This window comes from Pseudomonas sp. MS01C9 (assembly GCF_058202755.1).
Genome location: NZ_CM177073.1, coordinates 2,705,343 through 2,819,768, shown reverse-complemented (window position 1 = coordinate 2,819,768; position 114,426 = coordinate 2,705,343). Strand labels below are relative to the sequence as shown.

Genomic DNA, 114,426 nt, shown 5'->3' with positions numbered 1-114,426 from the left:
CTGCAACACTCGCTGGAACTGGGCAGGCAACAGGAAATGCCCGGCCTGGTGCACACCTTCAGCCATTTCCAGTTGGCAATCGAACCCTGGCTGGTCCGGGTCCAGGAAACCGGCCATCACGTGGCCGAGGCCGACTGGCTCTGGTATAACCTCGCCACCCCGCCGCGCCTGGGCCTTGCCGCCCCGGTCAAAACCTTGCTCGAACGCGCGGCCGTCGTCTTGAATGCAGGAGAGTCGTCATGACCCGCACCATCATGTGCCGCAAATACAAAGAAGAGCTGCCCGCCCTGGAGCGCGCTCCGTTCCCTGGCGCCAAGGGCCAGGACATCTACGACAACGTCTCGGCCAAGGCCTGGGCAGACTGGCAGAAACACCAGACCCTGCTGATCAACGAAAAACGCCTGAACATGATGAACGCCGAGGATCGCAAATATATCCAGGGCGAAATGGACAAGTTCTTTTCCGGCGAAGAATACGCCAAGGCCGAGGGCTACGTACCGCCTTCCGAATAAGCTGCTTACCCCGGGGGCGAATCGTAAGCGACGGTAATAATTAAATATTTTTTGATAACGTGCTTGACGCCCTCCTGAAAAACCCGTTTAATGCGCCCCGTTGCCCAGATAGCTCAGTCGGTAGAGCAGGGGATTGAAAATCCCCGTGTCGGCGGTTCGATTCCGTCTCTGGGCACCAAATACCAAAACCCCGATCAAGAAATTGATCGGGGTTTAATGAGATGGTCAGCCTGACCGAGAAGCCCTGCAGGTTTACGCTTGCAGGGCTTTTCTCGTTTTCGGCGGAGGATCTCTCATGAACACGATGACGCTTCTCGGCATCGACATTGGTAAACACAGTTTCCATCTGCACGGCCAGGACGCCAAAGGTCATCAGGTTTTGCGCAAGAAAACCAGCCGCAGCCAATTGCTCGGCACATTGGCCCAACTGCCGGCCTGCACGGTGGTGATGGAGTCGTGTGGCGGTGCCCACTGGCTGGCTCGACAGGTTGAGGCATTGGGCCACGAGGTAAAACTGATTGCCCCGCAATACGTTAAGCCGTTCGTCAAAGGCAACAAAAACGACTTCATTGATGCCGAAGCGATTTGCGAGGCGGCGAGCCGCCCCGCGATGCGCTTCTGCTCGATTAAAACCGCAGAGCAACAAACGCTTTCAGCTTTGCATCGTGTCCGAGATTCCTTGATTGGCCATCGCACCGTCGCGACCAATCAGATTCATGGTTTTTTGCTGGAATTCGGGATCAGCCTGCCCATTGGCGCAACGGCGTTGAACCGCGTGCCAGCGCTGCTGGACGATCCACAACATCCGGTTCCATTGCGCCTAAAGAGCGTGGTGATGCGTCTTCATCGTCAAATCCAACAGCTGAATGATGAAATCAAGGACATCGAGTCCGACCTGAAACAGCAGTTGAAAGAAGACGATGCCGGAAATCGTTTGCAGAGTATTCCTGGCATCGGCCCAATCACCGCCAGTGCGGTATTGGCGGATGTGGGCGATGCGTCGAACTATCGAAGTGGACGCGATTTTGCCGCTTCGCTGGGGCTGGTGCCGAGGCAGTATTCGACGGGTGGGAAGACGGTGCTTCTGGGGATCAGCAAGCGTGGCGACAAGCACATCCGCCAATTGCTGGTACAGGGCGCGCGATCCGTTATTCAGCATATCGATAAGCGAGAGGACGCCTTGGGGCCTTGGGTTCGAGAGCTACTGACGCGTCGCCACTCCAATGTCGTCGCGTGTGCGCTAGCAAACAAACTGGCGCGAATCGTGTGGGCGGTACTGGCCAAAGGCGGCCAGTACGACCCACATCCGAACGCTTGAATGCACAGCGTTACCACCGGCTTTTGCGACGTCACTGACTGATGACAGTAAACGGCAAACGGCCCGACTGAGAACCTGGCAATAAAATCAGCTTTAGAAGCTGAGGGTTTTTTCAGGACAGTCGGGAGCGGCTACTCATCGAGGGCCGAGCGTTGTTGCAGCAACGCTCACAACGAGCCCGGATACATTAGCGCAAGCCAGCTTTACCGAAAACAGCCCATGAGGTTGCAGGAGAAGGGCTGACCATACATTTTATTGCCCGCTGATTTCATTGACGTGTTCCGCTCCCCCAGGGACTCAGCTACATTCGACCCTCGCCGCCCTCCCGCAGAGAACCTTATGGACATCACTGGCATCCCCTTCGGCACCACCGACTGGTCGACAATCGAACCCAGCGAACACAAAGGCGTCACCGGAACCGCCTACTGGCGAACCCGGCAGTTCGGGAATATCCGCGTCCGGATGGTCGAGTACACGGCGGGTTACCTGGCCGATCACTGGTGCACCAAGGGGCACATCCTGTTTTGCCTGAAGGGCGAGCTGCATACGGAGCTGGAAGATGGGCGACAGTTCGTGCTCAAGCCGGGCATGAGCTACCAGGTAGCGGACCAGGCCGAGCCCCATCGCTCTTCAACCTCGGTGGGCGCCACCTTGTTCGTGGTGGATTGAGTTTCGAAGCACTCGTCCTGGAGCTGTAGAATCAGCCGCCTCATTTTTCATATCAGGAGCCTTGGCCATGCCGTCGGCAAACAAACAGCAGAAGCGAAACCAGCGCGCCAAGGCGAAAGCCAAGAAGAACCGGGTACAGCGTGCCGCTGCGCCGAACGACTTCCTGGACCCGAACGATGAGCGCATCGACCTGGAGACCGTGGACCTGTCCGAGCTGTTCCAGCTCATGCGCGACGCTGAAAAGATCAGCCAGCAAGCCATGTGCATCGCCTTCCTGGGGCACCCACTGCTGGCGCTTGTGCTGGAACAGGAAGGCGAAGAAGAAGCCATGGATTTCATTATCACCGCCCTGATCGAATACCGTCGCGCCACCACCGGCGTCGATGAACAGACTGCGCTTGACTGGGTCGAGAGCGAGCAATTCCAGGCTGATTATCTCGCGGCCTCCAGGGAACTGGTGCAACCCCAGGCCTGAGCCTCGCCCGCCCGGCGCTCTTGCGATGAGGGCGCTTGCTGGGTGGATGACATCCTTCAGCGACAGTTCCTACAAGCCAAGCTCCATCAATATGAGCCGGCGTCAAAACCGTCTTGCATGAAGCGGTTGTTTTTCCTCCACGGCAATCAGCTCCGTCCGGCATCATCAATATGAAGCCTGACGCATCATTCAGTCCGTCCCACTCCACGGCTGAACATCTTGATGACTTCGATCTCCCCACAAGACGATCCGCAATTGGCACCACTGATCGGCGAACTCGCCGAATTGATCCGCCAGGCACGCCAGAAGGTCATGCGCGCCGTTGACACCCTGCAGGTACAGACCTGCTGGCAGATCGGCCGGCATATCATCGAATTCGAACAGGAGGGCGCCGAGCGGGCGACTTACGGGGCGCGACTGTTGCCGACACTGGCGAAGGCGCTGACGGTGAAGTTTGGGAAAGGATTTGATGCATCGAACCTTCGTTACATGCGCCTCTTCTACCAGGCGTTTCCAATATGTGACGCACTGCGTCACGAATTGAGCTGGACTCATTACCGCTTGTTGCTTCGTATAGAAGATGATCATGCGCGCCACTGGTACATGAACGAAGCCGCAGTGCAGAACTGGTCAACGCGCGTCCTGGAACGCCAGATCGGCACCTTCTATTACGAACGCCTGCTGGCAAGTCGGGACAGGCCGGCGGTAGAGCAGGAGGCCAGCGCCCATATCGAGTCACTGGACCCTGGGCCCAGGGATATCGTCAGGGACCCGGTGGTGCTGGAATTTCTCGGGTTGCCCAACGCGGGCACCTTGCTGGAGACCGATCTGGAGCAGGCCTTGATCGACCAGCTACAGGATTTTCTTCTCGAACTGGGCAAGGGCTTCGCCTTCATCGCCCGCCAGCAGCGCATCAGTACCGAGAGCAAGGACTTCTACCTCGACCTGGTGTTCTACAACTACCTGCTTAAATGCTTCGTGATCGTCGACATCAAGCGTGGCGAACTGAGCCACCAGGACATCGGGCAGATGGATATGTACGTGCGTATCTACGACGATCTGAAACGCGGCCCCGACGACAAGCCCACCGTCGGCATCATTCTCTGTGCCCGGAAGGACGAGTCGGTGGTGCGTTATTCCGTGCTGCAGGGCAACGAACAGCTGTTCGCCAGCCAGTACAAACTGCTCCTGCCCACCGAAGAAGAACTGCGCAATGAGCTGGATCGCGAACGGAGGCGGCTCGAAGAACAGCGACGACATACGATCACTTGAAGCCACGAAAGCCGGCATTGCGTGACCGTTTATTGTAAAAACCGATGTAAGCTTGATGCGCTTCGGAAATACCTACATCTTCAAGAGCTCTATCCTGCATGTCACCGGCCGCACCCTACCCCACTCTGATCCAGGCGTTGCGGACCGAAACCGCTGAACTGCACGTCGCCCTGGAAAAACGCCTGCCGTTTTTCTCCCAACAGCTGGATCTCGATCTGTATCGGCGCCTGATGGTGGCCTACTACGGCTTTTATCAGCCATTGGAACAACGACTCCATGCCCTGGCGCTGGCCGGGCTGGACCAGCCCCTGCGAGTCAAGCTCCCAGTGCTGAGGGCGGATCTCACGGCACTGGGCCTGGACGAAGCGGCTATCGAGGCGCTGCCCCTTTGCAGCGAGTTGCCCGCTATCGACTCTCGTGCCGCCGCGCTTGGGGTTTCCTATGTCCTGGAAGGCGCAACCCTGGGCGGCCAGATCCTGCGACGCAGGGTGGCCGAGCAGCTTGGCCTCGACGCCAGCAGCGGGGCAGCATTTCTCAACGTATACGGCGAGCTGACGGGGCGGCGCTGGAAGGACTTCCTGGAGTACCTGGGCGACAGGAACCTTGGCGATGGCCAAACGCTCGAAGTCACACATGCTGCCAAAACGACATTTATCTGCTTTGAACGCTGGCTGGACAGCCAGGAGGTCCTGTTATGAACCCTGAAAACCAAGAGGCCTTCGAAGAGCTGCTGGCCAACTGCGCAGACGAACCGATTCGGTTCCCCGGCGCCATCCAGCCTCACGGCGTGCTGGTGATGCTGTCCGAACCCGACTTCGTGATCCGCCAGGTCAGTGCCAACGTATCGCAGCTGATGGGACATGATCCCCAGGCGCTGTTGGGGCAGACGCTGGACGTGCTGCTGGGGCCGGAGCAGGCAGCAGCCATCCTTGACGCCCGGCGCATCGAAGCAGGCCACGACAACGCACCGCTGGATATTCTCGTGAACCGGCACCGCTTCGACGCGCTGGTCCATCGTCACCAGGGCGTACTGATCGTCGAACTCGAGCAGCACCTGAGCGACTATCGTCCGGAAGGCGTCAGCGGCGAAGCCGATATGGGGCGTATGCTCCAGCGTCTGCACAGCGCGAAAAGCCTTCAGGCCCTCTACGAAATCAGCGTTCGGGAAATCCAGGCCATGACCGGCTATGACCGCGTGCTGATCTATCGTTTCGAGGAAGAGGGCCACGGCCAGGTGATCGCCGAGGCCAGCGCGCCATCGATGGAGCTTTACAAGGGCCTGTTCTTCCCGGCCTCGGATATCCCCGAACAGGCCCGGGAGCTGTATCGCACCAACTGGTTGCGGATCATCCCCAACGCCGATTACACGCCGGTACCGCTGGTTCCGAATCTGCGCCCCGATACCCGGGCGCCCCTGGACCTGAGCTTCGCGACCCTGCGCAGTGTCTCGCCGATCCACCGGCAATACATGAAGAACATGGGGGTGCTGTCGTCCATGAGCATCTCGCTGATGGACGGCGAACGCCTGTGGGGCCTGATCAGTTGCGGCAACCGTAAGCCCTTGCTCGTCCCCCATGAGATGCGCAAGGCCTGCCAGACCATCGGTCAGGTCCTGTCACTGCAGATCAGCGCCATGGAAGCACTGGAGCTGAGCAGTCAACGAGACGCCAAGCTCGAGGACCTCGGCATACTTGCCAAGGCCATGGCCGAGTCCAGCGATAACGTCTTCGACGGCTTGTCCCATGAGCCACAACGCTTGATGGACCTGACCGGTGCCAGCGGCGTCGCGATTATCGAGGACAACAAGCTGCATCGCCACGGCCAGTGCCCTGAACCGGAGCAGATCCGGGCGCTGCACCAGTGGATCCTCGAAAGCGGGCAACCGGTGTTTTCGCACCATCAACTGGGCAGCGTCTACGCCCCGGCCCGCGGTTACCAGGACGTGGCGAGCGGCGTGCTGGCGATTCACCTGCCCAAGCCTGTGGAAAACGGCGTGCTGTGGTTCCGGCCCGAAGTGAAGGAAACCATCCATTGGAGCGGTGACCCACAGAAACCCCTGGACCTGGAAAACAGCGAGAACGGCCTGCGCCTGCGCCCCCGGACATCCTTCGAGATCTGGAAAGTCGAAATGGCCGGCATCAGCAACAGATGGAGCCATGGCGAACTGTTCGCCGCCAACGACCTGCGGCGCTCGGCCCTGGAAAACGACCTGGCCCGGCAAGTGCTCAAGGAGCGCCAGGCCGTGCACGCTCGCGACGAGCTGGTGGCAGTGGTTTCCCACGACCTGCGCAGCCCGATGACGGTCATTTCCATGCTCTGCGGCATGATGCAGAAGTCCTTCAGTTCCGACGGTTCCCACAGTTCGAAGCGAATCGCCTCGGCCATCGACACCATGCAACAGGCCACCAGCCGCATGAACACGCTGCTGGAAGACTTGCTCGACACCTCGCGAATCGACGCCGGACGCTACACCATCAATCCCAAGCCAATGGAAGTCAGCCAGATATTCGACGACGCCTGTTCGCTGTTGACGCCGCTGGCCAGCGCGAAGGCCATCAATATCTCGTTCCATGCCGAACCCGACCTGAAGATCAAGGCCGACCCCGAACGGTTGTTCCAGGTGCTGTCCAACCTGATTGGAAACGCCATCAAGTTCACGCCGCACGAAGGCGTCATTGGCATCAGCGCGATGTCGGTGGGCAACGAGATCGTGTTCAGCGTTCGCGATTCCGGCCAAGGCATCGCGCCGGAGCAGTTACCCCACATCTTTGATCGCTATTGGACAATCAAGGAAGGCAACCCCAGCGGCACCGGTCTTGGATTGTATATTTCCAAGGGGATTGTCCAGGCCCATGGCGGTAAACTGCACGCCGAAAGCCAGCCCGGCCAAGGCAGTGAGTTCCGCTTCACTGTCCCGAAAATCGACTGAACCGGGCAACGCCCCTCCTGACAAACTGGAACCCGAAGCCCAATGGCCTCATTGAACAAGCAGCAGAAACGCGCCAAACGCGCAAAGGAAAAAGCCAAGCAGATTCGCATGAGCGGCCGCAAGGCCTCGCCCATGTACGGCGATCCTGCCTACGCCACCGCCCAGCCACCGGTTTATGTACTGGAACTGTTCGCCAAGCTGCGCGAAGCCGAGGCCATCGGTCGCGGCGAACTGCTCGACACGCTGCTGTCCTCCCTGAGTGTGATGATCGCTGAGCGACCAGGCCTGCTGGACCTGAAGAACGCCGAGAACGAAAGCATGGCGGCCACCAACCTGGCTGCCGACATGCTGGTGGACTACCGCATGTGGGCCGATGACATGGACCGCGAAACGGCCCAGCGCTGGCTCAGCACGCCGGAGTTCATCAAGGATTTCAGCGAAGCGCTGGACCGCTATCGCCAGTCCATGGAAGAACCGGCCGGCGAATAAACCTGTCGTCGGCTATTCGTCACTGTTCCAATGGAACACCAGCTTGCGTGGAGCGCCACTGCCGATGTTGGCGGTGGCGCGCCGCTCCTCATCGTTACGTGTCGCCACCACCGTGTATTTGCCCGGTGGCAGTTGCACGAAAACCAGAGGTCCGGCCTGATCCAGCGCCAGCAGCGTTTGCCCGGACGCATTGCCAATAGCGATGTCCACATCCGCGACATACCTGTTTTCCGGCCCGATCGCGAAGGTCACGTGCAGGTTATACCCCTGGGCCTGGCTGATGGCGCGGGCTTCATCCTCACCGATCCCACCGGACAGATATGTGATGCCGTTCTGCTGCAACGGCTGGACCTGCACACCGGAGCTGTCGATGGGGGCGAGGTTGGTGGCGTTGAGCGCCAGGATAGGAAACAGCAGCGCCACAGCCGCAAGGGAAGACAACAGAACGCACCGGGTCAGTTTCATGGCGAAGACTCCAGGATCTGGAAAACAACTTCACACGAACACACCTTTGATCCGTAACGCCCGTCGTGGTTTAGACCGATTGGAAGTAGGCCGTAGAACGTACCGCTCTCGTGGACCGTTCTTGGTACTCGACACAGCAATGAGATTCAGCGCTGCAGAACAAAAGCGCACGCCAGAAATTCCTCGCTCCTGCCCGGCCGTTCTGCCCTGATGCGGCCGGTATCCAAGCGCAACGGCAACGCTTATCCGTTAACCCTTCCAACCCCCGCCCAAAGCTGGCACCATCGCGCCTTTTTTTACGCAACTCCCCGGGCTCTTCATCGGTAAACAGGGTTCAAACGGCCGTTCGGTTGTTGATGGCGCGACAGTCTGCTGTGCCTATGCGACAACCTGCCACACATCACCGGTTTACCACCCGCAGCGCTGTTGGCTGTCATTCGGACGCATGCTAGCTTGGCCGCCTCGCCAGGAAGGCCACCAACAGCAAGGGAGCACATACCATGAGGACCGCACATGGCCCAGGCCACGCCCGCGCTTGAAATCCGCAACCTGCACAAACGCTACGGACAGCTGGAGGTGCTCAAGGGCGTCTCGCTGACCGCCCGCGACGGCGACGTGATCTCGATCCTGGGTTCGTCCGGGTCCGGCAAGTCCACGTTCCTGCGCTGCATCAACCTGCTGGAAAACCCCAACCAGGGCCAGATCCTGGTGGCCGGCGAAGAGCTCAAGCTCAAGGCCGCGAAAAACGGTGAGCTGGTGGCCGCCGACGGCAGGCAGATCAATCGCATGCGCAGCGAGATCGGTTTTGTATTTCAAAACTTTAACCTCTGGCCGCACATGAGCGTGCTCGACAACATCATCGAAGCCCCGCGCCGCGTCCTTGGCCAGAGCAAGGCCGAAGCCATCGAAGTGGCCGAGGCCCTGCTGGCCAAGGTCGGCATCGCCGACAAGCGTCACGCCTACCCCGCCGAGCTGTCCGGCGGCCAGCAGCAGCGCGCGGCCATCGCACGTACCCTGGCCATGCAGCCCAAGGTGATTCTGTTCGACGAGCCCACCTCCGCCCTTGACCCGGAAATGGTCCAGGAAGTACTTAGTGTGATCCGCGCCCTGGCCGAAGAAGGTCGCACCATGCTGCTGGTGACCCACGAAATGGGCTTCGCCCGTCAGGTTTCCAGCGAAGTGGTGTTCCTTCATCAGGGCCTGGTCGAGGAGCAAGGATCGCCACAGCAGGTCTTCGAAAACCCGCTTTCGGCGCGCTGCAAACAATTCATGTCCAGCAACCGCTAACGGAGCAGTACATATGCAGATCTACAAGAAGTTTTTCCTGGCCGCTGCCGCCGGCCTGGTGTTCTCTGCCAACGCCATGGCGGCTGAAAAGCTGCAGATGGGCATCGAAGCAGCCTACCCCCCCTTCAACAACAAGGACGCCAGCGGTCAGGTCGTAGGCTTCGACAAAGACATCGGCGATGCCCTGTGCGCCAAGATGAAAGTCGAGTGCGGCGTGGTCACCTCCGACTGGGACGGCATCATCCCGGCCCTGAACGCCAAGAAATTCGACTTCCTGATCTCTTCCCTGTCGATCACCGAAGAACGCAAGCAAGCGGTGGATTTCACCGACCCGTACTACTCCAACAAACTGCAATTCATTGCGCCCAAGAACGTTGACTTCAAGACCGACCCTGCCACTCTCAAAGGCAAGATCATCGGCGCTCAACGCGCCACCCTGGCCGGTACCTGGCTCGAAGACCTGGGCGACGACGACATCACCATCAAACTCTACGACACCCAGGAAAACGCCTATCTGGACCTGACTTCCGGTCGTGTCGACGCGATCCTGGCGGACAAGTACGTCAACTACGACTGGCTGAAGACCGATGCCGGCCGCGCCTACGAATTCAAGGGCGATCCGGTGGTGGAAAGCGACAAGATCGGCATTGCCGTGCGCAAGGGTGACAATGACCTGCGCAACCGGCTCAACGCCGCCCTGAAGGAAATCGTTGCCGACGGCACCTACAAGAAAATCAACGACAAGTACTTCCCGTTCAGCATCTATTGATCCTGACGTGCCTGGCCGGTGCCGCTCCCCGCGGCCCCGGCCCTTAGCAAAGCCTGCCGATATGAACACGTACCCATGATCATCGACCTCTACGGATTCGGCCCGGCGCTCGCCGCCGGCGCGCTGATGACCGTCAAGCTGGCGCTCTCGGCCCTGTGCCTGGGGCTGGTGCTCGGCCTGCTCGGCGCCTTGGCCAAGACTTCACCGTACAAGCCCCTGCAATGGCTTGGCGGCACCTATTCGACACTGGTCCGCGGCGTCCCGGAATTGCTCTGGGTGCTGCTGATCTACTTTGGCACCGTCAACCTGATGCGTGCCATGGGCGAGTATTTCGGCCTCCCCGATCTTGCCCTCGATGCCTTCACCGCCGGCGTCATCGCCCTTGGGCTGTGCTTCGGCGCCTATGCCACGGAAGTCTTTCGCGGCGCGATCCTGGCGATCCCCAAGGGCCACCGTGAGGCCGGCGTGGCCCTGGGCCTGTCGAAATGGCGGATTTTCACCCGGTTGATCATGCCGCAGATGTGGCGCATCGCCCTGCCCGGCCTGGGCAACCTGTTCATGATCCTGATGAAAGACACCGCCCTGGTCTCGGTGATCGGCCTGGAAGAAATCATGCGCCACACGCAAATAGGCGTGACCGTGTCCAAGCAACCGTTCACTTTCTACATGGTGGCGGCGTTCATGTACCTGGGCCTGACGATCCTCGCCATGGCCGGCATGCATGTGCTGGAACGAAGAGCGGCCCGCGGCTTTGCCAGGAGTACCCAATGAACTGGGAAGTCATCATCAAGTGGCTGCCGAAACTGGCCCAGGGCGCGACCCTGACCCTGGAGCTGGTCGCCATCGCCGTGCTCGCCGGCCTGCTGCTGGCGATTCCGCTGGGCATCGCCCGCTCTTCTCGCCTGTGGTACGTACGGGCGCTGCCCTACGCCTATATCTTCTTTTTCCGTGGCACGCCGCTGCTGGTCCAACTGTTCCTGGTCTATTACGGCCTGGCGCAATTCGATGCCGTGCGCAGCAGCGCCCTGTGGCCGTACCTGCGGGATCCGTTCTGGTGCGCCACGGCCACCATGACCCTGCACACCGCCGCTTACATCGCCGAGATCCTGCGCGGCGCGATCCAGGCCATTCCCCGTGGCGAGATCGAGGCGGCACGCGCCCTGGGCATGTCGCGGCCCAAGGCGCTGTTCTACATCATCCTGCCCCGCGCCGCGCGAATCGGCCTGCCGGCCTACAGTAACGAAGTGATCCTGATGCTCAAGGCCAGCGCCCTGGCCAGTACCGTGACCCTGCTGGAGCTCACCGGCATGGCCCGCACCATCATTGCCCGTACCTACCTGCCGGTTGAGATCTTCTTCGCGGCCGGTATGTTCTATCTGTTGATGGCGTTTGTGCTGGTGCAAGGCTTCAAGCAGCTGGAGCGCTGGTTGCGCGTCGATGCCTGCCAGGGACGCTGAAACGGTCGTCTTGACGGGCGAGGCATTACTCGCCCGCTTCAGGGCGCTGGACGCTTTTCTCACTGCGCACCAAGGGTTGTGGAAACCCCGGCCGTTCACCCATCTGCAACTACCCTGGGAAACGTCCTACCCGGAGTTAGCCCAATGGCTACGCCGACGTTCGCTGGAAGAGGCGGAAAATGACCATCACCAGCCTTGGCTGCTTGAAAACGCCCCCGCACCGTTTCCCGAATGGGCGGCTGTCGCCCATGGGTTGAGCACGATCGGCCCACTGCCTGGCATGGCGCTCGAAGCGCCTGCCCATCGCCTCGACGTCGAGGTGCCCGGCCGCAAGTGGCAGCAGATCGAGGCCTTCGCCAGTCGCCTGGACTTTTCCAGCGAACCGAGCCATTGGCTCGACTGGTGCGCCGGTAAAGGCCATCTCGGCCGGCGCCTGCTGCGCGGCACACAGCGCCTGACCTGCCTGGAATATGATCCGGCCCTGGTCGCCAACGGCCAGCAACTGAGCCAGCGCCACCACCTGAGCGCCACCCATGTGCGACAAGACGTGCTGGCGCAGGACGCAGCCCAAGCGATCCACTCCGAACACACGCCTGTCGCCCTGCATGCCTGCGGCGACCTCCATGTACGGCTCATGCAACTGGCCAGCGCCGCCCATTGCAAGCAGATGGCCATCGCACCGTGCTGCTACAACCGCATCGGCGCCGAACACTACCAACCCCTGTCCGACGCAGCCAAAGGTTCTGCCTTGCAACTGTCGCTGGAAGACCTCGGCCTGCCACTGAGCGAAACCGTTACCGCCGGCGCACGGGTGCGAAGGCAACGAGACCACTCCATGGCCTGGCGCCTGGGTTTCGATCTGCTGCAACGGCAAATCCGGGGTAGCGACAGCTATCTGCCGACGCCCTCGCTTCCCACGTCCTGGCTGGAGAAAACCTTCGCCCAATACTGCACCGATCTGGCGGCCCTGAAAGACTTATCCACAATCGGCTCGCCTGACTGGGCAGCCTTGGAAGCAGCGGGCCATCAACGCCTGGCCCAGGTACGCAACCTGGAGTTGCTACGAAGCCTGTTCCGCCGTCCCCTGGAGCTGTGGCTGGTTGTGGACAGGGCTCTTTTTCTGATTCAAGAAGGCTATGAGGTTCGCCTTGGGACCTTCTGCGAAGCGACCCTGACACCTCGAAACCTGATGCTGTTGGCTGAGCGTTGCGCAGAAGCAACACCCTGTGGATAACTCTGTTGATGAAATACACCTGGATCCAATAAATTCGCCATTTCCTGACCGATTCAAGGCTGGTCATTTTTTATTCATATGAATAAAAAACCATGAAAACAGGCATTTGCACGCAAACGCGAAAGCTGTCACAGAATTACAATATTCCTTGCGCCTGACCCTGCCCGTTGTGCATAAGCGCCCAATCAAAACGACATAACCGCCGAATCTTAGGGTGCTCTGCGCCGACAATTGCACCCACCGTGCCCGTGCAGTACAACAGTTCCATTTATCGTGACAGACACCCTGCCGACGCACTCAAGGACTGACCGTGACGTTCATCTCCTACGCACAGAACTTCGAAGACATACGCCTGTGGCGCGCCCTCCAGTCGGTGGAAAACGGCTTTTATCTCGACGTCGGCGCAAACCATCCGACAGACGACTCCGTGACCCGGGCCTTTTATGACCACGGCTGGCGCGGAATCAACATCGAACCGGTGTCGACCTATTACGAAGCGCTCTGCCAACAGCGCCCCAATGACATCAACCTGCAATGCGTGGCGGGCGAAAACGCCGAAAGCCTGACCTTCTACACCATCGCCGACACCGGCCTGTCCACCGTCGAGGCCAGCGTCGCCCGGCAGCACCGAGAATCCGGCATGGATGTGCGCGAACAGACCGTCCAGTCCCGCACCCTGGCCTCGATCTGCGAGCAATACGCCCAGGACCGCCCCATCCATTTCCTGAAGATCGACGTCGAAGGCCATGAAGAAACCGTGCTGCGAGGCATGGACTTCGGCCGCTGGCGGCCGTGGATCATCCTCATCGAAACCCCATGGGCCCGCGACCAGGCCTGGGAAAGCCTGGTCACCAACGCCGGCTACCAATCCATCCTCTTCGACGGAATCAACACCTATTACCTCGCCGAAGAGCACCTGGCCCTCAAACCCGCCTTCGACATCCCCCCGTGCAACCTCGACGGTTTCCAGTTCTGCAAAGGCCACAAATTCAGCCACCCCACCGGCGACACCGAACACCAACTCGCCCTCGCCCTGCAACGCGCCGAACGGGCCGAAGCCCAACTCAGAGCCATCCAGGACAGCCGCACCTGGCGAGTCCTGCACAAATTACGCAACCTCCTGCCCCGCCCATCGCCACGCCCCGCGCAAAAATAGTCAGAATTCAGGGGTTTACAGAAATCCCCCAATGGCTATAATCGTCGCCCACACGCCGGTATAGCTCAGTTGGTAGAGCAACTGACTTGTAATCAGTAGGTCCCGGGTTCGACTCCTGGTGCCGGCACCATACAAAACAAAGCCCTCGCAGAAATGCGAGGGCTTTGTTGTTTCCGGGTTTTGGTAATTCCCTAAAGCCGACTTGCCGCGATCAGACCCAAAAGGCCTTACCTCCATCGACAGCCAAACGTTATCCGCATGCCTGCCCGTTACAATTCAATATCAGCGCAACGTTGACGGACTCTCACTCCTACCCGTAATGCCCCCCAACACACCCGCCAGGCCTAGGTTGAGCCTGTCAGCAAGCTCGAATCGTGCTGTTTTTCTGGCCTGGAGAAAACTACATGAGGCCCTTCGACAAGCCGGCCCTCAGCGTAGAATCCGCCAAGACCCGCGCCTTCATTGATTCGTTGATGGGTCATGCCCGTGAACAGCAGTGGGCGAGACGTTTTGATGCGAGGACGTGAATTCAAGGACGGCGACACCGTTTGCACCGTCGGCTTGCGAGGCTCTCCGTGATCAGTTGCGCAGAAAATCCAGGATAGCCTGGCTGGTGAACTGCATTTTCTCTTCAAGGACCCAATGCCCGGTGTTTTCCAGGATCAAGGATTGCGGCTGCGAGGTAATGTGCTGCACCTGCGTGAATAACGTCTTGCCTCTGGAATGATCCCCACCGATGGTAAGCACCGGTATGTTCAGCTTGTGCTCGGCAAACGCCTGATTGTCATTGGCGTCATGCTCTACCCAGGCAGAATAAAGCTTGAATGCCGCCTCCATGCGTCCGGGTCGGGAATAATCCTTTACCAAGGCGTCCCGCACCTCGTCGGGCACCCGGGGATTGTCGTTGTATACGAACTCATCGAAGAACATGTCCAGGTAATTTCTTTCCTTACCTTCGATCATCTTTATGGCTGTGGCGCCAAAGAAGCGGAAGTGCCACTTGCTCGTAGTGCCTGTGGCAGGGTTACCGTTATAGGGAATCTCCCATCCGGGAATGCCGGGTATGAACCCGTCCATCAGCACGATATGCGTGGTTTCCTCGGGATAAAGAGCGCCATAGGCATAGGCGATAATCAACCCCATGTCATGACCGACGATATCCACCTGCTTGATACCCAGCGTCTTGATCAGCTCATGAAGATCCAGGGCCATGTTCTTTTTGTCATAGCCGCTTGCTGAGATCTCCGTTTCTCCGGCACCCCGATAATCCGGAACGATCGGGGTGTAGCCGGCGCGTAGCAGTCTCCCCATCAATGCTTCCCAATTACGCCAGCTTCCCGGAAAACCGTGGACCAGCAAGACCGGCTTCTCGCCGTTTCCGCTTACCAGATAGTGCATGCGGATGCCGTTCACGTTCGCGTATTCGCTTCTGAATTTATCGCCATTCACGACAACGCCGCGCTTTGCCAAGGCAGCGCTCGCCTGGTTGGAAGCCATCGAATCGAACAAGCAAAGCACTGACGAAATCAGCTTCTTCATACACAGACCACCTTGATAAGCCAGAGCCATACGCAATGACTCGCCGTATTCAGAAGCTCTCTTCGGCGACCAGTTTCAATTCAACTCAACCAGCAGACTACTGTCAGGAATGACAGTGCCGACCAACGGCGAACCCGATCTGCCCCGCCATTACCGCGCCACGCTCCGATTCAGGTGCAAGCCCTTTTTCAGCCAGAAGTGTCATGCAGTCTTCAGCCAATCGTTATTGCCGCCGATACCCCGAATAAGAGCATCACTTTCCCAAGGCTCCGCCGACGCTCAACTACACTTGCCCAAAATCCTCGCCTCAGGAGCAGTCGGCGATGAAAATCCGCACCAAGATCATCGGCTCGGGGTTGGTCAGTCTGATTTTTGCACTGCTGCTCGGTGGCATCGGGTTGTGGGGATATCACTCCATGACCGAAGCCCTGGTGCAGAACGAGACCAGTATCTCGGCCATGCGCAAGCACATGGAGGCGGACATGATGCACGACGCCATTCGTGCCGATGTGCTGGCTGCGTTGCTGGCGGCGCCGGGCGATGCCGGGGCGGCCAAGGAAGTCACCGAGGCGTTCGATGAGCACACGGCGCGGATGCGCAAGGTCATTGCCGAGAACGCCGAAGCGCAGCTGCCAGAGGATGTGGCGCAAGCGATCGTCGAGCTGAAACCCCAGGTGGAAACCTATATCGACAAGGCCAGGCAGGTCATCGGCAAAGCCTTGAGTGGCGCCCAGGATGGTCGTGCGTTACGGGCGGAGTTCGATCAAGCGTTTTCGGCGCTCGAAGAGCGCAACGAGGTCGTGAGTGAGCTGATCGAAAACCAGGCCCACTCGTCCCGCCAGCATCAGGATCGAAGCATCCATGCCTCGGAACGCTGGTTGATCGTGACGCTGCTGGCTACCTGCGTGGCGCTGGCACTGCTGTCCTGGAGCCTGCTCAAGGCGGTGCTCACGCCGTTGAACAAGATCATCCTCAACACCCAGGCGATTTCCCAAGGGGATCTGCAGCGGTCGATGGGCGCGCATGGCAAGGACGAGCTGGGCCAATTGCAAAGTGTGATCGAACAGATGCAGGCCAACCTGCGCCAGATGATCGCCACGATCCGCAACCAGAGCGATGAACTGCACGGTACCTCCCGGACCCTGGGCGATACCGCACGACAAATTGTTTCCAGCGCCGACCACCAGGCCCAGAGTGCCACCAGCATGGCGGCGAGCATGGAGCAGATGATGGCGAATATCAGCCAGATCCATGAACATGCCGACAATGCCCGGACAATTTCGGCACAGTCCGAACAACTGGCAAGCAGCGGCGGACAAGTGATTCTCGGGGTGGTGGAAGGCATGAGCCGCATCGCCGAGGTGGTGAACCAGTCCTCCGTCAAGATCACGGCCCTGGACGCTTCGTCCGAAGACATTCATTCCATCATCCAGGTGATCAAGGGCATCGCCGAGCAAACCAACCTGCTGGCCTTGAATGCCGCCATCGAGGCCGCTCGCGCGGGTGAGGCAGGCCGCGGCTTCGCGGTAGTGGCCGATGAAGTGCGTAACCTGGCGGCTCGTACAACCCAATCCACCCAGGAAATCACCGCGATGATCGAACGCATCCAGGCCAACGCCCGGGATGCGGTCGCGAACATGCAGGCTTGCGTCAGCAGTGTCGATGAAGGCGTGAACCTGGCCCAACAGGCCGGGGTCTCTATCAGCGAAATCCGCTCGGGTGCCCGGCATGCCGCCGAAGTGGTGGAGGAGATATCCCTGACCATCGCCGAGCAATCGAAGGCCAGCGATGAGATGGCCCAGCGGGTAGAGTCGATTGCCGAGCAGTCACGGGAAAATACGCGGTCGATTCACAACCTGACGCAAACGGCGGATCAGCTCAACGATGCGGCCGGCTCGATGCAGGCATCGGTGCAGCAGTTCAAGATCTGAAGGCTGGCCCGGCCTCGCCTTGGCCCAGGATGCCCTGGGCCAAAAACCGCTCACACCTGGCTCACCTCGAACACGAACGAAATCTCGCGCTTCTGGGCACTCCAGACGTACCGGATGTGTTTACCCTGCACTGGAATGGAAACCGCAGGCGGTCGAAACGCGGCGACACATTCGTGGCCGGCCAGACGAACGCTGTTGTAGAGCAGGCCCCAGGACAGGCTCTCGCGCAGTTGCCGGGCGAATACCTGGGACGGGCCGTAGGCGTCGGGGTCCGGGTTGTGCAGGTGCGGGTAATCGTGGCGGATGTCGTGCAGCGGCTTCACCACCTGGTTGACGTAGGTCCGCATGGTCAATTCCAGGTCCGGTTCGTTGGTCGCCCCCAGGAATCGCGCCTGGTGATAACAGGTCTCGGCGATGGCGGCCTCCTGGCTGCTGGCGGCGTAGTAGACGCCGAAGGTGCCGTCGCTGAAGCGGCTGCTCTTGCCGATATGGGTAAACGCCGCCATCACCGGCGAGGAACCCGGCCCCGACACACGGTCTTCGGGACGCACGCGTGACAATACCCCCGCCTCCTCCATCAACCGGTCATTGGTCAACGCCTCCAGGGCATAGGCGGTTGGCAGGTCCTCCGGATCGAGCACATCTTCGAACAGCGTGATGGGTGGGAAGCAGCTGTTGACGATCCGGTAGGCGCGCGTCCATTGCGGGTCCGCCAGTGGGGGTGTCATCAGCCGCGCACTCCATCCAGGTATCGCCGCACGTCGGCAATGTCCACCACCCGTCCGGCCAGCATATAGGACAGCGCCGATTGACCATTGAATGGCGCCGCGGTGTTGGGCGTGCTGACCCATTGATAGGCACGGTCCCGGCTGTTGCTGAAGATGATGCTCAATGCCTTGTGAATGCCCATGAGATAGGAGATGCGCTCCAGAGTGTCACGCGGCAAGCGTATGTTGGCCGGCAGTTGCTTGTATTTATAGAAGGTGGTGTTTCCTACCTTGCCCAGCAACGTCCGCTGTTGCTCGACGCTACAGCCCCACAGCTCCATGAGGTTGAAGAAGAACTTCAACGCGACTCGACCCGCATCCGGGGAATCCAGCTGTTGTTGTGCGTTGAGGGTGATGGAAGACGTGGCCATGGAATCAGGACTCCGTTGTTACCGGTAATGCCCAGAGAATAGTACACATACGGATATAAATTAAGTTTTAATTCGCAAACGAATAAACACGACCGAGCGTGATTGTTTCTCAAGGCAACTTGGTGAGCATCAATTTCATCCATTACACCGGCGTTCGGATATCAGCCACGGCTTTTTCTTTCCTGGGAAATTTCTGCCGGGGCCGCAGGCAAAGCCCTCACGAGGCGAACTGAATCATTCAATAAACGCCAAACCGGCAAAAAAATCGAAATCCGCATAAGCTCCAACCATCGCCTGCCGAGCTTTTCGCGACAAAATCGCGACAACCACGGCAAGGTGCATGATGATAGCCGCATGTACTGCCTGACCCGGGCCAGGTACACAACAATAGCGAGCCCACTTAAGCAGAGGGCATTACCTCATGGATAGCAGAACCTTACGCAACCTCATGCGCATCGTGCAGACCGGCTCCCTGTCGGCGGCAGCGGAGCATTCGTGCCTCACGGTGCAGGCATTGGCGGCGCAACTGAACAAGGTAGAGGAGCAATTCGGTTTCCGATTGTTCCGGCGTTCGAACAAGGGGCTGACGTTGACGAGCCAAGGCTCGGAACTGACCCCCTTCATGGATCAGGTACTGGTGGCTACGCGACAGTTGGAAGAAAAGGTCGCGGCTCTCAAGAAGCCTCGACAACGCACACTGAAAGTGGCGCTCAACACCACCCTTCCGGCGGAATTCAACCGACGATTGATCGATAGGCTGATCGCCGTCTTTCCTCAATATCAACTGGAGTTCAGCTACGCCGAATCCATGGAGAACCTGAGCAAGCTCAAGAACGAGGAGTTTGACCTGGCGATCCTGATCGGGCCGCAGCAGAGCGGCTTTTCCAGTATCGCGATGCCGGATGTGCAGGTCCGGGTGGTGGGCGCTCATTGCGGTGACGAGGACGATCCGCTGGGGTTGCTGGGCGACAGGTTCCAGGTGCGTCCGGCACAGGAGTGCCCGTACTCCCACAGCTTCCTTCGTTTCCTCGATGCCGGCCTGGGCGAATACGGTTCGAGCCAGCGCATGGTGTATTCCTGCAGTGAAACGCTGACCTTGTCGTTGATCACACAGCTCGATGGGCTGGGACTGGTCTCCAGGGAAGCGGCGCTGCACAACGGCCTGGCGATCTTTCCGGATTTCGAAGACTTTCTCGAAGTCCGCCTGGCGGTGAACAACCCGGAGCTGTCCGACCAGGCGCTGCACGACGTGGTGGACCTGAAGCTACAGGAACGAGCCGAGCGCGATATACGCCGCCGTGCCCACCGCCACACTGAGAAACAGGTTACGGCTGAAATACGCACATAGCAGCGTCGGAATCGCGGCATAGAACTCCGGGCGATCCAGTTGTATCTGCTGATCCTTGATCAACAGCGGGGTGAGGCTGATGGCAGCGACGATCGCCACCGGCAGGTATTCGAGGGCACGGGCGACGAAGGGCGGCCAGTGCTCCGTATTGACCTGCAACGGCAAGGCGCGGGGCAGGAAGGTCACGGCCATCATCAGGACCACCACCAGGATCAGGAACGTTTGGTCAGGCATACGCCTACCCCGCAGCCAACGAACGTGGCGATGAAGACGTTGAACGGCGAACTGCCCAGCAGGCTCAGCACGCCCATGCAGACAACGGCCGCCAGGGCCGCGATCAGTTTGTTGCGGGTGTCGCACAACGAAACCAGCACGTAGAGCATCATCGCCGTCAGTGCGTAATCGAGCTGGTACTTGATCAGGTGGGCGGCGTATTGCGCGCAAACGGCGCCCAACAAGCCACCAAGCACCCATGAGGTATGGCAGAACAGGTTGAAACCGATGAGGTAGCGCACGCTGACCGGCGCCCCGCTGCCGAGCTTGACGCTGTGAAAGGCAAACGATTCGTCCGTGAGCCCGGCGGCGTAGCACCAGCGTTCGAAACGACTGAGCCCCAGCGCGCGCAGGGCCTTGGCCATGTAGACCGACATCAGCATGTGTCGCGCATTGATCAGGAACGTGGTGAGCACGATGGTGGTCAGCGACGCCCCGCTGGAAATCAACGCCAGCGCGGCGAACTGTGAGGCGCCTGCATAGACGAACAGGCACATCGCGACCGGCAGCCACAAAGGCAACCCGGCGTTGACCGCCATCAGACCGAACACAAACGAAACCGTAAAATAACCCGCCACCACCGGACTGGCTTCAGCGAAGGTGCGCGAGGCTTGTGGTTCGACCGCCAGCGGCTGGCTGGAAGTCTTGCTCATAAATCCCTCTCGAAAGTGATTTCACCCCGGGGTTCGTAGAACCCCTGGGCCGCCCAGAAACGCTTGCCGGCCAGGTTAGCATCGTCGACGAACAGGAACATGCGCAACACGCCCACCCGTTTCATGTCGGCCGATGCCGCTTCCACCAGGCGCTGGCCCAGGCCCCGGGTACGATAGCCCGGGCTGACCGCCAGGTGATTGATGGTGCCACGGGTACCGAGCCTGCCGCCAATCACCGCGCCGACCACTTCACCGCTGGCATCGATGGCCAGGTAGGCCGTGGTGGTCTCCTGGAGAATGACCCCACGCAGGAATCGAGCATCCTGCCATTCGCAGAACGATACTTCGTCGAAGCCGCGAAAGAACTGCTCCATTCTTTCCGCATCCCTGACCATGGCCCGGCGCAACATGACCTGTTGCACCGGATCTTCCATGGGTTCGAGCTGTTCAGCGAACAATGTCAAAAGCGGTCCCGGGCCGCGAGAAGGAAATCGCCAGGATCTGCCTGAACGCCATTTCATGGCTATGGACGTTTCGGGCCGGGGTCACGTAGTGACGCATGTCGCGGTCGAGGAAGAAGGTAGTGTCGAGGATGTCCTCGTAGGTGGTCGCCGCCAGTTGCTCTTCCTGGGGGCTGTACAGCCGGCTTTCCGCGCCTGCCACGTTATGGCGGCCCCAGAAGTGCACGCCGCTGAACGGGTAGCCGTCGCAGTGAATCCCTTCGGGAGTGATTTCCAGCTGCTTGCCAGGCTTGATCTCGATGCGGATCTGATGGATCTGGCACTGCCAGATTTCATCATGCAGCTCTTGTGGAAGGACGTTTTTATAAACTTCGAAGTCCGTATCGATCAGGCTGCGCATCACGGGCGAGTTGATCACTTCGTTGGAAAAATCCTGAAAGTGCCGCTCCAGTCCTCCGACATAGCTGTTGTTGGCCTTGGACTGGATGTAGGCCCGGTGTTCGAGCTGCTTGAGCTCACGGGTCTTCGGGTTGTATTCGAAGTCGCTGTAACGACGAAAACGCATGCCTGACTCGGCCTGGCCGTAATAACTGTCGGGCTCCATGTTTTCCCAGCTTTTGGTCAGCCGGACAAAGTCGCCGAAATGACCGTAGAGATTGAAGTCTCCACCGCGGACGTTAACGTATTTGTCACGTCGAAGCGCTTCGCCCACTTCCCTGTTCAGAACGATCATTTTTATCAGGTCTCCACTGCATTGAGCGGCCTAATCTAGTAGGTGCAGGATTTACGTCCATGAGAAAGAATTTGAGGCATTTCAAGCCTTGCTTGAAACGATGGGGGAAGGTCCGTCGGCACGACTTTTTATCGGGAAAAAGGTCGTTTTCAGTGGTATTTCTGGCGCCAAAAGATAAAAAACCCCCGAATTGGATTCGGGGGTCTGTTCAACCTGACTGACGCGATCTGCTATCAGAAGACGTTGATCGGGTAATCCACGAAGACCCGCAGCTCGTTACCGCTGACGTTGTATTCGCTGGACTTCTGCGAGACACGCAGCACCGAGCTGCGCAATCTTACGCTCAGGTCCTTGGCCGCACCGCTCTGGACCACGTACTTGAACTGGTTGAAGATTTCCCGCTCGGTCCCGCCTTCGCTGGTGGACGTGGTGATGTTGTCGCCGCGCACATACGCCACGTTGTAGGTCAGCCCGGGGATGCCGAAGGTGGTGAAATCCAGGCCGTAGCCCAACTGCCAGCTGCGCTCGTCCTCGGCGTTGAAGTCCGACCAGTAGGAGTTGGCCAGGTAGATCGTGTTACCGCCATCGCCCACCCGATTCTGTCCCCGCTGGTATCCGCCATAGGCATAGCCCAGGTTGCTGTCGCCGGTGCTGCGCTGATGGGCGAGGGTGAAGCTGTGCGGTCCGGTGGCGAACGTCGCGGCCAGGCTCCAGATCTTGTTGTCGTCGCCGGTGACGTTGTTCTCGCGAACGTAACTGTTATCCAGCTTGGTGCGATAGCCGTTGAAATCCAGGGTCAGGGATTGATCCTTGGCCAGCGGGAACACGTAGTTGGCATTGACGTATTGTTTCTTCAGCACGTCCTCGACATCCGAGGCATACAGGGACGCCTTGAACTGCTCGGTGAACTGATAGCTGCCGCCCAATACGTTGATCGACTTCAGGCCACCGCTGTCACGGCCTTCGGCGCTCTTGCGCGACTCGGCGGTGAAGCGCCCCGCATTCAGCTCCAGGCCCTTGATCTCCTTGGAGGTGATCAGGGTGCCGGTGTAGCTTTCCGGCAGCAGGCGCGAATTGTCGTAGCTGAGCACCGGCAGAGCCGGCATCTGGTCACCGTAGGCCAGCACCGTGTTGGAAACGCGGAATTTGACTGCCGCACCGAACTTGGACAGGTCATCCGCGGCGTTGCCACTGTCGCCCTGCTTGAAGAAGTCGATGCCTTGCGCGCCGCTACGGCCCTTGCCACCGTCCAGACGCAGCGCGTACAGGCCAAAGGCATCCACTCCCACACCGATGGTGCCCTGGGTGAAACCGGACGAGAACGTACCGATAGCGGCCTGGCCCCACTCGGCCTTGTCCTCGTTGCCGTCCTTGTAGTCGCGGTTCATGTAGGCATTGCGCAACAGCACCTTCAGGCTGCTGTCCTCAACGAACCCCTTCGATTGTGCCTGGTCGTTGGCCATGGCGTGTGTCGTGCTCAAAATCCCCAGTGCGATCAGACTGATGCGCTTGTTCAACATGATTATTTTCCTTATACGGGTTGATACGCACTGCGACCGGCAACCGAAACGGCGCTTTTTGCGCTCTTTTCTCGGACTCTTGCTCCTGGAAATAATGAAAAGGCCCGCCCACGAGCGATCGTGTCGGGCCTTTTTATTATTTAAGAGTCATGGCTGTTGGCCACAGGCGTAGGCGAATCCTATTCGCGCCGCTAACAATGTGTCAATTTCGTGAATCGTCTGTAATCAGGCGAAAAACGACTAATAACTTTCAAAAACGGAATATGCCCCAAGGGCCGCAAGAATGTTTGCGCCCAGCGGGCGTATATACAGCCCATAAAAAAAGCGCTGCCATGCCGGCCAGCGCTTTTTATTCAATCCGTCGAATTTCTATCCTTGCATCACGTCCCACAACGCCTCCAGCTCCGCCTCGCTGAACAGTCCAGCGGGGTAGCGCTCCGTGATCATCCGACGCGGATCAGGCTCTCTGATCTGACGCGTTCCATTGGACTTCAACCACTGCGCCAAGGCTTGAAGCGACTCACCATTAACGGCCAAGGGATGGCATGCGCGCTCGCTTATCATATTCATTCCAGCGCCCTCTCCTGGTTGATGAGCGGCTAATTTATCCAAGGTTTATGACAAAACAACTCAGTTCCGCTCCCCAGAACTGCCGATATGCAGATACAAGAGCTATGCCAATGTATCGATGCCGCTGGCACGAAGGGCATAAAAAAGCCCGCGCCCCAATCAGGGCGCGGGCTTGCTGAAAATGGATCCAAAAACCCCGGCGCAGAGCCGTGGGATAACTATCACCAAGCTGTTACATCGCCACTCATTTTGTGCGCGGAGCGGGCTGCTGCTGGGTAAGGCAATGGATATTCCCACCCCCCAGTAACAATTCACGCCCAGGTACCATGACCACTTCGTGCTGCGCAAACAGGTTTTGCAGGATGTCCTTCGCCGTGGCATCCAGCGGGTCGTCGAAGCTCGGGACGATAATGCCGCCGTTGACGATCAGGAAGTTCACGTAGGAACCGGCCAGCCGCACGGTCGGATTGCGCTCCTGGGAGCCTTCCACCGCATCCACGCCGGCGCATTCCTCTTCGGTGGCATAGAGAGGTCCCGGAATCGGCATCTTGTGCACTATGAACGGGCGCCCCTTGGCGTCGGTGCTGTTTTGCAGGACGTTCATCGCGGCATGGCAACGGCTGTAGTTGGGATCCTGCTCGTCGTCGGTCCAGGCGAGCAAGACTTCTCCCGGGCGCACGTAGCAGCAGAAGTTATCCACATGGCCGTCGGTCTCGTCATTGAACAGGCCGTCCGGCAGCCAGATGATCTTGTCCACCGCCAGTTGCTCCCTGAGCACCGCCTCGATTTCCTCGCGGCCCAGGTGCGGGTTGCGATTGCGGTTGAGCAGGCATTCCTCGGTGGTGATCAGGGTGCCTTCGCCATCTACGTGGATCGAGCCGCCCTCCAGCACGAACCCTTCGGTGCGGTAACGCGGACTGCGCTCGATCTCCAGGATCTTGCTGGCGACCTGCGAGTCACGGTTCCACGGTGAATACAGCCCACCGTCGAAACCGCCCCAGGCGTTGAAATCCCAATCGACGCCGCGCACTTCGCCACTGTCATTGATGACGAACGTCGGGCCGGTATCCCGGACCCAGGCGTCGTCGCTGGACATTTCCACCACACGGATATTCGGTACATCGAGGCGCGCCCGGGCGTTTTCGTACTGGGCCGCGGAGACCGCCACGGTCACTGGCTCGAAACGGGCGATGGCCTTGGCCACGGCGACATGAGCCGCCTGCGCGGGTTTGCCACCCAGGCGCCAGTTGTCTGGACGCTCGGGCCAGATCATCCAGACCTGGGTCTGGGTTGCCCACTCGGCAGGCATATGGAAACCATCCGCGCGAGGCGTGCTGTGCAAGGTTGTCATGAATCAGGACTCCAGTGAGCCGTCGAGGGTTTTGATCGCGCCGTACAGGTTCGGGCGCCGATCCCGGAATGTGCCCCAGGCACTGCGTATATGTTCCAGTTCGTCGAGGTCGAAGCTGTGCACCAGCACGCCCTCTTCGGTTTCGTTCAGTTCCTGGACCTTTTCGCCGAACGGGTTGGCGATGAAAGACGAACCATAGAACGTGATGTCGTAGCCGTCCTGTTCTTCATTGCCTATCCGGTTGCTGGCCACCAGCGGCATCACGTTTGCGCCGGCATGGCCTTGTTGCACACGCTGCCAGTGATCGCGGGACGAAATGGTCTTGTCGTGGGGCTCGCTACCGATGGCGGTAGGGTAGAACAGTATCTGCGCGCCTTGCAGCGCCATGCTGCGGGCGCATTCCGGGAACCATTGATCCCAGCAGATCCCCACGCCGATTCTGGCGTAGCGGGTATTCCACACCTTGAAGCCGGTATCGCCCGGGTTGAAATAATATTTCTCATGGTAGCCGGGGCCGTCTGGAATGTGGCTCTTGCGGTACACCCCCAGGTTCCGGCCGTCGGCATCGATGATCGCGATGCTGTTGAAGCGTGCGCGCCCGGCCCGCTCGAAGAAGCTGATGGGCAATACCACCTGCAGCTCCTTCGCCACCTTCTGGAAATGCCGGATGGCGACGTTCTCTTCTACCGTAGTCGCCAGTTGCAGGTAGTCCGGGTTCGGCTTCTGGCAGAAGTACGGCGTCTCGAACAACTCCTGGATCAGGATGATCTGCGCACCTTTGGCCGCAGCTTCGCGAACCAACCTCTCGGCGGTCTCGATATTGGCTTCGAGGTCCCAGGAACAGGCCATCTGAGTGGCGGCAACGGTAACGATACGACTCATGAATCATCTCCTGGATGATGGGCAAGGCCGGGGCTGGCTTCGATCGATGACGGAAAGTGAACCCCAGGTGCGAACAGAGGCACCGCGTCACCGGGAGACGTTATAGCCGATAAAAATCGGCTTTAGAAGCAAATTTTTTTAACAAGAACCTCAAACCGCTTATTTAAGCCGACAAATATCGATATAAAAGTTTTAGTGTTGGGTGGAGCGGGCTTGCCCGCGCAGGCAATGGACCGTCGACCCTGAAGATCGATCGGTCCGCAGCCGTCACGGGCAAGCCCTGGTGCGGGCGTCAGCCCTGTGGAATGGTCATAGATCTTCGTCCAACACTTTCGACAGCATATCGACGAAGAAATCCACGCTCTGGCGCGTGGTAACCATCGGAGGCTTGATCTTGAGGATGTTCAGGTAATCACCGGTTGGTTGCATGAAGATACCCAGCTCCCGCAGGCGATCGCACAATGCCGCGGTTTCTTCGGTGGCCGGCTCCAGGGTGTCGCGATTGCGGATCAGCTCCAGTCCCAGGTAAAACCCCGAGCCATGGACTGCGCCCACCAAGGGATGGCGCTCGATCAAGGCTTGCAGCCGCGCCTTGAAATACCGCCCCACTTCCCGGGCGTTTTCCCAGAGCCTTTCTTCCTGCATGACATCCAGCACGGCGATACCAATCTGGCAACTCACCGGGCTGCCACCGGCCGACGAGAAGAAATAGCCTTCCGCCTCCAGCGCCTCGGCGATTTCCCGCCGGGTGATCACCGCACCCAAGGGCTGGCCGTTGCCCATGCCCTTGGCCATGGTGATGATGTCCGGCACCACTCCCTGCTCTTCGAAGCCCCAGAAAAACTCGCCCATACGCCCGTAGCCGACCTGTACCTCATCGGCGATACACACACCACCCCGCTCGCGCACCAGCCCATAGACCTGCTTGAGGTAACCGGGCGGCAGGGCGATCCCTCCGGCATTTCCATACACAGGCTCACAGATAAAGCCCGCCAGTTGACGCTTGCGCTCGGCGATTTTCGCCAGGCTGTGTTCGACGCTGCGCAGGTAGTCCGGCGTGCTGTCCGGACCGCGGAATTCCCCGCGATAGGTGTTGGGCGCGGTCACCGGATGCACCCAGTCCGGGCGACTGCTCAGCGCCTGGGGGTTGTCGGCGATGGAGGTCGACACCGCATCGGCTGCCACCGACCAGCCGTGGTAGGCCTCCAATACGCTGAGCATGTCCCGGCCACCGCTATAGGCCCAGGCCAGGCGGATCGCCAGGTCATTGGCCTCCGTGCCGCTGTTGACCAGGAAAACCCGGTCCATGCCCGGCGGCGCCAGCGCCAGCAAGCGTTCGGAGAACTCGGTGACCGATGCATAGTGAAAACGCGAGTTGGTATTGAGCAGCGACCATTGCCGGGCGGCCACTGCCGCCATGCGCGGGTGGCCGTGTCCCAGTACCGCGACGTTGTTGAGCATGTCGAGATAGGAGCGCCCCTGCATGTCGATCAGATGGTTGCGCCAGCCACGCTCGATGCGCGGTGGATCGACGTAGTAGTGCTTCTGCGTCCGGGCAAAGCTCGCGTCGCGACGGGCCAGCAGCGTCTTGGCGTCCACTTCTGCCTCGGCATCGCACGCCAGCCCCAGCAACACCGACGGCGACGGGCACAGCGCCTGCCAGGCCGCGGCTCGGGACGGCGTGCAAAACAGCGGTGGATCCAACTGCGCGCCCCGGCATAGTTGAACCAGCAAGGGCTCGCTCACCTCCCCCAATACCTGTCCCTTGACCAGCGCGGCTCCGGAGTGCAAAGGCGAAGTAACGCCCCAGAGCCGCACGCTCAACTGCGTACCGTCCAGCTGCAGCATGCCGTCGGCGCGCTTGTGCACCACACCGGCGAACGGCGACTCCAATGGCGTGCCCCTGGGTACGTGCAATTCCACATGCAGCGGGAAAGTATCGGGTTCCTCGGCACTGTCCGGCCGGGTTCGAGACAATCGGTACTGCCCGTAGCGGCTGGCGGCCAGCCCGTGAACGGCCGCGGCCTCACCCAGCAGACGCCGGTCGATACCCGGTGCCTCCCAGTTCCCGGCCTCGAAATGCGGGCTCAGCACACCCAGGTCGATCAGGGCGAACTCACGCCCCACCAGGGTGGGCAGTAACGGCGCGAAGCCTTCACTGGCCACAGGTGGCAAAGACTGGTCGACGGCAGCCAGGATCGCTGCTTCCATCAGTTCGAACGGCACCGAGTGGGCGACCCGGAAGATCTCCCATTCATGCTCCAGGTTATCGCGACTGTAGGCATTATCCGGATCGATGCTGGCCTGTTGCTCGCCACTGAGCACCAGTATGGCGGCACGCGTCACGATCAACGGCCAAAGCGCCAACAGTTCCTCGCGCTGCAAGGGGTTGGCCGAGTGATAGGCCTGGACCGCCGGCAGGATGAAGAGCGGATCGCCGTCGGCATGATGCAACAACGCCGCGCAGGTCACCGATAACTCGGTGATGCGCCAGGTACGGATCAGATCACCGAAATCGATGACCCCCTTCACCTGCCACTGACGCAGGGCATCACGCTGCCAGACCACATTGTCATCGGTGAGGTCCATGTGGATCGCCTGTACCGGCAGGCTGGCCTTGAGCGGATGCAGGCGCCGCTCGGCCTGTTGCGCGGCTTCAGCGACGAGGCTGCGCCGCGGGTCATCCTGGACGACGGGCAGCAGGTGGTCGATCAGGGCACTGGCATGGCGAGGATCCCATTGCAGGGTGCGCTCCAGGCCCGGGTGGTCAAACGACGCCAGGGCCAGGTCGACTTGCGCGCACAGGCGCCCCAGGCCGCTCACCAGCTCGGGTCCCATGTGCTTGAGCCGGGTCAGGGGCTGGCCGTCTATATATTCCAGCAAGCGGACGTGTACCGCCTGGCCGTCCACATCGAGTGTCAGCAAGTCCTGGCCGTTATTGGCGGCGATGACCTGCGGCACTTTCACGGCGCCGTTCCCGGCCAGTTGCTTGAGAGCGGCATGCTGGGCCTGGAGCTCCTGGACGGCATAGTCGCCATGACAGATCTTCAACACGAATCGTCCGCGCTCGCTGTCGACGCGCAAGTTGAGGTCCTGCTGGCTGCCAAGGGGTCGCAGGTCACCGCTGAGTCCGTAATTCGAGCGCAGCAGTACCACCGCCTGGGCGGCGCTGAGCTGTGGGCTTGGCAAACTGGCACGGTGAACCAACGTGGCGAGTGGCATGTAACGACCCCTAGGGTGGTTTGTTGAGTGCCTATCTCGCCACTGAGTCAAGGGATAAGCAACCCCTCCCTGTGGAAACCATGGCGCCGGGACGGGTCGGCGATCCCCCCTAGACGGGTTGTCCGGTAAGAAAAGCGCCTGTGCCATCCCTTTCGCGCCCTCTGGCCCCGAGATCCCGCTTGCATCCCCCTCCTCCTGCCGACAAGCTATGCTCCATGCTTTGTCGTCTCATGGAAAAAGGCTTAACCGGATGCGCATTCTCATCACTGGCGGTGCCGGCTTCATCGGCTCGGCTCTCATACGGCATTTGATCCACGATACGGGACATCAGGTCCTGAACTTCGACAAGCTGACCTACGCAGGCAATCTTGAATCCCTGAGTAGCATCGATCATGACAGTCGTTATGAATTCGTACAGGCCGATATCGTCGACCAACCGACTGTCAGCGCGGTGCTGGAGCGGTTCAAGCCCGACGCGATCATGCACCTGGCGGCCGAGTCCCACGTGGATCGCTCCATCGATGGCCCGGCGGACTTCATCCAGACCAATATCGTAGGCACCTACAGCCTGCTGGAAGCGACCCGCGCCTACTGGCAGGCCCTGCCCGAACCCCAGAAGGGCGCGTTTCGTTTCCACCACATTTCCACCGACGAGGTCTACGGGGACCTGCATGGCGTGGACGACCTGTTCACCGAAACCACCGCCTACGCCCCCAGTTCCCCCTATTCGGCCAGCAAAGCGGCGTCCGACCACCTGGTCCGTGCCTGGCAGCGTACCTACGGGCTGCCTGTGCTGCTGACCAATTGCTCGAACAACTACGGGCCGTTCCACTTCCCCGAGAAGCTGATTCCGCTGGTGATCCTCAACGCGCTGGCAGGCAAGCAGCTGCCGGTATACGGCGACGGTCAACAAGTACGGGACTGGCTGTACGTTGAAGACCACGCCAGGGCGCTGCTGAAGGTCGTCACCGAAGGTACCGTCGGCGAGACCTACAATATCGGCGGCCACAATGAGCAGAAGAACATCGATGTGGTACGCAACATCTGCGCGCTGCTGGAAGAGCTCGCGCCACATAAACCCGAAGGGGTGGAGCACTACGCCGACCTGATTACCTTCGTCAAGGATCGTCCCGGTCACGACCTGCGCTACGCCATCGATGCCGGCAAGATCGAACGGGAGCTGGGCTGGACGCCGCAGGAGACCTTCGATACCGGGTTGCGCAAGACTGTGCAGTGGTACCTGGAAAACCTGCTGTGGTGCCGACGTGTCCAGGACGGCAGCTATCAGGGCGAGCGCCTGGGCTCGCTCGACAACAAGGAATCGAATGCATGATGAAGGGCATCGTTCTGGCCGGCGGTTCCGGCACACGCCTGCACCCTATTACCCTCGGCGTGTCCAAACAGCTGTTGCCGGTTTATGACAAGCCGATGATCTACTATCCGATCTCGGTGCTGATGCTGGCAGGCATCAAGGACATCCTGGTGATTTCCACGCCGCAAGACCTGCCGCAATACCGCAACCTGCTGGGCGACGGCAGCCAGTTCGGCGTGCAGTTCAGTTATGCCGAGCAGCCTTCGCCCGATGGGCTGGCCCAGGCATTCCTGATCGGTGAGCAGTTCATCGGCAGCGACCCGGTGTGCCTGATCCTGGGCGACAACATCTTTCACGGCCAGCGCTTCAGCGAGCAGTTGCAGACCGCCGTCAACCGACAGAGCGGCGCGACCGTGTTCGGCTATTGGGTCAAGGATCCGGAGCGTTTTGGCGTGATTGACTTCAACGACGAAGGCCATGCCATTTCCATCGAAGAAAAACCGACCGTACCTAAATCCAGCTACGCGGTGACCGGCCTGTATTTCTACGATAACGACGTGATCCGGATCGCCAAGTCCATCAAACCCTCCAAGCGAGGCGAACTGGAAATCACCGACGTCAACAACGCTTACCTGCAACGCGGCGATCTGCATGTCGAGCGCTTCGGCCGGGGTTTCGCCTGGCTGGACACCGGCACCCACGACAGCTTGCTGGAGGCCTCGCAGTACGTACAGACCATCGAGCACCGACAAGGCCTGAAGGTGGCTTGCCTGGAAGAAATCGCCTACCAGCAGGGATGGGTCAGTCGCGAGCACGTTCTCGAGCGCGCCGGCTATTTCGGCAAGACCGGCTATGGCCAGTACCTGTTCAAGATCGTGGGAGAGACACGTTGAACGTCATCGCCACCCGATTGCCTGGAGTGCTGATCATCGAGCCGAAAGTCTTCGGTGACGATCGCGGTTTTTTCTTTGAGAGCTTCAATGCCAGGGCGTTCGCCGATGCCACAGGCTGTGCCCTGCAGTTCGTCCAGGACAACCATTCGCGTTCGAGCCGGGGCGTATTGCGCGGCTTGCATTACCAGATCGAACAGGCCCAGGGAAAACTCGTGCGGGTCACCGCCGGAGAAGTGCTGGACGTCGCGGTGGACATCCGCCGCAGTTCGCCCACCTTCGGCCAGTGGGCCAGCGCACGTCTTTCGGCGCACAACCAGCGCCAGCTATGGATTCCGCCCGGGTTTGCCCACGGTTTTGTGGTATTGAGCGAATCGGCGGATTTCCTCTACAAGACCACCGATTACTATGCCCCCGCGGCCGAACGCTGCATTCGCTGGGACGACCCGCGACTGGCCATTGACTGGGAGCTCGAAGACACGCCGATCCTGTCGCCCAAGGACCAGAACGGCAAATCCCTGGACGAGGCCGACCTGTTCCCATGACTGCCTCCTTGCGCATCCTGATCATTGGCCGCAACGGCCAGGTGGCTCAGGCGCTTCAATCGCGCCTGGCCGGCACTGCGGAACTGATCGTGCGCGGCAGTGACCAGCTCGACCTGGCGCACCCGGACAACCTGCGGTCCGCCATCACTGCCCTGGGGCCGGACCTGATCATCAACGCCGCGGCCCATACGGCAGTCGACCAGGCCGAGAGCGAGCCGGAGCTGGCATTCGCCATCAACGCCACCGCCCCCGGGATCCTGGCTGGAACGGCGGTCTCCCTGGGCGTCCCGTTGATCCATTACTCCACCGATTATGTCTTCGATGGCCACCGGCGCGAGCCCTACACCGAGGACGACGCGACCAACCCGCTGAGCGTCTATGGACGCAGCAAACTGGCCGGCGAAGATGCGATCCGCCAGGCCGGGGGGCAGTACCTGATACTGCGCACCAGCTGGGTGTATTCCACCAGAGGTCGCAATTTCCTGCTGACCATGCAGCGCCTGCTTCAGGAAAAACCGAGCCTGCGGGTGGTGGCCGACCAGATCGGTGCACCGACCTGGGCGGCCACCATTGCCGACAGCACCGCGAAGCTCATCGAGCGCTGGCAGGCCGGACAGCCTGGCGCCTGGGGCACCTATCACCTGACGGCCCAGGGCGAGACGTCCTGGTTCGGTTTCGCCCAGGCCATCGGCGAACATCTGGCCGAGCAGCAAAAGCCCTGTGCCGTACTCGAACCCATCCCCTCCAGTGCTTACCCGACGCCGGCTCGTCGGCCCCTCAACTCGCGGCTGGATTGCTCGCGACTGCTGCGGGAATGGGGAGTGAGCCAGCCAGACTGGCGAATCGCGTTGCGCCAGTGCCTTGCCGGGCAGACCTAGGCTCTGGCCGAAGAATATCTTTCAGGCAGCGCCGGCTTTGTACGTCGCTGCGCAGGCATTTTCCATTCAAGCCCGGGCATAATGCGCGTGTTCCCACAGGCGCACGTTTATGAACTCCACTCTTCCCCGCAGACCCCGTTGGCGCAGCCTGGCCCTGCTAGCGCTATGCCTGGCACCCTTGCTGTGGCCGCTGGAGCATCTGGCTGAACGTTATTACCGCAGCGAACTGGCCGGGCAGAACCGCCAGACCCTCGATCTGTACGTCGCCAACCTGCTGGGTACGCTGCATCGCTATGAGGTGCTGCCGCAGATCCTCGGCGACCTGCCGGCCCTGCGCGCGGCACTGTCGGCTCCCGACGACAACGTCACCCAAGGCAACGCCAACCAGCTGCTGAAGAACATCAGCGCCCAGAGCGGGGCCGAAGTGATGTACCTGATGGACCCCACCGGCAAGACGCTGGCGGCGTCGAACTGGGACAAGCATGACAGTTTCGTCGGGCGCAATTTCTCCTTCCGGCCGTATTTCATCGAAGCCATGGCCGGGCGCCTGGGACGCTTCTTCGGCCTGGGCACCACGTCGGGCAAGCGCGGTTACTTTTTCGCCGCCGCGGTACGCGACCATGAAAAAGTCATCGGCGTGCTGGTGGTCAAGGTGGATCTGGACCACACCGAAAGCCTGTGGGGCAAGACGCCGGAGCAACTGTTGGTCACCGACCACAACGGCGTGGTCATCCTGACATCTCGGCAGGAGTGGCGATTTCGCGCGACCCGCCCCCTCAGCGACGAGGAGCGCACGGCCATCAGCGCCGTGCAGCCCTACCCGACCCGCGATCCCCAGCCGTTGAACCTGGATGCCAGCGCCTGGCTGACCCAGACCCAGTCCATCGAGGAGACGGGCTGGAGCGTGAGCATTCTCGCCCCTCGTACGCTGATCGACCGGCCAGTGCGCACCGTGGTCGCCACGGGCGGCGCGGCGCTTCTGGTGCTGATGCTGCTGCTCGGATTGATGATGCAGCGCCGGCGCCATTACCTGGATCGGATCGCCTTCGAAGCCAAGGCACGCCACGAACTGGAGGGCCGGGTGGCCGAGCGTACCAGCGACCTGGAAGGGTTGAACCGGCGACTGAGGCAGGAAGTGCTGGAGCGTGAACATGCCCAGCAGGAGCTGGTCCGTGCCCAGGACGACCTGGTCCAGGCCGGCAAACTTTCCGCCCTGGGCACCATGTCGGCCAGTATCAGCCACGAACTCAACCAGCCCCTGGCGGCGATTCGAAGCTATGCCGAAAACGCCGAGATCCTCCTGGACCACCAGCGCACCGAGGACGCCCGGGGCAATCTCAAGCAAATCGGCGAACTGACCGGGCGCATGGCCTCGATCATCGCCCACCTGCGCGCCTTCGCCCGGCGCGACCGCCACGCTCCGGAAAGCGTCGCCCTGCAACCGGCCCTGGACGACGCCCTGGCGTTGCTTGCCAAGCGCCGCCGCAGCATGGAAGTCGAGCTGATCCGTGACCTGCCGGCCGCCACGCTGTGGGTCGAGGCCGGCGAAACCCGCTTGCGCCAGGTGCTGGGCAACCTGCTGGCCAATGCCCTGGATGCCCTGACCGAGAAAGGTCCGCCGCGCAAACTCTGGCTCAGTGCCCAGGCCACCGAAACCGGCGTCACCCTGTACATCCGCGATAACGGTCCAGGCTTCTGCATGGAAGCCCTTGGCCGCGCCAGCGAACCCTTCTACACCACCAAGACCCGTACCCAGGGCCTTGGCCTTGGGCTGGCGATCTGCGAAACCCTGATGCGCGCCTTCGGCGGTGAACTGTCGTTCGCCAACCACAAGGAAGGCGGCGCACTGATCACCCTCAAGCTGCGCGCCGGCGCGCCCGGAGTGAGCCTGCAACCATCCGAGGACCGTAGCGTATGACCATCGATAACCGGATTGAGGTGGTGCTGATCGACGACGATCCCCACCTGCGCCAGGCCCTGAGCCAGACCCTCGACCTGGCCGGGCTGAAAGTCCTGCCCCTGGGCGAGGCCAAGGACCTTGTCGAGCAATTGCCCCGTGACTGGCCGGGCGTGGTGGTCAGCGATATCCGCATGCCGGGTATCGACGGCCTCGAGCTGCTCAACCTGCTGCATGCCCAGGATCCGGAATTGCCGGTGCTGCTGATCACCGGTCACGGCGACGTGCCGCTGGCGGTGCAGGCCATGCGCGCGGGCGCCTACGACTTCCTGGAGAAGCCCTTCCCCAGCGATCACTTGCTCGACAGCGTACGCCGGGCCCTGGCGCTACGCCGCCTGGTGCTGGACAACCGCAGCCTGCGCCTGGCCCTCAGTGACCGTCATGAGCTCAGCGCCCGGTTGATCGGCCAATCGACGCCGATCCTGCGCCTGCGCGAGCAGATCGGCGCCTTGGCCGCGACCCGTGCCGACGTATTGATCCTGGGTGAAACCGGTGCGGGCAAGGAAGTGGTCGCCCGTGCCTTGCATGACCTCTCGGGACGGCGCAACGGCCCGTTCGTGGCGATCAACGCCGGAGCGCTGGCCGAATCGGTGGTGGAAAGCGAGCTGTTCGGCCACGAGCCTGGCGCTTTCACCGGGGCGCAAAAGCGCCGCATCGGCAAGTTCGAGTTCGCCAACGGCGGTACGCTGTTTCTCGATGAAATCGAAAGCATGAGCATGGACGTCCAGGTCAAGCTGTTGCGTCTGTTGCAGGAACGCGTGGTGGAACGCTTGGGAGGCAATCAACAGATCCCGTTGGATATCCGCATCATCGCCGCCACCAAGGAAGACCTGCGCCAGGCCGCGGACCAAGGGCGTTTCCGCGCCGACCTGTATTACCGCCTGAACGTCGCGCCGCTGCGCATTCCGCCGCTGCGCGAGCGGGGCGAGGATACGCTGATGCTGTTCCAGCACTTCGCCAACGAAGCCAGCGCCCGCCACGGGCTGCCACCCCATGAGTTGCAACCTGCACAACGGGCGCTGTTGCTGCGTCACAGTTGGCCGGGCAACGTCCGGGAACTGCAGAACGCGGCCGAACGCTTTGCCCTGGGCCTGGAACTGGCCCTGGATAACAGCGTGCCGGACGGCACCCCGGGGGCACCGGTGGAGATCGTCAGCGGCGGCTTGAGCGAACAAGTGGAAAACTTCGAGAAGACCCTGATCGCCGCCGAACTGGCCCGCCCCCACAGCTCGGTACGCAGCCTCGCCGAAGCCCTGGGCATTCCGCGCAAGACCTTGCACGACAAGCTGCGCAAGCATGGCCTGACCTTTGGCGACAGCAGCCAGGGTGCGGCCGATGAGTCCGATTGAGTTATCGTCATCCTTCTTTCACCCAAGAGGCCTGCAATGAACCGCGACAGTCGCTACCTGGAATCGATCCTGCACCACGACATCCCGCTGACCCGGGACATGGGCCTCAAGGTGCTCGATTGGCAGGCCCGGCAACTGCGCCTGTTCCTGCCACTTGCGGCCAACGTCAACCACAAGAGCACCATGTTCGGCGGTAGCCTGTATTGCGGCGCGGTACTCGGCGGTTGGGGCTGGCTGCACCTGGCCTTGCGCGAGGAAGGCATCGAAGACGGGCATATCGTGATCCAGGAAGGGCAGATCAGCTATCCGCTGCCAGTGACGCGCGATGCGACGGTTGTCTGCGATGCGCCCGAGGAAAAGACCTGGAAACGCTTCCTGGCCACTTACCGGCGCTATGGCCGGGCGCGGCTGGCCTTGCAGACACAGGTGATGAACGTGGGAAGCGATGACACCGCGGTGCAGTTCGAAGGGCAGTACGTGTTGCACCGCTGACATTGAAAAAACACCGCAACACCTGTGACAAGGGGAGTTATCCCGTCGGGGCGCGAAGCAGCCCTGGTTTTTGGGGCGGCTGCGCAGCCCAACGGGGAGCGATCCCCTCATCCGTATGGCCGGAGGTGGCTCAGGAGCGGGCCAGTTCCAGCAATTTGCCCCGCCACGCGGCTTTCGCCGGCAGCGCCAGGAACGACGCATTGAGCAGCGACTCCCGCGGTGGATAGCAGAACACTTCGCCACTCAGGTCCAACACCTCGCCCCCCGCGCCCTCCAGCACGCCCTGGGCGGCAGCGGTGTCCCATTGGGACGTCGGCGCCAGCCGTGGATAGCAATCCGCCGCGCCTTCGGCCACCAGGCAGAACTTCAATGAACTGCCGATACTGGTCAGTTGCAGCTCTCCCAGGCTTTGGCTCAAGCCATCCAGCAGGCGCTCCTGTTCGGGGCTGGTATGGCGGCGACTGGCGACCACGGTAAACGTTTCGCCGGGCACCAGTGCATGACGAACCTCGATGGGCGACGGCTCGCCCCCCTTGTCACCACGCCAGGCACCGAGCCCCGCGCCGCCGACGTAGAAGCGCCCGCTGGTGGGCATCGACACCACGCCAAACACCACCTGCCCCTGCTCGATCAGTGCGATGTTGACCGTGAACTCCTCGCTGCCGGAAATGAACTCCTTGGTGCCATCCAACGGGTCCACCAGCCACCAGCGCTGCCAGCCGGCGCGCAGGTCCTGGGCGATATCGGCGTCCTCCTCGGAGAGGATCGGGATCTGCGGCGCCAGCGCCGTCAGCCCGGCCACGATGACGTCGTGAGCGGCCATGTCCGCCGCGGTGACGGGCGACTCGTCGGCCTTGCGATCAACCTGCACGTTGGCTCGCCAGAAGGGCAGGATCGCCTCACCGGCCTTGAGCGCCAGCTCGATGACAGGGGCCATCAGTGGATGAGGATAATTCATGCCAGGAATGCTCCGCGCTGGGTCAGCAGGTCACGGGCCAGGTACAACGCCGCCAAGGCGCGGCCCTCCGTGAATTGCGGGTTCTGCGCCAGGGCCGCCAGCTCCCGCAGATTGACCTTGTCCACGCGCATCGGCTCGGGCTCGTCGCCCTCCAGCCGTTCCTCGTACAGATCGCTTGCCAGCACCACCTGGATCTTCTGGCTCATGTAGCCGGGCGACAAGGACAGTTCGGTCAGGTGCTCCAGTTGGCGCGCACCGAAACCGGCCTCCTCCTTGAGCTCCCGCTCGGCTGCCGCCAGCACGTCTTCCCCGGGCTCGATCAATCCCTTGGGCAGGGACAGTTCGTAGGCATCGGTACCGCCACAATACTCTTCCACCAACACCGCGTGCTCGGCATCGAGCATGGCCACGATCATCACCGCCCCATACCCGGCGCCCTTGCCCGCCAGGCGCTCATAGGTGCGCTCCACACCATTGGAAAAACGCAGTTTCAGTTCTTCCACGCAAAACAGGCGGCTGGTGGCGACGATCCGTCGATCGAGTATGGTGGGTTTCTGGCGCATAAACGGCTCCCTGGGCGATAGCGGGCTACTATACCCGGCCTATTCTGATTGTTTGTGTCGGATATCCGATTACCGCTGGAGAAGTTTTATGACCTTGTTGCCCTGGCACGAGATCGATACGGTTCTGCTGGACATGGACGGCACGCTGCTGGACCTGCATTACGACAATCATTTCTGGATGGAGCACCTGCCCCAGCGCTACGCCGAACTGCATGGCGTGAGCCGGGCCATGGCCGAAATGGAGCTGCAACCGCTGTTCGAACGCAACGCCGGACAATTGCAATGGTATTGCCTGGACTTCTGGACCGCCGAACTGAAGCTGCCGGTGCGCGAATTGAAGCTGGAGACCGCACACCTGATCGCCTTGCGACCCGACGCCGATACCTTCCTGGCGGCGATCCAGCGAGCCGGAAAGCGGGTGGTGATGATTACCAACGCTCACCGGGACTCGTTGTCCCTGAAACTGGAACGTATCGAGCTTGAGCCTTATTTCGAGCGTTTGATCAGCTCCCATGACTACGGTTTCCCGAAAGAAAATCCGCAGTTCTGGGACGCACTGCAAGCCGACCTGAACTTCGATCCGGCCCGCAGTCTGTTTATCGACGACACCCTGCCGGTACTACGCAGCGCAAGGGATTTCGGCGTGGCGCACTTACTGGCCGTCAGGGAGCCGGACAGCCGCAAAGGCCCCAAGGACACGGGGGAGTTCGAGGCGCTGGAGGATTACCGGGACGTGCTTGTGGGTCTATGACGTCCGTGAAGCGAGGGGACCTGTCCCCTCGCCATGGGCGGTACTATTGCGGGATGCGCAACGTCTGCCCCGGATAGATCTTGTCCGGGTGCTTGAGCATCGGTTTATTGGCTTCGAAGATCTTGTTGTACTGGTTCGCATCGCCATACTCTCGCTTGGCGATGGCGCTGAGGGTGTCGCCTTTCTTCACCGTCACGAACCGCGCAGGCTGCTCCACGGGGCCGGTCACGGTGATCCGGTCTTCGACACTGCCGACATCTTCGATGTTGCCTACCGCCAACAGGATCTTTTCCTTTGCTTCCTGACTTTCGACTTCGCCGGTCACGATGACCCTGTCGCCTTCGATGGTCGCCTGGACGTTCGGATTACCCAACCCGACATTTTCGATGTGCGCTCTCAACTGCTCGCTGGCGTTGGCGTTGCCGGGGGTCAGCAGATCGATCAGTTTTGTGCCTGCTTCCTTTACAAAGTTGAAGATGCTCATGGTGCACGCTCCCTGGGTTTTTGTGTCCAATCGCAAAAAACTGGGCTCTTTGAAATAGGTAAAGGCCAGGCAAGGCGAAACGGGGCGAGGAAGCGGAGCGGACTGGAGTACATGAGCATTCCGATCGGACTCGCGCACGAGCCTCGTTTCAACGCGCCATGGCCGATTGCAGACCTATTTGGGACAGCCTAGTCCAAGCCAGGCGAACCGGGCTGCGGATCGACCAATGACCCGGCCTTGCGCAGGCGCTAGAATCGGGTCTTCCTGCGCCCCGGAGCGAAGATGGACATCAAGCAGCTGAAATTTCTCATTGCACTGGACGAAACCCGCCACTTCGGCCAGGCCGCCGCACGCTGTCACATCACCCAACCGACCTTGTCGATGCGCTTGCGCAGCCTTGAAGAGGAACTGGGCCTGCCACTGGTCAATCGAGGCCAGCGTTTCGAAGGCTTCACCGCACCGGGGGAACGGGTGCTGGCCTGGGCCCGCACGGTGCTGGCGGCCTATGATGGCCTGCAGGCCGAAGCGGCGGCCTGTCGTGGCAACCTGGTGGGCACCCTGCGCCTGGGCATCGTTCCGTTGTCGGACTTCGACCCGCTGTCGATGATGCAGCGCTTGCATACCGAGCATCCCAACCTGCGCTTCGAGCTGTCCTCACTGAGCTCCGAGCAGATCATCGAACAACTGGCCAATAACCGCATCGACCTGGGGATCTCCTACCTGGAACGCCTGGACAACGAGCGCTTCGAGTCCCTGAGTTTCACGCCGACCCGCATGGGCCTGTTGTACGACCAGCGTTTCTTCTACTTTGGTGAACAACCGCTGAGTTGGCAGGCGTTGATCGAACTGCCCCTGGGGATGCTCACCAGCGGCATGCATTTTCGCCAGTCCATCGACCACAGTTTCCACAGTCGAGGGCTGACGCCCAAGCCGCTGTTGCAGACCGATGCGGTGTATCAATTGTTACAAGCTGTGCACGGCGGGCTGTGCTGTGCGGTGATGCCATTGAACAGCGGCATGGACATACTGACCGAAGATTTACGCATGCAGCCCATCGAAGAGGCGCAAACCCTGGTACCGCTTGGCCTGATCATGCGCCGTGGCGCGCCTCGCTCGGCGCTGGCGGAGGCGTGTTTCGCCCTCTATCAGAAATCAGCGGCCATATCTTGATCGACGTCATCTATTGATAGATTGGTAATAGCGATTAGACGTGGCAGATTGCCGCATTTAGTCTAGCCACTATCCAAACCGTCGGTGATGCCATGAAAGCCAAGCCTCCGGTCTGCCCGGTGCCTGCGGTGGAAACGCCCGCGCCCACTGCCAGCCAGAGTTACCGCTACTGCAACCTGGACCACTCCGAATCGGACAGCACAGCGCTGGCCGAGGAAGTGGCGCTGGCGATTGCCTATAACGGCATCAGCCAGGCCGTGATGCTGGTCACGCCCACCGACCTCGAGGATTTCATCGTCGGCTTCAGCCTTGGCAGCGGCATCATCGAAGACCCATCGGACATCTATGACCTGCAGCTGACCGGCGCGGGCTCCGCGCAGTACGCCCAGGTAACCATCGCCAATCGTGCCTTCTGGAACCTCAAGCAACAGCGCCGGCAACTGGCCGGTACCAGTGGCTGCGGGCTCTGCGGGGTGGAAGCCGTGGAACAGGCGCTGCCGGATCTCAAGGTACTGCCTGGCGCGCCGCTGCCGCCGGCGCAATGGCTCGATGGCCTGCGCCAGCGCATCGGCCAGTTCCAGCCCCTGGGACAGCACTGCGGCGCGGTACACGCGGCGCTGTTCATGAATGACCAGGGTGAATTGCTGCTGGGCCGTGAAGACATCGGCCGCCACAATGCCCTGGACAAGCTGATCGGCGCATTGATCCGGCAACGGATCCCGGTAGCCGGTGGCCTGGCGATCGTGACCAGTCGCTGCAGCCTCGAACTGATCCAGAAGGTGCTGCGCGCCGGTATCCAGACCCTGGTCAGCCTGTCGTCGCCCACCGGGCTCGCCGTGCAATGGGCCCGACAACACAACCTCAATCTTATCCACCTGCCACAGAAAAGTGCGCCTCGGGTCTACAGCCCTGCGATGGAGAAACAAGCGTGAGCAATCATCAACAAGCCGACCAGAAACCCGTACCACGCTACAAGCCCTACAAGGGCCCGGCCGGTGGTTGGGGCGCGCTGATCAGCGTCGCTCAAGCCTGGCTGACCAGCGACAACGCGCTGAAGAACATCCGCATGATGCTCAAGACCAACCAGAACGGTGGTTTCGATTGCCCGGGCTGTGCCTGGGGCGACTCGCCGGAAAGCGGCGTGGTCAAGTTCTGCGAAAACGGCGCCAAGGCCGTGAACTGGGAGGCCACCAAGCGCCGTGTCGACGCGGCCTTCTTCGCCAGGCACAGCGTGACCTCGTTGCTGGAGCAGAGCGACTACTGGCTTGAATACCAGGGCCGGCTGACCGAGCCGATGAGCTATGACGCCCAGACCGATCGCTACAAGCCCATCAGTTGGGAAGCGGCGTTTGCCTTGATCGGCAAGCACCTGCAAGGCCTGTCCAGCCCGGACCAGGCCGAGTTCTACACCTCGGGGCGGGCCAGCAACGAAGCGGCCTATCTGTACCAGTTGTTCGTCCGTGCCTATGGCACCAACAACTTCCCCGACTGCTCGAACATGTGCCACGAGGCCAGCGGCGTAGCGCTGTCCCAGAGTGTCGGCGTGGGCAAGGGCACCGTGACCTTCGACGACTTCGAGCACGCCGACGCTATTTTCGTCTGGGGACAGAACCCCGGCACCAACCACCCGCGGATGCTGGAGCCGCTGCGCGAAGCGGTGAAGCGCGGCGCCCAGGTAGTGTGCATCAACCCGCTCAAGGAGCGCGGCCTGGAGCGCTTCCAGCATCCCCAGCATCCGCTCGAAATGCTGACCAATGGCGACAAGCCGACCAACACCGCCTATTTCCGGCCAGCCCTGGGCGGTGACATGGCGATTGTGCGGGGCATGGCGAAGTTCCTGCTGCAATGGGAACGCGAAGCACAGAACACCGGCGCCCCCGCGGTGTTCGACCACGGATTCCTCAACGAGCACAGCACCAACGTGCTGGAGTATCTGGCCGTGGTCGACGATACGCCATGGGAACAGATCGTCGAGCAATCTGGCCTGACCCTGGCCGAGATCGAACAGGCGGCACGCATGTACGCCAAGGGCAAGAATGTGATCATGTGCTGGGCCATGGGCATCACCCAGCATCGCCACTCGGTGGCCACCATCCAGGAAATCGCCAACCTGATGCTGCTGCGCGGCAACATCGGCCGGCCGGGCGCAGGCCTGTGCCCGGTTCGCGGCCACAGTAACGTCCAGGGCGACCGGACCATGGGCATCAACGAGCGCCCACCGGTGGCCTTCCTCGATTCGCTGGAACGGCGCTTCCAATTCAAGGTTCCGCGGGAGAACGGTCACAACGTCGTCGAGGCGATCCACGCCATGGCCGCCGGCCGGGCGAAGGTATTCATCGGCCTGGGGGGCAACTTCGCCCAGGCCACGCCGGACAGCCACCGCACTTTCCAGGCCCTGAGCAATTGCGACCTGACGGTGCAGATCAGCACCAAGCTCAATCGCAGCCATCTGGCCCATGGCAAGCAAGCACTGATATTGCCCTGCCTGGGCCGTACCGACATCGACCGGCAAGCCGAAGGCCCGCAAGCGGTGACCGTGGAAGACTCGTTCAGCATGGTCCATGCGTCCATGGGACAATTGGAACCGCTGTCGAACCAGATGCGCTCCGAACCCTGGATCATCGCCGGCATGGCCGCCGCCACGCTGGGCAACCGTCCGGTGGACTGGAGCTGGCTGGTGGCCGACTACAGCCGCATCCGCAACCTGATTGCCGACACCATCCCAGGCTTCAAGGATTTCAACGAGAAGCTGCGCAACCCCGGCGGTTTCTACCTGGGCAACAGTGCCGGGGCGCGTCGCTGGAATACCCCTTCGGGCCGCGCCAACTTCAAGCCCAACCGCCTGCCGACCGACCTGGTGCATGAACGCACCCGTGCCACCGGCCGGCTGCCGGATTTGATCCTGCAATCCATGCGCTCCCACGACCAGTACAACACCACCATCTACGGCCTCAACGACCGCTATCGTGGCGTGAAAGGTCAGCGCGACGTGTTGTTCGTCAACGAGGCCGATATCATCCGCCTGGGCTTCAAGCCCGGACAGAAGGCCGATATCGTTTCGCTCTGGGATGACGGCCATGAGCGACGGGTCAAGGGCTTTACCCTGCTGGCGTTCGATATCCCCGCTGGACAGGCCGCAGCCTATTACCCCGAAGTGAACCCGTTGGTGCCATTGGAAAGCACTGGCGATGGCAGCCACACGCCAACATCGAAATTCGTCGCGATCCGCCTGGAAGCGGCAAGCGAGGACAGCCTGATCCTGGCCAAGTCGGCCTGAGCACAAAACCCGGGCACAAAAAAGGCCGCTTTACGTGTAAAGCGGCCTGTCCGAAGTAGCTAAAGACCGGCGAAAAATGCTTAAGTTCCGCCCAAAAAACAATAAGTTAGAGAATTGTGCACAAGTCGTGCTACTCGTCGGATTTCGATTGTAACCAAGCGAAGCCAGCCTCAGGATCGCGCCGTCATCCCTTTGAGGCTCCTCTATGAAGTTCTCCTCCATTCTCTTGTTGTCCCTTGGCCTGGTCAGTGGCATCGCCTCCGCTGGTGGTACTACCGAAGCAGGCGTGGGCGGCGCATTGGGCGGGGTATTGGGTTCGGTTGTCGGCCAATCCCTGGGCGGCAGCACTGGCTCGACCATTGGCGCGGCCATTGGCGGCGCAGGTGGCAGTGCGGTCGGTGCGGACAGACACAGCCGTGGCGAAGCAGCCATCGGCGGTGCGTTGGGCGCCGCTGGCGGTAACGTGGTCGGTCGCAACCTGGGCGGCACCACCGGCAGCCTGATCGGCGCAGCCGCGGGCGGTGGTGCCGGCGGCGCGCTGGGCAACTACATGGGCAAGGACGATGACGACGACCGTCATTATGACGGTCGCCGTGGTGACCGCCGCTACTACCGTGACGGCCACCCGGGTCGCGGTCATGCCTATGGGCATCGCAAGAAGCATCATCGCTACTACCGCGACTAACGGCTGACAGACTCCAGCCGTTGAAGATCGCAGCCTCCGCCCGCCGGAGGCTGCGATCTTTCGTTTCAGGCCACCAAACGTTCCAACGCCGTACGCAGCCGCCCTGGAATCGTCACCGGCAGGTTCGACGCCCGGTCCACGAACACGTGTACGAAGCGTCCCGCAGCACAAGCCTCTTCCTCCCCCGCCTTGAACACAGCCAGCTCGTATTGCACCGAGCTGTTGCCCAGCTTGCCGACTCGCAGGCCGACTTCGATCCGGTCGGGAAAGGCGATGGATGCAAAGTAATCGCAGGCCGAACTCACCACGAACCCCACCACTTCCCCGGTGTGGATATCCAGGCCGCCGACCTCGATCAGATAGGTGTTCACCGCCGTGTCGAAAAAACTGTAGTAGGTGACGTTGTTGACGTGACCGTACACATCGTTGTCATGCCAGCGCGTGGTGATGGGATGCAGGTGCGGGTATTCGCTACGTTGGGGCATCGGTTGTCCTTTGCGGTGGTCCAGTGATCGTCGCGCGATGCGGTTACCGCTGCGCAAACCCCTTGTGCTGGGCGGCAAGCTCCCCGATCAGGCGCGCGGGCTGCCAATGATCCCCCTGCTTCGTCTCGAGTTCGAGCAGGCGCGCGTGAATATCCTCGAGCCCTTGCTCATCCGCCCAGGCCATCGGCCCACCCTTTTGCGCTGGAAAACCATAACCGTTGAGATACACCAGGTCGATATCGTGGGCCGACTCGGCGATGCCCTCCTGCAGGATCTTCGCGCCTTCGTTGACCAGCGCCAGGAGACAACGCTCGAGAATCTCCTCGGTGCCGATCTGGCGACGCTGGAAACCCAGCTCTTCGCTGACCCGCTGCACCAGCGCATCCACTTCCACGTCATGCTCGGCCTGCCGGCTACCCGGCTCGTAGTGATAGTAACCGTTGCCGCTTTTCTGCCCGAACCGCCCCAGCTCGCACAATCGGTTATCCACCTGCACCTCGGGCGCGTCCTGGCCTTTGCCCGCCAGCTCCCGGGCGCGCCACTCCAGGTCGATCCCCACCACGTCGTACATGCGGAACGGCCCCATGGCGAAGCCGAAGCCCTGTAGCGCCGCATCGACCTGATGAGGGAACGCCCCCTCCAGCAGCATCTTGCGGGCCTCCAGCACATACGGGTGCAGCATGCGGTTGCCGATGAACCCATGGCAGTTGCCGGAGATCACACTGACCTTGCCCATGCGCTTGCCCAGGGCCAGGGCCGCGTCCAGGACCGCCCTGGAGGTCTGGGCGCCCCGTACGATCTCCAGCAGTTTCATGATGTGCGCCGGGCTGAAGAAGTGCAGGCCCAGCACCTGGGTGGGCCGCTGAGTGGCGGCCGCGATGGCGTCGATGTCCAGCGCCGAGGTGTTGCTTGCCAGGATGGCCTCGGGCTTGAGCAACGCATCCAGGTCTCGAAAGATCTTCTGCTTGAGTTCGAGGTTTTCGTAGACGGCTTCGATCACCAGGTCCACCTCACGAATCGCCGCATAGTCATCGGCCCGTGTCACCCGGGCGACCCGCGCATCGGCCTCAGCCTGTTCGAGACGTCCCTGGCGTACGTTATGGGCGTAGGTCTCGGCCACCGCAGCCAGCGCCTGCTCAAGCATCTGCGGGTTATTGTCGACCCACTGTACCGCCACGCCGGCATTGGCCAGGCACATCACGATGCCACGGCCCATGGTACCTGCACCCACTACGGCGGCGCGCTGAATATCGAAGGGTGTCTGGTTCATGTCTGTTCTCTTGTCAGCGATCCAAAGACAGCCTCCACCTTAGTCAGGCATTGAATCTTTTTGAAATTTATTCGTGTGATGGCGGGCATTCAGCGGATGGATGCGGCTTGCCGGGCACCCTGCACAAACGCGCCGGAGATCGCCACGAAGAGATACAAATCCGGGCACTCTGATGCCTCGTTCCCACGAGACCAGCACGTTAAGGTGCCTTTTCACTTCATGCATGCGCCAGGCAGGAAGCCCGGCGCCCACGACACTTTTTCAAGGAACGAACCATTGTCACCCTTATCGCTCACCTTACGTGCCCTGTTCGTGATGTCAGTCCTGTCGCTGACGGGCTGCCTGACCGTCGCTGAACACACCGACACCGATCCGGGCGTTTTCGAAACAGCGGAATATCATGCCCAGCGAGGCTTGGCGGCGGTCAAGGCTTCCGCCCTCTACGCCCGGGGCGGTACTGGCAAGGATACGGTCGTTGCCTTGATCGACTCGGGGCTCGACACCCGCCAGAAGGAATTCGAGGGCAGGCTGGCCGACCCCGGGTTCGATCATGTCGAAAACCGTCCCGGCACCCTTGACCGTATCGGTCATGGCACACAGATGGCCGGCATCCTCGCCGCCAACAAGGACGGCCAGGGCATGCACGGCATCGCATTCGACGCCCGCTTGATCCCCTTTCGTTTCGGCGACGACAACGAGCCTTTCTTCTTCGACACGCAAATTGCCCGATCCTGGCAAAGCGGCTTCGACAAAGGCGCTCGCCTGTTCAATAACGCCTGGGCCAACGCCATTCCGGCGACTGAAATCAACGAAGCCCGTTACAACCAGGTCATGCCGGACGCCCTGGCCACCGCTCGAAAGCTGGTGCAGGACGGAGCCGTCTTTGTCTTCCCGACCGGCAACGAACTCAAGCGCCAGCCCCTGGCCGAACCCGGATTGCCGGTGGCATTGCCCGAACTGGAAAAAGGCTGGATCGCGGTGGTTGCACTGAATAACGACGGCAGTGCCATCAACGGCAAATCCAACTATTGCGGGGTCGCGGCCGCCTGGTGCATTGCCGTGCCCGGCGGCGACGTCGGCGAAGGACGCGGGCTGCTCACGGTGGGCAAGAACGGTCGCTACGTACAAACCGCGGGCACCTCGCCGGCGACCGCGATGGTCAGCGGCGCACTGGCAGCCCTGCACAGCCTGTATCCCCAGCTCAGTGCGCAACAAGTGCGCGACCATCTGCTGGCAACCGCCAACCGCACGGGCGTCTACGCCAACCAGGAAGCTTATGGCAGGGGCTTGATGGACCTCGACGCAGCCTCCCGACGCCCCCCTGAAACGATGGTTGAATGATCGAACTCCATAAGGAGACCACCATGCCGCACACATTGACCCGCCACATCGCTGTCATCACATGCCTGTTCCTGAGCGCATGCACGAAGCTTCCCGAAGAAGTACCAATGCTTGCGACCCTTGAGGCCCCGATCACAATGTCCTGGGCGGCTTCCTCCCGACTGATTTTCTGCGAGGCCCCTGGCTAGCTGACACCTGATACGGTGGACGTTTTTGACAGCATCGTCGGAAGTAGCCTACCGCTTCCGACGGTGGTCCTACGGCGCATGGGTAGGCACGGGATGATTGTCGAAGGGGAATGGGGACGGATCGAAGAAAACCAGGCAAGCGCATCAAACTGGACTTCAGACGGTGGTAAACGCCCTACACATCCCGTCCCTCCAAGCCATATTGCGGTACCTGATCGGGGCTCTCTATAGTCCCCACACGATTCCAAAATCGTACCGAAGAGGCTCAAATGCAAGTATCCAACCCGCCTTGCGAGCGGTACCAGCAGCTCCACAGCACACCGGCCATGGTCATCGACACCGAGGCCAATCTCCAGCAACTCTGCGATGCCGCCGCCCAACGTATCCGGGCATCCAGCGACCTGCTCGAAACCCTGCATTGCCTGTGCTTCAAGCACGCCGATGTGAAGGATATCCCCAGCATCGTTCACGCCCTTTACCTGTTGGTCCAGGACGGCAGCCAAATGCTCGAAGTCGTGCGGCAAAGAGTGCGTTGAGCCGGATAGTCACCAGGTCTCCTCCCCCCCTTGATGAAGACCCTGCCAGAGTCGATCTTCATCTCCCTGAACCACGGAGCAGCCGTCGAGACATTCACTTCTCCAGGCGCTGGACAAATAGCGGCCATGAAAAAGCCGCCCATGAGGGGCGGCTTTTTCATTCGCAAACCAGGCCTTACAACTGTGGACCGGCAGCCTTGATTGCATCGCTCACTTCGAACTTCTTGAAGTTCTCGATGAACAGGCCAGCCAGCGCCTTGGCAGCTTCGTCGTAGGCGGCCTTGTCGGCCCAGGTATTGCGTGGGTTCAGCAGGCCAGTCTCGACGCCTGGAACGGCCAGCGGCACGTCCAGGTTGATGATGTCCAGGTGCTCGGTTGCGGCACCCACCAGCGCGCCGCTCTGGATCGCTGCGATCACCGCGCGGGTGGTCGGGATGTTGAAGCGCTTGCCGACGCCGTAGCCACCACCGGTCCAGCCGGTGTTGACCAGATAGACCTTGGAACCGAAGCCACGGATACGCTTGATCAGCAGTTCTGCGTATTCGCCGGCCGGACGTGGGAAGAACGGTGCACCGAAGCAGGTGGAAAAGGTCGACTTGATGCCGCTGCCCGACCCCATTTCAGTCGAGCCCACCAGTGCGGTGTAGCCGGACAGGAAGTGGTAGGCCGCTTGCTCTTCGCTGAGGATCGAGACAGGCGGCAGTACGCCGGTCAGGTCGCAGGTCAGGAAGATCACGGCGTTAGGCTCACCGCCGAGGTTTTTCGCCGAACGCTTCTCGACATGCTCCAGCGGGTAGGCTGCGCGGCTGTTCTGGGTAAGGCTGCCGTCGGCGTAGTCAGCCTTCTTGGCTTCATCCAGCACAACGTTTTCCAGCACGGCGCCGTGCTTGATGGCTTTCCAGATTACCGGCTCGTTCTTCTCCGACAGGTCGATGCACTTGGCATAGCAACCGCCTTCGATGTTGAACACCACGCCTTCGCCCCAACCGTGCTCGTCGTCACCGATCAGGTAACGGCTTTCATCGGCGGACAGAGTGGTCTTGCCGGTGCCGGACAGGCCGAAGAACAGGGTCACGTCACCCTCTTCGCCGATGTTGGCGGCGCAGTGCATTGGCAGCACGTCAGCGGCCGGCAGCAGGAAGTTCTGCACCGAGAACATGGCTTTTTTCATTTCACCGGCGTAGCGCATGCCGGCGATCAGGACTTTCTTCTGCGCGAAATTGAGAATGACGCAACCGTCGGAGTTGGTGCCATCACGCTCGGGCACGCATTCGAAGTTGGCGACGTTGAGGATCTGCCATTCCTGGCGACCAGCGGGGTTGTACTGGGCCGGGTTGATGAACAGGCAACGACCGAACAGGTTCTGCCAGGCAGTCTGGGTGGTCATCTTCACCGCCAGGTAGTGCTCGTCGGACGCGCCTACATGAACGTGGGAGACAAAATGCTCTTGAGCGTTGTTGAACGCTTCGACGCGAGCCCACAGGGCATCGAACTTGTCGGCAGGGAATTTGCGGTTGATCGGGCCCCAGGCGATGGCGTCCTGGGTGCTCGGCTCTTCTACGATGAAACGGTCGGCTGGCGAGCGACCGGTACGATGACCGGTACGGACAACCAGCGCGCCAGTATCGGCAAGCTCGCCTTCACCGCGATTCAGGGCTTCTTTGACCAGATCATCGACACTCAGATCGGTGTACACGGTGTTATTGGCTTGCGTCATGAGATTCCCCATCGGCCCGTGGCCGAGTGCTCCAAACGTTTTGTAGTAGGAAGTCGCGCACTACTACCCGAAAAAAGTGCGCCGGATTATGCCAGAAAAGCCCAAAAAAAGTAGGGCCCTCCCGTCAGTACGGCGTAAAACCGTCGTTTGCCAGGAGATTTACCTGAACTGAACCGTTTCAGTGACGAGTATCTGACGGCGACCCGACACCCGCTCCGGCGAACAATTGCGCAACGTCCGCCGCATCGAACAAGTACCGTTCATTACAGAACTGGCAATCGATCTCGACGGCGCCGCCATGCTCGATCACCAGCTGCTGCGCATCTTCCAGACCCAGACTGACCAGCGCATTGCCTGATCGTTCACGGGAGCAACTGCAACGGAAGCGCAACGGCAGGCTGTCGAACAGCCGAACGGCTTCTTCGTGGTAGAGGCGATGCAGGACGGTTTCGTTGTCCAGACCCAGCAGCTCATCGGCAGTCAGGGTATTGGCCAGCGTGGTGAGGTGCTCCCAATTGGCGTCACGCTCCTCCGGGTCACGAATGCGATCGGGGGGCAATTGTTGCAGCAGCAGGCCACGGGCGCGCCGTCCGTCGGCGTACAGCCAGAAACGCGTGTTGGTCTGCTGGGACATGACGAAGTAGTTGGTGAAGCACTCGGCGAGGGTGGCGCCGTCAAGATCGACGATACCCTGGTAGCGCTTGCCTTGGGTCGGGTCGACCGTCAGGGCCAGGACACCGTTGGGCATCAGGTCGGCCAGGGTGGCGTCGGGGGCGATCTGTTCGGCGTGATAGCGGGCCAGTCCACGGATCTCGCGCTCACTGGAGCACTCGATCATCAGCAAAGGCACCGGGCCTTCGGAGCGGGCCTGGAGAATCAGCAAGCCATCGAACTTCAAAGTGCCCACCAACAGTGCCGCGGCCGCCATCAGCTCACCGAGCAATTGCGCGACCGGCTCCGGATAGGCGTGCTTGGCAAGGACTTCGGCGTAACTGCGCTCCAACGCCACCAGGTCGCCTCGGGCGTCGCTGTCATCGAAGATGAAACGTTGGGTGCAATCGTTATCCGGTAAATCAGTCATGAGATCTGGTATCTGAGGTGATGGCAAAGGAATGGGCGGCATTTTATGGCCATTCCGGGTGGCTTCCAAGCAAAGCGCCGGACGGTATGCACAGCATCCACCCGATAATCCGCTGCCGACCTCTTCTATTCGCTATTGCTTCCCCGGAACTTGAACAGATCCCGGCGCTGCTTCTTGCTCGGCTTGCCATCGGTACTGACGCCCAGGGCACCGGCCTTGCGCTGCGCGGCGGCGGCCTCGCGCCTGGCGATGCTGGCTTCGGTTTCACGATACAACGCCTGCGCTTCAGGTGCTCCACGCCGCACGATCGACAAGGCCTCGACCACCACAGTCTTTTCATCGAACCCGGTGCGAATGACGTATTCGTCGCCGATGCGTGGCTCCTTGCCGGGCTTGCAGCGCTCGCCCCGGTGATGGACCTTGCCGCTTTCGATGGCGGCCTTGGCCAAGGCACGGGTCTTGTAGAATCGCGCCGCCCACAACCATTTATCGAGACGGACCTTGTCGTCCTCTTCCTGTTTTTGTGCCACTGCAATTCCTCTCTCTACTGATAGTCAGAACTGTACTACCGTTTTTGTCGAGCGCACGAATCCGGCCTGACAGATAGAATGCGCGCCACGCCGGTTTGCCGGCGAAAGTTACAAGCGCAAACAGGTGCGTAGATATCTGTCGCCATTTTGTGATTATCCTGTGCGATACCGCGACTCGCGGACTCCCACGATCCGACGTACTGATCAGGTTGTTTTTATTGAAGACATTTGACCATTTGACCGTTGTCGGTCTTCGCGAGTGGGTGGCGCTCCCAGACCTGGGGGTGGCGGGCCTGCGGGCAAAAATCGACACCGGCGCCAGCACCTCCAGCCTGCACGCCACCGATATCGAGCCCTTCGAGCGCGACGGCGAGAAGTGGGTGCGTTTCACCGCGCACCTGGGCACGGTGGTGCAACTGCGCCATCGCCGCTGCGAAGCCCCGCTGGTGGCGCGCAAGACCATCAAGAGTTCCAACGGCCACGCTCAGGTGCGCTACGTGATCAGCACTACGCTGGCGTTGGGTGACCGGATCTGGCGGGTCGAATTCACCCTCGCCTGTCGTAAATCCATGCGATATCGCCTGCTGCTGGGTTCCAAGGCCTTGGTCGACGGCCAGTTGGTCGTCAACCCGGGCATCAAATACGTTCAAGACAAGCCGGTATTCCCGGTGTCCACTACCTCTGCCACAGGTGTTGCATGAAGATCGCTGTGCTGTCGCGCAATCCGCGTCTGTATTCCACTCGTCGCCTGGTTGAAGCCGGGACCGAGCGTGGCCATGAAATGGTGGTGATCGACACCCTGCGCGCCTATATGAACATCGCCAGCCACAAGCCGCAGATCCATTACCGGGGCCAACCGCTGGAAGGGTTCGATGCGGTGATCCCGCGCATTGGCGCATCGGTCACGTTCTATGGCTGCGCGGTGTTGCGACAATTCGAAATGATGGGCGTCTTCCCCCTCAACGAGTCCGTGGCCATCGCCCGCGCCCGGGACAAACTGCGCTCGCTGCAGCTGTTGTCGCGACGTGGCATCGGCCTGCCGGTGACCGGCTTTGCACACTCCCCCGACGATATTCCCGACCTCATCGCCATGGTCAACGGCGCACCGCTGGTGATCAAGGTGCTGGAGGGTACCCAGGGCATCGGCGTGGTCCTGTGTGAAACCGCGACCGCGGCCGAATCGGTAATCGAGGCGTTCATGGGCCTGAAGCAGAACATCATGGTGCAGGAGTACATCAAGGAAGCCGGGGGCGCGGACATTCGCTGCTTCGTGGTCGGCGACAAGGTCATCGCCTCGATGAAGCGTCAGGCCCGCCCCGGTGAATTCCGCTCCAACCTGCATCGGGGCGGCAGCGCCAGCCTGATCAAGATCACTCCGGAAGAACGCATGACCGCCCTGCGCGCGGCGAAAGTCATGGGCCTGGCCGTGGCAGGCGTGGACATCCTGCGCTCCAATCACGGGCCGCTGGTGATGGAGGTCAACTCCTCGCCCGGGCTGGAAGGCATCGAAACCACCACAGGCAAGAACGTGGCGGGAATCATCATCGAGCATCTGGAAAAGAATGGCGGGCCGAACATGACCCGGACAAAGGGCAAGGGCTGAAGGGCCGCTGCAAGCTGCAAGCGTACACCGCTTCCAACTTGCAGCTTGAAACTCGCGGCTTGTGGCTGTCTCTACACTGCATCCCTGGGCAGCATCAAGCCCAACGGCAACCGCACCCGCGCTTCCAGCCCGCCACCGACGCGATTGCGCAGCTCGACGTTGCCGCCGTGCATCGAGGCGATACGCTTGACGATGGCCAGGCCCAGGCCCGTGCCCTTCCCGCCTCGGGCGCGGTCGCCACGGGTGAAGGGGTTGAAGATGGCTTCCAGCTCCGACGGATCGATGCCCGCGCCACGGTCCATGACACTCAGCACGACATACGGCGCGCTGGTGTCACCGGACACATAGGCCGCCACTTCGACACCGGTGCCGGCATGGTTCAAGGCGTTACCGATCAGGTTGTTCAACAGACGCTTCATCGATACCCGGCGTAGCGGGAACGGCTGGATCGGTTCCAGCCGCAGATGCACTTTTTCATCGTTCTGGTTGTAGGGCGCGACCACTTCCCGGACCAGTTCGCTGAGGTCCACTTCCTCCACGGACTCGTCACGGCCATCGCGAATGAATGCCAGGAACTGGTCGAGGATCGCGTCCATGTCCTCGATGTCACGGACCATTTCGTTGGTCAGGTCGGTATGTTCGCCCATCAGCTCCAGCGACAGGCGCAGCCGGGTCAGTGGCGTGCGCAGGTCGTGGGAAACACCGGCGAGCATCAGTTCGCGCTCGCGTCCGGCCTGCTCGACATCTTCGGCCATCTGGTTGAAGGCACGGTAGACCTCGGTCATTTCGCTGGGCGTGTCACTGATGGGCAGGCGCACGCTACGCCCCTGGCCCAGTTGGCGAGCCGCGTAGACCAGCCGCTTCAACGGCTGGTTGAGCTGGCTGACGAAGATCCACGCCGACGCCGTCGACAACAGGCCGATGGCGAGGAACCAGCCAAGCACGTTCCAGATCTTCTGCCCCCGTAGCGGATGAGGGTACAGCGGGACCTTAAGCCAGCCGTCCCCCAGGCTCGGCGCACGCACCCAGAGCGCCGGAGGCGAATGCATGCGCAGTCGAACCTCGGTATCGGCACCCAGTTCGGCCTGCATCTGCCGCTGATAGATCTCGCTGTAGGGCCAGTGCTGCTCCCCCTCCGGCACACCGGCCCCCACCACCCGGATCAACGTCGCCGCCTCGGCGATCTTGGCCCGGTTGGTTTCGTCGGCGGCCCAGTAGGCCCGCAGGGTCAGGGCAACGCCGTGGCTGTATTGCCGATCCACCAGCACGTCTTCGTTCATCAGCAGGTAGACCAGTGTCAGCGCCTTGGAAAAAAGCACGACGATCAGCACCAGCCAGAGGGTGCGGGAGAAGAAACTCTGGGGGAACCAAACGGGGGTTTTCATGGATAACCGCTACACACTTGCAGGAGCGAGGGATGCTCGCACACTGAGGGACTGCGAGTCGCCTGGAAGAAGCCTTCAACCAGCCAACCCGCTCCTACAAATCGCCGATCACTTGCTGGCGGCACCATCCGGTACGAAGACATAACCCACGCCCCAGACGGTCTGGATATAACGCGGCTTGGAAGGATCGGGTTCGATCATCCGGCGCAGGCGGGAAATCTGCACGTCGATGGAACGCTCCAGCGCATCCCACTCACGGCCACGGGCCAGGTTCATCAGCTTGTCGCGTGTCAGCGGCTGGCGTGCGTTCATGACCAGGGCCTTGAGCACCGCGAACTCGCCGGTGGTGAGCATGTGGATTTCATTGCCGCGCTTGAGCTCGCGGGTGGCCAGGGACAGTTCATAGTCACCGAAGGTCACGCTCTCGTCTTCGCTGCCCGGGGCGCCGGGTACCGGGGCCGACTGGCGACGCAGGACCGCCTTGACCCGTGCCATCAGCTCGTCCGGGTTGAACGGCTTGGCCAGGTAGTCGTCGGCCCCCAGCTCCAGGCCCTTGATACGGCTCAGCTCGTCACCCTTGGCGGTGAGCATGATGATCGGGATCTGGTTGTTGGCGCCACGCAGGCGACGACAGGCAGTCAGGCCGTCCTCGCCAGGGAGCATCAGGTCGAGGACCACCAGGTTGAAGACCTCGCGGGCCAGCAGCCGGTCCATCTGTTCGGTGTTTGGTACGGTACGGGCGCGGTAGCCCTTGCTGACGAAAAAACGCTCCAGCAGGCTGCTCAGCCCAGGATCGTCGTCAACGATCAGAATTTTTTCGCCTTCAGCAGTTTGTGCAGTGCTGCTCATAGGAAGCTCCTTTGATCTCGGCGCGCATTATGGCCTAGCTGCCGTTATACGCACCGTGTGCATTGTTAGCAGATTTTTCCTCTATCTCCACAATTACGGGTATCGAGCCTACAGACCGCGACGCCCCCGAAAGACGGAACGCTGGTTATAATGCGCGGCCTTTTGTGCCAGCAAATGTCGGATCGTATTCCCGGCATGATTTCCCAGGCCAGGCAGCACTTTTTGAATTTCGCGGGTCAACAGACAGCCTTTTGACCCAGGCAGCGGCGCATGCCAGGCCGCTCAACCAGTCTCGCCGAGCCCTGTCTACGCGGTGGCGGGCCTGATTTCACAATTTGTCAGGTGGTTTTATGGACAGCATCAACAGCCGCATCGCCGAGGAGCTCGGCGTACGCCCACAACAGGTCGAAGCGGCCGTCGCGCTACTCGATGAAGGCTCCACGGTGCCTTTTATCGCCCGTTACCGGAAAGAGGTGACCGGCAGCCTCGATGACACTCAATTGCGTCATCTGGAAGAACGCCTGCGTTATCTGCGCGAACTCGACGAACGGCGCGTCAGCATCCTGGCCAGCATCCAGGAACAGGGCAAGCTGACCCCGGCACTGGAGCGCGATATCAAGCTGGCCGACACCAAGACCCGTCTCGAAGACCTGTACCTGCCCTACAAGCAAAAACGCCGCACCAAGGGCCAGATCGCCCTGGAAGCCGGCCTTGGCGAACTGGCCGACGGCCTTTTCAACGACCCGACCCTGACCCCGGAAACCGAGGCCGCGCGCTTCGTCGATGCCGAAAAAGGCGTGGCCGACGTAAAGGCCGCGCTGGAAGGTGCCAAGTACATCCTCATGGAGCGCTTCGCCGAAGACGCCAACCTGCTGGAAAAACTGCGCAACTTCCTTAAACAGGAAGCGATCCTCAGTGCACGTGTCATTGCCGGCAAGGAAGAGGAAGGCGCGAAGTTCCGCGATTACTTCGAACACGACGAACCGCTCAAGAGCGTACCGTCCCACCGGGCCCTGGCGATCTTCCGCGGCCGCAACGAAGGCATCCTCAGCTCCGCGCTGAAAGTCGGCGATGAGTTGCCCGGAACGATGCACCCTTGCGAAGGCATGATCGGCCAGCAGTTCGGCATCCAGAACCAGAACCGCGCCGCCGACAAGTGGCTCGCCGAAGTGGTGCGCTGGACGTGGAAGGTCAAGCTCTACACCCATCTGGAAACCGACCTGCTGGGCGAACTGCGCGACAACGCCGAGACCGAGGCGATCAACGTATTCGCCCACAACCTGCATGACCTGCTGCTGGCTGCGCCGGCCGGTCCTCGCGCCACCCTGGGCCTGGACCCGGGCCTGCGCACCGGTTGCAAGGTGGCGGTGGTGGACTCCACCGGCAAGCTGCTGGACCACGCCACGGTCTACCCTCACGTGCCACACAACAAGTGGGACCAGACCCTCGCGGTGCTCGCCGCCCTGTGCGCCAAGCACTCCGTGGACCTGATCGCCATCGGCAATGGCACCGCCAGCCGGGAGACCGACAAGCTGGCCGCCGAGCTGATCAAGAAGTATCCCGCCATGAAGCTGACCAAGGTCATGGTCTCCGAAGCCGGCGCTTCCGTTTACTCGGCCTCGGAACTGGCGGCCAAGGAGTTCCCGGACCTGGACGTGTCGATCCGTGGCGCGGTCTCCATCGCCCGCCGTTTGCAGGACCCGCTGGCGGAACTGGTGAAGATCGATCCGAAATCCATCGGTGTCGGCCAATACCAGCACGACGTGTCCCAGTTGAAACTGGCGCGCGGCCTGGATGCCGTGGTGGAAGACTGCGTGAACGCCGTGGGCGTGGACGTGAACACCGCGTCGGTGGCACTGCTGGCGCGTATCTCGGGCCTGAACGCCACGCTGGCGCAGAACATCGTGACCCATCGCGACGAGCATGGCGCCTTCAAGACCCGCGCCGCCTTGAAAAAGGTCCCGCGCCTGGGCGAGAAGACCTTCGAACAGGCCGCGGGCTTCCTGCGCGTCATGAACGGTGACAACCCGCTGGATTCGTCGGCCGTCCACCCCGAGGCCTACCCGCTGGTGCAACGTATCGCCGCCCAGACCGACCGCGACATCCGCTCGCTGATCGGCGACGCCGCGTTCCTGAAGCGCCTGGATCCGAAGAAATTCACCGATGAGACCTTCGGCCTGCCAACCGTGACCGACATTCTCCAGGAACTGGAGAAACCGGGCCGCGACCCGCGTCCCGAGTTCAAGACCGCCGAATTCCAGGAAGGCGTCGAAGACCTCAAGGACCTGCAGCCGGGCATGATTCTCGAAGGCGTGGTCACCAATGTCACCAACTTCGGTGCTTTCGTCGACATCGGCGTGCATCAGGACGGTCTGGTGCATATCTCGGCACTGTCGGAGAAATTCATCAAGGATCCGCGCGAAGCGGTGAAGGCCGGCGACGTGGTGAAGGTGAAAGTCATGGAAGTCGACATTCCGCGCAAACGCGTCGGCCTGTCGATGCGCATGAGCGACACGCCCGGCGAGAAAGTCGACGGTGCCCGGGGAGCCCGTCCCGGCTCGACACCGCGTCAACCGCAGCACTCCGCGCCACGCAAGGAAACCGCCACGGCGGCCCCGGCGAACAATGCCATGGCCTCGCTGTTCGCCAACGCCAAGCAGTTGAAGAAACGCTGATGGACGCGCCGGCCGGGTTGGTGGAGAGCGCATTCTTCAAGTTACTCGGCTGCCGCTTGCAGAGCCTGGGAGACGGGGTGGCGCAAGTCGCCCTGGGCCTTGAGCCGCCGTTGCGCAACCGCGGCGGCAAGCTGCACGGCGGCGCACTGTTCAGCCTGGTGGACATTGCCATGGGCCTGGCCTGCTCCAGTGTCCATGGCTTCGACCAGCAGAGCGCGACCATCGAGTGCAAGATCAATTACATTCGCGCCGTGTCCGACGGCGAGGTGCTGTGCACGGCCCGGGTGATCCATCCCGGCCGACGCACGCTGGTGGTCGAGGCCGACGTGATGCAAGGCGAAAAACTGGTCGCAAAAGCGCAAGGCACGTTCGCTGTCCTATAGCTCCCTGTCATCGATTTGGGTTAATTTCGACGCCATGAAATGCTGTGTCGGGCCTTCCTGTGGAAGCGAGCTTGTCCGCGATAGCGGAGGGTCAGTCAAGATCAACGTTGCTGATCCACCGCCATCGCGCGCAGGCTCGCTCCCACAGTGGGGTTGCGGTGGCTAGCTTTTTGGCACGAAAACCAGGCGATAACGCCAGTTTTGACCTCACCCTTGTAGAGCGCCTTGCCCACCCCCATATTGGGGCGACTGACGCGTGAAGGAATTCAACTTGAGCGACCTCTTAAACCGCCGCCTGGCCCTGCTCGGCGAGCGCGCCAACCTCTCCCTGCTCGAACAGTGCCTGCACGGTATCGAACGTGAATGCCTGCGTGTCACGCGCGACGGGCGCCTGGCGCTGACGCCGCACCCCGATGCCCTGGGTTCGGCACTGACCAATGAACAGATCACCACCGACTATTCCGAGTCGCTGCTGGAGTTCATCACGCCAGCCCTGGCGGACCCGGTCGATACCCTGGACAGCCTCGACAGCATCCACCGGTTCGTCTACAGCAAGCTCGGCGACGAATACCTGTGGAGCCCGTCGATGCCGTGCCCGCTGCCCGCGGAAGAAGAAATCCCGATCGCCTACTACGGCACCTCGAACATCGGCCGGCTGAAATACGTCTACCGCCAGGGCCTGGCCCTGCGCTACGGCAAGACCATGCAGTGCATCGCGGGGATCCATTACAACTTCTCCCTGCCGGAAAAGCTCTGGCCGCTGCTGCGCCAGGCCGAGGCCGCCGAAATGAGTGATCGCGACTTCCAGTCGTCGGCCTATATCGCGCTGATCCGCAATTTCCGCCGCTACAGTTGGCTGCTGATGTACCTGTTCGGCGCTTCGCCGGCCCTGGACGCCGGCTTCCTGCGTGGCCGCCCGCACCAGTTGGAGCAACTGGACCCGGACACCCTGTACCTGCCCTACGCCACCAGCCTGCGCATGAGCGACCTGGGTTACCAGAGCAACGCCCAGGCCGGCCTGACGCCGTGCTACAACGATCTGGCGAGCTACACCGACAGCCTGCGCAAGGCAGTGGCCACACCCTATGCGCCCTATGTCGAGATCGGCACTCACCGTGACGGTGAATGGATCCAGCTCAACACCAACATCCTGCAGATCGAAAACGAGTACTACTCCAACATCCGCCCCAAACGCGTGACCTATACCGGCGAGCGTCCGATCCAGGCGTTGATGGCCCGCGGTATCCAGTACGTGGAAGTGCGCTGCCTGGACATCAACCCGTTCCTGCCCATGGGCATCGATGTCACCGAGTCGCGGTTCCTCGATGCATTCCTGCTGTATTGCGCCCTCAACGACAGCCCGCTGTTCGAAAACAACGAATGCGGCAACGCCACGAGCAACTTCCTGAGGGTCGTCAAGGAAGGCCGCAAGCCAGGCCTGCAACTGCAGCGCCAGGGCCAATCGGTGGACATGCAGGCCTGGGCCCTCGAACTGTTGGAAAAGATCTCGCCGCTGGCCTCGCTCCTCGACCAGAGCCAGGGTGGCGAAGCCCATCGCCAGGCGCTGGATGTGCAACTGGCGAAGGTGCGGGATCCGTCCCTGACACCGTCCGCCCAGATATTGGCGGCCATGGCGCAGAACCAGGAAAGTTTTGCCCAGTTCTCCCTGCGCCAGAGCAAGGCCCACGCCGAGTTCTTCCGCGCCGCACCCCTGCCTTCGTCCGAGCAACAGGCGTTCGAAGAGGCTGCCCGCCAGTCCCTGGCCCAGCAAGCCGAGCTGGAGCAGAACGAGGTGGGAGACTTCGATGTATTCGTAGGCTCGTACCAGGCCAGCATCCTGGCGATCAGCAACTGACCCTCCATGCATCATTCCCATGTCCTACATGGGAATGATCTTGTGGCGAGGGGATTTATCCCCGTTGGCTACAAGCAGCCCTCGACGTTCACCTCGGTGTCTCAGTCGGCTCGCATACGACTGAACTGGGGTTGCTTCGCAACTCGGCAGGGATAAATCCCCTCGCCACAAAAGCGGTAGGCAACGCCCACTTCTTTACCTCTTGTAAATGTTTTCGAAAATAAGCTAGTTCCAAAAAGTTATTTATTTCTGAATTCTTATATCATTTAGTCTCATCGAACACCGACCGTCCGGCCGCCTGTTTGAGGAGCTTTCCCATGGCATTGCGTTTCCCCCGTATTCTTTTCGCGGCCGTCTCCCTGGCCGCCACCAGCCTCTTTGCCCAGGCGGCCGACCTGACCGTCGCCTACCAGACCACCGTCGATCCGGCCAAGGTTGCCCAGGCAGACGGCACCTACGAGAAAGCCACCCAGGCCAGGATCGACTGGCGCAAATTCGACAATGGCGCCGATGTCATTGCCGCCATCGCTTCCGGTGATGTCCAGATCGGCTACCTGGGTTCCAGCCCACTGACGGCGGCGGTGTCCCGCCAGGTACCGGTAGAAACCTTCCTTATCGCCACGCAGATCGGCGCGGCCGAAGCCTTGGTGGTGCGTGATGGCGCCGGCATCAGCACTGCGCAGGATCTGGTCGGCAAGAAGATCGCCGTGCCGTTCGTGTCCACCGGCCATTACAGCCTACTCGCCGCCCTGAAACACTGGAACATCGACCCCTCGAAAGTCACCATCCTGAACCTCGCGCCACCGGCCATCATCGCTGCCTGGAAGCGCGGCGACATCGATGCCACCTACGTCTGGGACCCGGCCCTGGGCGTGGCCAAGGAAAACGGCAAGGTGCTGATCACTTCCGCCGAACTGGCCAGGTTCGGCGCGCCGACCTTCGACGCCTGGATCGTGCGCAAGGACTTCGCCAGGCAGCATCCCGAGATCGTGACCGCCTTCGCCAAGGTCACCCTGGATGCCTACGCCCAGTACCGCAAGGACCCACAAGCCTGGCTGGCCGACACGTCCAACGTCGACAAGCTGGTGAAGCTCTCCGGCGCCAAGGCCAGCGACATCCCGCTCCTGCTGCAAGGCAACGTATTCCCACTGGCGGCCGACCAGGTCGTGAGCCTCGGCGCACCGACTACCCAGGCCATCGCCAAGACCGCCGCGTTCCTCAAGGAGCAAGGCAAGGTGGAGGCTGTGCTGCCAGACTACACGCCCTTCGTCAGCGCCAAATACATTCCTCATTGATCCGCCAGCAAAGGAGTCATCGCGATGGCCTTGCTACAACTGGAGCGCATCAGCGCACAGTACCCCGGCGCGGCGGAACCGGTACTGGCGGACATATCGCTGGACCTGGGACCGCAACAGCTGCTGGTTGCCCTCGGCCCGTCCGGCAGTGGCAAGACGTCACTGCTGAACCTGATCGCCGGTTTCGTCGAGCCCAGCGCCGGGCAGATCACCCTGGACGGCGTGCCGGTCTCGGGGCCGGGAGCCGAACGCGGCGTGGTGTTCCAGGATGACGCCTTGTTGCCCTGGCAAGACGTACTGGCCAACGTCGGGTTCGGCCTGGAACTGGCCGGTGTCGCCAAGGCAGAGCGCGAAGCCCGCGCTCGCGAAATGCTCGCCCTGGTAGACCTGGCCGGTTTCGAACGACGCCGTATCTGGCAACTTTCCGGGGGGCAGAAACAACGCGTCGGCCTGGCCCGTGCGCTGGCGGCCGATCCTCGCCTGCTGCTGATGGACGAACCCTTCGGCGCGCTGGATGCCTTTACCCGCGAGCAGATGCAGGAACTGCTACTGCAAGTCTGGCAGCGCGCTGCCAAACCCGTGTTCCTGATTACCCATGACATCGAAGAAGCGGTCTTTCTCGCCACCGACCTGATTCTGCTGGCACCCAACCCCGGGCAGATCGTCGAGCGCCTGAGCCTCGATTTCGGACGGCGCTATGGAGCCGGGGAATCGGCGCGGTCGATCAAGTCCGATCCGCGCTTTATCGAAACCCGGGAGCACGTCCTCGCCAAGGTGTTTTCCCAACGCAGCGCCGTCCGGCCACAGGAGCGCGCATGAGCAGCTATGAAATTCCAGCCGTGATCAGCCGCCCTGCGCCCCAGGCCTCGTCCAGGGGTTCAAGGCCTCGCTTGAGCACGCGATGGATCAGCGGCCTGACCCTGGCAGCGTTGCTGCTGCTCTGGTGGGCGGTCACCGCCAGCGGACTGATCGAGCCTCTGTTTCTGCCACCGCCTTGCGCCGTGCTGCAAAAAGGCTGGCTACTGGTGACCAGCGGCTACATGGACGCCACGCTCTGGCAACACCTGGGGGCAAGCCTTGGGCGGATCGGCCTGGGCCTGCTGTTGGCAGTGCTCACGGCGGTGCCGGTGGGCATCGCCATCGGCACCAGCCGCGCGGCACGCGGCGTACTGGACCCGTTGATCGAGTTCTACCGGCCGATTCCGCCCCTGGCTTACCTGCCATTGATCGTGATCTGGTGCGGCATCGGTGAGCTGTCGAAAGTGCTGTTGATCTACCTGGCGATCTTCGCCCCGATTGCCATCGCCACCGCCACGGGGGTTCGCACCGTCGACCCGGCGAAGATACGCGCAGCGCAGTCCCTGGGCGCTACGCGCACCCAATTGCTCCGCCATGTGATCGTGCCCAGTGCCCTGCCGGACATTCTCACCGGCGTCCGCATCGGCCTGGGCGTGGGCTGGTCCACCCTGGTGGCCGCCGAACTGATCGCCGCCACCAGCGGCCTGGGGTTCATGGTGCAGTCGGCGGCGCAGTTCCTGGTGACAGATGTGGTGCTCCTGGGAATCCTGGTGATCGCGCTGATCGCCTTCACCATGGAGATGAGCCTGCGCGCCCTGCAACGCAAGCTGGTGCCGTGGCACGGCCAGACCCATTGACGCCCATTGACCACGCTGACCATTCGGCGCCCGGAACGAGACCCTGCAATGAATAGCCCGACCATCACCCCTTTGAGCACCGCCCTCGGCGCGCAGATCAGCGGGATCGACATCAGCCAGCCCCTGGGCCCGCAGCACCGCGAGATCATCGGCCAGGCACTGCTGGAGCACCAGGTGCTGTTCTTTCGCGACCAACCGATCGAACCGCCACAACAGGCACGGTTCGCCGCGTATTTCGGCGACCTGCACATCCATCCGATCTACCCCAACGTGCCGACGCAGCCCGAAGTGCTGGTGCTCGACACGGCCGTCACCGATGTTCGCGACAATGCCATCTGGCACACCGACGTGACCTTCCTGCCGACACCCGCCATGGGCGCGGTGCTCAGTGCCAAGCTGCTGCCGCCGTTCGGCGGCGATACGTTATGGGCCAGCGGTATCGCGGCCTACGAAGCCTTGTCGACACCTTTGAAGCGCTTGCTGGAAGGGCTCACGGCGACCCACGATTTCACCCGTTCGTTTCCCCTGGAACGCTTTGGCAACACTGCGCAAGACCTGGCCCGCTGGGAACAGGCACGGCGCAGGAATCCACCGCTCTCGCACCCGGTGATCCGCACTCACCCGGTGAGCGGGCGGCGCTCGTTGTTCGTCAATGAAGGTTTCACCACGCGCATCAACGAACTGTCGGAGACCGAAAGCGAGGTGATCCTGAAACTGTTGTTCGCCCACGCCACACGGCCCGAATTTACCCTTCGCTGGCGCTGGCAGGTCAACGACGTGGCTTTCTGGGACAACCGTGTGACCCAGCATTTCGCTGTGGATGACTACCGTCCGGCCCGGCGTGTGATGCACCGGGCGACGGTGTTGGGGGATGTGCCGTTTTTTCGCTGAACAGCGACGCAATCGCCTTTGTGGCGAGGGGATTTACCCCGCTGGGCCGCGTAGCGGCCCTCAAACCTGCATGCACGATCTCAAAGGCAGGCCGTGCTCAGCTGTCCCTGGGGCTGCTTCGCATCCAGCGGGGATAAATCCCTTCGCCACGGGGGTGTATGTTCGCCGTACTGGAAGGGTTACTCGGCTGACGATGGCTTTTCCCAAAGATTGATCCCGCCTTCCTGGGCAAACCGATCGATCTCGGCCAGTTCTTCGGCGCTGAAGTTCAGGTTCTGCAAGGCACCGGCATTCTCGATGATCTGCTCCGGCCGGCTGGCGCCGATCAGGGCGGAGGTCACCCGCGCGTCCCGCAGGGTCCAGGCCAGGGCCATCTGCGCCAGGCTCTGGCCGCGCCGCTGGGCGATCTCGTTGAGGGCGCGCACATGGGCGATGTTCTCTTCCGATAAATGCGAGGCCTGCAACGAACCGCCACCCGGACGGTTGACCCGCGCGTCCGCCGGAATGCCCTTGAGGTATTTGTCGGTCAACAGCCCCTGGGCCAGGGGCGTAAAGGCAATCACACCGGTGCCGAGCTCGTCGGTGGCATCCAGCAGGTCTTTCTCTACCCAGCGATTGAGCAGGTTGTAGGCCGGTTGATGGATCAGCAGCGGGATTTTCCACTCTTTGAGCAGCGCAGCCATTTCCCGGGTCTTCACGCCGGAATACGAAGAGATGCCGACATACAATGCCTTGCCCTGTTGCACCGCGGTGGCCAGTGCACTGGCGGTTTCTTCCAGCGGTGTGTCGGGGTCGAAGCGGTGGGAATAAAAGATGTCCACATAATCCAGCCCCAGGCGCTGCAGGCTCTGGTCAAGGCTCGCCAGCACGTACTTGCGAGAGCCACCACCCTGCCCATAGGGTCCGGGCCACATGTCCCAACCGGCCTTGCTGGAGATGATCAGCTCATCGCGGTAGTGCTTGAAATCTTCGCGCAGCAACCGTCCGAAATTGATTTCGGCACTGCCGTAGGGCGGGCCGTAGTTGTTCGCCAGGTCGAAATGGTTGATACCCAGGTCGAACGCCGTACGCAACAACGCCCGTTGGGTGTCGATAGGCGTGCTGTCGCCGAAGTTGTGCCACAACCCCAGTGACAATGCCGGCAGCACCAGGCCACTGCGGCCGACGCGACGATATGGCATGGACTCATAGCGGTTTTCGGCGGCGATGTAGGTCATCGAAAGGCTCTCTATTCGGACGAAGGGTTCGGAAGGTGGGTACGGATGGCAGAAGCCGATATTGCACAGACGTATCGATCAGCTTGAAAGTTCGCATGGTTGTGGAAGCAGTGCCAGGAAAACCAGAGCACGTTACCGCGCCTGGGCAAACACCTCGGCCAGCCAATCCACAAACACCCGCACCCTGGGTGACAGGTGACGGTTGTGAGGATAAAGCACCGACACCGGCATGGGCGGCGGTGGGGTCGCGGGGAGAATTTCCTGGACCAGCCCCTGCTCGAGCTGGGTTTGCATCCGATAGCGCGGGCATTGGATCAGGCCCAAGCCGGCAATGGCCGAGGCCGCGTAGATTTCGGCGCCGAACACCGAAAGCGCGCCATCGATGGCTACCTCCTTGAGCTCACCCTCGACCATGAACTGGAACGGGTACAGTTTGCCGGTGGTGCGCGACAGGTAGTTCACCGCCCGGTGCCGACTCAAGTCGTCCAGGTTTTTCGGCTCGCCGTACTGGCGCAAGTAGGCGGGGCTGGCGCAGGTGATCTGCCGCAGGCTGGCGACGCGGCGACCGATCAACGACGAGTCCCCCAGCGTGCCCGCCCGCAACACGCAATCGACACCCTCGGCGATCAGGTCGACGAAACGATCGGCCTCGCTGATGGACAGCTCGATGTCAGGGTAGCGGGCCATGAACTGCGGCAGCGCCGGGATCACGAAACTCCGGGCCAGGGTTCCATGCAGGTCCACCCGCAGCTTGCCCTTGGGCGCCACGCTGCGAAAGGCCAGCTCGGCCTCCTCCAGCTCCGCCAGCAACTGCACGCAGCGAGGGTAATAGGCTTCGCCATCGAGGGTCGGCCGCACCTTGCGGGTACTGCGCTCCATCAGGCGCACACCTAGCCAGGCTTCGAACTGATTGAGGGTATGGGTCAGCGTCGCGCGGGGCAGGTTCAGGTCTTCGGCGGCCAGGGTAAAGCTGCTGCGCTCATAGATGCGCACGAATACCCGCATGGCCTTGACTTGATCCATGGTGTTTTTCCAAGCCTTGATTGTTGGTCATTCTTGAACAGTTACGGCAACTCTCCTGCATTTATCGCCGAGAGTAAACATGTGAATCTTCCTCTCATCCACTTCTATCGAGGAACGCAGCCATGATCCGACAGACATCCAAGGTGGCCATTGTGACCGGAGCTTCCCGGGGAATCGGTGCGCAAGTCGCCAGGCAACTGGCTGAAGACGGATTCGCCGTCGCCATCAACTACGCCAACAATGCCATCGAAGCCTCGAAGCTGGTGGTGCAGCTGCGCCAGGCAGGTCACCAGGCCCTCGCGATCAAGGCCGATGTGTCATGCGCCGCCGATGTCCGGCGGATGTTCGATGAGACCGAAACACACCTGGGCAAGGTCGACCTGCTGGTCAATAACGCCGGTATCCTGCAGGTCTTGCCGCTGGCACAGCACAGCGACGAACTGTTCGAGCAGACCTTCGCCATCAATACCCGAGGCACCTTCAACACGCTTCGCGAAGCCGCGACCCGCCTGAACGATGGCGGTCGGATCGTGAATTTTTCCAGCAGCACCGTGGGCCTCAATCTGCCCGGTTACTCGGTGTACATCGCCAGCAAGGCCGCCGTGGAGTCCCTGACCCAGGTGTTCGCCAAGGAGCTGCGGGGCCGGCAGATCACGGTCAATGCCATCGCTCCCGGCCCGGTCGCCACCGAGCTGTTCATGCACGGCAAGAGCGAGGAGCAGGTCCAGCACTACGCCAAGATGCCGCCCCTGGAGCGCCTCGGCCAGCCGGAAGACATCGCCCGTATCGTCTCCTTCCTGGCGAGCCCCGCCGCCGACTGGGTCAACGGGCAGGTGCTGCGCGCCAACGGCGGCCTGGTGTGAGGCCCGGCGATCAACGCACCAGGTGCAGGAACTGCATGTGCCGTTCGTACTGGTCGAGGATGTCGTTGATCACCTGTTCCTTGGAATAGCCCACCAGATCGTAGTCCTGGCTGCCTTCGCTCAGGTGCACTTCGGCACGGTAGTAGCGCCGGTTGTTGAGTTCCTTGGAACCCATGCCGCCCCGGGCGAAGGAGGGTGTGAAGTAGCCACGCATCTGCACCTGGTAGATGAACGGATGCTGCTCGCCATGGCCGATTTCCAGGCTGACGCAGTCATTGGCCAGGTCTGGAGGGGTCAGCACGGTCAGGCCTTTTTCGGCGAACACCGCTTTCACTTCCTCGACGGCCGGACGCACCGTGCTGTCGAGGAAACGGTAGACCTCATCGCGGGACGGGAAATGCACAGCCTGGCTCAAGCGTTGCCGCCAACCGCCCTTGCCCCGGCGTGAGCCCGACACCGGCGCCAGGGAATGCATCTGGGCGATCTTTTTCTGGGACTCGAGGAAAAACGCCTTGTGCAGGCCCCACATCATCAACAGCAGAATCAGGGAGAAGGGCAATGACGTGAGCACCACCGCCGATTTCAGGGCATCGATACTGCCGGAAAACAACAGCGCACTGGTCACCAGGGCGGTCATCGCCCCCCAGAATACCCGCAGCCATTTCGGCCCGTCTTCATCGGGGTTGCCCCCCTTGGCCGAGAGCGTCGAAAGCACCACGGTACCGGAGTCGGCGGACGTGACGAAGAACACGAAGCTGATAAACACCGTGACCGCGATGACCGTCTTGCTCCACGGGTAGGTTTCCAGCAGCAGGTAAAGGCTCATCGAGGGGTTTTCCAGGGCCGACATGCCCAGGGCACTCATGCCGTGGTTGAGCACCTGGTCGATGGCGCTGTTGCCGAAGATCGACATCCACGCCAGGGTGAAGCCCAAGGGAATCAGCAGAACACCGAAGACGAACTCACGAATGGTGCGGCCGCGGGAAATCCGTGCGATGAACAGCCCCACGAAGGGTGACCACGCAATCCACCAGGCCCAGTAGAACACCGTCCAGCCCCCCAGCCAGTCGCTGGGCTCGTCATAGGCGTAGAGGTCGAAACTCTTCATCGGCAAGGCGCCAAGGTAATCGCCCACATTCTGGATCAAGGTATTGAGCAGGTGCTGGGTGGGTCCGGCGAAGAGCACGAACAACAGCAGGGCGCAGGCCAGCAGCATGTTGATGTCGGACATGACGCGCACGCCCTTGTCGACACCGGCCACCGCCACAATGATCGCCGCGCCCATCATCAGCACGATCAGGCCGACCTGGATCCATTGGGTGTGGGCGATGCCGAACAGGTAGTCGAGCCCGGAATTGAGATGCAGCACACCGAAGCCCATGTCCGCGCCAAGGCCGAACACGGTGGCAATGATGCCGAAGCCATCCACGGCGTAGCCGATGGGCCCATTGATGCGTTTGCCGATCAGCGGGTACAGCGCCGAACGCAGGGCCAGCGGCAGGTTGTGGCGGTAGGCGAAATACGCCAGGGCCATGCCGACGAATGCGAAGACGCCCCAACCATGCAGGCCCCAGTGCAGGAACAGGATCTGCATGGCCTGGCGCGCCGCCTGGGCGGTACCGGCCTCGCCCTGAGGCGGCTGCACCATGTGCGTCAGCGGCTCGGAAACGCAGAAGAAGAACAACGTGATGCTGATGCCGGCGGCGAACAGCATGCCGGCCCATGACAGATAACTGAATTCGGGTTCGTCGTGGTCGGCACCGAGCTTGATCTTGCCGTAGCCGGACAAGGCGGTGACCACCACGAAGACCAGATACAGGGTCATCGCCAACAAGTAATACCAGCCGACCGTGTTGGCCGCCCAGTTCTGCGCCGCCAGCAGCCAGGCGCCGGCCTGGGTGGGTATGGCAATCACCACCAGGCCAAACAGCAGGATAAAGGTCGCGGCGAAGTAAAAGACCGGCGGGTTCATGCGGACCAGGCCGCTGGGTGGAAGGGACGAGGCACTCATGAACGAAGCACCCCGGACAGCGAAAGGGTGGCAGTGGAATACGGACTCGGCAAAGGCAAGCCTCCTGTTGTGAGCGGGCAGCAAACCGACGGTTTAACTTGAATGAACGTTCAAGTTAAACATGAATAGGCAGCTAAGGACTAATCGCAGGGCTCAACGGCATCCTTCCTACGCTAGCCTACGGGAGGGTATGACGTTGCCTGGCGAGCATTCGTTCAGTGCTCAAAAGACATGTGCCTACTGCCAAACACAACTCCCTGTGGGAGCGAGCTGGCTCGCGATGGCGGTCTGTCAGTCAATACAGAGGTCCACTGAACCACCGCTATCGCGAGCCAGCTCGCTCACACAGGTTTTCGGCGCTCGCAAATCATTCGAGTCCCCAATTCCGCGCCGGTTTACTTGAGAACAAATGATTGCCGGTTGCCCCTGAATATCGGCGTGCCTATAGTCCAGACATCGCCTACAACCAGTACGGACTCATGATCAAAGAACAGCTGTCTCGCTTTAACCGTCTCGACCTGCTCAGCCATCCGACACCGCTGGAAAAACTCGACCGCCTCTCCACCTGGCTCGGACGGGACGTCTATATCAAGCGCGACGACCTGACGCCCCTGGCCCTGGGCGGCAACAAGCTGCGCAAGCTCGAATACCTGGCCGCCGATGCCTTGGCCCAAGGTGCCGACACCCTCATTACCGGCGGCGCGATCCAGTCCAACCATGTGCGTCAGACCGCTGCGTTGGCGGCCAGGCTGGGCCTGGGTTGCGTCGCGCTGTTGGAAAACCCCATCGACAGCCAGGACAGCAATTACCTGGGCAACGGCAACCGGCTGCTGCTGGAGCTGTTCGACGCCAAGGTGGAACTGGTGGATAACCTGGACAACGCCGACGAGCAACTGCAAGCCCTGGCTGCCCGCCTGCGCAGCAATGGCAAGAAGCCGTACCTGGTTCCGATAGGCGGATCCAATGCCTTGGGTGCGCTGGGCTATGTGCGCGCGGGCCTGGAACTGGCCGAGCAGATCAAGGACACCGGTCTGACGTTCGCCGCCGTGGTACTGGCCTCGGGCAGCGCCGGCACCCACAGCGGCCTGGCCCTGGCCTTGAGCCAGGCCCTGCCGGAGCTCCCCGTGGTCGGCGTGACGGTTTCGCGCAGCGAAGAGGATCAGTTTCCCAAGGTCCAGGGGCTCGCCGAAGGCGTCGCCCAACTGCTCGATGTGGCGCTTCCGGAGGCCTTCAAGGTAAACCTCTGGGACGAGTATTTCGCCCCTCGCTACGGTGAGCCGAATGCCGGCACATTGGCGGCGATCAAGTTGCTGGCCAGCCAGGAAGGCCTCTTGCTGGACCCGGTCTATACCGGCAAGGCCATGGCCGGCCTGCTCGACGGCATTGGCCGCGACCGTTTCGACGACGGCCCTATCATCTTCCTGCACACCGGTGGCGCACCGGCGTTGTTTGCCTATGACGCAGTGTTCTGAAGATCTGGAAACCCTCAATGGGAGCGAGCTTGCTCGCGATCAGGGTGTGTCAGTTGATTGGAACTGGGCTGATCCATTGCTCTTGCAAGCAAGCTCGCTCCCATAGGAAGAAATTCCAAACAGGCATATAGGGTTGATTTAATATTATTTTCCAATCTATAAAAGCCAACTTATAGTCTCGCCGCAGGCGCATTTGCCGCGAGACGCCCAGGTTGCTTTGAGGCAGGATGTGGCAACCTTCTCGAATCGCGGCTACGCCTTATCTCAGCCAAAATATCTGTTCATAAGAAAACACAGGGGCTTGTCATGAATTTTTCCGCATTACGTCGCAACCTGTTGGTGGGTTCGCTGGGCCTGGCATTGAGCGCCGGGCTGCTGGGGCAAGCGGTTGCCGGTGAGCAACTGCAGAAAATCAAGGATGCCGGTGAAATCAAGATCGGCCTGGAAGGCACTTATCCACCGTTCAGCTTCGTTGATGACAGCGGCAAACTGACCGGCTTCGAAGTGGAGTTTTCCGAAGCGCTGGCCAAGGAACTGGGCGTGAAGGTCAAGCTGCAGACGACTCCATGGGCCGGCATCCTCGCGGCGCTGGAGTCCAAGCGGCTGGACGCTGTGGTCAACCAGGTAACCATCTCCGAGGAACGCAAGAAAAAATACGACTTCTCCGAGCCGTACACCGTTTCCGGGATTCAAGCGCTGGTACTGACCAAGAAAGCCGACGAGCTGAACATCAAGAAGGCCGCTGACCTGGACGGTAAAAAAGTCGGCGTGGGCCTGGGCACCAACTACGAGCAGTGGGTAAAAGCTGAAGTCCCCGGCGCCCAGGTCAAAACCTACGATGACGACCCCACCAAGTTCCAGGACCTGCGCGTTGGCCGTATCGATACCATCCTGATCGACCGTCTGGCCGCATTGGAATACGCCAAGAAAGCCAAGGACACCACCGTCACCAGCGAAGCCTTCTCCCGCCAGGAAGCCGGTATCGCCCTGCGCAAAGGCGAGCCTGAACTGTTGGCTGCCGTGAACAAGGCCATCGAGAAACTGCGCGCCGACGGTACGCTGAAGAAGCTCTCTGAAAAATACTTCAGCGCTGACGTCACGAAATAATGGAAGCAGCTCTTCAACTCGCACTGGACTCCGCGCCCTTTTTGCTCAAGGGCGCGTATTACACGGTCATCCTCAGCCTGGGTGGCATGTTTTTCGGCCTGCTGCTGGGGTTCGGCCTGGCGCTGATGCGCCTGTCGCGCTTCAAGCTGGTGAACTGGATCGCCCGCATCTACGTGTCGTTCTTTCGTGGCACGCCGTTGCTGGTGCAGTTGTTCGTGATCTATTACGGGTTGCCGCAACTGGGCATCGAGCTGGATCCGCTGCCCGCAGCCCTGATCGGTTTCTCGCTGAACATGGCTGCCTATGCGTGTGAAATCCTGCGGGCCGCCATCAGCTCCATCGAGCGCGGCCAGTGGGAAGCGGCGGCGAGCATCGGCATGACCCGCGCGCAGACCCTGCGCCGGGCCATCCTGCCCCAAGCCGCACGCACGGCCCTGCCTCCGCTGGGCAACAGCTTCATTTCCCTGGTCAAGGACACCGCGCTGGCGGCGACCATCCAGGTTCCGGAGCTGTTCCGCCAGGCGCAGTTGATCACCGCGCGAACCTTCGAAATCTTCACCATGTACCTTGCCGCCGCGCTGATCTATTGGGTTCTGGCCAGTGTGCTCTCGCACCTGCAGAACGTCCTGGAAGCCCGGGTAAATCGGCATGACCAGGAGTCCTGAGCCATGATTGTCGTGGAAAAACTGACAAAGCAGTTCAAGGGTCAGGTGGTACTCAACGGCATCGACCTGAAGATCGAAGAAGGCGAGGTGGTTGCGATCATCGGCCCCAGCGGCTCCGGCAAGACGACCTTCCTGCGCTGCCTGAACTTCCTCGAGGAGCCCAGCAGTGGTCGGATCAAGGTCGGCGATATTGAAATCGACGGCAGCCGTCCATTGAACCAGCAACAGGGCCTGGTGCGGCGTTTGCGCCAGCAGGTGGGCTTCGTTTTCCAGAACTTCAACCTGTTCCCGCATCGCACGGCCCTGGAGAACGTCACCGAGGGTCCGATTGTGGTCAAGAAGGTTCCTCGTGCCGACGCCGAAACCCTGGGTCGCAGACTCCTGGCCAAGGTCGGCCTGGCCGGCAAGGAAGACGCTTATCCGCGCCGGCTCTCCGGTGGCCAGCAGCAGCGAGTGGCCATTGCCCGGGCACTGGCGATGGAGCCGCAAGTGATTCTGTTCGACGAGCCGACCTCGGCCCTCGATCCGGAACTGGTGGGCGAAGTATTGGCGACCATTCGCGGCCTGGCCGAAGAAAAACGCACCATGGTCATCGTGACCCACGAAATGGGCTTCGCCCGGGACGTGGCGAACCGCGTGGTATTTTTCGACAAGGGCGTGATCGTGGAACAAGGCGAAGCCAAGGCCCTGTTCGCCGCTCCGAAGGAAGAACGGACGCGCCAGTTCCTGAGCAAGTTTCTTGCTGACGGGCGCATCGCCCAATAATCCATCGAAACTCGTCGTTACTTCCAGGGATGGAAGTTCGATCCAATGACTGACAAGCAAACCCCGCCCTTGCCTGCAACGCAACAAGTTGCAACTTAGCCTTGCCACACCGGTTATAAGCTGCGCGCCAACTATCTATATTTCGCCACGACTTCCCGCGATCTACTTCCTCAATCCGTGACCTTCCTCATGCCTAGGCCTGCGCCATCCCCGAGGAAAAGGCAACTTCGCTCCGCTTATTGCTGCCATCGTCGCGTAGGATATTTCTGAAGCCTCACATAATTAATTAATGGATAAACACCTCTATTGACACGACAACTATCGGACCTTTATCTAGAACCCAACAGGCGCTGGACATTATTTAATTCTTTGCGGCAATGGAACCGAAGGGACCGGTCGTGACCGCAATAAAAATTATGTCGTGATCAGAAAAGCCTTTGATTTTTCCGAAACGGATTTCGTTTAGCAGGTATCAAGGAGAACACCATGACATGTACGTCGAATCTTCCCGAACTGGCCGCGCCCTCCCTGGCCAATGCCAACCGTGCCGGTATCAACCTCGCCAGCGCTGCTCGCCTGGAGGTCGCCATCGCTGCTTCTCCCGGCATGGATGCCGGTGACTTGATCGAATTGTTCTGGGACAACTGCTACGTTGGCTCCCGCCTGCTGGCCGAAGCCGACCTGCACGACTGTGTCAGGTTGCGAGTGCCGGAGAGCTTCATCGTCAATGGAACCTCACGGGTCCACTACCGCGTCATGCGGGTCGGGCGCGGGCCGGCGCTGTCAGCAACGCTGCGGGTCCAGGCCAAGCTCGATTGTCCCGGGGGCCAGCCTTCGGCCCTGAGTGGCGATGAGAACCAGGGGCTGGCGCCGGTGCGCATACCGGGCACCATCCGACGCCAGGGCGTGAACCCGAGCCAGATCAAGCGCGGCGTCCCGCTGACCATCGAACCCTACCTGAACATGGCCGCCGACGATGCGATTACCCTGCGCTGGGGCGATGTGCGCATGGACCTGCCCCGGGTCAAGCCAGGCGAGGTAGGCCAGCCGATCAACATCTGGGTGCCGCCCCACATCATCCTTGAAGCGGGAGAAGACCTGCGCCTGGAGGTCACCTACTGCATCCTCGACCGGGTAGGCAACAATTCCCATTGGGCGCCACCCCGCACGTTGAAGATCGGTTGCACCAGTCTCTATCCGAAGCAAGCGCCGACGGAACCTCTCCGGGCCGCTGAACCGCGCCGCCACAGACCCTGATCCCCTGACTGGCGAGGGAAGTATCTGCACAAGGTTATGTAGCGCCCCGACCAGGGCGGCTACGGGGCCACGAGATAAACCCTCGCCAGGACGACTTGGCGAATCCACTCTATTGATATCCCTAAAAGTTATTTCAGAAATGATTTACGCACGTTTAGGGTATATGAACCGGACCACCGGACATTCTTTTCCGCCGCATTCATCGCGGCGTTTTCCTGAAATGTGAGGTGGGTATGGTACGGAACACAATCACCCCGGTGCAGAACGCCAAGGCACTGCCAGCCGCCACGGAGCGGCTGTGATGTCTGACCTGGCGCAAGCAAAGGTCCAGAGCGATCTGGACGTCGCACCACTGCTGTTGCCTGCACAAGTGCTGCGCAACGATGCCGAGGCCATCAAGGCCGCTCATGATCTGGCCCAGGTCGCTCGCCAGCAGGCTGCGCGGCGCGATCAACAGCGCAAGCTGCCCTGGTCGGAAATCGAACAGTTCACCCGCAGCGGGCTGGGCAGTATTTCCATCCCCCGCGAGTATGGTGGCCCGCAAGTCTCCTTCGTCACCCTTGCCGACGTTTTCGCGATCATCTCTGCGGCTGACCCGGCCCTGGGACAGATTCCACAGAACCAGTTCGGTGTTCTCCAACTGATCCTCGGCACCGGCACGCCACGGCAAAAGGAAATCCTCCTGCAGAGCGTCCTCGAAGGCTGGCGCATTGGCAACGCCGGGCCGGAACGCGGTACGCGCAATACCCTGGAACTCAAGGCCCGGATTACCGCCGACGGCGATGGCTTTGTCATCAATGGCCAGAAGTTCTATTCCACCGGCGCGCTGTTTGCCCACTGGGTGGCGGTCAAGGCACTGGATGACGAAGGCCGGCAGGTATTGGCGTTCGTGCGGCGCGGCACACCCGGCCTGAGGATCGTCGACGACTGGTCGGGTTTCGGCCAGCGCACCACGGCCAGCGGGACCGTGCTGCTGAACAACGTACGGGTGGATGCCGAGTTGGTGCTCGATAACTGGCGCATCAACGAAACCCCGAACATACAAGGCGCGATCTCGCAGCTGATCCAGGCGGCCATTGACGTCGGCATCGCCCGTGGCGCCATCGACGATGCCATTGCATTCGTGCGTGAACGGTCGCGTCCCTGGATCGATGCCAAGGTCGAGCGGGCCAGCGACGATCCGTATGTCATCGCCGACATCGGCAAGTTGAAGATCGACCTGCACGCCGCCGAAGCCCTGCTGCGCAAGGCCGGCCAGGTCCTGGACCAGGTCAGCGCCGCGCCCATCACCGCGCCACTGGCCGCCCGCGCTTCGATCGCCGTGGCCGAAGCCAAGGTGCTGAGCACCGAAATCGCCCTGCAAGCCAGCGAAAAGCTGTTCGAGCTGGCCGGCAGCCGCGCCACCCTCGCCGAATTCAACCTCGATCGTCACTGGCGCAACGCGCGCGTCCACACCCTGCATGACCCGGTGCGCTGGAAATACCACGCGATAGGCGCCTACCACCTGAACGGCACATTGCCGGCCCGGCATTCCTGGATCTGACGACCCGACTTCTGGAGTTACGCACATGACGCTTTCCCAACACGTCGCAGTGATCACCAGCGACGAACAAGCCCTGATCGTCGCCAGCGACCTGGCCGAAGATTTCAAGCGCGACAGCGCCTTGCGCGACCGCGAGCGCCGCCTGCCCTACCCTGAACTGGAGGCGTTTTCCCGCTCCGGCCTGTGGGGCATCAGCGTACCCCGGGAATATGGCGGCGCCGGTGTTTCCAGTGTCACGCTGGCCAGGGTGGTGGCCCTGATCGCACGGGCAGATGGCTCACTGGGGCAGATTCCGCAAAACCATTTCTACGCGGTGGAAGTCCTGCGGGTGAACGGCAGCGAAGCGCAGAAACGCCGCCTCTACGCCGAAGTGCTGGCCGGGCAGCGGTTCGGCAACGCCTTGGCGGAACTCGGAACCCGGACTGCCCACGACCGCACCACCCAACTGCGCCGCGACGGCGGCGGTTATCGCATCAACGGGCGCAAGTTCTACGCCACGGGAGCGATCTACGCTCAGCGCATCCCCACGTCGGTGGTGGATGAAAACGGCGTGCAGCAGTTGGCGTTCGTCCCGCGGGACAGCAAGGGGCTGTCGGTCATCGACGACTGGAGCGGCTTCGGCCAGCGCACCACCGGCAGCGGTTCGGTGGTGTTTGAAGATGTCTGGGTCGAGGCCGAGGACATCGTGCCGTTCCAGAGCGCCTTCGAGCGCCCCACGCCGGTCGGTCCACTGGCGCAGGTCCTCCACGCCGCGATCGATACCGGCATCGCCCGCGCCGCTTACGAAGACGCCTTGCATTTTGTCCGCAGCAAGACCCGGCCGTGGATCGATGCCACCAGCGATATCGCCACCGAAGATCCACTCACCCTCAAGAGCTTCGGCCAGTTGGGCAGCCGCCTGCATGCCGCCGAGGCGTTGCTGGAGCGCGCTGGCGAGTTTCTCGACCGGGCCCAGGCCGACCCTCATGCCGAAACGGTCGCCGCGGCCTCGATTGCCGTGGCTGAAGCCCGGGCCATCAGCACCGAGGTTTCCCTGGCCATCGGTAGCACATTGTTCGAGCTGGCCGGCAGCCAGGCAACCCTGGTCGAACACGGCCTGGATCGTCACTGGCGCAACGCCCGGGTGCACACCCTCCACGACCCGGTGCGCTGGAAATATCACGCCGTGGGCAATTTCTACCTCAACGATGAGAAACCGCCGCTGCGAGGAACCATCTGATGGCGCAGGGCAAGAAGAAGATCCTGCTCAATGCGTTCAACATGAACTGCATCGGGCACATCAACCATGGCTTGTGGACTCACCCTCAGGACACGTCGACCCAGTACAACACCCTCGAATACTGGACCGGCCTGGCACAACTGCTGGAGCGCGGGTTGTTCGACGGCTTGTTCATCGCCGATGTGGTGGGCGTCTACGACGTCTACCAGCAATCGGTGGAGGTCACCCTCAAGGAGTCGATCCAGCTGCCGGTGAACGATCCCCTGCTGCTGGTCTCGGCGATGGCGGCTGCCACCCGCCACCTGGGGTTCGGCCTCACCGCCAACCTGACCTATGAGCCGCCGTACCTGTTCGCCCGGCGCATGAGCACCCTCGACCATCTGAGTCGCGGCCGGGTCGGCTGGAACATCGTCACCGGCTACCTGGACAGCGCCGCCCGGGCCATGGGCCTGGCCGCCCAGGTCGAACATGACCGCCGCTACGACCAGGCCGATGAATACCTGCAAGTGCTCTACAAGCTCTGGGAAGGCAGTTGGGAAAACGACGCGGTGCTCAACGACCGGCAGCGGCGGATCTACGCCCAACCGGAAAAAGTGCACAAGGTCCGGCACCAGGGCGAGTTCTACCAGGTCGAGGGCTACCACCTGTGCGAACCGTCGCCCCAGCGCACGCCAGTGTTGTTCCAGGCCGGCAGTTCGGAGCGCGGCCTGGCGTTCGCCGGGCGGCATGCCGAGTGTGTCTTCATCAGTGGCCAGGACAAGGCCGCGACCAGGAAGCAGGTGGACAAGGTACGCGCCAGCGCCGTCCAGGCCGGGCGCAATCCCGAGGACATCAAGGTGTTCATGGGCCTGAACGTGATTGTCGGCGAGACCGAAGCGGCAGCCTGGGCCAAACATGCCGAGTACCTGGGCTACGCCAGTGCCGAGGCCGGGGTCGCACATTTTTCCGCGTCGACCGGCATCGATTTTTCCCGGTATGAACTGGACGAGCCGATCCAGTACGTGAAGAGCAACGCCATCCAGTCCGCCACCCGGATCCTGCAGGCCAACGACTGGACCCGGCGCAAGCTCCTGGAGCAACACGCCCTGGGGGGACGCTACATCACCGTGGTCGGTTCGCCCGGGCAGGTGGCCGACGAGCTGGAATCCTGGGTCGCCGAGGCCGGTCTGGATGGCTTCAACCTGACCCGCATCGTGACGCCCCAGAGCTATGTGGATTTCATCGACCTGGTGATTCCCGAGCTGCAGCGACGCGGGTCGTACAAGACCGAATACGACGACGGCACCCTGCGGGAAAAACTGTTCCGCACGGGGGCGCATTTGCCCGAACGACACACCGGTTCGACCTACCGACACTGACCCGTTCGGACCGAGAACAGGGTGGACCACGAAAGTACACACTTCACCATAAATGACTGGAATTACCGACATGACCATGCAACGCCTGACCCTGCCAGTCAAAGCACTGGCCCTGGCCCTCGGCCTGTTCAGCTCGGCGCTGTTCGCCGCCGACGCACCGTTGAAGATCGGCACCACCGCTGCGTTCGCCATTCCCCTGGAAGCTGCCGTGGAGGAGGCCGGCAAGCAGGGCCTGAAGGTCGAGCTGGTGGAGTTCAGCGACTGGATCGCGCCCAACGTCAGCCTGGCCTCCGGCGATATCGACGTGAATTATTTCCAGCACATTCCGTTCCTGGAAAACGCCAAGGCCGCCGCCGGTTTTGACCTGGTGCCGTTCGCCCCGGGGATCATCAACAACGTCGGTCTTTATTCGAAGCGCTTCAACAGCTTCGACGAACTGCCCGAAGGCGCAAGCGTCGCCATCGCCAACGACCCGATCAACAGCGGCCGCGGCTTGCAATTGCTGGCCAAGGCCGGGCTGATCACCCTCAAGCCAGGCGTGGGCTACAAGGCCACCGAAGAAGACATCGGGGCCAATCCGAAGAAACTCCGGATCCTGCAAGTCGAGGCCGTGCAACTGGTGCGGGCCTATGAAGACGCCGACCTGGTGCAGGGCTACCCCGCCTACATCCGCCTGGCGAACACCTTCGACGCCACTTCCGCCCTGCTGTTCGACGGACTCGACCACAAGGAATACGTCATCCAGTTCGTGATCCAGCCCAAGAGCAAGGACGACCCACGGCTGATCAAGTTCGTCGACATCTACCAACATTCGCCCGCCGTGCGCGCAGCCCTGGACAAAGCCCATGGCAAGCTCTACCAGGCCGGCTGGGAAGGTTGACCATGAATGCCATCAATGCTCGACTCAGGCTTGAAACACCCCCTCTCCAGAGCGCCGAACACACCGAGCTGCATCCGCAATTGAACCGCGCCCATGTGCGCTTCATCGGCGTAGGCAAGACCTACAGCGGCAGCCAAGGGCCGGTGGCCGCGCTGCAGGGCATCGACCTGGCGATCCAGCGCGGCGAAGTGTTCGGCATCATCGGCCGCAGCGGGGCCGGCAAGTCTTCGCTGATCCGCACGATCAATCGCCTCGAACAGCCCACCAGCGGTCGCGTGCTGATCGATCAGGTGGACATCGGCGGATTCGATGAGGACCAGTTGGTAGCGCTGCGTCGACGTGTCGGCATGATCTTCCAGCACTTCAACCTGATGTCGGCCAAGACCGTATGGCAGAACGTCGAGCTGCCCCTCAAGGTGGCCGGCGTGCCCAAGGCGCAGCGCCAGCGCAAAGTCCATGAACTGCTGGAGCTGGTGGGCCTGCAAGGCAAGCACAAGGCCTACCCGGCGCAGCTGTCGGGTGGCCAGAAACAGCGGGTAGGCATCGCCAGGGCCCTGGTGCACGATCCGCAGATCCTGCTTTGCGACGAGGCCACCTCGGCCCTGGACCCGCAGACCACCCAGTCGATCCTGGCCCTGCTGCGCCAGATCAATCGACGGCTGGGCCTGACCATCGTGCTGATCACTCATGAGATGGCGGTGATCCGGGAGGTCTGCGACCGCGTGGTGGTGCTCGATCAAGGTCGAATCGTCGAACAGGGACCGGTCTGGGAAGTGTTCGGCAACCCGCGACATGAAGTCAGCCGGACACTGCTGGCCCCATTGCAACAGGCCCTGCCAGACGAACTGCAAGGCCGCCTGCAAGCGCAACCGGCGTCGGCGGATGCCGCTGCGGTGCTGCGCCTGCAATTCACCGGCACGGGGCATGACGAACCGGACCTCGCCGCCTTGTTCAGCACCTTGGGCGGACGGGTGCGATTGCTCCAGGGCGGCATCGAACGGATCCAGGGGCACGGTCTCGGACAATTGCTGCTGGCGGTAAGCGGCTCGGCGTGGAATGTCGAGCAATTGCGCGAGCGGGCCGGCCGGTGGGCACAGCGAGTGGAGGTGTTGGGTTATGTGGTTTGATCGGTTATTGCAGGGTCTGGTCGATACGTTCCTGATGGTGGGCGTGTCGTCGCTGATCGCGCTACTGGCGGGCATTCCGCTGGCGGTGATCCTGGTCACCAGCGGCAAGGGCGGGATCTACGAAGCGCCGGCGCTGAACCGCGCCCTCGGTGCGTTCGTGAACCTGTTCCGCTCGATCCCCTTCCTGATCCTGATGGTGGCACTGATCCCGTTCACCCGGTGGGTCGTCGGCACCACTTACGGCGTATGGGCCGCCGTGGTGCCACTGACCATCGCCGCCACGCCGTTCTTCGCCCGCATCGCGGAAGTCAGCCTTCGGGAAGTGGACCACGGCCTGATCGAGGCCGCCCAGGCCATGGGTTGCCGGCGCAGGCATATCGTCTGGCATGTATTGCTGCCCGAAGCGCTGCCAGGCATCGTCGCGGGGTTCACCATTACCCTGGTGACCATGATCAACTCCTCGGCCATGGCCGGAGCGATCGGTGCCGGCGGCCTGGGCGACATCGCCTACCGTTACGGCTACCAGCGTTTCGACAGCCAGGTCATGCTCACGGTCATCGTGCTGCTGGTGATGCTGGTGGCGCTGATCCAACTGAGCGGGGATCGACTGGCGCGGCGGCTGAACAAGCGCTGAGTCAAATGAGGGCGCAACCTGCAGGAACGCGGCTCCTGCAGGTGACGCGCTCATGATGCGGTATAGTCGGCCCCTGATCCCAATCAAGCCAGTGGCCATGAAACACACACCCGACGACCTGCGCGCCATCACCACCACGACCCTGGGCCACTACACTGCCGTGGCCGAAAGCTTCCGCGAAGGGACCCGTGACCACGACGTCAGCCAGAACATCGATGCGCTGCTGCGGCATATCCAGGGCCCGGCCCCCTTCCACATTCTCGATTTCGGCTGCGGCCCCGGTCGTGACCTGCAGACGTTCACGCGCATGGGCCATGTCGCGATCGGCCTCGATGGTTCACCGGCATTCGCCCGTATGGCGCGCCAGGACAGTGGCTGCGAAGTGTGGCAACAGGACTTCCTGGAACTCGACCTGCCGGACGAGCGCTTCGACGGGATCTTCGCCAACGCCGTCCTGTTCCATATTCCCGTCCAGGAACTGCCCCGGGTGCTCAAGCAGTTGCGCGCCACGCTCAAGCCCGGCGGCGTGCTGTTCAGCTCCAACCCACGGGGTGAAAACCAGGAAGGCTGGAACGGCCAGCGTTTCGGCGCCTACCATGACCTCGCGGCCTGGCGCGCCTTGCTCACGGAGGCGGGCTTCGTGGAGCTGGAGCACTACTACCGGCCGGCGGGGTTGCCACGGGAACAACAGCCTTGGTTGGCAAGTGTCTGGCGCAGGCCTGCTTAGGATTGGAGGACGCCATCGCGAGCAAGCTCGCTCCCACACTCGACCCGTCGTGAACTCATGATCGGTGAGCACCGCAGCTCCAGTTTGGGAGCGAGCTTGCTCGCGATAGCGGTCCAACAGTCAATGAAGCTTGATGGTTTAGCCTCATCGCCTGGAAGCTTCACTCCTGTTTTTTCAACCACTTCTGCGACAGCTGCTCCAGCCTCCCGTCCTCCTTGATACGCGTCAACGCGTTGTCCAGGCTGGCCTTGAATGCCGGATTGCCCTTCTGGAACGGAATCACCAGGCTTGGCGCAGGCTCGTTCTCTTCCTCCGGCTGGAACGACTGCGCCATCACCAAGGGACGTTGCTCCGGCTCCTTGCTCGCCAACAATCGAGCATCCGGTTGACTGTACGTGGCGCTGGTATCGAAACGTTCTGCCAGTTCCGGGGTCAGTGCTATGTGGTTGATGGCGACATCGTATTTGCCACTTTCCACGCCGCTCAAGAGGTCTGCGGCATCGGTCACCACGAAATCGGCACGGACATCGAGTTCACCGGCCAGCATCTGGCCCAGCTCCACTTCAAAACCGGTGAGCTTGCCGTCTTCCTTGAAGTTGAACGGGGCCGTGTCGGCTTCGAGGGCAATGCGCAGTTCACCGCGGTCGTTGATATCGTCGATCAGCTCGGCATGGGCCAAGGGGCTCAAAAGGGGTAGCAGGCAAATCAGGCCAGGCAGAAAGCGCATGGTCGCTCCTTTGAATTTGTACAAGCGACGCTCGTTCAGGCTCGCTTTGCTATGGTTGTCGCAGGCTTCGACAACGAATGGTCATGAAGTTGTCATGGCCAGGCGGATTTCATGGAAAAACTGGAGAAGAAAATGAAAAGCTTTATGTCACGTGCAGTGTTGACTGGCCTGTTGTTGGGGACTTCGATGCTGGCTGTAGCGGCGACCCCCGCTCCAAAAGGCGCGCAAGTATTCATCGTTTCCCCGGAAGACGGCGCCACCGTTCCCCAGGAGTTCAAGGTCAAGTTCGGGGTAAAGGGCATTGCCCTGGCCCCAGCCGGTGATGTGACAAAGAACACCGGGCACCACCATCTGCTGGTCGATGTGGACAAACTGCCCGCCGCGGGTGCGCCGATCCCCACCGACGCCAACCACATGCACTTCGGCAAGGCACAGACCGAAGCCACCATCAAGCTGGCCCCGGGCAAACATACCTTGCAGCTGGAACTGGGCGATACCGGTCATATCCCGTTCGAACCCCCGATCGTATCCAAGAAAATCACGGTGAACGTGAAGTAACACGAGAACTGCTGCCACGGCATGCCTGGTGTCAGGCAAAAAAAACGGGAGCCCCTTGCAAGGCTCCCGTTTTTTATCGCAGGCCAATCTCCAGCTTGCAGCTCAGCCGCCTCAGAACAGCACGCGGCAGCGGATGGTGCCGTTGACGTGTTGCAGCTTCTCCTGGGCCAGGTCCGAGTATTCGGCATCGACGTCGATCACGACGTAGCCGACTTTCTCGTTGGTCTGCAGGAACTGACCGGAAATGTTGATGCCGTTTTCGGCGAAGACCTTGTTGATCTCGCTCATCACGCCCGGGATGTTCTCGTGGATGTGCAGCAGGCGGTGCTTGCCAGGGTGTGCCGGCAGGGCCACTTCCGGGAAGTTGACCGACGACACCGAAGTACCGTTGTCGCTGTACTTGACCAGTTTTTCCGCCACTTCCAGACCGATGTTGGCCTGGGCCTCGGCGGTGGAACCACCGATGTGCGGGGTCAGGATCACGTTGTCCAGGCCACGCAGCGGGCTTTCGAAGATATCGTCGTTGGAGCGGGGCTCCACTGGGAACACGTCGATGGCGGCGCCGATCAGGTGCTTGTCCTTGATCGCCTCGGCCAGGGCCTCGAGCTTGACCACGGTGCCACGCGCGGCGTTGATCAGGATGCCGCCCTTCTTGATCGCACGGATTTCCTTCTCGCCGATCATCCACTGGGTCGCCGGGGTTTCCGGAACGTGCAGGGTGACGATGTCGGACATACCCAGCAACTCGTGCAGGTCATTGACCTGGGTGGCATTGCCCAACGGCAGCTTGGTCACGGTGTCGTAGAAGAACACCTGCATGCCCAGGCCTTCGGCCAGGACAGACAGTTGGGTGCCGATCGAGCCATAGCCGACGATACCCAGCTTCTTGCCGCGGATCTCGAAGGAGTTGGCGGCACTCTTGATCCAGCCGCCACGGTGGCAGGAAGCGTTTTTCTCGGGGATACCGCGCAGCAGCAGGATCGCTTCGGCCAGCACCAGCTCGGCGACGGAACGGGTGTTGGAGTACGGTGCATTGAACACCGCGATACCGCGCTCGCGGGCCGCGTCGAGGTCAACCTGGTTGGTGCCGATGCAGAAGCAGCCGACCGCTACCAGTTTCTTGGCGTGGTCGAAGATCTCTTCGGTCAATTGGGTACGGGAGCGAATGCCGATGAAGTGAGCATCGGCGATCTTTTCCTTGAGCTGGGCTTCCGGCAGAGAACTGGTGATGTACTCGATGCTGGTGTAGCCCGCCGACTTGAGGACGTCGACAGCCGATTGGTGGACGCCTTCGAGAAGAAGGAACTTGATCTTGCTCTTATCGAGAGAAGTCTTGCTCATCTGCGTAAACCTGTGTCCCGGAGAAAAATGGCAGGGAATCGGACAGCGCATGCTGGCCCGACGGCATGACCGCCGTCGCCGCAGTACAGCCGTTGGGCACTACGCTGCGGGGTCGGTATGCTAGCATATGCACCCCGCTAAACACTCATTCCTGCGACGTGAAGCGTTCTCAGGATGACCATGAATTGTTCGAGAGTTCTGTCGATGACCAATCCTTCCCGGATAGATGAACTGAAGACCTTGGTTGAACCTGGCAAGGTCTTGACCGACGCCGACTCCCTGAACGCTTATGGCAAGGATTGGACCAAACACTTCGCCCCCGCCCCCACCGCCATCGTCTTCCCCAAGACGATCGAGCAGGTCCAGGCCATCGTCCGCTGGGCCAACGAGCACAAGGTCGCCCTGGTACCGTCGGGCGGACGCACCGGGCTCTCGGCCGCAGCCGTGGCGGCCAACGGTGAAGTGGTGGTGTCTTTCGACTACATGAACCAGATCCTCGACGTGAACCTCACCGATCGCACTGCGGTGTGCCAGCCAGGCGTGGTCACCGAACAGTTGCAGAACAAGGCCGAAGAGCACGGCCTGTATTATCCAGTGGATTTCGCATCGGCCGGATCCAGCCAGATTGGCGGCAATATCGGCACCAATGCCGGCGGTATCAAGGTCATTCGCTATGGCATGACCCGAAACTGGGTCGCGGGCCTGAAAGTCGTCACCGGCAAGGGCGACCTGCTGGAACTGAACAAGGACCTGATCAAGAACGCCACCGGCTATGACCTGCGGCAGTTGTTCATCGGTGCCGAGGGCACCCTCGGTTTCGTGGTCGAAGCCACCATGCGCCTGGACCGGGCGCCGAAGAACCTCACAGCGATGGTACTCGGCACCCCGGACTTCGACTCGATCATGCCGGTGCTCCACGCATTCCAAGGCAAGCTCGACCTGACCGCATTCGAATTTTTCTCCGACAAGGCTCTGGCCAAGGTCCTGGGCCGGGGCGACGTACCGGCGCCGTTCGAGACCGAATGCCCGTTCTACGCCTTGCTGGAATTCGAAGCCACTACCGAAGACGTCGCCAATCACGCCCTGGAAACCTTCGAGCACTGTGTGGAACAGGGCTGGGTACTGGACGGCGTGATGAGCCAGAGCGAAACCCAGCTGCAGAACCTGTGGAAACTGCGCGAGTACATCTCCGAAACCATTTCCCACTGGACACCCTACAAGAACGACATCTCGGTGACCGTCTCGAAGGTGCCGGGATTCCTGCGGGAAATAGATGCGATCGTCGGCGAACACTATCCAGACTTCGAAATCGTCTGGTTCGGTCACATTGGCGACGGTAACCTGCACCTGAATATCCTCAAGCCGGAAAACCTCGAGAAGGATGAATTCTTCGCCAAATGCGCCACCGTGAACAAATGGGTCTTTGAAACGGTGGAGAAGTACAACGGCTCGATTTCCGCGGAACACGGCGTAGGCATGACCAAGCGTGACTACCTGACCTACAGCCGCTCACCGGTCGAGATCGAATACATGAAAGCCGTCAAGGCAGCGTTCGATCCGAACGGCATCATGAACCCGGGCAAGATCTTCGCTGTTTGAATCAACGAACCAGGAGTCGGTAATGAGCTATCAGCACCAGTATGTCGACGGTACCCGCATTCATTTCCCGGTAGGGAAAGTGGTGTGCATTGGCCGTAACTATGCCGAACACGCCAAGGAGCTGGACAACCCGGTCCCTACGGAACCCCTGCTGTTCATCAAGCCGGGCAGTTGCGTGGTGCCACTGGAAGGCGGCTTCAGCATCCCTGTCGAACGCGGCTCGGTGCACTACGAAGCGGAAATCGCCGTGCTGATCGGCAAGCCATTGTCCACCCGGCCGAGCGTCGAGGAAGTACTGGACGCCATCTCCGGCTTCGCCCCCGCCCTGGACCTGACCCTTCGGGACAAGCAGGCCGAGCTCAAGGCCAAGGGCCTGCCATGGGAAATCGCCAAATCCTTCGACGGCGCGGCGGTGATCGCCCCGTTCGTGTCCAACGCCACCTTCGTCGACCTGACCGACATTCCCGTGCGCCTGACTATCAATGGTCAAGTGCGCCAGGATGGCAACAGCAGCATGATGCTCAACCCCATCGTGCCGATGATCCAGCACATGGCCGGCTGCTTCTCGCTGCAGGCCGGCGACGTGATCCTCACCGGCACCCCGGCGGGCGTCGGCCCGTTGAACGTGGGTGACGAGCTGGTGCTGGAGCTGCCGGGCGCTTGCCGCTTCGAAAGCAGCGTCCGCTGAGAGCCATTCGACTGGCAGGGGCTGGCTCGCCAGCGCCCTGCAGAAGGTCGTTTCTTCCAATCTGAAGCCGACTCAACGCTTCAGCAGCGCATCCTCGAAACATATGCCGCCACCTGCTCGACCACGGCTATTGCATCAGCGTAATCCGGCTCGTCGTTGCTGTTATCGAAGCTTCCTGCATCGTCCATGTTCTGGATCAATACGCCATCGCGACGAGGCATGACCAGGAAGTCCTGCGCCCGCAGCCCATACCTGACTTCGGGTTGCGGTACCAGGCGCACTGTCTGTCCACGCACAGGAATTATCGTGTGGTCGTTGAACAACAGCTTCGCGCCATACCCTGTCGCGTTGATCAACGTGTCTTCGGGCAACACCAGGAGTTCATCCGGATGGGTAAACTCCTGGATTTTTATCTGGCCTCCCGCGTCCAGGAAATCAGTCATCAGCGAGCTGGCGTAAGACGTGATGTTGAACATCAAGCTCGTCCATCCACGCGCGTAAGGCGCAGGAAACGGATGGCTTCCAGGTGGCAGCTCCACTTGAGGGGGCAAGAACTTCCTGGCGAACTCCGCATATTCGGGCTCCCGGGCATCTTTTGTTCGCGCCGGCTTTTCCTCGGACGAGAATGGAACATCGGACAACCTGTAGCCATTGACCCACTCGATCGAGCTGCCAGGCAGTTGCGCCACACGTTGGAATTGGCTGAATGAAGCATCCGCCATCTCGTTCCAGCGCGACGCCCAAGCCGGGCCATGCTGGACGTCGCAGAACCGGGAATCGGGCGACCATATTCCCGTGGCGCCCATGGACGGTACCCCGGGAGGAAGGGCCTTGGCATAGATGCAGACAGATAGACCCGCTTGCTGGGCCAATAGCGCAGAGGTCAGGCCAAGCGGGCCGCAACCGATGACGCCGAGAGCGCGAAGCGTTTCTCGGCCGGCCGAGGCGGCGTATGCCAGGCGTAGCGCCTGCATGCTCGATCCCCAGCTCAGTGACCAGCCACAACCGCCATGGCCATAGTTATGAACGATGAGTTTCGACCCCAGCTGTTGCGCCTCGATACGCGGCCCGGCATGACGGAAAGGCCGTGCACAAGCGTATACTCCGGCTATCCGGCCCAGGTGCGCGTTGATCGGCCTGAGCTCTTCACAAGCTGGGGGAGCGGCGGGAAAGAGCGGTCGGGGCCCCTGTGTCTGAAGCTGCCTGCAGCTCAGCAGTATTGAAGTTGAAGCCAGAGCCAACGTCCCACCCAGAACAAATCGGCGTCGATTCACACATCATCCCTGTTTTTGATCGATATTGATGGTGCCTGGATCGGCAGGCTAGGTTAGCTGCTCCCCTCACTCAACGACTTTTGAATTGCATGATGTGTAGCCAGGGGCGCTCCGCACATCCCTTGACCATCAGGTTGAGGCGTCCGCGACAAACGCTGCCATCGCGCACTGATCGTCTGACGAAACACCGTGGGCAAAACCGCTGGCGAAAAAAAACACACTGACGAACGGCTGGATCACAAGGCATTGCCGCCATTTACCGTTTTTTTCACATCCTATCTGGATAATTCCTGGGCTTGCGGCGTCTGAGCCGGTCCCAATCGTGGTATTACCCTCAGCCTGAATTCTGGAATACACCTCTCGATGGCCACCCCACCAATGCCCGCCCTTAAAGTTGCCCGCCGCCCGCGCTTTCTCACCGGCTGGTATGTCTGGCCTTTGCTGGCCGCCGTCGCGTATGGCCTGGCATTCGCGATGCATTGGGACGATCGCGGCATGTTGTGGCTGTCGGAACATTTCAAGAGTCCGGCCCAGCGCCAGGACAGCATCTGGCTACCCGACTACCGCGCGGTGATCGATGCCAAGCCATTGCCGGGCATGGAGAAGGACGAAGCGTCCGACCTGACCTATAACCCGCAGACCAAGACCCTGTTCGCCGTCATGGGCAAGAACCCGTTCCTGGTGGAGCTGACGCTGCAGGGTGAGGTGTTGCGCAAGATGCCACTGGTGGGCTGGAACAATCCCGAAGGTGTGTCATTCATGGGCAATGGACTGCTGGCCATTACCGATGAGCGCTCGCATTCGCTGTCGATCGTCCAGGTCGATGCGAATACGCGCGAGCTGAACATCGCCGACTTTCCCCAGTACGACCTCGGCCCATCGGAAAACCAGAACAAGGGATTCGAGGCGGTGGCCTGGGACCCACGCAACCAGCAACTGGTACTGGGCGAGGAACGTCCAGCGGCGTTATTCATCTGGAAAAGCAACGGCAGCCAGTTGCTCAAGGGCGATAAACAGATCCATGCCAGCGATGAACTGGACCTGCGCAACCTGTCGGCCCTGGCGATAGACCCGCGCACTGGCCATACGCTGGTGCTGTCGTCCGACTCGCATTTGTTGCTGGAGCTGGATGAGAAAGGCCAGCAGGTCAGCTTCATGACCCTGCTGGGCGGTTTCAACGGGCTGAAGGATACGGTCCCTCGCGCCGAGGGCGTGACCCTGGATGAAGCCGGCAATCTGTACATGGTCAGCGAGCCGAACCTGTTCTATCGTTTCGAGAAATAAGCTGATCGGCCAGCTCTGTAAGGTAATTCGTCCTTCGCTGTAGGGTGTGGCACACCGCCATTAAGCTTCAGTTCAGGCAGGCGTGATATTTCAACCCCCTGTTCTTATCCGAGCCCACCCTCATGCGCCGACTTGCCCGTCCCAAGCCCTTGATTCTGATGCTGCTGGCGATCGCCCTGATCGTCCTGATCGCAGCGGGTCAATACCTGCGTCTGTTCGAGCGCGCCTGGTTCAACCTCAACACTTTCTGGCAGCCCACCAGCGAGCAAGCCATCGGCCTCGACCAATACCGCGTCACCCTGGAAGCACAGGTGATCGAAGGGCTGGATGACGATGTCTCGGCACTGACGTTCGATCCGGTCCGCAAGAGCCTGTTCACGGTTACCAACAACAACGCCGAGCTGATCGAACTGTCCCTGGACGGCAAAATCCTGCGGCGCATGGCGCTGATCGGTTTCGGCGACCCGGAGGCGGTGGAGTTCATCAGCGAAAACACCTACGTCATCAGTGACGAGCGCCAGCAGCGCCTGATCAAGATCCACCTGGACGAAGACACCAGGTTCCTCGATGCCGCCGATGCGGAGCAGATGACCCTTGGCGTGCACATGAGCGGTAACAAGGGATTCGAAGGACTGGCTTATGACTCGGTGGGCAAGCGGCTGTTCGTGGCGAAGGAACGCGACCCGATGCTGATTTATGAAGTCCAGGGGTTCCCTCATCACAAACCAGAAAAGTCCTACGCAGTTCACGTCATCAATAACCCCAAGCGCGATGCCGGGCTGTTCGTGCGCGATCTCTCGAGCCTGCAATACGATGAGCGCAGCGGCCATTTGCTGGCGCTGTCCGATGAGTCGCGACTGATCATCGAGCTGGATATCGACGGTCGCCCGCTGAGCACGCTGTCCTTGAGCAAGGGTCGCCAGGGCCTGCAAAAGACCGTGCCCCAGGCCGAGGGCGTTGCCATGGACGACGACGGCAACCTCTATGTGGTGAGCGAGCCGAACCTGTTCTACGTATTCAAGAAGCCGCAGCCCGATTGACAGGAATCGAAATGCTGTGGCGAAGGGATTAGCGAAACGTCGCATCTCCCCTCGTCACGACAGCGCCAGTCACACCATCGGATCAGGCCTTGAGGGTCTTCACACCTTCCGGCGTTCCCAGCAACAGCACATCCGCCGGCCGCGCGGCGAACAGACCGTTGGTGACGACGCCGACGATGGCGTTGATCTGGCGCTCAAGCTCAACCGGCTGGGTGATCTGCAGGTTGTGGACATCCAGGATGATGTTGCCGTTATCGGTCAGCACACCCTCGCGATACACCGGATCGCCACCGAGCTTGACCAGTTGGCGGGCCACATGGCTGCGGGCCATCGGGATGACTTCCACTGGCAACGGAAATGCGCCGAGCACCGGCACCAGCTTGCTGGCATCGGCGATGCAGATGAAGGTCCTGGCCACGGCCGCGACGATTTTCTCGCGCGTCAGCGCCGCGCCGCCACCCTTGATCAGGTTCAGGTGCGCGTCGCTTTCGTCGGCGCCATCGACGTAGAACTCCAGGTCGCTCACCGTATTGAGCTCATACACCGGGATCCCGTGGCCCTTGAGCCGCGCGGCGGTGGCTTCGGAGCTGGCGACCGCGCCGTCGAACGCGCCCTTGTGCCGGGCCAGCGCATCGATGAAGCAATTGGCCGTGGAGCCGGTGCCGACCCCGATGATGCTCTTGTCATCCAGCTGCGGGAGGATGAGGTCGACAGCGGCCTGGGCCACGGCCTGTTTGAGTTGATCCTGGGTCATGCGGGCTCCGGAAACGGGCAGGGAGTAGAGAGGGGCGCGAGTATAACCCAACAAAACCTCGGGATTCGTGTGGTCGCCCGGCCAAAAGCCGGGTTAGACTCCTTGGCCCTGCCCAACCCGCCCAGTGATGCTTTCCGATGCTCGAACAGTACGTCAAAAAGATCCTCAACTCGCGCGTCTACGACGTGGCCGTGGAAACCCCGCTGCAGAACGCCCGCCAGCTCTCCGAACGGCTGGGCAACAGCATCTGGCTCAAGCGCGAAGACCTGCAACCGGTGTTCTCGTTCAAGATTCGCGGGGCCTACAACAAGCTGACCCAACTCAGCGACGAGGAACGCGCCCGCGGCGTGGTCACGGCTTCGGCGGGCAACCATGCCCAAGGCCTGGCCCTGGCAGCCAAGGTACTGGGCGTGAAGGCCACCATCGTGATGCCCAAGACCACGCCGGAAATCAAGGTCGAAGGCGTGCGCTCCCGTGGCGGCCGGGTGGTGCTGCATGGCGACTCGTTCCCCGAGGCCCTGGCCTATTCGTTGAAACTGGTCGATGAAAAAGGCTACGTCTACATTCATCCTTATGACGATCCCCACACCATTGCCGGGCAGGGCACCGTGGCCATGGAGATCCTGCGCCAGCACCCGGCGCCCCTGGATGCGATATTCGTCCCGGTGGGGGGTGGCGGGTTGATCGCCGGTATCGCGGCCTACGTGAAATACCTGCGGCCGGACATCAGGATCATCGGCGTCGAGCCGGACGATTCCAACTGCCTGCAGGCCGCCATGGCTGCCGGCGAACGCGTGGTACTGCCCAGCGTCGGACTGTTTGCCGACGGTGTCGCCGTGGCGCAGATCGGCCAGCACACCTTCGATATCTGCAAGCATCACGTGGACGAAGTGATCACCGTCAGCACCGACGAGATCTGTGCCGCCATCAAGGATATCTATGACGATACCCGCTCGATCACCGAGCCGGCCGGGGCGCTGGGCGTAGCGGGAATCAAGAAGTACGTCGAATCGCGCGGCATCAGCGGGCAGACCCTGATCGCCATCGAATCCGGCGCCAACATCAACTTCGATCGCCTGCGCCACGTGGCCGAGCGCGCCGAGCTGGGCGAAGGCCGGGAGGCGATCATCGCGGTCACCATTCCCGAACAACCGGGCAGCTTCAAGGCATTCTGCGAAGCCATCGGCAAGCGCCAGATCACCGAATTCAACTACCGCTACAACACCGGCAGCGAAGCGCACATTTTCGTCGGCGTGCAGACGCATCCGGAAAACGATCCGCGCAGCGCCCTGATCGCCAGTCTGACCGAGCAGGGTTTCCCGGTACTGGACCTCACCGACAACGAATTGGCCAAGTTGCACATCCGCCATATGGTGGGCGGGCACGCGGCCCATGTCATCGACGAAATGGTACTGCGCTTCGAGTTTCCGGAGCGACCGGGCGCGCTGTTCAACTTCCTCAACAAACTGGGCGGGCGCTGGAACATCTCGATGTTCCACTACCGCAACCATGGCGCAGCGGATGGCCGGGTCGTCGCAGGGCTGCAAGTGCCTCATGACGAACGTCATCTGGTCCCCGCCGCCCTGGAGGCGATCGGCTATCCATTCTGGGACGAGAGCGACAACCCGGCCTATCAGCTGTTTCTCGGCTGAAGGGCTACGCTCAAAGGCAAGCCATAAGGAAGCGAACGATGGAAACGTTAACCGCTCTCAAGGTCGCCCATGTCCTGGCGACGGTGTTGTTGCTGGCCGGTGCGGCGGGGCTGGCCATCTGGGTCTGGCGTGCTCGCCGTGGCGGTGATGCGACGGCGCACACCCGCACGCTGCAAAGACCGCTGGTGTTCATCTGGCTGTTGATGGGCCTGGCGCTGGCGAGCATGCCGTTCACCGGCTGGTGGATGGTGCATCAGGTGGGATGGCCGCTGGGGCAGACCTGGTTGCTGGCTTCCAGCGTGCTGTACACCGCGGCAACACTGGCCGGGTTCTGGCTGTTGGTGCGGTTGAACAGGTTGCGCACGCTGCCGGCGGCGGGCAATGGCAAATTCACCCTGGCCCTGGCGCTGTTCAGCGTCGTCTGTTTTATCGCCATTGCGGGGTTGATGGGAGCCAAGCCGGTTTAAGGTCTTGGACCGTGTCGCTTTCATCGCGAGCCAGCTCGCTCCCACAGAGGTTGCATGATCGACGCAAATCCCCTGTGGGAGCGAGCTGGCTCGCGATAGCCATTTTCAGCCGCGCAGCGAAATCACCGGCCAGCCACGCTTCTCGGCCTCGGCCCTGAGGTTCGGGTCCGGATCCACCGCCACCGGATTCGTGACTACCTCCAGCAGCGGCAAGTCATTCATCGAATCGCTATAGAAATAGCTGTTCTGCAGGGAATGCCCGGTTTCTTCCAGCCAACGGTTGAGGCGCGTCACCTTGCCCTCGCGAAAGCAGGGTATGTCAGTGCTGCGCCCGCTGTAGCGGCCGTCGATCATTTCACATTCGGTGGCGATCAGGGTCTCGACTCCCAGGCGCTCGGCAATCGGCGCGGTGACGAAACGGTTGGTGGCGGTGATGATCACCAGCTTGTCGCCGGCTGCACGGTGCTTTTCCAGCAATTCGATGGCCTGTGGCAATACGATCGGCTCGATGCAGTCGCGCATGTAGTCGAGATGCCATTGTGCCAGCACCTCCATTTCGGTGCGCCCGAGGATCTCCAGGCAGAAATTCAGGTACTCGGCGTTGTCGAGCTTGCCGGCCAGGTAATCCTGATAGAACGCATCATTGCGCGCCTTGTACGTCACGGCATCCAGGAAGCCGCGTTCACACAGGTAATCGCCCCAGGCGTGGTCGCTGTCGCCGCCCAGCAGCGTGTTGTCCAAGTCGAATAAAGCCAGCCGCATTGCAGTTACTCGCTGAAAATTCTGAAGAAAGGTGCCCAGAATACGGACTTTTCACAAGAGTGCACATAAGCTAGGCGACGTGTGTGGTCTGGCTCGTTGCTGCTTTCACAACCTTTGTGGAACAATGCGGCGACATGCGTTTGCGAGGTTGTTGCCGTGATCGATCCCGATGGTTTCCGACCCAATGTGGGGATCATTCTTACGAATGATGCAGGGCAGGTGCTATGGGCTCGCCGTATCAATCAAGACGCCTGGCAGTTTCCTCAAGGTGGAATCAACCCCCAGGAGACGCCGGAAGAAGCCTTGTACCGCGAGTTGAACGAAGAAGTGGGGCTGGAGCGTGAAGATGTCGAAATTCTCGCCTGCACCCGTGGCTGGTTGCGCTATCGTTTGCCGCAACGCCTGGTCAGGACGCACAGCCAGCCGCTGTGCATCGGCCAGAAACAGAAATGGTTTCTCCTGCGCCTGCTCTCCAACGAGCAGCGGGTGCGGATGGATTTGACCGGTAAACCGGAGTTCGATGGCTGGCGCTGGGTCAGTTATTGGTATCCGTTGGGCCAGGTGGTGACATTCAAGCGCGAGGTGTACCGACGCGCCCTCAAAGAGCTTGCCCCGCGCCTGCTGACGCGCGACTGACGACGGAGTTCGACCCCGAGCCATGCTCAATACGCTGCGCAAGATCGTCCAGGAAGTCAACGCCGCCAAGGATCTCAAAGCGGCGTTGGGGATTATTGTGTTGCGCGTCAAAGAGGCCATGGGCAGCCAGGTCTGCTCGGTCTATCTGCTGGACCCCGAGACCAACCGTTTCGTGCTGATGGCCACCGAGGGCTTGAACAAGCGCTCCATCGGCAAGGTCAGCATGGCGCCCAACGAAGGTCTGGTCGGCCTGGTCGGCACGCGCGAAGAGCCCCTGAACCTCGAAAACGCCGCGGACCACCCGCGCTATCGCTACTTCGCCGAAACCGGAGAGGAGCGCTACGCCTCGTTCCTCGGGGCACCGATCATTCACCACCGCCGTGTCGTCGGCGTACTGGTCATCCAGCAAAAGGAGCGTCGCCAGTTCGACGAAGGCGAAGAAGCCTTCCTCGTGACCATGAGCGCGCAACTGGCCGGGGTTATCGCCCATGCCGAGGCCACCGGTTCGATCAGCGGCCTGGGACGCCAGGGCAAGGGCATCCAGGAAGCCAAGTTCGTCGGCGTGCCGGGCTCGCCGGGCGCGGCGGTGGGTACCGCGGTGGTCATGCTGCCGCCTGCCGACCTCGACGTCGTGCCGGACAAGGCCATCAGTGACATCAATGCCGAACTGGCGCTGTTCAAGACTGCCATCGAAGGCGTGCGGGCCGACATGCGGGCCCTCTCGGCCAAGCTGGCGACTCAGCTGCGTCCGGAAGAGCGCGCGCTGTTCGACGTCTACCTGATGATGCTCGACGACGCCTCGCTGGGCAGCGAGGTGACCACGGTCATCAAGACCGGCCAATGGGCCCAGGGCGCGTTGCGCCAGGTGGTGACCGACCACGTCAACCGTTTCGAACTGATGGACGACGCCTACCTGCGTGAGCGCGCTTCCGACGTCAAGGACCTCGGCCGCCGGTTGCTCGCCTACCTGCAGCAGGAACGCCAGCAGACCCTGGTCTACCCGGACAACACCATCCTGGTCAGCGAGGAGCTGACCCCGGCCATGCTCGGCGAGGTGCCCGAGGGCAAGCTGGCGGGGCTGGTGTCGGTATTGGGCTCGGGCAACTCCCACGTGGCGATCCTGGCCCGTGCCATGGGCATCCCGACGGTGATGGGCCTGGTGGACCTGCCGTATTCCAAGGTCGACGGCATCCAGATGATCGTCGATGGCTACCATGGCGAGGTCTACACCAACCCCAGCGAAGTGCTGCGCAAGCAGTTCTCCGATGTGGTGGAGGAAGAAAAGCAACTGTCCCTGGGCCTGGATGCGCTGCGGGACCTGCCTTGCGTGACGCTCGACGGCCATCGCATGCCGCTGTGGGTCAACACCGGCCTGCTGGCCGACGTGGCCCGGGCGCAGAAGCGCGGCGCCGAGGGTGTGGGCCTGTACCGCACCGAAGTCCCCTTCATGATCAACCAGCGCTTCCCCAGCGAAAAGGAACAACTGGCGATCTACCGTGAACAGCTGGCCGCATTCCACCCGCAACCGGTGACCATGCGCAGCCTGGACATCGGCGGCGACAAGTCCCTGTCCTACTTCCCCATCAAGGAAGACAACCCGTTCCTGGGCTGGCGCGGCATCCGCGTGACCCTCGACCACCCGGAGATCTTCCTGGTCCAGGCCCGCGCCATGCTCAAGGCCAGCGAAGGCCTGAACAACCTGCGCATCCTGTTGCCAATGATCTCCGGCACCCATGAACTGGAAGAAGCCCTGCACCTGATCCACCGGGCCTGGGGCGAAGTCCGCGACGAAGGCACCGATGTGCCGATGCCTCCGGTCGGCGTGATGATCGAGATCCCGGCGGCGGTGTACCAGACCAAGGAGCTGGCGCGGCAGGTGGACTTCCTGTCGGTGGGCTCCAACGACCTGACCCAGTACCTGCTGGCGGTGGACCGCAACAACCCGCGGGTAGCCGACCTTTACGACTATCTGCATCCGGCCGTGCTGCAGGCCCTGCAGAACGTGGTGCGCGACGCCCATGCCGAAGGCAAGCCGGTGAGCATCTGCGGTGAAATGGCCGGGGATCCGGCGGCAGCGGTGCTGCTCATGGCGATGGGTTTCGACAGCCTGTCAATGAACGCCACCAACCTGCCAAAAGTGAAATGGATGCTGCGCCAGATCAACCTCAGCAAGGCCCAGGAACTGCTGGCGGAAGTGATGACCATCGACAATCCGCAAGTAATTCACAGCTCCTTGCAACTGGCGCTGAAGAACCTTGGGCTGGCGCGGATGATCAATCCGGCTTCGAACAAGACCCTCTGATCCTGCGGCGCTCCTGTCGCGAGCAAGCTCGCTCCCACAGTGATCTCGGTTGTTCACAGCGTTTGTGTTCACTGACGATCTACTGTGGGGGCGAGCTTGCTCGCGATGAGGCCAGCAATGACACGGCAAACTAGACTCTGTACGAAAAAGTCTTGAGAAGAAGGTCAGGCAGTGTTCAACGCAGCATGAACGAGTATCAAGGCTTTTCGTACAGAGCCTAGACCTTGAGCTCCACCTCCCCCAGATGCCCCCCATGCGGCCCGAAACTGCGCTCGACCAGGTGTCGGGTTCCATCGGCATGGACAATCAACGCCGTGCTCGCTCGCGTCCCGTAGGCGGGGCTGGCAATGAACACACTGGACAGCAACGTCTCGGTCGCCAGCCCCACGCCCGTGTCGGGCAAGTCAGCCACCGGTGCGGGCTGCGGGTCGTTCAGCAGAGCCAGCAATGACTCGGGCCGCGGATCGTCCAACACCTCGGCCAGCGCGGCGCGGGCCTTGAGCAACTTGGGCCAGGGCGTGTTCAGCCCGGCGTTCGACAAGCCATAGACCCCCTCGGCCAAGCGTTGTGGCCGGGCATCGCGAGCATTGTGATGCCACAGCTCGGAGCCGTCGCCGAGCAACAGGTTGAACCCGCCATATTCGCCAGCGCGAGGGACGATTTCGCTGAAGTATTCGGCAATCGAGAGATGCCCGGTCAGGAACCGCGCCACCAGTTCACCCCGCGACTTGAACGCCGGCATCTGGCCCGGGTCGCGGATATTGGTCAAGGCCGCGAAACGGCCACCGGCAGCCACGCCGAGCCAGGTGCCTCCAGCCTCCAGGTCACGGCCAGCATGGACCTGCGGCGCGTCAGGCCACTGGGCCAGGGGCAAGGTCGGCCGGGCGTAGAACTCGTCGCGGTTGGCCGCCACGATCAGCGGCTGGGCATGCCCAGGTCGCCAGGCAAATACGATCAAGCACATCAGGTTGTCCCGTTAAAAAATGAACCGAACACTCCGCTTTCGTGGATCACTTTACCCACACAATCGGCCGGCATCCATCGCCTTCAGTGGAGCCGGGGGCCACGGATCCGTTACCATGCCGCTCTTGTTTGGGGGATGGGCGGGGAGACGCCGGTGGAATTTGTGCTCTATCTGCTGCTCGGCGCCTGCGCCGGCGTGCTGGCCGGGCTGTTCGGCGTGGGTGGCGGGATCATCATAGTCCCGGTACTGGTGTTCAGTTTCACCTTGCAGGGCTTCGATCCGCAGGTGTTGACGCACCTGGCCGTCGGTACATCCCTGGCGTCGATCATCTTCACCTCGGTCAATGCCGTGCGTGAGCACCAGCGCAAAGGCGCGGTGCGCTGGCCGATCTTCGCCTGGATGACCGTCGGGATCCTGATGGGCGCCGGTTTCGGCGCGATCACCGCCGAGGCGATTGCCGGCCCGCACCTGCAGAAAATCATCGGCGTGTTCGCCCTGGTCGTCGCCGCGCAGTTGGGCCTGGATCTCAAGCCCAAGGCCAGCCGTACGGTACCGGGCAAGGCCGGGCTGACCCTGGCAGGCACCGTGATCGGCTGGGCTTCGGCGATCTTCGGCATTGGCGGCGGCTCGCTGACCGTCCCTTTCCTGACCTGGCGCAGCGTGCCGATGCAGCAGGCGGTCGCGACATCGTCGGCGTGCGGCTTGCCGATCGCCCTGGCCAGCGCATTGAGTTTCATGATTCTTGGCTGGCAAGATCCCTTGTTGCCGGCCCATAGTCTGGGCTTTGTCTACCTGCCGGCCTTACTGGGCATCGCCCTGACCAGCATGGTTTTCGCCCGTATCGGCGCGCGCCTGGCCCACCGCCTGTCGCCGCGCCTGCTCAAGCGAATGTTCGCCGCCTTGCTGTTCTGCGTGGGGCTGAGTTTCCTGTTCTGACGCAATACTGGCTTAATCCCGGGATGCCAGCCTCCCCCGGGCATTTTTGACGTTTACGAGGAATATCCATGCTGCCTTACCCGCAGATCGATCCGGTGGCCCTGGCCATCGGTCCGCTGAAAATCCACTGGTACGGCCTGATGTACCTGATCGGCATCGGCGGTGCCTGGCTGCTGGCATCGCGTCGGCTGAACCGTTTCGATCCCACCTGGAACAAGGAAAAACTGTCCGACCTGGTGTTCTGGTTGTCCATGGGTGTGATCGTCGGCGGACGCCTGGGCTACGTGCTGTTCTACGACCTGAGTGCCTACCTGGCCAACCCGACGTTGATCTTCGAGGTCTGGAAAGGCGGCATGTCGTTCCACGGCGGCTTCATCGGCGTGATGCTGGCAGCGCTCTGGTTCGGCAAGCGCAACAATAAATCGTTCTTCGAACTGATGGATTTCGTCGCCCCCATGGTGCCCATCGGCCTGGGCGCCGGGCGCATCGGCAACTTCATCAACGCCGAATTGTGGGGCAAGCCAACCGACGTCCCGTGGGCGATGATTTTCCCGCCGTTCAGCGACCCGGCGCAGTTGCCGCGCCACCCGTCGCAGCTTTATCAGTTCGCCCTCGAAGGCGTGGCACTATTCCTCATTCTCTGGCTGTTCTCGCGCAAGCCGCGGCCGACCATGGCGGTGTCGGGCATGTTTGCCCTGTTCTATGGCATCTTCCGCTTTATCGTTGAATTCGTCCGCGTACCGGATGCCCAGCTCGGCTACCTGGCGTGGAACTGGCTGACCATGGGCCAGGTGCTGTGCCTGCCGATGATCATCGGCGGACTGGTGCTGATCTGGCTGGCTTATCGCCGGGCGCCGGCTGCGGCCGCCAAGGTTTAAATTCGAATGCCGGAGCGCCGCTCCGGACTCAAGGACACAGGTAACACATGAAGCAATATCTCGATCTGGTGGCCAATGTCATCGAGCATGGCACCCGGCAAGCCAACCGCACGGGAGTGAACACCATCAGCCTCCCCGGCGCCATGCTGCGCTATGACCTGAAGGACGGTTTCCCGGCCATCACCACCCGCAAGCTGGCCTTCAAGTCGGCCATCGGCGAGATGTGCGGCTTCTTGCGCGGCGTGAACAACGCCGCCGAATTCCGCGCCCTGGGCTGCAAGGTCTGGGACCAGAACGCCAACGAAAATACCCAGTGGCTGGCCAACCCGTTCCGCCAGGGCGAAGACGACCTGGGCGAGATCTACGGCGTGCAATGGCGCAAGTGGCCGGCCTACAAGCAGATCCCCCTGAGCAACCCGGCGGCCATCGAGCAGACCCTGGCCCAGGGCTACCGGCGGATCGCCGAGGGTGAGGAGAACGGCCTGGCTTACGTGGTGCTGTACAAGGCCATCGACCAGGTGCGCCAGTGCGTCGACACCATCATCAAGGACCCGGGCAGCCGGCGTATCCTGTTCCATGGCTGGAACTGTGCGCAGCTCGATGAAATGGCCTTGCCGCCGTGCCACCTGCTGTACCAGTTCCACCCGAATGTCGAGACGAAGGAAATCTCCCTGACCCTCTACATCCGCTCCAACGACCTGGGCCTGGGCACGCCGTTCAACCTCACCGAGGGGGCCGCGCTGTTGAGCCTGATCGGCCGCCTGACCGGCTACACGCCACGCTGGTTCACCTACTTCATCGGTGACGCCCACGTCTACGAAAACCATCTGGACATGCTCAAGGAACAGCTCAAGCGCGAGCCGTTCCCGATGCCGAGACTGGTGATTTCCGAGCGGGTGCCGGAGTTTGCCAAGACTGGCGTTTACCAGCCTGAGTGGCTCGAACTGGTGGAGCCCGGCGATTTCTCCCTGGAAGGCTACCAGCACCATGCGCCGATGACAGCGCCGATGGCGGTCTGAGCAACGCCACCATCCCTTGCGGGAGCGAGCCTGCTCGCGATGAGGCCCTTACATTCAACCTATAGGTTGACTGCCAAGCCGCTATCGCGAGCAAAGGCTCAATGCCCATGACTCCTGCCTACATGTGAATGCTCCACTTCTGGCGCCACCGCACCGCTCACTTCCAGGCGCTGCAGGATTCCGCATTGATCCGGGTCCGGCCCTTCGCCGCAGCGATGGCGCAGGTCGATCAGTTGTGCCTGCAGCGCCAGCAGGCCATCGATACGGGCCCTGACGTGGAGGATGTGTTCATCGATCAATGCATTGACGCTTTCGCACTGGTCCTGGGGACTGTCGCGCAGGGCCAGGAGGCTGCGGATTTCCTCCAGGGTCATGTCCAGGGTGCGGCAGTTGCGAATGAACGTCAGCCGCTCGGCATGGGCCTGGGTGTAGACCCGGTAGTTGCCGTCGCTACGGGCAGGCTCAGGCAGCAAGCCTTCGCGTTCGTAATAGCGGATGGTTTCCACCTGGCAGTCGGTCATCTTCGCCAGCTCTCCGATTTTCATCCCATGCCTCCCGAATAGATGCTTGACCCTATAGTGGCTACAGGGTCTTTACTGTGCAACAGGCACTTTTCACGGACGTAACCGATGAGCGACTCCCTTCACACCCATAAGCCTGTTCACAAATCCGGCCACGGCCATGCCCATGGGCATTCCTGCTGCGCCTCGAAAGCGGCGCCGTCGGTGGTCGACCTCGGCAAAGCGCCGACAGACGGCGCGCGGCTGAGCAGTTTTCGCATCGAAGCCATGGATTGCCCCACGGAGCAGACGCTGATCCAGAACAAGCTGGGCAAGCTCGAGGGCGTGCAGCGACTGGAATTCAACCTGATCAATCGCATCCTGGGCGTGACCCACGCCCTGCCCAGCGATGCGCCGATCATCGAGGCGATCCGATCCCTGGGCATGCAGGCCGAACCACTCGCTGCAGGCCAGGACACCCCCACCCACACCCCACCCTCCCCAGCCAAGCCTTGGTGGCCGCTGGCCCTGTCCGGCCTCACCGCCCTGGGCGCCGAGGTGATTCACTTCACCAGTGCCGCGCCGAACTGGGTGGTCGCCCTGGTGGCGCTGGTGTCGATCCTCAGCGGCGGCCTGGGCACGTACAAGAAGGGCTGGATCGCCCTGAAGAACCGCAACCTGAACATCAATGCCCTGATGAGCATTGCCGTGACCGGCGCGGTGTTGATCGGGCAATGGCCGGAGGCGGCCATGGTGATGTTCCTGTTCACCGTGGCCGAGCTGATCGAGGCCAAGTCCCTGGACCGGGCACGCAACGCCATCAGTGGCCTGATGCAGATGGCCCCCGAACAGGCCACCGTGCAGCAGGTCGATGGCAGCTGGAAGGTGCAGGAGGTCAAGGCGATCGCCCTGGGTGCCCGCGTGCGAGTCCGCCCCGGTGAACGCGTGGGCCTGGACGGTGAAGTGGTGGCCGGCCGGTCCACCATCGACCAGGCGCCCATCACCGGGGAAAGCCTGCCGGTGGAAAAAACCGTCGGCGACAACGTGTTCGCCGGCACCATCAACCAGGCCGGCGAGCTGGAATACACCGTGACCGCGGCGGCCGAACACTCCACCCTGGCGCGAATCATTCACGCCGTGGAGCAGGCCCAAGGCTCACGGGCACCGACCCAGCGCTTCGTCGATCGCTTCTCGAAAATCTACACCCCGTCGGTGTTTGCCCTGGCGGTGGCGGTGGCGGTCATCCCGCCGCTGTTCATGGGCGCGACGTGGTTCGACTGGATCTATCGGGCGCTGGTGCTGCTGGTAGTGGCCTGCCCTTGCGCACTGGTGATCTCCACCCCGGTGAGTATCGTCAGCGGTCTCGCCGCCGCGGCGCGCAAAGGCATCCTGATCAAGGGCGGCGTGTACCTGGAAGGCGGTTACAAGCTGGATTACCTGGCGCTGGACAAGACCGGCACGATCACTCACGGCAAGCCGGTGCAGACCGACTATGTGGCGCTGGACCCAACGATGCAGGCCAGCGCCCCGGCCCTGGCCGCGAGCCTTGCCGCTCGCTCCGATCACCCCGTATCACGGGCCATCGCCAGCGCGGTTGTGGATAAGCAGGCATCGCCACAGTCTGTGGATAACTTCGCCGCGTTGCCGGGACGAGGTGTTCGAGGCGACATCGATGGCCGGACCTATCACTTGGGCAATCATCGCCTGGTGGAAGACCTTGGCCTGTGCTCTCCCGAGCTGGAAGAAACACTCTTCGCCCTGGAAAAACAAGGCAAGTCCGTGGTGCTGCTACTGGACGACACAGGCCCCCTGGCGTTGTTCGCCGTGGCCGACACCGTCAAGGACTCCAGCCGCGACGCGATCCGGCAGTTGCACGAACTGGGGATCAAGACCCTGATGCTCACCGGCGACAATGCCCATACCGCCGAGGCGATTGCCGGGCAAGTGGGCATGGACCGGGCCCAGGGCGACTTGTTGCCGGAGGACAAGCTCAAGGCCATCGAGGCGTTGTACGCCCAGGGTCACCGGGTCGGCATGGTGGGCGATGGCATCAACGATGCCCCGGCCCTGGCCCGGGCCGAGATCGGCTTCGCCATGGCGGCGGCCGGTACCGACACTGCCATCGAAACGGCCGATGTCGCCCTGATGGACGACGACCTGCGCAAGATCCCGGCGTTCATCCGCCTGTCGCGGCAAACCTCCGCCATCCTGAAGCAGAACATTGCCCTGGCGCTGGTGGTCAAGGCGATCTTCCTGGGGGTGACCTTCACTGGCTACGCCACCCTGTGGATGGCGGTATTCGCCGACATGGGGGTGAGTCTGCTGGTGGTGTTCAATGGGTTGCGGTTGTTGCGTAAATAAAGAACGCGGGCGCTGATTTTGCGGTCCGGCCCATCACACGTTTCGCTAGATCCCCTCACCACAGGATGGATCTCATCACCACAGGTCAACTCCCCTTATGCCGGATCAACTCCCCTCACCGAGGGATCTGCCCCGGTCTCCGTCACGCTTGGGCTCGCGGATCTTGTACCAGGCGACATACAGCGCCGGCAGGAACAGCAACGTCAGCAAGGTGGCGATGATGATCCCGCCGATCATCGCGTAGGCCATCGGCCCCCAGAACACTTCCCGGGCGATGGGGATCATGCCCAGGCTCGCCGCGGCCGCCGTGAGCAGGATCGGTCGGCGTCGGTGTTCCGTGGCCTCCACCACGGCGTCCCAGGGCGTGTAGCCGGCCCGCTCATACTCGTCGATCTGGGTGACCAGAATCACCGAGTTGCGGATGATGATGCCGATCAGCGCCAGAATGCCCAGGATCGCCACGAAGCCCATGGGCGTGCCCGTGGGCACCAGCGCCAGCACCACGCCGATCAGGCCGAGGGGCGCGACGCTGGCCACCAGGAACAGCTTCTGCACGCTGTGCAGCTGGATCATCAGGAACGTCGCCATCAGGAACAGCATCAGCGGCACCACGCTGGCGATCGGACCCTGGGCCTTGCTGCTCTCCTCCACCGTACCGCCGGTGGCGACCTTGTAGCCCACAGGCAGGCCGGCGGCGAAGCGGTCGATGTCCGGCTGCAGTTGCTTGACCAGGTCGGTGGGCTGGATTTCGTCGCGCACGGCGGCCTTGATGGTAATGGTCGGCTTGCGATCACGCCGCCAGACCAAGGGCTGCTCCAGCTCATAGCGCACCGTGGCGAACGCCAGCAACGGGATCGAAGTACCGCTGGGCGTGACGATCTGCAGGTTCTGCAGGGTTTCCGGAGACCCACGTTCGGCGTCCTCGGCACGTCCGACCACGTTGATCAGGTAGATGTCGTCGTTGACCTGGGTCACGGGCGAGCCGCTGACGATACTGTTCATCAACCGGGCCACGTCCTCGGAAGACAGCCCCAACTGCCGCGCCTTGTCCTGGGCGATGTCGATGCGCAGGACCTTGCCCGGCTCGTTCCAGTCGTAAATGATTTCTCCGATATGGGAGTTCTTGTCCAGCTCGGTGGCCAGCTCGATGGCGTGCTTGCGCACCTGGTCGATGTCCTTGCCGCTGACCCGGTACTGGATCGGCCGGCCCACCGGTGGGCCCATTTCCAGGGACTGCACATAGCTGCCGATGCCGACGAAATCCTCGCGCAGGCGTTTGTGCAGGCGTTCGGTCAGGGCCGTGCGCGACTCCAGGCCCTTGCTCACGATCACCAACTGCGCGTAGTACGGGTTCTGCAGTTGCTGGTCCAGCGGCAGGTAGAAACGGATCGCGCCCTCGCCGATATAGGTACTCCAGCGCACGATGTCCGGGTCGCCCTTGAGGGTCGCTTCCAGGCGATCGACGGCCTTGCGGGTTTCCTCCATCGAGGCGTTCTGCGGCAGGTTGAGGTCCACCAGGATTTCGGGGCGGTCCGAAGACGGAAAGAACTGGTTCTGCACGAAACGCATGCAGAACACCGCCAGCACGAACAGCAGCACGGTGATGCCGATGGCCCACCAGCGATTGCGCATCGCCCACAGCAGGCCGCCATTGAACGCCCGACCGATCCGCCCCGGCTCGGCGCTGTGGGGCTTCACGTTGGTGCTGAGGATATGCACGCCGATCACCGGGGCGAACAGCACCGCGACGATCCAGGACACCAGCATCGCCACGGCGATCACCGCGAACAGGGTAAAGGTGTACTCCCCAGCGGAGCTGGCGTTCAGGCCGATGGGCACGAAGCCGGCCACGGTCACCAGGGTACCGGTGAGCATCGGGAACGCGGTGGAGGTGTAGGCGAAGGTCGCGGCCTGCTCCTTGGTTTCGCCCTTTTCCAGGCGCGTCACCATCATCTCCACGGTGATCATCGCATCGTCCACCAACAGGCCGAGGGCAATGATCAACGCACCGAGGGAGATCCGCTGCATGGTGATGCCGCTGTATTCCATGAACAGGAAGACCATCGCCAACACCAATGGAATCGAGCAGGCCACCACCAGTCCGGCGCGGATGCCCAGGCTGATGAAGCTGACGACCAGCACGATCACCACCGCCTCGAACAAGGCGCTGGTGAAGCCGCCGACCGCCTCTTCCACCACCTCGGCCTGGTCCGACACCGTGTGGACTTCGACGCCCACCGGCAGGTCGGCGGTCAGCTCGTTCATTCGCGCATGCAGCGCCTTGCCGAAGTCCTGGATGTTGCCGCCCTTTTTCATGGCAATGGCCAGGCCGATGGCCGGCGTACCGTTGAAACGGAACATCGGCGTGGCAGGGTCGACGTAACCGCGGCTGATATCGGCGATGTCGGCCAGCCGATAGAAACGATCGTTGAGCCGCAGGTTGACGTTGGCCAGGTCCTTCTCCGACTGGAACTGCCCGGATGTACGCACGGAGATCCGCTCGGGGCCGGCGTCGATCACCCCGGCCGGCGTCACGGCGTTCTGGGATTGCAGGCTCTGCACCACCTGGCGCTGGTCGATGCCCAGGGCGGCGAGCTTGCGGGTGGAGAAGTTCAGGTACAGCACTTCGTCCTGCTCGCCGATCATTTCCACCTTGCCCAGGCCGGGGACATCGCGGACCTCGGCGCGCACCTGCTCGACGTAGTCGCGCAATTGGCGCATCGACAGGCCGTCGCCGGTAAAGGCATAGACCGACCCGTACACATCGCCGAACTCATCGTTGAAACCCGGGCCTTGCAGGCCTTGAGGGAAGTCGCCGCGAATATCGTTGATCTTCTTGCGTACCTGGTACCAGATCTCGGGGATGTCCTTGGCGCTGGTGGTGTCGAGCAGGTACACGAAGACCGTCGACTCACCCGGACGTGTGTAGCTTTTGACGTAGTCGAGGGAGTCGAGCTCTTCGAGTTTTTTTTCGATGCGGTCGGTGACCTGCCTGAGCGTTTCCTCCTGGGTCGCGCCGGGCCAGCGCGTCTGGATGATCATGGTCTTGATGGTGAACGAAGGATCCTCCTCGCGCCCCAGGTTCATGTACGAGAACACGCCCATCAGCAGCGCGACGAACATCAGGTACCAGACAAACGACTGATGCCGCAGGGCCCATTCGGAAAGATTGAAAGGCCCTTTCATCGTGCGTCCTCGTCGAGTTTCACTTTCTGCCCCGGTTGGAGGCTGTTCACACCGGCGCTGACCACGCGGTCGCCGGCCTTGATGCCATTGGCCACCAGCACCGCATCCGCCGAACGTTCGAGAATGCGCACGTCACGGGGAGAAACGGTCTGGCTTTGCGGGTCGACCAGCCAGATCCGTGCCTTGCCGTCGACCTCTTGCAGCGCGCTGAGCGGCAGCTCGATGCGCGGCTCGATGGCCGAGCTCAACGTCACGCCGATGGCCGTGCCCAGGCGCAGGCCCGGCGGCGTATCGGCCAGCGTCAGGCGGGCGCGACGGGTACGGGTAGCACTCTGCGCCTGGGGTTCGATCTCGCGTACGGTCGCGGTGGTGCGGGTGGCCGGGTCCAGTTGCGCAGACACTTCGAACACCACGTCCGGGGGCAGGCGCTCGGCCAGTCCGGCCGGCAGGTCGATCACCGCTTCCTTGATGTCCGGGCGCGCCAGGGTCACCACTTGCTGGCCGGCGGAGACCACTTGCCCGGCCTCGGCATGCCAGGCGGTGACAACCGCGTCGTGGTCGGTGCGCAGCTCGCTGTAGTTGAGCTGGTCACGGGCTTGTTCCACCGCAGCCCGGGCTTGCTCAAGGGATGCTCCGGTGGTCTTCAGGTCGGTCTGGGCGATGTCCAGCTGCGCCTGGGCACCGACACCGCGATCGAACAGCTGTTGCTGGCGACGGGCATTGGCCTGGGCATTGATGTATTGCGCCTCGATCCGCGCCAGGTCGCCCTGGGCGGCCCGCAACTGGTTCTGTTGGTCGGTGGGGTCGAGGGTGGCCAGCAGATCGCCTTTCTTCACCTCGGCGCCGACATCGACATTGCGGCGAGCGATACGCCCGGCTACGCGAAACCCCACATTGCTTTCGTAACGTGCCTGGATATTGCCGGCGAACCGCCCCAGGGCCTGCTGGTCCAGGGCCCGCACTTCGATGGACAGTACCGGGCGCACGGGCTCGGGCGGCGCTTCCTCCTTCGAACAGGCTGCCAGCGCCAGGCCGGCCAGGACCATCCACAAGCGCTTCATGGTTGGGCTCCTGTGGTTTTCTGTTCGGTGGGATGTTCAGCAATTTCAACATGCACGCCGGGGTGCAACAACTGGCCTCCCGCCGTGATGACTTTCTCGCCTCCCTTGAGCCCATCGCTGACGATCACCTTGCCGGTCAGGTAGCGGCCAACGGTGACGGTTCGCAATTGGGCCTTGCCTTCGTCGTCCACCAGCCATACGGCGGGCTCGCTGAGGTTCTTGGTCAAGGCCGACCACGGCAGCTCCACGGCGGTCTTGCCGGCGGACTTGGCGGTGGCGCTGACCACCGATCCCAGGCGCATGCCTTCGGGCAGGCTATCGAGGGCGACCTTGACCTGCACGGTACCGGTCTCGGCGGACACCGCGGGCGTGATCTCGCGCACCTTGCCGGAGGTCTGGATGGCCGGGTTGTCCAACAGGCTGATCACGATGGCCGGATCCGCGGACGGCTCGCTGAGCAGGGATTCGTAGATGTTGAACACCGCATCGCGCTCACCGTCCCGGGCGAGGCTGAAGATCGGCTCCGTGGCCTGCACCACCTGGCCAACCTCCGCCTGGCGCGCCGTGATGATGCCCGGCGCCTCGGCGATCAGCGCGGTATAGCTCAGTTGTTCGCGGGCATTGGCGAGCTGGGCCTGGGCGGCGCTCAATGCACTCTGGCTGCTGCGCAGTTGCGCCTGGGCCGCGTCATATTCGCTCTGGCTGGTGTAGCCCTTGGGCAAGAGTTTCTGCTGGCGCGTGAACGCTGCCGCGCTCTGCTTGACCCGCGCCTGCTCGGCGGCCACCTGGGCCTCGGCGGAATCGACATTGGTCTGCAAGTCCCGGGGGTCGAGCCGCGCCAGCACCTGCCGGGCCGAGACTCGATCGCCCACATCGACCTTGCGCTCGATGATCTTGCCGCTCACGCGAAACGACAGGTCAGTCTGCACGCGAGCCTGGACATCGCCGGTCAGGGTCACCGAAGCCGCGTATTCGCTGGGCGTGGCTTGCTGCACGAAAACCCGCGGCAGCGCTTTCTCCACGGCCTTTTCCTCACCGCATCCCGCCAACAACGCACATAAACCCAAGCCAACAACCAGTTCGATTCGGGGACCAGCCATGCAGACTCCTTTGCGTTGTACGGACGTGCCAGTGACGATACGACTGTGAGCTTAGAGCAGGGTTCAGTGCTTGCAACAGAATCACAATGCACACGCCGATCAGGCAAACTGCCCTTTTTGCACAGGCAACGGCAAGCCAAGCGAGTCGGCGCCTGCAAGTCCAGCCAGCAGGACAACCTCTCATGCTCAAGACCCTTGCGGTGGCCAACTACCGATCCATCAATGAACTGGTCATTCCCCTCGGCCGCCTGAACCTGATCACCGGCCCCAACGGCAGCGGAAAATCCAACCTGTACCGCGCCCTGCGGCTGTTGGCGGAAACGGCCCAAGGCGGGGTCGTCAACGCCCTGGCCCGTGAAGGCGGACTGGATTCGACCTTCTGGGCCGGGCCGGAGCACATCAGCCGACGCATGCGCAACGGCGAGGTACCCGTCCAGGGCAACGTGCGCCAGGCCAGAAAACGCCTGCGCCTGGGATTCGCCGCCGAAGATTTCTCCTATTCGATCGCCCTGGGCCTGCCGGAACCCAGTCTTTCCGCGTTTTCGCTGGATCCGCAGATCAAGCGCGAAACCATCTGGGCCGGGCCGGTCTTTCGTCCCGCCAGCCTGCTGGTGGACCGCAACGGGCCGATGGTGCGCGCCCGAGAGGGTCGCTCATGGGATGTCCTGGCCCAGCACACCCCCACCTTCGACAGCCTGTTCGACCAGGTGGGCAGCCTGCGTACGTCCCCGGAGGTCTTGCAGATGCGCGAGTTCATCCGTCGCTGGCGCTTCTACGATCATTTTCGCAGCGACGCCGAGGCCCCGGTGCGCCAGCCGCAACTGGGCACCCGCACGCCGGTGCTGCACCACGACGGCCGCGACCTGGCGGCCGCCCTGCAGACCATCCTTGAAATCGGCGACTTCCAGGCGCTGCATGCCGCCATCGGCGATGCATTTCCCGGCGCCCGCCTGGACATCGAAAAACTCCAGGGCGGACGTTTCGCCATCGCATTCCAGCAGCATGGCCTGCTGCGTCCGCTATCCGCCGCCGAGCTGTCGGACGGCACCCTGCGCTATCTGCTGCTGGTGGCTGCCCTGCTCACGCCGCGACCGCCCTCGCTGATGGTGCTCAACGAGCCGGAAACCAGCCTGCACCCGGACCTGTTGCCTGCCTTGGCGCGGTTGATCATCCGGGCTTCGGCCAATTGCCAGGTCTGGGTCGTATCCCACGCCACGCGCCTGATCGCCGCCTTGCAGCAGGACGATGATTGCAATTGCATCATGCTGGAGAAAGACCTGGGCCAGACCGGCGTAGTGGGCCAGGGCATGCTGGATGCCCCCGCGTGGAACTGGCCGGATTGACTGACGGTATTTGCAGAGGCCGAGTAAGAAGGCTATTTTCCTTTGCGCTGTAGGAAGGGTCTAATTTTCCAGCAACCTCTCCAAGGAACCGCAGCTCAAGGCCAGACTCCATGGCTTCCATCACAAGGACGATAAAAAATGGCTGACGTGAAAGCCCCGCAACCCCTCGACCCACAAGATATCGTCAAGCTGCTGGTGGCCCTGCGCCGGGCATTGAAGGCACGACCTGCGTAACGCAATGGCAGGCAATAAAAAACGCCGACGCTGGCCAAGCCGTCGGCGTTGAAAGTTTCAAGCACGCGTTGCTCGATCAGAACGCCGGCAGTACCGCACCGCTGTATTTCTGCTCGATGAAAGCCTTCACTTGCGGGCTGGTCAGGGCCTTGGCCAGCTTCTGCATGGCGGCGCTGTCCTTGTTGTCCGGGCGAGCCACCAGGAAGTTCACATAGGGCGAATCCGAACCTTCGATCACCAGGGCATCCTTGGCCGGGTTGAGACCCGCTTCCAGCGCATAGTTGGTGTTGATCATGTCCAGGTCCACCTGGTCCAGCACCCGCGGCAGCATGGCCGACTCCAGTTCCTTGAACTTGAAGTTGTGCGGGTTCCTGGCGATGTCCTTGGGCGTGGCCAGGGCGTTTTTCGGATCCTTGAGTTCGATCAGTCCAGCCTTCTGCAGCAGGATCAGGGCACGGCCGCTGTTGCTGCCTTCGTTGGGGATGGCGATGGTCGCGCCATCCTTGAGCTCGGCCAGGCTCTTGACCTTCTTCGAGTACCCGCCAAACGGTTCGACGTGTACGCCGATCACGGTCACCAGGTTGGTGCCCTTGCCCTCGTTGAAGCTCTTGAGGTACGGCAAGGTCTGGAAGTAGTTGGCGTCCAGACGCTTCTGATCGACCTGTACGTTGGGCTGGACGTAGTCGGTAAAGACCTTGATCTGCAGGTCCACGCCTTCCTTGGCCAGGGCTGGCTTGATCAGCTCGAGGATTTCAGCGTGGGGCACCGGCGTCGCCGCCACCACCAGTTTTTCCGCCGCCTGGGCCAGGCCCGAAGCCAGGGCTGCCGCCAATGCGGTGAACAACAGAACCTTTTTCATGCAGTGTCCTTATCGAATATCACTGTCGTCATGGACGACGGCCAACGTTGGGTGCCAGCGAAGTGCTATCGCTGGCGTGGTACGGAAGATACCGATATTTTTTATGCCTTAACAATATCTTTTATCTAAATGTATATATCGATAATTCATATATGAATAACCCTTTCGCGTGCCCTTCATGCGAATCGGATTTGCGCGCTTCGCTCCCTGATGTCTCCGTAGATATCGTCAGGTGCCTCGCCATGCCGGGGACCACTGGATCTTTCCCCTGCCAACCCCAGAAACCCTTGGGCTTTTTCGATGTACTTGTCCCTGTCGATGACGTAGGTGCCCCCCTTGAGCGGGTAATGGGCATAACTGGTCACGTCCTTGGCGGTCAGCACATCTCGAAGGTCGTTTTGCAAGGCAACGAGGTTGCGCCGCCCGCCGCCTCTGACCAGAGGGCTCGCCGCCCTGGCGTAGCCACCGATGCGTGTCCCGCGCAAGGCGTTGCTGCGGCCCAGCGTCACGGCGTCACCGAGGGACTCGACCGTATTGCGCAGGGCCACCGATGTCCCTCTGCCCAGCAGCTTTCCTGTCAGGGAAGCGCCGCCGGACACGACGCCCAAGGCCAGGCTGGCATAGCTCAGCACCTGGGTCGCGACGGCGTCCGGAGCCGCCTCCTCCAGCACGATGGACGCGATCGAGGCCGCACCTGACACCACCTCCAGCGTCAAGGCCGTTGCCGCCGAAAACGAGATGCCTATCAAGGGCGCGGATGCCCCCAGGGTCGCCAGGGTGAACGCAACGGAGGCGATGGCGAAAGCAGCGGTAATGCCAATCTTGATCCAGCCCCAGGTAGAGATATGGCCGGTGGGATCGCTCAGATTGATGGGGTCGCCCAGGCAATAGGCATAAGGATTGAGACCTCCCCCATCGAACGGACTCCAGTCGTCTGGCCGGTGAAATCGCATCAGTACCGGATCGTAGGCCCGATAGCCGTTGCCCAGCAGATAACAGCCGGTCAGCGGATCCTGCGGCTCGCCACCGAGACCGAACAGACTGCCCGGTCCCTCTGCCGCCGCGCGTTGCCCATAGGGCGAATAGTCATGCCGGAGACTGTCGCCGCCGGAAAGAGCCTGCAGGACATTGCCACAACCATCCGTCCTGTACAGCACCGTTTCCTGGCCCTGGGACAACGCCAGCAGCTGCCGCTCTTCATGCATGAAGCTGCGGCTATCCTGCCCCGCGACTTCGCTGCACAACTGCTCGTCGCGGTAGAAGCGCCGACAGGGCTTGTGTCCTGCCAGCTCAACGGCATGAAGGCGGTCAGAGGCATCGTACCGATAACGCGCCAATATCGACTTCGAGTCAGCCGAAGCCACACTTTCCAACCGCCCCAGTTCGTCGTAGATCAACTGATGTCCACGGCAATCGTTGAGCAGATTGCCGTCGGCGTCGTAGCGAAAGGTCGAATCGGCGGATGCATAGTCGGGGTGACTGTGGCTGACGCCGCTGAGTTGGGTTTTATCGACCAGGTCATACCGATACGTTGCCGTGTTCACGCCGCCTGGGAAATGCGTGACGACCTGGCGGATGTTGTCCAGCGCGTCATAGGTGAAGTCCTGCGAGACGATGGCCTTGCCCTGGGCATCCACTGGCGCCTGCGGCCCTTGGCAGGCGTAACGCGTCAATCGACCCCGCAGGTCATAGGCAAACGTCTCGACACGCACGGCTGCGTTGGACTTGAGCGTACGCTGGCTGAGCCTGTCGCCCGGGCCGAACGACTGGCTCACCTCGACGACATCATTTCCCTGGGAGGAGCGCCGGAGGATTTCGCGACCAAATTCGTCGTAGTCCAGTTCGGTGACCAGCGAAAGGCCCGATCGGGGATCGGTGACGGTGATGCACTTGACTTGCTCCCGGGCGTCGTAGGAGTACGTTGCACTGATGCGCTCCTGAACAGGGAGAGCAGCAGGGCCTTGGGTGATGCCCACCAGGCGTCCGGTCGGATCATAGAGGCAGGTGCGAACCGTGCCGCTGACGTCCGTGTAGCCAATCGGCTTGCCCATCAGCGAACAGGTTTGCCCGCTGTCGAACCGGTCGAGGGCCGTGACCCACGATTCCCGGCTGAGACGGCCGGAGGGACAATACTCCATGCGCCGCTGTACCAACGAGTTGGCCGATTCCTGGAGCAAACCTGTACGGGGGTCGAACCGATGGCTGGCAGCGACGGACGCCTGGCTGCCGGAGCGACTGGTGACGTCATCGGCGAGCAACGGATCGAGGGTGAACCGCAAGGTTTTTCCAGACGCGGTGCTCTTTTGCGTGGGGTTCCTGCCGGAACCCTC

105 protein-coding genes and 2 tRNA genes (2 of these 107 running past the window's edge) are annotated in these 114,426 nt (G+C 61.7%); 69 read left to right on the top strand and 38 right to left on the bottom strand.

The features are described 5' to 3' along the window. The 10 genes from mutY to AC1M7R_RS12870 form a co-directional block, all read left to right on the top strand. Nucleotides 1–243, top strand: partial view of an A/G-specific adenine glycosylase gene (gene mutY / locus AC1M7R_RS12915; protein WP_072431688.1) — the 3' end only. 825 nt of this gene lie to the left of the window's left edge; only the last 243 of its 1,068 coding nucleotides appear in the window; its start codon lies beyond the left edge, outside the window; the stop codon is at nt 241–243. Next, nucleotides 240–512: an oxidative damage protection protein gene (locus AC1M7R_RS12910; RefSeq protein WP_053147893.1), complete on the top strand. Its 273-nt coding sequence runs from the start codon at nt 240–242 to the stop codon at nt 510–512. Before mutY ends, AC1M7R_RS12910 begins: the two co-directional genes overlap by 4 nt. A gap of 102 nt (nt 513–614) precedes the next feature. Beyond that, nucleotides 615–690: transfer RNA gene (locus tag AC1M7R_RS12905), tRNA-Phe, on the top strand. Nucleotides 691–807: 117 nt separating this feature from the next. Next, on the top strand, nt 808–1,830 hold the full coding sequence (locus AC1M7R_RS12900) for an IS110 family RNA-guided transposase (RefSeq protein ID WP_165887294.1): 1,023 nt from the start codon (nt 808–810) through the stop codon (nt 1,828–1,830). Nucleotides 1,831–2,169: 339 nt separating this feature from the next. Continuing rightward, nucleotides 2,170–2,499, top strand: coding sequence for a DHCW motif cupin fold protein (locus AC1M7R_RS12895; RefSeq protein ID WP_072397776.1), 330 nt, complete (start codon nt 2,170–2,172; stop codon nt 2,497–2,499). A gap of 67 nt (nt 2,500–2,566) precedes the next feature. Then, nucleotides 2,567–2,974 carry a hypothetical protein gene (locus AC1M7R_RS12890; protein ID WP_072397775.1) on the top strand — a complete coding sequence of 136 codons (408 nt, stop codon included), beginning with the start codon at nt 2,567–2,569 and terminating at the stop codon, nt 2,972–2,974. 222 nt (nt 2,975–3,196) lie between these two features. After that, nucleotides 3,197–4,246, top strand: coding sequence for a PDDEXK nuclease domain-containing protein (locus AC1M7R_RS12885; protein ID WP_490610450.1), 1,050 nt, complete (start codon nt 3,197–3,199; stop codon nt 4,244–4,246). Between the two features lie 98 nt (nt 4,247–4,344). Next, nucleotides 4,345–4,944 carry a biliverdin-producing heme oxygenase gene (locus AC1M7R_RS12880; protein WP_072431689.1) on the top strand — a complete coding sequence of 200 codons (600 nt, stop codon included), beginning with the start codon at nt 4,345–4,347 and terminating at the stop codon, nt 4,942–4,944. Next, a complete protein-coding gene (locus tag AC1M7R_RS12875; protein WP_490610449.1) occupies nt 4,941–7,175 on the top strand; it encodes an ATP-binding protein in 2,235 nt (744 codons plus the stop codon). The genes AC1M7R_RS12880 and AC1M7R_RS12875 overlap by 4 nt, the downstream gene beginning before the upstream one ends. 42 nt (nt 7,176–7,217) lie before the next feature. Then, nucleotides 7,218–7,664: a hypothetical protein gene (locus tag AC1M7R_RS12870; protein ID WP_490610448.1), complete on the top strand. Its 447-nt coding sequence runs from the start codon at nt 7,218–7,220 to the stop codon at nt 7,662–7,664. Between the two features lie 12 nt (nt 7,665–7,676). On the opposite strand, the gene AC1M7R_RS12865 is transcribed toward AC1M7R_RS12870, so the two are convergent. Next, nucleotides 7,677–8,129: a carboxypeptidase regulatory-like domain-containing protein gene (locus tag AC1M7R_RS12865; RefSeq protein WP_490610447.1), complete on the bottom strand. Its 453-nt coding sequence runs from the start codon at nt 8,127–8,129 to the stop codon at nt 7,677–7,679. A gap of 513 nt (nt 8,130–8,642) precedes the next feature. Here AC1M7R_RS12865 and AC1M7R_RS12860 point away from each other — a divergent pair. From AC1M7R_RS12860 to AC1M7R_RS12830, 7 genes are all read left to right on the top strand, one after another. Then, complete coding sequence (locus AC1M7R_RS12860; protein WP_072397770.1) at nt 8,643–9,416, top strand: ABC transporter ATP-binding protein; 774 nt, start codon at nt 8,643–8,645, stop codon at nt 9,414–9,416. Nucleotides 9,417–9,429: 13 nt separating this feature from the next. Beyond that, nucleotides 9,430–10,185, top strand: a complete 756-nt coding sequence (locus tag AC1M7R_RS12855; RefSeq protein WP_072397769.1) for an ABC transporter substrate-binding protein — start codon at nt 9,430–9,432, stop codon at nt 10,183–10,185. Nucleotides 10,186–10,260: 75 nt separating this feature from the next. Continuing rightward, nucleotides 10,261–10,956 (top strand): ABC transporter permease, encoded by a 696-nt coding sequence (locus AC1M7R_RS12850; protein ID WP_072397768.1) that lies wholly within the window; start codon nt 10,261–10,263, stop codon nt 10,954–10,956. After that, complete coding sequence (locus AC1M7R_RS12845; RefSeq protein WP_072397767.1) at nt 10,953–11,642, top strand: ABC transporter permease; 690 nt, start codon at nt 10,953–10,955, stop codon at nt 11,640–11,642. Before AC1M7R_RS12850 ends, AC1M7R_RS12845 begins: the two co-directional genes overlap by 4 nt. Next, nucleotides 11,623–12,876: a methyltransferase gene (locus AC1M7R_RS12840; RefSeq protein WP_490610446.1), complete on the top strand. Its 1,254-nt coding sequence runs from the start codon at nt 11,623–11,625 to the stop codon at nt 12,874–12,876. Before AC1M7R_RS12845 ends, AC1M7R_RS12840 begins: the two co-directional genes overlap by 20 nt. Nucleotides 12,877–13,186: 310 nt before the next feature. Then, nucleotides 13,187–14,032: an FkbM family methyltransferase gene (locus tag AC1M7R_RS12835; RefSeq protein WP_072397765.1), complete on the top strand. Its 846-nt coding sequence runs from the start codon at nt 13,187–13,189 to the stop codon at nt 14,030–14,032. 54 nt (nt 14,033–14,086) lie between these two features. Then, nucleotides 14,087–14,162, top strand: a tRNA-Thr gene (locus AC1M7R_RS12830). A 449-nt stretch (nt 14,163–14,611) separates the two neighbouring features. On the opposite strand, the gene AC1M7R_RS12825 is transcribed toward AC1M7R_RS12830, so the two are convergent. Further along, the gene (locus tag AC1M7R_RS12825) at nt 14,612–15,571 is read right to left on the bottom strand and encodes an alpha/beta fold hydrolase (protein ID WP_083714535.1); all 960 of its coding nucleotides are present in this window, start codon (nt 15,569–15,571) and stop codon (nt 14,612–14,614) included. 323 nt (nt 15,572–15,894) lie between these two features. Here AC1M7R_RS12825 and AC1M7R_RS12820 point away from each other — a divergent pair, with 323 nt between their 5' ends. Continuing rightward, nucleotides 15,895–17,502 (top strand): methyl-accepting chemotaxis protein, encoded by a 1,608-nt coding sequence (locus AC1M7R_RS12820; protein WP_123596383.1) that lies wholly within the window; start codon nt 15,895–15,897, stop codon nt 17,500–17,502. 50 nt (nt 17,503–17,552) lie between these two features. Here the strand turns inward: AC1M7R_RS12820 and AC1M7R_RS12815 are convergent, their stop codons facing one another. Together AC1M7R_RS12815 and AC1M7R_RS12810 are read right to left on the bottom strand one after the other, a co-directional pair. Further along, nucleotides 17,553–18,230 carry an RES family NAD+ phosphorylase gene (locus AC1M7R_RS12815; protein ID WP_072397763.1) on the bottom strand — a complete coding sequence of 226 codons (678 nt, stop codon included), beginning with the start codon at nt 18,228–18,230 and terminating at the stop codon, nt 17,553–17,555. Next, a complete protein-coding gene (locus AC1M7R_RS12810) occupies nt 18,230–18,640 on the bottom strand; it encodes an MbcA/ParS/Xre antitoxin family protein (protein WP_072397762.1) in 411 nt (136 codons plus the stop codon). The genes AC1M7R_RS12815 and AC1M7R_RS12810 overlap by 1 nt, the downstream gene beginning before the upstream one ends. 421 nt (nt 18,641–19,061) lie before the next feature. Between AC1M7R_RS12810 and AC1M7R_RS12805 the strand changes: the two genes are divergently transcribed. Then, the gene (locus AC1M7R_RS12805) at nt 19,062–19,988 is read left to right on the top strand and encodes a LysR family transcriptional regulator (RefSeq protein WP_072397761.1); all 927 of its coding nucleotides are present in this window, start codon (nt 19,062–19,064) and stop codon (nt 19,986–19,988) included. On the opposite strand, the gene AC1M7R_RS12800 is transcribed toward AC1M7R_RS12805, so the two are convergent. The 9 genes from AC1M7R_RS12800 to AC1M7R_RS12760 form a co-directional block, all read right to left on the bottom strand. Then, the gene (locus AC1M7R_RS12800; RefSeq protein ID WP_076405736.1) at nt 19,905–20,222 is read right to left on the bottom strand and encodes an AzlD domain-containing protein; all 318 of its coding nucleotides are present in this window, start codon (nt 20,220–20,222) and stop codon (nt 19,905–19,907) included. The genes AC1M7R_RS12805 and AC1M7R_RS12800 overlap by 84 nt on opposite strands. Continuing rightward, nucleotides 20,201–20,914, bottom strand: a complete 714-nt coding sequence (locus AC1M7R_RS12795) for an AzlC family ABC transporter permease (protein ID WP_072397759.1) — start codon at nt 20,912–20,914, stop codon at nt 20,201–20,203. The genes AC1M7R_RS12800 and AC1M7R_RS12795 overlap by 22 nt, the downstream gene beginning before the upstream one ends. Continuing rightward, nucleotides 20,911–21,348 carry a GNAT family N-acetyltransferase gene (locus AC1M7R_RS12790; protein WP_172834649.1) on the bottom strand — a complete coding sequence of 146 codons (438 nt, stop codon included), beginning with the start codon at nt 21,346–21,348 and terminating at the stop codon, nt 20,911–20,913. Before AC1M7R_RS12790 ends, AC1M7R_RS12795 begins: the two co-directional genes overlap by 4 nt. Before the next feature lie 13 nt (nt 21,349–21,361). Then, nucleotides 21,362–22,108: a 2OG-Fe dioxygenase family protein gene (locus AC1M7R_RS12785; protein WP_072397758.1), complete on the bottom strand. Its 747-nt coding sequence runs from the start codon at nt 22,106–22,108 to the stop codon at nt 21,362–21,364. Nucleotides 22,109–22,341: 233 nt separating this feature from the next. Beyond that, nucleotides 22,342–23,628 (bottom strand): OprD family porin, encoded by a 1,287-nt coding sequence (locus tag AC1M7R_RS12780; protein WP_072397757.1) that lies wholly within the window; start codon nt 23,626–23,628, stop codon nt 22,342–22,344. 369 nt (nt 23,629–23,997) lie between these two features. Beyond that, nucleotides 23,998–24,198 (bottom strand): hypothetical protein, encoded by a 201-nt coding sequence (locus AC1M7R_RS12775; RefSeq protein ID WP_072397756.1) that lies wholly within the window; start codon nt 24,196–24,198, stop codon nt 23,998–24,000. Between the two features lie 244 nt (nt 24,199–24,442). After that, nucleotides 24,443–25,549 carry an agmatine deiminase gene (aguA, locus tag AC1M7R_RS12770; protein ID WP_123596384.1) on the bottom strand — a complete coding sequence of 369 codons (1,107 nt, stop codon included), beginning with the start codon at nt 25,547–25,549 and terminating at the stop codon, nt 24,443–24,445. Nucleotides 25,550–25,552: 3 nt separating this feature from the next. Beyond that, nucleotides 25,553–26,431 carry an N-carbamoylputrescine amidase gene (aguB, locus tag AC1M7R_RS12765; protein WP_072397754.1) on the bottom strand — a complete coding sequence of 293 codons (879 nt, stop codon included), beginning with the start codon at nt 26,429–26,431 and terminating at the stop codon, nt 25,553–25,555. 309 nt (nt 26,432–26,740) lie between these two features. After that, a complete protein-coding gene (locus AC1M7R_RS12760) occupies nt 26,741–29,653 on the bottom strand; it encodes an aminotransferase (protein WP_490610445.1) in 2,913 nt (970 codons plus the stop codon). 250 nt (nt 29,654–29,903) lie between these two features. Here AC1M7R_RS12760 and rfbB point away from each other — a divergent pair, with 250 nt between their 5' ends. From rfbB to AC1M7R_RS12725, 7 genes are all read left to right on the top strand, one after another. Further along, nucleotides 29,904–30,986 (top strand): dTDP-glucose 4,6-dehydratase, encoded by a 1,083-nt coding sequence (rfbB, locus tag AC1M7R_RS12755; RefSeq protein ID WP_490610444.1) that lies wholly within the window; start codon nt 29,904–29,906, stop codon nt 30,984–30,986. Beyond that, nucleotides 30,983–31,858 (top strand): glucose-1-phosphate thymidylyltransferase RfbA, encoded by an 876-nt coding sequence (gene rfbA / locus AC1M7R_RS12750; RefSeq protein ID WP_072397751.1) that lies wholly within the window; start codon nt 30,983–30,985, stop codon nt 31,856–31,858. Before rfbB ends, rfbA begins: the two co-directional genes overlap by 4 nt. Beyond that, entirely contained in the window at nt 31,855–32,400 is a 546-nt protein-coding gene (gene rfbC, locus AC1M7R_RS12745) for a dTDP-4-dehydrorhamnose 3,5-epimerase (protein ID WP_072459167.1), read from the top strand. The genes rfbA and rfbC overlap by 4 nt, the downstream gene beginning before the upstream one ends. Beyond that, nucleotides 32,397–33,278 (top strand): dTDP-4-dehydrorhamnose reductase, encoded by an 882-nt coding sequence (rfbD, locus tag AC1M7R_RS12740; RefSeq protein ID WP_341965517.1) that lies wholly within the window; start codon nt 32,397–32,399, stop codon nt 33,276–33,278. Before rfbC ends, rfbD begins: the two co-directional genes overlap by 4 nt. Nucleotides 33,279–33,387: 109 nt before the next feature. Then, the gene (locus AC1M7R_RS12735) at nt 33,388–35,196 is read left to right on the top strand and encodes a sensor histidine kinase (protein ID WP_341965516.1); all 1,809 of its coding nucleotides are present in this window, start codon (nt 33,388–33,390) and stop codon (nt 35,194–35,196) included. Further along, entirely contained in the window at nt 35,193–36,584 is a 1,392-nt protein-coding gene (locus tag AC1M7R_RS12730) for a sigma-54-dependent transcriptional regulator (protein ID WP_072397747.1), read from the top strand. Before AC1M7R_RS12735 ends, AC1M7R_RS12730 begins: the two co-directional genes overlap by 4 nt. Before the next feature lie 36 nt (nt 36,585–36,620). Next, nucleotides 36,621–37,076 (top strand): YiiD C-terminal domain-containing protein, encoded by a 456-nt coding sequence (locus AC1M7R_RS12725; RefSeq protein ID WP_072431752.1) that lies wholly within the window; start codon nt 36,621–36,623, stop codon nt 37,074–37,076. A gap of 130 nt (nt 37,077–37,206) precedes the next feature. Here the strand turns inward: AC1M7R_RS12725 and cysQ are convergent, their stop codons facing one another. Together cysQ and nudE are read right to left on the bottom strand one after the other, a co-directional pair. Continuing rightward, the gene (gene cysQ / locus AC1M7R_RS12720) at nt 37,207–38,034 is read right to left on the bottom strand and encodes a 3'(2'),5'-bisphosphate nucleotidase CysQ (protein ID WP_072397745.1); all 828 of its coding nucleotides are present in this window, start codon (nt 38,032–38,034) and stop codon (nt 37,207–37,209) included. Next, nucleotides 38,031–38,597, bottom strand: a complete 567-nt coding sequence (nudE, locus tag AC1M7R_RS12715) for an ADP compounds hydrolase NudE (protein ID WP_072397744.1) — start codon at nt 38,595–38,597, stop codon at nt 38,031–38,033. Before nudE ends, cysQ begins: the two co-directional genes overlap by 4 nt. A gap of 88 nt (nt 38,598–38,685) precedes the next feature. Between nudE and yrfG the strand changes: the two genes are divergently transcribed. Next, nucleotides 38,686–39,348 (top strand): GMP/IMP nucleotidase, encoded by a 663-nt coding sequence (yrfG, locus tag AC1M7R_RS12710; protein WP_072397743.1) that lies wholly within the window; start codon nt 38,686–38,688, stop codon nt 39,346–39,348. Nucleotides 39,349–39,391: 43 nt separating this feature from the next. Here yrfG and lysM read toward each other — a convergent pair whose 3' ends face one another. Continuing rightward, the gene (gene lysM / locus AC1M7R_RS12705; protein ID WP_072397742.1) at nt 39,392–39,832 is read right to left on the bottom strand and encodes a peptidoglycan-binding protein LysM; all 441 of its coding nucleotides are present in this window, start codon (nt 39,830–39,832) and stop codon (nt 39,392–39,394) included. 282 nt (nt 39,833–40,114) lie between these two features. Between lysM and AC1M7R_RS12700 the strand changes: the two genes are divergently transcribed. The 4 genes from AC1M7R_RS12700 to AC1M7R_RS12685 all read left to right on the top strand — a co-directional run bounded on the left by AC1M7R_RS12700 (nt 40,115) and on the right by AC1M7R_RS12685 (nt 44,964). Beyond that, a complete protein-coding gene (locus AC1M7R_RS12700; protein WP_072397741.1) occupies nt 40,115–41,002 on the top strand; it encodes a LysR family transcriptional regulator in 888 nt (295 codons plus the stop codon). 92 nt (nt 41,003–41,094) lie between these two features. After that, on the top strand, nt 41,095–41,934 hold the full coding sequence (fdhD, locus tag AC1M7R_RS12695; protein WP_123596388.1) for a formate dehydrogenase accessory sulfurtransferase FdhD: 840 nt from the start codon (nt 41,095–41,097) through the stop codon (nt 41,932–41,934). Further along, nucleotides 41,931–44,279 (top strand): FdhF/YdeP family oxidoreductase, encoded by a 2,349-nt coding sequence (locus AC1M7R_RS12690; RefSeq protein WP_103894319.1) that lies wholly within the window; start codon nt 41,931–41,933, stop codon nt 44,277–44,279. The genes fdhD and AC1M7R_RS12690 overlap by 4 nt, the downstream gene beginning before the upstream one ends. 205 nt (nt 44,280–44,484) lie before the next feature. Then, nucleotides 44,485–44,964 (top strand): glycine zipper domain-containing protein, encoded by a 480-nt coding sequence (locus AC1M7R_RS12685; protein WP_072397738.1) that lies wholly within the window; start codon nt 44,485–44,487, stop codon nt 44,962–44,964. Nucleotides 44,965–45,029: 65 nt separating this feature from the next. Here AC1M7R_RS12685 and AC1M7R_RS12680 read toward each other — a convergent pair whose 3' ends face one another. Both AC1M7R_RS12680 and AC1M7R_RS12675 read right to left on the bottom strand, forming a co-directional pair. After that, nucleotides 45,030–45,449 carry an acyl-CoA thioesterase gene (locus tag AC1M7R_RS12680; RefSeq protein ID WP_072431754.1) on the bottom strand — a complete coding sequence of 140 codons (420 nt, stop codon included), beginning with the start codon at nt 45,447–45,449 and terminating at the stop codon, nt 45,030–45,032. Nucleotides 45,450–45,492: 43 nt separating this feature from the next. Continuing rightward, complete coding sequence (locus AC1M7R_RS12675) at nt 45,493–46,719, bottom strand: 3-hydroxyacyl-CoA dehydrogenase (RefSeq protein ID WP_072431755.1); 1,227 nt, start codon at nt 46,717–46,719, stop codon at nt 45,493–45,495. 315 nt (nt 46,720–47,034) lie between these two features. Here AC1M7R_RS12675 and AC1M7R_RS12670 point away from each other — a divergent pair, with 315 nt between their 5' ends. Both AC1M7R_RS12670 and AC1M7R_RS12665 read left to right on the top strand, forming a co-directional pair. Continuing rightward, a complete protein-coding gene (locus AC1M7R_RS12670) occupies nt 47,035–48,060 on the top strand; it encodes a S8 family peptidase (RefSeq protein WP_490610483.1) in 1,026 nt (341 codons plus the stop codon). A gap of 457 nt (nt 48,061–48,517) precedes the next feature. Beyond that, nucleotides 48,518–48,784: a hypothetical protein gene (locus AC1M7R_RS12665; protein WP_072397734.1), complete on the top strand. Its 267-nt coding sequence runs from the start codon at nt 48,518–48,520 to the stop codon at nt 48,782–48,784. Nucleotides 48,785–48,959: 175 nt separating this feature from the next. Here the strand turns inward: AC1M7R_RS12665 and AC1M7R_RS12660 are convergent, their stop codons facing one another. From AC1M7R_RS12660 to AC1M7R_RS12650, 3 genes are all read right to left on the bottom strand, one after another. Next, nucleotides 48,960–50,501, bottom strand: coding sequence for a phosphoenolpyruvate carboxykinase (locus AC1M7R_RS12660; RefSeq protein ID WP_072397733.1), 1,542 nt, complete (start codon nt 50,499–50,501; stop codon nt 48,960–48,962). A 178-nt stretch (nt 50,502–50,679) separates the two neighbouring features. After that, a complete protein-coding gene (gene hslO / locus AC1M7R_RS12655) occupies nt 50,680–51,582 on the bottom strand; it encodes an Hsp33 family molecular chaperone HslO (RefSeq protein ID WP_072397732.1) in 903 nt (300 codons plus the stop codon). Nucleotides 51,583–51,707: 125 nt separating this feature from the next. Then, nucleotides 51,708–52,112, bottom strand: a complete 405-nt coding sequence (locus AC1M7R_RS12650) for an RNA-binding S4 domain-containing protein (protein WP_072397731.1) — start codon at nt 52,110–52,112, stop codon at nt 51,708–51,710. A gap of 218 nt (nt 52,113–52,330) precedes the next feature. Here AC1M7R_RS12650 and rimB point away from each other — a divergent pair, with 218 nt between their 5' ends. Both rimB and rimK read left to right on the top strand, forming a co-directional pair. Beyond that, nucleotides 52,331–52,813, top strand: coding sequence for a retropepsin-like aspartic endopeptidase RimB (gene rimB / locus AC1M7R_RS12645; protein WP_072397730.1), 483 nt, complete (start codon nt 52,331–52,333; stop codon nt 52,811–52,813). Then, nucleotides 52,810–53,715, top strand: coding sequence for a 30S ribosomal protein S6--L-glutamate ligase (rimK, locus tag AC1M7R_RS12640; RefSeq protein ID WP_072397729.1), 906 nt, complete (start codon nt 52,810–52,812; stop codon nt 53,713–53,715). The genes rimB and rimK overlap by 4 nt, the downstream gene beginning before the upstream one ends. A gap of 71 nt (nt 53,716–53,786) precedes the next feature. Here rimK and AC1M7R_RS12635 read toward each other — a convergent pair whose 3' ends face one another. Then, nucleotides 53,787–55,100: an ATP-binding protein gene (locus tag AC1M7R_RS12635; protein WP_072397728.1), complete on the bottom strand. Its 1,314-nt coding sequence runs from the start codon at nt 55,098–55,100 to the stop codon at nt 53,787–53,789. 108 nt (nt 55,101–55,208) lie between these two features. Further along, a complete protein-coding gene (ompR, locus tag AC1M7R_RS12630; RefSeq protein ID WP_003186825.1) occupies nt 55,209–55,949 on the bottom strand; it encodes an osmolarity response regulator transcription factor OmpR in 741 nt (246 codons plus the stop codon). Between the two features lie 350 nt (nt 55,950–56,299). On the opposite strand from ompR, the gene AC1M7R_RS12625 reads away from it, so the two are divergent. From AC1M7R_RS12625 to tauD, 7 genes are all read left to right on the top strand, one after another. Then, nucleotides 56,300–58,624: a Tex family protein gene (locus tag AC1M7R_RS12625; RefSeq protein ID WP_072397727.1), complete on the top strand. Its 2,325-nt coding sequence runs from the start codon at nt 56,300–56,302 to the stop codon at nt 58,622–58,624. Continuing rightward, entirely contained in the window at nt 58,624–59,007 is a 384-nt protein-coding gene (locus AC1M7R_RS12620) for a PaaI family thioesterase (protein WP_072397726.1), read from the top strand. The genes AC1M7R_RS12625 and AC1M7R_RS12620 overlap by 1 nt, the downstream gene beginning before the upstream one ends. Before the next feature lie 271 nt (nt 59,008–59,278). Continuing rightward, nucleotides 59,279–60,862 (top strand): glutamate--cysteine ligase, encoded by a 1,584-nt coding sequence (gene gshA, locus AC1M7R_RS12615; RefSeq protein WP_072397725.1) that lies wholly within the window; start codon nt 59,279–59,281, stop codon nt 60,860–60,862. A gap of 317 nt (nt 60,863–61,179) precedes the next feature. Continuing rightward, nucleotides 61,180–62,157 (top strand): taurine ABC transporter substrate-binding protein, encoded by a 978-nt coding sequence (gene tauA / locus AC1M7R_RS12610; protein ID WP_103894317.1) that lies wholly within the window; start codon nt 61,180–61,182, stop codon nt 62,155–62,157. A gap of 24 nt (nt 62,158–62,181) precedes the next feature. After that, nucleotides 62,182–62,976, top strand: coding sequence for a taurine ABC transporter ATP-binding subunit (gene tauB / locus AC1M7R_RS12605; RefSeq protein ID WP_072397723.1), 795 nt, complete (start codon nt 62,182–62,184; stop codon nt 62,974–62,976). Further along, nucleotides 62,973–63,812, top strand: a complete 840-nt coding sequence (gene tauC, locus AC1M7R_RS12600) for a taurine ABC transporter permease TauC (RefSeq protein WP_490610443.1) — start codon at nt 62,973–62,975, stop codon at nt 63,810–63,812. The genes tauB and tauC overlap by 4 nt, the downstream gene beginning before the upstream one ends. A 48-nt stretch (nt 63,813–63,860) precedes the next feature. After that, nucleotides 63,861–64,703 (top strand): taurine dioxygenase, encoded by an 843-nt coding sequence (gene tauD, locus AC1M7R_RS12595; protein WP_072397721.1) that lies wholly within the window; start codon nt 63,861–63,863, stop codon nt 64,701–64,703. A 179-nt stretch (nt 64,704–64,882) separates the two neighbouring features. On the opposite strand, the gene mgrA is transcribed toward tauD, so the two are convergent. Together mgrA and AC1M7R_RS12585 are read right to left on the bottom strand one after the other, a co-directional pair. Then, nucleotides 64,883–65,920 (bottom strand): L-glyceraldehyde 3-phosphate reductase, encoded by a 1,038-nt coding sequence (gene mgrA, locus AC1M7R_RS12590; protein WP_072397720.1) that lies wholly within the window; start codon nt 65,918–65,920, stop codon nt 64,883–64,885. A gap of 132 nt (nt 65,921–66,052) precedes the next feature. Continuing rightward, nucleotides 66,053–66,943, bottom strand: a complete 891-nt coding sequence (locus AC1M7R_RS12585) for a LysR family transcriptional regulator (protein ID WP_072431760.1) — start codon at nt 66,941–66,943, stop codon at nt 66,053–66,055. 122 nt (nt 66,944–67,065) lie between these two features. Here AC1M7R_RS12585 and AC1M7R_RS12580 point away from each other — a divergent pair, with 122 nt between their 5' ends. Further along, the gene (locus tag AC1M7R_RS12580; RefSeq protein WP_072397718.1) at nt 67,066–67,806 is read left to right on the top strand and encodes an SDR family oxidoreductase; all 741 of its coding nucleotides are present in this window, start codon (nt 67,066–67,068) and stop codon (nt 67,804–67,806) included. Between the two features lie 10 nt (nt 67,807–67,816). On the opposite strand, the gene betT is transcribed toward AC1M7R_RS12580, so the two are convergent. Beyond that, nucleotides 67,817–69,778, bottom strand: a complete 1,962-nt coding sequence (gene betT / locus AC1M7R_RS12575) for a choline transporter BetT (protein ID WP_168199088.1) — start codon at nt 69,776–69,778, stop codon at nt 67,817–67,819. Between the two features lie 518 nt (nt 69,779–70,296). On the opposite strand from betT, the gene AC1M7R_RS12570 reads away from it, so the two are divergent. The 12 genes from AC1M7R_RS12570 to AC1M7R_RS12515 all read left to right on the top strand — a co-directional run bounded on the left by AC1M7R_RS12570 (nt 70,297) and on the right by AC1M7R_RS12515 (nt 82,571). After that, nucleotides 70,297–71,289 carry a D-cysteine desulfhydrase gene (locus tag AC1M7R_RS12570; protein WP_072397780.1) on the top strand — a complete coding sequence of 331 codons (993 nt, stop codon included), beginning with the start codon at nt 70,297–70,299 and terminating at the stop codon, nt 71,287–71,289. Nucleotides 71,290–71,595: 306 nt separating this feature from the next. Next, nucleotides 71,596–72,396, top strand: coding sequence for a cystine ABC transporter substrate-binding protein (gene tcyJ / locus AC1M7R_RS12565; RefSeq protein ID WP_072397716.1), 801 nt, complete (start codon nt 71,596–71,598; stop codon nt 72,394–72,396). Further along, on the top strand, nt 72,396–73,061 hold the full coding sequence (gene tcyL / locus AC1M7R_RS12560; protein WP_014336021.1) for a cystine ABC transporter permease: 666 nt from the start codon (nt 72,396–72,398) through the stop codon (nt 73,059–73,061). Before tcyJ ends, tcyL begins: the two co-directional genes overlap by 1 nt. A gap of 3 nt (nt 73,062–73,064) precedes the next feature. Continuing rightward, nucleotides 73,065–73,826 (top strand): L-cystine ABC transporter ATP-binding protein TcyN, encoded by a 762-nt coding sequence (gene tcyN / locus AC1M7R_RS12555; RefSeq protein WP_490610442.1) that lies wholly within the window; start codon nt 73,065–73,067, stop codon nt 73,824–73,826. Between the two features lie 486 nt (nt 73,827–74,312). After that, nucleotides 74,313–75,083, top strand: coding sequence for a hypothetical protein (locus AC1M7R_RS12550; protein WP_490610441.1), 771 nt, complete (start codon nt 74,313–74,315; stop codon nt 75,081–75,083). A 301-nt stretch (nt 75,084–75,384) separates the two neighbouring features. Further along, nucleotides 75,385–76,626 carry an SfnB family sulfur acquisition oxidoreductase gene (locus AC1M7R_RS12545; protein WP_072397713.1) on the top strand — a complete coding sequence of 414 codons (1,242 nt, stop codon included), beginning with the start codon at nt 75,385–75,387 and terminating at the stop codon, nt 76,624–76,626. Between the two features lie 25 nt (nt 76,627–76,651). Continuing rightward, complete coding sequence (locus AC1M7R_RS12540; RefSeq protein ID WP_490610440.1) at nt 76,652–77,845, top strand: SfnB family sulfur acquisition oxidoreductase; 1,194 nt, start codon at nt 76,652–76,654, stop codon at nt 77,843–77,845. After that, the gene (locus AC1M7R_RS12535; RefSeq protein ID WP_072397711.1) at nt 77,845–79,203 is read left to right on the top strand and encodes an LLM class flavin-dependent oxidoreductase; all 1,359 of its coding nucleotides are present in this window, start codon (nt 77,845–77,847) and stop codon (nt 79,201–79,203) included. The genes AC1M7R_RS12540 and AC1M7R_RS12535 overlap by 1 nt, the downstream gene beginning before the upstream one ends. A 70-nt stretch (nt 79,204–79,273) precedes the next feature. After that, entirely contained in the window at nt 79,274–80,083 is an 810-nt protein-coding gene (locus AC1M7R_RS12530; RefSeq protein ID WP_490610439.1) for a MetQ/NlpA family ABC transporter substrate-binding protein, read from the top strand. Between the two features lie 2 nt (nt 80,084–80,085). Next, nucleotides 80,086–81,210, top strand: coding sequence for a methionine ABC transporter ATP-binding protein (locus AC1M7R_RS12525; RefSeq protein ID WP_490610438.1), 1,125 nt, complete (start codon nt 80,086–80,088; stop codon nt 81,208–81,210). Further along, nucleotides 81,200–81,844 carry a methionine ABC transporter permease gene (locus AC1M7R_RS12520; RefSeq protein WP_072459154.1) on the top strand — a complete coding sequence of 215 codons (645 nt, stop codon included), beginning with the start codon at nt 81,200–81,202 and terminating at the stop codon, nt 81,842–81,844. Before AC1M7R_RS12525 ends, AC1M7R_RS12520 begins: the two co-directional genes overlap by 11 nt. Before the next feature lie 97 nt (nt 81,845–81,941). Then, nucleotides 81,942–82,571, top strand: coding sequence for a class I SAM-dependent methyltransferase (locus tag AC1M7R_RS12515; RefSeq protein ID WP_072431794.1), 630 nt, complete (start codon nt 81,942–81,944; stop codon nt 82,569–82,571). 160 nt (nt 82,572–82,731) lie between these two features. On the opposite strand, the gene AC1M7R_RS12510 is transcribed toward AC1M7R_RS12515, so the two are convergent. Next, a complete protein-coding gene (locus tag AC1M7R_RS12510; RefSeq protein WP_072431768.1) occupies nt 82,732–83,298 on the bottom strand; it encodes a transporter substrate-binding domain-containing protein in 567 nt (188 codons plus the stop codon). Nucleotides 83,299–83,430: 132 nt separating this feature from the next. Between AC1M7R_RS12510 and AC1M7R_RS12505 the strand changes: the two genes are divergently transcribed. Further along, nucleotides 83,431–83,856 (top strand): DUF4399 domain-containing protein, encoded by a 426-nt coding sequence (locus AC1M7R_RS12505; protein WP_072397778.1) that lies wholly within the window; start codon nt 83,431–83,433, stop codon nt 83,854–83,856. A 111-nt stretch (nt 83,857–83,967) separates the two neighbouring features. Here AC1M7R_RS12505 and serA read toward each other — a convergent pair whose 3' ends face one another. Beyond that, nucleotides 83,968–85,197, bottom strand: coding sequence for a phosphoglycerate dehydrogenase (gene serA, locus AC1M7R_RS12500; protein WP_072397706.1), 1,230 nt, complete (start codon nt 85,195–85,197; stop codon nt 83,968–83,970). 204 nt (nt 85,198–85,401) lie between these two features. Here serA and AC1M7R_RS12495 point away from each other — a divergent pair, with 204 nt between their 5' ends. Further along, nucleotides 85,402–86,796, top strand: coding sequence for an FAD-binding oxidoreductase (locus tag AC1M7R_RS12495; RefSeq protein ID WP_072397705.1), 1,395 nt, complete (start codon nt 85,402–85,404; stop codon nt 86,794–86,796). A 22-nt stretch (nt 86,797–86,818) separates the two neighbouring features. After that, the gene (locus tag AC1M7R_RS12490) at nt 86,819–87,484 is read left to right on the top strand and encodes a fumarylacetoacetate hydrolase family protein (protein WP_072431770.1); all 666 of its coding nucleotides are present in this window, start codon (nt 86,819–86,821) and stop codon (nt 87,482–87,484) included. A gap of 80 nt (nt 87,485–87,564) precedes the next feature. Here the strand turns inward: AC1M7R_RS12490 and AC1M7R_RS12485 are convergent, their stop codons facing one another. Then, a complete protein-coding gene (locus AC1M7R_RS12485) occupies nt 87,565–88,458 on the bottom strand; it encodes an FAD-dependent oxidoreductase (RefSeq protein WP_207956647.1) in 894 nt (297 codons plus the stop codon). 663 nt (nt 88,459–89,121) lie between these two features. Here AC1M7R_RS12485 and AC1M7R_RS12480 point away from each other — a divergent pair. Further along, nucleotides 89,122–90,042: an SdiA-regulated domain-containing protein gene (locus AC1M7R_RS12480; protein ID WP_072397702.1), complete on the top strand. Its 921-nt coding sequence runs from the start codon at nt 89,122–89,124 to the stop codon at nt 90,040–90,042. 122 nt (nt 90,043–90,164) lie between these two features. Then, nucleotides 90,165–91,082 (top strand): SdiA-regulated domain-containing protein, encoded by a 918-nt coding sequence (locus AC1M7R_RS12475; RefSeq protein WP_072397701.1) that lies wholly within the window; start codon nt 90,165–90,167, stop codon nt 91,080–91,082. Nucleotides 91,083–91,164: 82 nt separating this feature from the next. On the opposite strand, the gene rpiA is transcribed toward AC1M7R_RS12475, so the two are convergent. Beyond that, complete coding sequence (gene rpiA, locus AC1M7R_RS12470) at nt 91,165–91,836, bottom strand: ribose-5-phosphate isomerase RpiA (RefSeq protein WP_072397700.1); 672 nt, start codon at nt 91,834–91,836, stop codon at nt 91,165–91,167. A gap of 137 nt (nt 91,837–91,973) precedes the next feature. Between rpiA and ilvA the strand changes: the two genes are divergently transcribed. Together ilvA and AC1M7R_RS12460 are read left to right on the top strand one after the other, a co-directional pair. Continuing rightward, complete coding sequence (ilvA, locus tag AC1M7R_RS12465; protein WP_072397699.1) at nt 91,974–93,488, top strand: threonine ammonia-lyase, biosynthetic; 1,515 nt, start codon at nt 91,974–91,976, stop codon at nt 93,486–93,488. 38 nt (nt 93,489–93,526) lie between these two features. Continuing rightward, nucleotides 93,527–93,955 (top strand): DUF2269 family protein, encoded by a 429-nt coding sequence (locus tag AC1M7R_RS12460; protein ID WP_072397698.1) that lies wholly within the window; start codon nt 93,527–93,529, stop codon nt 93,953–93,955. 105 nt (nt 93,956–94,060) lie between these two features. Here AC1M7R_RS12460 and AC1M7R_RS12455 read toward each other — a convergent pair whose 3' ends face one another. Beyond that, nucleotides 94,061–94,717 (bottom strand): histidinol-phosphatase, encoded by a 657-nt coding sequence (locus tag AC1M7R_RS12455; protein WP_072397697.1) that lies wholly within the window; start codon nt 94,715–94,717, stop codon nt 94,061–94,063. A gap of 156 nt (nt 94,718–94,873) precedes the next feature. Between AC1M7R_RS12455 and AC1M7R_RS12450 the strand changes: the two genes are divergently transcribed. After that, nucleotides 94,874–95,353, top strand: coding sequence for an RNA pyrophosphohydrolase (locus AC1M7R_RS12450; protein ID WP_053148065.1), 480 nt, complete (start codon nt 94,874–94,876; stop codon nt 95,351–95,353). Nucleotides 95,354–95,375: 22 nt separating this feature from the next. After that, a complete protein-coding gene (ptsP, locus tag AC1M7R_RS12445) occupies nt 95,376–97,655 on the top strand; it encodes a phosphoenolpyruvate--protein phosphotransferase (protein ID WP_072397696.1) in 2,280 nt (759 codons plus the stop codon). A 217-nt stretch (nt 97,656–97,872) separates the two neighbouring features. Here the strand turns inward: ptsP and AC1M7R_RS12440 are convergent, their stop codons facing one another. Then, nucleotides 97,873–98,619 (bottom strand): NRDE family protein, encoded by a 747-nt coding sequence (locus AC1M7R_RS12440; protein WP_072397695.1) that lies wholly within the window; start codon nt 98,617–98,619, stop codon nt 97,873–97,875. Nucleotides 98,620–98,772: 153 nt separating this feature from the next. On the opposite strand from AC1M7R_RS12440, the gene AC1M7R_RS12435 reads away from it, so the two are divergent. The 3 genes from AC1M7R_RS12435 (at nt 98,773) to AC1M7R_RS12425 (ending at nt 101,452) form a co-directional block, all read left to right on the top strand. Next, nucleotides 98,773–99,555 carry a sulfite exporter TauE/SafE family protein gene (locus AC1M7R_RS12435; RefSeq protein WP_072397777.1) on the top strand — a complete coding sequence of 261 codons (783 nt, stop codon included), beginning with the start codon at nt 98,773–98,775 and terminating at the stop codon, nt 99,553–99,555. Nucleotides 99,556–99,623: 68 nt separating this feature from the next. Further along, the gene (lgt, locus tag AC1M7R_RS12430) at nt 99,624–100,433 is read left to right on the top strand and encodes a prolipoprotein diacylglyceryl transferase (protein ID WP_072397694.1); all 810 of its coding nucleotides are present in this window, start codon (nt 99,624–99,626) and stop codon (nt 100,431–100,433) included. A 47-nt stretch (nt 100,434–100,480) separates the two neighbouring features. Beyond that, nucleotides 100,481–101,452, top strand: a complete 972-nt coding sequence (locus AC1M7R_RS12425) for a thymidylate synthase (protein WP_072397693.1) — start codon at nt 100,481–100,483, stop codon at nt 101,450–101,452. A 98-nt stretch (nt 101,453–101,550) separates the two neighbouring features. Here the strand turns inward: AC1M7R_RS12425 and cadR are convergent, their stop codons facing one another. After that, on the bottom strand, nt 101,551–101,997 hold the full coding sequence (gene cadR / locus AC1M7R_RS12420; protein ID WP_072397692.1) for a Cd(II)/Pb(II)-responsive transcriptional regulator: 447 nt from the start codon (nt 101,995–101,997) through the stop codon (nt 101,551–101,553). Between the two features lie 84 nt (nt 101,998–102,081). Here cadR and AC1M7R_RS12415 point away from each other — a divergent pair, with 84 nt between their 5' ends. Next, nucleotides 102,082–104,313: a heavy metal translocating P-type ATPase gene (locus AC1M7R_RS12415; RefSeq protein WP_072397691.1), complete on the top strand. Its 2,232-nt coding sequence runs from the start codon at nt 102,082–102,084 to the stop codon at nt 104,311–104,313. A gap of 105 nt (nt 104,314–104,418) precedes the next feature. Here the strand turns inward: AC1M7R_RS12415 and AC1M7R_RS12410 are convergent, their stop codons facing one another. Genes AC1M7R_RS12410 through AC1M7R_RS12400 form a run of 3 tightly spaced genes read right to left on the bottom strand, consistent with a single transcriptional unit; the run spans nt 104,419 to nt 109,660 of the window. Then, nucleotides 104,419–107,499: an efflux RND transporter permease subunit gene (locus tag AC1M7R_RS12410; protein ID WP_072459147.1), complete on the bottom strand. Its 3,081-nt coding sequence runs from the start codon at nt 107,497–107,499 to the stop codon at nt 104,419–104,421. Beyond that, nucleotides 107,496–108,560, bottom strand: a complete 1,065-nt coding sequence (locus tag AC1M7R_RS12405; protein ID WP_072431777.1) for an efflux RND transporter periplasmic adaptor subunit — start codon at nt 108,558–108,560, stop codon at nt 107,496–107,498. Before AC1M7R_RS12405 ends, AC1M7R_RS12410 begins: the two co-directional genes overlap by 4 nt. Beyond that, nucleotides 108,557–109,660: an efflux RND transporter periplasmic adaptor subunit gene (locus AC1M7R_RS12400; protein WP_072397665.1), complete on the bottom strand. Its 1,104-nt coding sequence runs from the start codon at nt 109,658–109,660 to the stop codon at nt 108,557–108,559. The genes AC1M7R_RS12405 and AC1M7R_RS12400 overlap by 4 nt, the downstream gene beginning before the upstream one ends. Before the next feature lie 182 nt (nt 109,661–109,842). Between AC1M7R_RS12400 and AC1M7R_RS12395 the strand changes: the two genes are divergently transcribed. Next, the gene (locus tag AC1M7R_RS12395; protein WP_072397663.1) at nt 109,843–111,003 is read left to right on the top strand and encodes an AAA family ATPase; all 1,161 of its coding nucleotides are present in this window, start codon (nt 109,843–109,845) and stop codon (nt 111,001–111,003) included. A 310-nt stretch (nt 111,004–111,313) separates the two neighbouring features. On the opposite strand, the gene AC1M7R_RS12390 is transcribed toward AC1M7R_RS12395, so the two are convergent. After that, nucleotides 111,314–112,096, bottom strand: coding sequence for a MetQ/NlpA family ABC transporter substrate-binding protein (locus AC1M7R_RS12390; protein WP_072397661.1), 783 nt, complete (start codon nt 112,094–112,096; stop codon nt 111,314–111,316). A 176-nt stretch (nt 112,097–112,272) separates the two neighbouring features. Further along, nucleotides 112,273–114,426: the end of an RHS repeat domain-containing protein gene (locus tag AC1M7R_RS12385; protein WP_490610437.1), read on the bottom strand. It continues 2,583 nt past the right edge of the window; 2,154 of the gene's 4,737 nt are visible here — the last part of the coding sequence; its start codon lies off the right edge, out of view — the gene reads right to left on this strand; the stop codon is at nt 112,273–112,275.

Coding starts and splice junctions, on each gene's coding strand:
- AC1M7R_RS12850 (WP_072397768.1), top strand. CDS start 10,261: ATGATCATCGACCTCTACGGATTCGGCCCGGCGCTCGCCGCCGGCGCG.
- rpiA (WP_072397700.1), bottom strand. CDS start 91,836: ATGACCCAGGATCAACTCAAACAGGCCGTGGCCCAGGCCGCTGTCGAC.
- AC1M7R_RS12855 (WP_072397769.1), top strand. CDS start 9,430: ATGCAGATCTACAAGAAGTTTTTCCTGGCCGCTGCCGCCGGCCTGGTG.
- AC1M7R_RS12685 (WP_072397738.1), top strand. CDS start 44,485: ATGAAGTTCTCCTCCATTCTCTTGTTGTCCCTTGGCCTGGTCAGTGGC.
- AC1M7R_RS12900 (WP_165887294.1), top strand. CDS start 808: ATGAACACGATGACGCTTCTCGGCATCGACATTGGTAAACACAGTTTC.
- yrfG (WP_072397743.1), top strand. CDS start 38,686: ATGACCTTGTTGCCCTGGCACGAGATCGATACGGTTCTGCTGGACATG.
- AC1M7R_RS12550 (WP_490610441.1), top strand. CDS start 74,313: ATGACATGTACGTCGAATCTTCCCGAACTGGCCGCGCCCTCCCTGGCC.
- AC1M7R_RS12895 (WP_072397776.1), top strand. CDS start 2,170: ATGGACATCACTGGCATCCCCTTCGGCACCACCGACTGGTCGACAATC.
- AC1M7R_RS12780 (WP_072397757.1), bottom strand. CDS start 23,628: ATGTTGAACAAGCGCATCAGTCTGATCGCACTGGGGATTTTGAGCACG.
- AC1M7R_RS12815 (WP_072397763.1), bottom strand. CDS start 18,230: ATGACACCCCCACTGGCGGACCCGCAATGGACGCGCGCCTACCGGATC.
- aguB (WP_072397754.1), bottom strand. CDS start 26,431: ATGAGTCGTATCGTTACCGTTGCCGCCACTCAGATGGCCTGTTCCTGG.
- AC1M7R_RS12880 (WP_072431689.1), top strand. CDS start 4,345: ATGTCACCGGCCGCACCCTACCCCACTCTGATCCAGGCGTTGCGGACC.
- AC1M7R_RS12760 (WP_490610445.1), bottom strand. CDS start 29,653: ATGCCACTCGCCACGTTGGTTCACCGTGCCAGTTTGCCAAGCCCACAG.
- AC1M7R_RS12800 (WP_076405736.1), bottom strand. CDS start 20,222: ATGCCTGACCAAACGTTCCTGATCCTGGTGGTGGTCCTGATGATGGCC.
- AC1M7R_RS12885 (WP_490610450.1), top strand. CDS start 3,197: ATGACTTCGATCTCCCCACAAGACGATCCGCAATTGGCACCACTGATC.
- AC1M7R_RS12585 (WP_072431760.1), bottom strand. CDS start 66,943: ATGGATCAAGTCAAGGCCATGCGGGTATTCGTGCGCATCTATGAGCGC.
- AC1M7R_RS12675 (WP_072431755.1), bottom strand. CDS start 46,719: ATGAACCAGACACCCTTCGATATTCAGCGCGCCGCCGTAGTGGGTGCA.
- AC1M7R_RS12440 (WP_072397695.1), bottom strand. CDS start 98,619: ATGTGCTTGATCGTATTTGCCTGGCGACCTGGGCATGCCCAGCCGCTG.
- AC1M7R_RS12475 (WP_072397701.1), top strand. CDS start 90,165: ATGCGCCGACTTGCCCGTCCCAAGCCCTTGATTCTGATGCTGCTGGCG.
- AC1M7R_RS12495 (WP_072397705.1), top strand. CDS start 85,402: ATGACCAATCCTTCCCGGATAGATGAACTGAAGACCTTGGTTGAACCT.
- AC1M7R_RS12820 (WP_123596383.1), top strand. CDS start 15,895: ATGAAAATCCGCACCAAGATCATCGGCTCGGGGTTGGTCAGTCTGATT.
- rfbB (WP_490610444.1), top strand. CDS start 29,904: ATGCGCATTCTCATCACTGGCGGTGCCGGCTTCATCGGCTCGGCTCTC.
- serA (WP_072397706.1), bottom strand. CDS start 85,197: ATGAGCAAGACTTCTCTCGATAAGAGCAAGATCAAGTTCCTTCTTCTC.
- AC1M7R_RS12700 (WP_072397741.1), top strand. CDS start 40,115: ATGGACATCAAGCAGCTGAAATTTCTCATTGCACTGGACGAAACCCGC.
- AC1M7R_RS12665 (WP_072397734.1), top strand. CDS start 48,518: ATGCAAGTATCCAACCCGCCTTGCGAGCGGTACCAGCAGCTCCACAGC.
- AC1M7R_RS12460 (WP_072397698.1), top strand. CDS start 93,527: ATGGAAACGTTAACCGCTCTCAAGGTCGCCCATGTCCTGGCGACGGTG.
- tauB (WP_072397723.1), top strand. CDS start 62,182: ATGGCCTTGCTACAACTGGAGCGCATCAGCGCACAGTACCCCGGCGCG.
- tcyJ (WP_072397716.1), top strand. CDS start 71,596: ATGAATTTTTCCGCATTACGTCGCAACCTGTTGGTGGGTTCGCTGGGC.
- AC1M7R_RS12810 (WP_072397762.1), bottom strand. CDS start 18,640: ATGGCCACGTCTTCCATCACCCTCAACGCACAACAACAGCTGGATTCC.
- AC1M7R_RS12505 (WP_072397778.1), top strand. CDS start 83,431: ATGAAAAGCTTTATGTCACGTGCAGTGTTGACTGGCCTGTTGTTGGGG.
- AC1M7R_RS12390 (WP_072397661.1), bottom strand. CDS start 112,096: ATGAAAAAGGTTCTGTTGTTCACCGCATTGGCGGCAGCCCTGGCTTCG.
- AC1M7R_RS12540 (WP_490610440.1), top strand. CDS start 76,652: ATGACGCTTTCCCAACACGTCGCAGTGATCACCAGCGACGAACAAGCC.
- rfbA (WP_072397751.1), top strand. CDS start 30,983: ATGATGAAGGGCATCGTTCTGGCCGGCGGTTCCGGCACACGCCTGCAC.
- AC1M7R_RS12785 (WP_072397758.1), bottom strand. CDS start 22,108: ATGATCGTTCTGAACAGGGAAGTGGGCGAAGCGCTTCGACGTGACAAA.
- AC1M7R_RS12570 (WP_072397780.1), top strand. CDS start 70,297: ATGATCAAAGAACAGCTGTCTCGCTTTAACCGTCTCGACCTGCTCAGC.
- AC1M7R_RS12490 (WP_072431770.1), top strand. CDS start 86,819: ATGAGCTATCAGCACCAGTATGTCGACGGTACCCGCATTCATTTCCCG.
- AC1M7R_RS12410 (WP_072459147.1), bottom strand. CDS start 107,499: ATGAAAGGGCCTTTCAATCTTTCCGAATGGGCCCTGCGGCATCAGTCG.
- AC1M7R_RS12795 (WP_072397759.1), bottom strand. CDS start 20,914: ATGAGCAAGACTTCCAGCCAGCCGCTGGCGGTCGAACCACAAGCCTCG.
- tcyL (WP_014336021.1), top strand. CDS start 72,396: ATGGAAGCAGCTCTTCAACTCGCACTGGACTCCGCGCCCTTTTTGCTC.
- AC1M7R_RS12455 (WP_072397697.1), bottom strand. CDS start 94,717: ATGCGGCTGGCTTTATTCGACTTGGACAACACGCTGCTGGGCGGCGAC.
- tcyN (WP_490610442.1), top strand. CDS start 73,065: ATGATTGTCGTGGAAAAACTGACAAAGCAGTTCAAGGGTCAGGTGGTA.
- AC1M7R_RS12515 (WP_072431794.1), top strand. CDS start 81,942: ATGAAACACACACCCGACGACCTGCGCGCCATCACCACCACGACCCTG.
- tauC (WP_490610443.1), top strand. CDS start 62,973: ATGAGCAGCTATGAAATTCCAGCCGTGATCAGCCGCCCTGCGCCCCAG.
- rimK (WP_072397729.1), top strand. CDS start 52,810: ATGAAGATCGCTGTGCTGTCGCGCAATCCGCGTCTGTATTCCACTCGT.
- AC1M7R_RS12520 (WP_072459154.1), top strand. CDS start 81,200: ATGTGGTTTGATCGGTTATTGCAGGGTCTGGTCGATACGTTCCTGATG.
- aguA (WP_123596384.1), bottom strand. CDS start 25,549: ATGACAACCTTGCACAGCACGCCTCGCGCGGATGGTTTCCATATGCCT.
- AC1M7R_RS12635 (WP_072397728.1), bottom strand. CDS start 55,100: ATGAAAACCCCCGTTTGGTTCCCCCAGAGTTTCTTCTCCCGCACCCTC.
- AC1M7R_RS12660 (WP_072397733.1), bottom strand. CDS start 50,501: ATGACGCAAGCCAATAACACCGTGTACACCGATCTGAGTGTCGATGAT.
- AC1M7R_RS12875 (WP_490610449.1), top strand. CDS start 4,941: ATGAACCCTGAAAACCAAGAGGCCTTCGAAGAGCTGCTGGCCAACTGC.
- rfbD (WP_341965517.1), top strand. CDS start 32,397: ATGACTGCCTCCTTGCGCATCCTGATCATTGGCCGCAACGGCCAGGTG.
- AC1M7R_RS12730 (WP_072397747.1), top strand. CDS start 35,193: ATGACCATCGATAACCGGATTGAGGTGGTGCTGATCGACGACGATCCC.
- fdhD (WP_123596388.1), top strand. CDS start 41,095: ATGAAAGCCAAGCCTCCGGTCTGCCCGGTGCCTGCGGTGGAAACGCCC.
- AC1M7R_RS12510 (WP_072431768.1), bottom strand. CDS start 83,298: ATGCGCTTTCTGCCTGGCCTGATTTGCCTGCTACCCCTTTTGAGCCCC.
- AC1M7R_RS12625 (WP_072397727.1), top strand. CDS start 56,300: ATGGACAGCATCAACAGCCGCATCGCCGAGGAGCTCGGCGTACGCCCA.
- AC1M7R_RS12400 (WP_072397665.1), bottom strand. CDS start 109,660: ATGGCTGGTCCCCGAATCGAACTGGTTGTTGGCTTGGGTTTATGTGCG.
- lgt (WP_072397694.1), top strand. CDS start 99,624: ATGCTGCCTTACCCGCAGATCGATCCGGTGGCCCTGGCCATCGGTCCG.
- AC1M7R_RS12485 (WP_207956647.1), bottom strand. CDS start 88,458: ATGCAGGCGCTACGCCTGGCATACGCCGCCTCGGCCGGCCGAGAAACG.
- cysQ (WP_072397745.1), bottom strand. CDS start 38,034: ATGAATTATCCTCATCCACTGATGGCCCCTGTCATCGAGCTGGCGCTC.
- AC1M7R_RS12890 (WP_072397775.1), top strand. CDS start 2,567: ATGCCGTCGGCAAACAAACAGCAGAAGCGAAACCAGCGCGCCAAGGCG.
- AC1M7R_RS12425 (WP_072397693.1), top strand. CDS start 100,481: ATGAAGCAATATCTCGATCTGGTGGCCAATGTCATCGAGCATGGCACC.
- AC1M7R_RS12725 (WP_072431752.1), top strand. CDS start 36,621: ATGAACCGCGACAGTCGCTACCTGGAATCGATCCTGCACCACGACATC.
- AC1M7R_RS12825 (WP_083714535.1), bottom strand. CDS start 15,571: ATGAAGAAGCTGATTTCGTCAGTGCTTTGCTTGTTCGATTCGATGGCT.
- tauA (WP_103894317.1), top strand. CDS start 61,180: ATGGCATTGCGTTTCCCCCGTATTCTTTTCGCGGCCGTCTCCCTGGCC.
- AC1M7R_RS12545 (WP_072397713.1), top strand. CDS start 75,385: ATGTCTGACCTGGCGCAAGCAAAGGTCCAGAGCGATCTGGACGTCGCA.
- AC1M7R_RS12775 (WP_072397756.1), bottom strand. CDS start 24,198: ATGAATATGATAAGCGAGCGCGCATGCCATCCCTTGGCCGTTAATGGT.
- AC1M7R_RS12525 (WP_490610438.1), top strand. CDS start 80,086: ATGAATGCCATCAATGCTCGACTCAGGCTTGAAACACCCCCTCTCCAG.
- betT (WP_168199088.1), bottom strand. CDS start 69,778: ATGAACCCGCCGGTCTTTTACTTCGCCGCGACCTTTATCCTGCTGTTT.
- tauD (WP_072397721.1), top strand. CDS start 63,861: ATGAATAGCCCGACCATCACCCCTTTGAGCACCGCCCTCGGCGCGCAG.
- AC1M7R_RS12680 (WP_072431754.1), bottom strand. CDS start 45,449: ATGCCCCAACGTAGCGAATACCCGCACCTGCATCCCATCACCACGCGC.
- ilvA (WP_072397699.1), top strand. CDS start 91,974: ATGCTCGAACAGTACGTCAAAAAGATCCTCAACTCGCGCGTCTACGAC.
- AC1M7R_RS12580 (WP_072397718.1), top strand. CDS start 67,066: ATGATCCGACAGACATCCAAGGTGGCCATTGTGACCGGAGCTTCCCGG.
- AC1M7R_RS12805 (WP_072397761.1), top strand. CDS start 19,062: ATGGATAGCAGAACCTTACGCAACCTCATGCGCATCGTGCAGACCGGC.
- cadR (WP_072397692.1), bottom strand. CDS start 101,997: ATGAAAATCGGAGAGCTGGCGAAGATGACCGACTGCCAGGTGGAAACC.
- AC1M7R_RS12395 (WP_072397663.1), top strand. CDS start 109,843: ATGCTCAAGACCCTTGCGGTGGCCAACTACCGATCCATCAATGAACTG.
- ompR (WP_003186825.1), bottom strand. CDS start 55,949: ATGAGCAGCACTGCACAAACTGCTGAAGGCGAAAAAATTCTGATCGTT.
- AC1M7R_RS12535 (WP_072397711.1), top strand. CDS start 77,845: ATGGCGCAGGGCAAGAAGAAGATCCTGCTCAATGCGTTCAACATGAAC.
- AC1M7R_RS12480 (WP_072397702.1), top strand. CDS start 89,122: ATGGCCACCCCACCAATGCCCGCCCTTAAAGTTGCCCGCCGCCCGCGC.
- AC1M7R_RS12790 (WP_172834649.1), bottom strand. CDS start 21,348: ATGGAAGATCCGGTGCAACAGGTCATGTTGCGCCGGGCCATGGTCAGG.
- AC1M7R_RS12910 (WP_053147893.1), top strand. CDS start 240: ATGACCCGCACCATCATGTGCCGCAAATACAAAGAAGAGCTGCCCGCC.
- AC1M7R_RS12530 (WP_490610439.1), top strand. CDS start 79,274: ATGACCATGCAACGCCTGACCCTGCCAGTCAAAGCACTGGCCCTGGCC.
- AC1M7R_RS12415 (WP_072397691.1), top strand. CDS start 102,082: ATGAGCGACTCCCTTCACACCCATAAGCCTGTTCACAAATCCGGCCAC.
- nudE (WP_072397744.1), bottom strand. CDS start 38,597: ATGCGCCAGAAACCCACCATACTCGATCGACGGATCGTCGCCACCAGC.
- AC1M7R_RS12405 (WP_072431777.1), bottom strand. CDS start 108,560: ATGAAGCGCTTGTGGATGGTCCTGGCCGGCCTGGCGCTGGCAGCCTGT.
- AC1M7R_RS12840 (WP_490610446.1), top strand. CDS start 11,623: ATGCCTGCCAGGGACGCTGAAACGGTCGTCTTGACGGGCGAGGCATTA.
- AC1M7R_RS12620 (WP_072397726.1), top strand. CDS start 58,624: ATGGACGCGCCGGCCGGGTTGGTGGAGAGCGCATTCTTCAAGTTACTC.
- ptsP (WP_072397696.1), top strand. CDS start 95,376: ATGCTCAATACGCTGCGCAAGATCGTCCAGGAAGTCAACGCCGCCAAG.
- AC1M7R_RS12845 (WP_072397767.1), top strand. CDS start 10,953: ATGAACTGGGAAGTCATCATCAAGTGGCTGCCGAAACTGGCCCAGGGC.
- AC1M7R_RS12670 (WP_490610483.1), top strand. CDS start 47,035: ATGTCAGTCCTGTCGCTGACGGGCTGCCTGACCGTCGCTGAACACACC.
- hslO (WP_072397732.1), bottom strand. CDS start 51,582: ATGACTGATTTACCGGATAACGATTGCACCCAACGTTTCATCTTCGAT.
- AC1M7R_RS12860 (WP_072397770.1), top strand. CDS start 8,643: ATGGCCCAGGCCACGCCCGCGCTTGAAATCCGCAACCTGCACAAACGC.
- AC1M7R_RS12735 (WP_341965516.1), top strand. CDS start 33,388: ATGAACTCCACTCTTCCCCGCAGACCCCGTTGGCGCAGCCTGGCCCTG.
- lysM (WP_072397742.1), bottom strand. CDS start 39,832: ATGAGCATCTTCAACTTTGTAAAGGAAGCAGGCACAAAACTGATCGAT.
- mgrA (WP_072397720.1), bottom strand. CDS start 65,920: ATGACCTACATCGCCGCCGAAAACCGCTATGAGTCCATGCCATATCGT.
- AC1M7R_RS12865 (WP_490610447.1), bottom strand. CDS start 8,129: ATGAAACTGACCCGGTGCGTTCTGTTGTCTTCCCTTGCGGCTGTGGCG.
- AC1M7R_RS12870 (WP_490610448.1), top strand. CDS start 7,218: ATGGCCTCATTGAACAAGCAGCAGAAACGCGCCAAACGCGCAAAGGAA.